The organism is Streptomyces sp. NPDC096136, from assembly GCF_044763325.1.
Lineage (GTDB): Bacteria > Actinomycetota > Actinomycetes > Streptomycetales > Streptomycetaceae > Streptomyces.
This window is the reverse complement of record NZ_JBIWFZ010000009.1, coordinates 229439-310305: the sequence shown is the minus strand read 5'-3', so window position 1 is coordinate 310305 and position 80867 is coordinate 229439. Positions and strand designations below refer to the sequence as shown.

The window sequence follows — 80867 nt, the reverse complement described above, 5'->3', positions numbered from 1 at the left end:
GGCGCCTACGGCCTGGTCCAGGCCCTGCCGGCGTCGAAGATGTCGACCGCGGGCTCGGACTGGAAGACCAACCCGGCCACCCAGATCAAGTGGGGGCTGGACTACATGAACGAGCGCTACGGCAGCCCGGTCGGCGCCTGGAACTTCTGGCAGGCCAACCACTGGTACTAAGCCACCAGGCGCAAACGAAGAGCCGCTCCCCCGGAGACCCCGGGCGAGCGGCTCTCCGCGTTGCGCTCGACCCCTCATGCCCGGCGGCCGTCCCAGCGCATCAGGTTCTGGAACAGCTCGCCCTGCTCGATCGCGTCGTCGAGGGCGTTGTGCGTGTGGGGGCGGTCCGACAGGAGGTGGCCCGGCATCGACCGCTTCGTGGACTCACCGATCCGCACGTCGGCCTTGGCGGCGTAGAGCGACTTCAGGTCCATGCAGCGCGAATGCCCGAAGGGCGAGCCGCCGTCGGCGAACCGCATGAAGTACCAGTAGATCCACATCCAGTCGTAACCCAGCGGGTACGCCACGAACACCGGTGTGGCCCCGAGCTCTTCGGCCACGGCCGCGATCCAGTCGGCCGCGGCGTTCATGGCCTCGGCGGGCTCCCGCCCCTCCCGCGCCAGCCGCTCCCGGTCCAACCCGCTGACGGCCAGGGCCTCTCGGTCGTAGCCGTCACTGATCGGCTTCAGCTCGGCGTAGAACGTCCGCTCGGCGGGATCGACGGCCCGGAACCCGTCCCCGTCCCGCACCCCGGCGACCGCCAGCCCGAAACTCGACATCGAAAACGGCCCGGGCACCGCCCCGTCGGCCTCGACGTCGGCGGACACGTAGAACTCTGCTCTTGCCACGCTTCTCGATTCCTCAGTCTTCCGGCAGGGCGGGCTGCTTCTCACTTCCTCCGAACAGGAAGTCGTAGAGATCCCGCAGGTATACGTGGAGAGCGTCATCGGTCTCGAACTCGATGGACGTGACCGATTCCCACTCATCGGCCGTGAGTGGCTTTTCATCCAGGACGGCAAGCAGCCCCAGTCGGACCCCTTCCGTCCACTCCGGCTTGAAGTGCTTCAACGCCTCACGGGTCGCCCGCATGTCGTCGTAGACCACCTCCCGGTCCAGATAGACACTGGCGAAACGGCGAAGCTCTTCATTCATTTCGGACTCCTAGGGATGTCTCATGGGTGCAGGGTTCGGATACATCGTATGCAGCCGCCATTCTCCGTCGTGGGGCTGGTAGACAGGCTTGATGAACCCACCTTCGAAGTCCACCTTGAGGGCGGTGTCCGGATCGGACGGATCGAGGTAGTAGCCATTGCAGCGCTCGTGGCCGTCCTTGCCCAGGACGTCCTCGATGGGTACGCGGTCGGGCGGCATTCCGTTGTCTGCGATGTATTGACGGCAGTACTCGTCCACGGTTACCAAGTCCTCCGGATTCTCGAACTTGGTGGCATAGGGTCCGCACCGGTGCACCCCACCGTGAACTCCGTCCACGGTGCTGTTCGTCAGCGGATCCTTCTGGTCCTCCAACTTCATGTGGCCTGCGTACTGCGAGGCAGGGCCATACAGTTTGGGCGACCCATCTTCCATGATCGGCTTCCCGAGACGGTCCTTCAGCTGATCCTCGCTCACCTCCAGATGTCGCCCCGGAGCGTGCCCTTCGCCGCCTTTTCGGTCGTCCAGCTCATCGATCCGCTGTTTGACGAATTCCGGATCGTAGCCCTCAGCGGATTCCACCTCTTCCGCGGTTTCATCCTCATTGCCGTCGGGCACTCCGTCATCATCCGACTCGTCCGGTTCCGACGGCTCCGCCGTTGAGTCGAGGCCCTCCGACCCCGCAGGCCGGACGTCCTCGCTGACGACAGCGTCAGCGGTGTCCTCGGTGACCTCCTGCTCGTCGAGCTCCCCCGGCTCGGTGCTGTCGTCGGCCGCCTCATCGGGAGACTCTGCGTCGCGCGCCTGCTTGTGGGCCGGCTCGGGCGCCTTCCGGGATGCCTCATCCGGCTCATCGGCACCGAGTGACGCGGTGTACTCGACCGAGTAGGGCACGGAGTCGCGGTAGGGCTTGAGTTCCAGCTCCAGCTCGGGGTGGTCGTCGTCCGGCTTCTCCGGGGCGCCGGGACCCTCATGCGCTTCCGGCTCCTCGGGCTCGGCCGGGTCGTCGCTCTCGTCATCGCCGTCGGCTGCTGATGCCTCGGGCTCCGCCGGCTCGTCGGACTCCTCGGGCGTCTCCGGCTCGGCCGGATCGGCATCGTCACCGTCAGCCGCCGACCCCTCAGGCTCCGCCGACTCGTCATCACCCTCCGGCATCTCCGGCTCGGCCGGATCGGCATCGTCACCGTCGGCCGCCGACGCCTCGGGCTCCGCCGGCTCGTCGGACTCCTCGGGGTCATCCGGCAGGGCTTCATCGGGGCGTTCCCGGTCGGCCTCGCCCTTCAGGTCGTCGGCCTCGTGCCCGTCGTCCGGCTCCTGCGGTTCGCCCGTGTCGTCCGGGGCCGAGCGGGTGGGGGATTCGGCCCGTGCCGTTTCGGGGGCCTCCCGCGGTTCGCCGACGGGTTCCCGGGCGTCCGGCACCGGGTCGGGTGTCGGGGCGTCCGGCTTGGAGGTGTCCGTCGTCGTCAGCTCACTCATTTCGCATCCCCGTTGACGGTGAAGGCGCCACCGGCTTGCGCACCCTGCGCGCGAAGACGGTGAGCGCCTTGGCGAAGCCCGCGGACCAGCCGTCCGAGGGGTCCGCGCAGCCGACGATCTTCTCCAGTACGGACGGCGCGTGGCGCCCGTGGTAGTACTGCCGCGTCTTCGTCCCCTTCCGGGCCCGCCACTGCGGTTCGGCGACCGGGCAGGGGTCGTCACCGTCGAGCTGCGCCCGCATCATCGCGGCGACGTGCCCGCCCAGCGCGGCCGGCGCGTGCGGGGCGCCCACGCGGCTGTGCACCGCCCGGTCGACGGCCTGGCCGATGGCGCATTCCACCAGCCGCCGGTCCGACTCCCAGTACGGGGCCAGTTCCCGGCGCATCGCCTTGCCCGGCAGCGGCGTCGTCCAGCCCAGCAGGTGGGCCGCCACCGCCATCTCGGCCCAGAGGGTGATCTGCAGCTCGTCCTGTTCCGTCAGGCGCTGCGCGGTGCGCAGTTCCCGGAGCGTGCAGGGAGCCGCCGAACAGTCCCCGCTGCAGGCCACGCTGCGCGGCGCGATCATCGGCGCCGGGGACGCCGGACGGATGGCCGACGCGTCCTCGCGCGCCGTGCCGTCCTCCATGCGCACGAGCAGGGGGTAGTCCATCCCGTCGGTGAAGACCGCGGCCTCGCCGGGCTTGAGGGTGACCAGGTACTCCGACTGCGCCTCGGTGATGTTCATCGTGGCGCCGACGGCCTCGCGGTCGTCCTGGGCCGGGAGGCGGTGGACGACCTTGGCCGCCGTGTTCTTGATGACGTCGGGGACCAGCTTGCTCGGAATCTGGTCGGCGATCACCAAGCCCTCGCCGTAGGCGCGGATCTCGGCCAGCAGTCCCGCGAACATCTCGACGGCGTGGGCGCTCGCCCCGCCCTCCTCGGAACGCCGCAGGAGGCGGTGGGCCTCCTCGAAGACCGTGATGTGGCGCAGGGGAAAGGCGATCCGGCGGGTCGTCCGCTGTTCCATCCGCAGGTATTCGATGAGCCGGATCAGGATGGTTCCCATGAGGAACGCCTTGTCCTTGTCGTCACCGACGTCCTCGATCTCGAAAACGACGTTCCGCTTGAGGAGTTCACCGAAGTCGATGGGGTGGCCGCCCTCCAGGAAACGGCCTGTGGTGCCGAGCCGGAGGCTGGCGAGTCTGATCTTGATGAAGCCCTGGACGTTGTCGGTGATCTCCTTGCCGTAGCCGATCTCCGCGACGATCCGCAGCGCGGTGTGTTCCAGGTCCTCCAGCGTGGGGTAGCGCGGCTCGGTCCCGGCGAACCGCGGCTCGCCGAGGGTGAGGTCCCAGCCCAGGTCCTCGTAGCAGCGGGTCAGGGCGGCGCTCAGCACCTGCGGGAACGGCTCCTGCGGGTCGAAGGAGGCGAGGAAGAGGCCGCGGACCATGTCCAGGTGGGTCTGCAGGGGGAAGCGTTCCCCGTCCGCGAAGACGGAGGGTTCCAGCGGGTTCAGCCCCGCGGGGAGGGCGTCGCGGTCACCGGGCTTGATCACGATGACCTCGTGCTCGTCGCCCAGGCGCGCGGACATGAACCGGTACTCCGCCTTGGCCGGTTCGACGACCAGCCACGGCAGCCGCTCCCGCGCGGCCGCTTCGAGCAGGCCGCGTACGGTCTGGGACTTGCCGCCGCCCGTGGCCCCGCACACGAAGGTGTGCCGGTTGAGCGTGGAGCGGGTGAGGTCCAGGGCGCCCACCGGGCCGCGGTTGCGGTCGAGGATCGTGCCGAGCCGGATCGGGGCGGGGTCGCCGGGCCGCGCGGCCCTGGCCCCGGTCTCCGGGGTCACGTCGAACTCGTGCCGGAGCGCGAACCGTACGCCGGGTATCTCCTGGGCCGGGGGCCGGGCCAGGGCCGCCAGCAGCTCGGAGCTGCCGAGGAAGGGCGAGTGGGCGGGCCCCGCCGGGGTGTCCGCGAGTCCGGCCGTGACCACCGTCGGGAAGTCGCCCGCCTGCCCGGTCGGCTTGAGCGCGTAGGGAAGCCCTTCGAGATCGGCCGAGGCGCAGACCAGGGCGGCCACCCGCTGGGCTTCTTCGGGGGTCCGGCCGCCGGTCAGGAGGCGTATGCGCCACAGGCCCGTGGCCGAGGCCTTCGCCAGCTCCTTGTGCCGGCGCTCCAGCCGGGAGACTTCGAGGGCGTACTCGGGCGAGCCCGCCGCCTTGGGCTGGGCCCTGCGCTGCCGGTCCGCCGCCTCGTCGACGAGCTCTTCGAGCTCCTCCGGCGGCACCGGGTCGGCCAGCAACAGCCAGGCGAAGGCCTCCTGCCAGACGCCGAGCAGGCACTCCTCCAGGCTGGGGCGCAGCCGGGACGCCGCCTGTTCCCGGGGCGCGTCGTCGACCAGCAGCCCGTCGGCCACTCCCGCGACGGAGGTCCAATGGGGGAACCGCGCCAGGGAGCCGATGACCGCGCCCGGCGCGTACCTGCGCGCCCGGGCCCCGGCCGGGAGGCGGAGCAGGGTCGCTCCCGGGTCGGCGGGGTCGTCACCGCCGACCAGCGCGGAGCCGCCCAGGAACACGTCGAGGGGATGGGACGCCGACGGGCGCGACCAGCCGAGGAGGATGCCGCCCCGGCCCGGGTCGGCGGGGTGGTGGGCGTGGAAGGCGGAGACGAGGGCGGCGAAGCGGTGCGCGCGCAGCTCGTCCTCGGGGACGGACGGCCGGGAGGCGTCGGGCCTCTGCCGCGGCACCTCCGCCAGCGCGTAGGTGGGCATGCCGTGGAGCCGGTGCCATGCCTCGCCGGCGGTTTCGCGCAACGTGGTGGGCACAACCTCGCCATTCTGTCGATCGAACTCGTCGTCAGCATCCTAGAGTCGGTCAATCCCCACCCCAACCCGATCAGGAACACGGCGTGTTGACCGAAAGCGAATTGGACGTCAGGACCCGCGTGATGCAGCATGACCCGACTACAGGTCGATGAATGACTCTCCGCTTCGAGGGTCCCGCAGCAGGTCGGTCCACCGGACCGTCCCGTGCACCGCCTGCCGGGAGCATTTGGCCAACTGTCTTGATTTCAGCGCCATGTGTAGCGCCAGGTATCCATAGGGCGGACTTCCGTGAACCAACCGATCGATCCCAGACAACCCCATTTCCCGCAGGGCGACGGTGAATTCACCGCGCCGAGCCCGCCTCAGGCCGGGCAGCAGCAGCCGGGCCAGGCGGCTGCGCAGGGCGATCCCCGCGTCCCCGGGCAGGGCCACCCCTACGCTCCGGCCCCGCCGGCAGCGGCACCGGGCCACCCGGCCCCGCCTCCCGCCCAGGCGCCGGACTTCCCCATCGCTCCCCCCGCCCAGGCACCGGGGTACCCCGCCGCACCCCCCGCCCAGCCCCCGGGCCACCCCGCGCCTCCTCCCGCCCAGCCCGCCGGCCCGCCCCCGCATCCGTACGCGGCAGCCGCGCCGACGCCGCCGGCCCACGCCACCGGCGCCTTCGGGACACCGCCGCACTCCGCGGGGTTCCAGGCCTCCGGCAACCCGTCGGCTCCGCCGCAGGGTCAGGTGCCCGGCTCCTCCACCGCCCCGGGCACGCCTCCCCCGCCGCCCGTGCCGCCGACCCTGGCGAAGCCGGAGCCCGTTGCGGCGCCCGCGTACCCGCCGGCCGCCTACGACCCGGCGCAGCCCGCCGCGTACGACCCGGGCGCGCCGCCGCCCATCCGTCGCGGGGCGGACGCCTCGTCCATCACCACGCTGCTGCTCAACCTCCCCCTGTTCGTGGGCAGCTTCGTGGTCATCTGGCTGCTCTCCCAGCTGCTCCCCGCCGGGCTGGACATCGTCTTCGTCATCGCCTGGCTCGGGTCGGGCGCGCTGATGTTCCACCGGCCGACCGAGCGGGCCCTGGCCCGCCTGATGTTCAAGGTCCGCGAACCCACGGCGGCCGAACTGGCCCGGCTCCGGCCGATCTGGGACGAGGTCACCGCCCGTGCCGGCATCGACGGCTCGCGCTACGACCTGTGGGTCGAGGACAGCGAGCACATCAACGCCTTCGCCGCCGCGGGCCACATCGTCAGCGTGACGCGCACGTCCCTGAACGGTCTTCCGGAGGAACGGCTCGCGGCCGTCCTCGCCCACGAGCTGGGGCACCACGTCGGCGGTCACGCCTGGTCGGGCCTGCTCGGCATCTGGTACGCCTTCCCGGCCCGGTTCGTCATGGGCATCGTGAAGTTCATCATGCGGGGAATCCTCTTCGTGGTGGCCGAGGGCTCGTCCTGCTTCGGGGGGATCCTCGCCCTGGTCGTCCTCGCCCTCGCCCTCGCCTTCGCCTTCACCTTCCCCCCGGCGCTGGCCCTGTTCGCCGTCCCGATCCTCCTCGCCTGGGCGGGGCGCCGCGGTGAGCTGCGCGCCGACCGGTTCGCCGCGGAGATCGGGTACGGGCCCCAGCTGCACGCCGCGTTCACCGGCATGCAGAACGACGACAGCCGTGTCCAGCAGGGCCTGCTGGTCCGGCTGATGGCCACGCACCCGCCGATGCACCAGCGCATCCGGGGGCTGGACCCGTTCGTCACCGCACCGGACGGACCCGCCGCGCCGACCGGGGGCCTGCCGTCATGACCGTGCAGAACACCGAGGCCTCGACGGCCGACCGATACCTGCGCCTGTTCGAGCCCGGGCAGCGGCTCGGCTGGACCTACCGCGATCCCGAGTCGCTGCGCAGCCCCTTTCTCGAACCCGAGCCCGAGCGCCCGCCCGGGCCCGTGGCGTTCCAGAACCGGGCGCAGGCCGCGCGGCTGAGGCACGAGGACCGCAAGGGGTCCACCGTCAAGATCGGTGGCGGGATATCACTGCTGCTCCTGCTCCTGACGGCGGTCGGCGGCGCCCTCATGGCGGTCCTGGCCGTGATCGCGGCGGGGGCGACCACGGCTCTGGTCCTCTCCGCCGGACGGTCGGCCGCGCAGGCCGACGCCCAGCTGGAGTCCAAGACCACGGAGCTGGAGAAGCACTTCCAGTACACCTGGCAGTCCTGGCACCAGCGCGGCCTCCAGCACACCGCGGCCCAGGACCAGTGGATCAACGGCCTCGACGCCTGGGGCGCGGTGCCCGCGGGGCCGGGGACGCGGCGGCTGGACGTCTTCGGCGGCAGCCAGCGCAGCCGGGAGGGGTTCCTCACCGTCTTCGGTACGTCGACCCTCCAGCAGCAGCCGCTGATCGTGGTCGACCTGACCCAGGCCCTCATCTGCGAGGAGCTGTGCGCGGTGGCCGGCCTCGCCGGTGTCCCGGTGGACGTGCAGCTGCTGCCGAGCCGCATCGCCGAGAGCGGCATCGCCAGCGGGCTCACCCCGCAGGAGCTGGTCGACAGCCTGGTGGAGGCGGTGTACGCCGAGGACTCCGAGTCCAACCGGGCCGCGCGGGCCCTCGACACCCGTATCCTCCAGCAGTTGTGCGCGGTCCTGGGGGCGGAGGTGACCCCGGCCCGGCTGGGCGCGGGCCTGCGGGCCCTGATGGGGGAGATCGACGACACCGAGGCCCTCACCCGGGCGGAGCGCAACCGCATCGCGGACGACCTGCTGGGCGACAAGAACAAGGACCAGATGCGGGACAGCCTGCTGCGTCTGGCGGCCTTCCTGGAACCGCTGGAGCGCCTGGGTGCGGGGCGCGGCGGGCGCGGCCCCGGCTATCTCACCTGCATCGCACTGGACTTCACCGTCGGATCGGCGAGCACCGAGCTGCTCGGCGACCTGGCGGTGCAGAGCGTGACCCGGCGCCTGGCCTCCTTCCCGGAGGCGGCCCCGTCGGTGGTCCTCGCGCTCGGCGAACGCGGTCTCCCGCGGCGTTACCTGGAGCAGCTGGCCGCCGTGTGCGAGCGCCGCGGTGCACAGCTCACCGTCCTGCACCCGCACCTGCGCGAGGGGGCGGAGGAGGTGATCGGGAGCGGCACGGTCGGCTTCATGAGGCTGGGCAACCACCAGGAGGCCGGGATCGCGGCGGACTTCCTGGGCCGCCACCACTCCTTCGTCCTGCACTCGCTGACCGACACCGAGGGGACGACCGTCAGCACTTCCGTGGCCACGACCGTCGGGTCCTCGGTGAGCAAGGGCACCACGTACAGCGAGTCGGTGACCCGGGGGTCGAACTGGGGCACCTCCGACACCTACCAGGGCGGCTTCAACCCGTTCCCCGCGAGCAGCTCCAGCAGCTCCGGCGGCAACTACAGCAAGACCACCGGCACGTCGACCAGTACGACGTACACGACGAACGAGTCCACCACGCACACGACCAGTGAAGGTACGAGCAGCAGCCTCGCCCGCGGTGAGCAGCGCGTCTACGAGTACGCGGTCGAGCCGACCCAGCTCCAGGCGCTGGCCGAGTTCAGCCTCCTGCTCGTGGAGCGGAGGCCGGACGGATCCGTGACGGTCCACCCGGCGGACTGCAACCCGAACGTGGTCCTGCTCGACCGGGTGAGCACCCGGCCGCTGCCGTACACGGTGTAGCGGCGCGGGGCATACGAGGGCCCCGGTGGCCGGCCTCCCCAGGTCCGGCCGCCGGGGCCCTCGCATCCCATCCCACGGGTTCGGTGGGCGCCCTCGGGGCGCGGTGCGCTCAGAGGCGCTGGATGATCGTGCCGGTCGCCAGCGCGCCTCCCGCGCACATGGTGATCAGGGCGAACTCCTTGTCGCGCCGCTCCAGCTCGTGCAGCGCGGTGGTGATCAGCCGGGCGCCGGTGGCGCCGACCGGGTGGCCGAGGGCGATGGCTCCGCCGTTGACGTTGACCTTCTCCAGGTCCTGGCCGAAGACCCGGGCCCAGCTGAGGACGACGGACGCGAAGGCCTCGTTGATCTCGACGAGGTCGATGTCCTTGAGGGACATCCCGGCCTTGCCCAGCACGGCCCGCGTCGCGTCGATGGGCCCGTCCAGGTGGTAGTGCGGGTCGGCGCCGACCAGGGCCTGGGCGACGATGCGGGCGCGCGGCCTGAGCTTGAGCGCGCGGGCCATCTTGCGGGAGGCCCACATGACGGCGGCGGCGCCGTCGGATATCTGGGAGGAGTTGCCGGCGGTGTGCACGGCCGTCGGCATGACCGGCTTGAGCCGGGCCAGGGCCTCCATGCTGGTGTCGCGCAGGCCCTCGTCCCGGTCGACCAGCCGCCACATGCCCTGGCCGGCGGCCTGTTCCTCCTCCGTCGTCGGGACCTGGACGGCGAAGGTCTCGCGCTTGAAGCGCTCCTCGGCCCAGGCGGCGGCGGCCCGCTCCTGCGAGAGCACGCCGAGCCGGTCGACGTCCTCGCGGGTCAGGCCGCGGTGGCGGGCGATCCGCTCGGCCGCCTCGAACTGGTTGGGAAGGTCGACGTTCCACTCGTCCGGGAAGGGCTTGCCCGGGCCGTGCTTGGAGCCGGATCCGAGCGGGACGCGGCTCATGGCCTCGACGCCGCAGGCGATGCCGATGTCGATGACCCCGCCGGAGACCATGTTGGCGACCATGTGGTTGGCCTGCTGGGAGCTGCCGCACTGGCAGTCGACGGTGGTGGCGGCCGTCTCGTACGGGAGTCCCATGGCGAGCCAGGCGTTGCGGGCGGGGTTCATGGACTGCTCGCCGGCGTGGGTGACGGTGCCGCCGACGATCTGTTCGACGCAGTCCGGCTGGATTCCGGTACGGGCCAGGAGTTCGCGGTAGGTCTCGCCGAGCAGATAGGCGGGATGGAGGTTGGCCAGGGAGCCCCCGCGCTTCCCGATGGGCGTGCGTACGGCTTCGACGATGACGGGTTCCGCGGCCATGAGCTCGTCCTCTCCTGCACACTCTGCACAGCGCCGGCACGGCAGGCCGTCCCGGCGGCCGCCACGCTCGAACTAGTACGCGTTCTAGTTCTCCACCGCAGTCTTATGACCAGGACCCCCGCCACGCAAGGGTCTTGCACGTGCCCTCCACGGATTCCACACGCAACCGCCGGTGCGGAAGCCCTTGTCACTTCTGGAACTCGTTACTACCTTCAAGCCAACACCTGATGGGCCGTCAGATCTTCGTCGGACTTTGGAGTCGCCCGATGTCCTGTCCCGCGCTGCCCGAGGGCTTCGACGCCACCGACCCCGACCTCCTCCTGGAACGGGTGCCGCTGCCGGAGTTCGCGCGGCTCCGGCAGACCGCACCCGTGTGGTGGTGCGCGCAGCCGCGCGGCGTCACCGGGTTCGACGACGAGGGCTACTGGGCCGTGACCCGGCACGCGGACGTCAAGTACGTCTCCACGCACCCGGAGCTGTTCTCCTCCACCACCAACACGGCGATCATCCGCTTCAACGCGCACGTCCAGCGCGAGCAGATCGAGGCACAGCGGCTCATCATGCTGAACATGGACCCGCCGGAGCACACCCGCGTCCGGCAGATCGTGCAGCGCGGGTTCACCCCGCGCGCCATCCGCGGCCTGGAGCAGGCCCTGCGCGACCGGGCGCGGAAGATCGTCGAGGAGGCGCGGGCGGCGGCCGGCGACGGCAGCTTCGACTTCGTGACCCGGGTCGCCTGCGAACTGCCCCTCCAGGCCATCGCCGAGCTGATCGGCGTACCCCAGCGGGACCGGGCCAGGATCTTCGACTGGTCGAACAAGATGGTCGCGTACGACGACCCGGAGTACGCCATCACCGAGGAGGTCGGCGCCAACGCGGCCGTGGAGCTCATCGGGTACGCGATGAACCTGGCCGCCGAGCGCAAGGAGTGCCCGGCCAGGGACATCGTCACGCAGCTGGTGGCGGCGGAGGGCGAGGGCAACCTGCGCTCCGACGAGTTCGGCTTCTTCGTCCTGCTGCTGGCGGTCGCGGGCAACGAGACCACCCGCAACGCCATCAGCCACGGCATGCACGCCTTCCTCACCCACCCCGACCAGTGGGAGCTGTACAAGGCGACCCGGCCGTCGACGGCGGCGGAGGAGATCGTGCGCTGGGCCACGCCGGTGGTCTCCTTCCAGCGCACCGCCACCCGGGACACCGAGCTGGGCGGGCAGAAGATCAAGGCCGGCGACCGGGTGGGGATGTTCTACTCCTCGGCCAACCACGACCCCGAGGTGTTCGAGGACCCGGAGGTCTTCGACATCACCCGCGACCCCAACCCGCACCTCGGCTTCGGCGGCGGCGGCCCGCACTTCTGCCTCGGCAAGTCGCTGGCCGTCATGGAGATCGACCTGATCTTCAACGCCCTGGCCGACACCCTGCCCGACCTGCGGCCCGCCCCCGGATCCGCCGGGCCGCGGCGGCTGCGGGCGGCCTGGCTCAACGGCATCAAGGAGCTACGGGTCAGCGCCGGTTGACCCGTGACCGGGACGGCAGGGGCCGTCATCACCCACGCCCCGGCCCCTGCCGTCCGTGCGGCGGCCCCGGCCGGCGGGCCGCCCGAGTGGCGGAACGCCGGGGGCTGACCGATCCTTGCAGGACGCGGCGATCCACCGGAGGGGCGCCGGGGACCGTGTGCCCCGGCGCCCCTCCGGCCTGCGGGCCCGTCAGGTGGGGCGCAGGACCGCGCAGGTCGTCGTCGCGTGGGCGTAGAGCTTGCCGTCGTGGGTGCCGGTGATGCGGGCCTCGGCGGTGGCGGTGGTGCGCCCGACGTGCAGGGCGGTGCCCTCGCAGCGCAGGGCGGGGGTGTCCGCGAGCACCGGGCGGATCATGTGGACGCCCAACTGGACGGTGGTGTACGTGGTGCCCGCCGGGAGCCGGGTCATCACGGCCGAGCCGAGCGCGGAGTCCAGCAGCGTGGCGAGGAAGCCTCCGTGGACCGTGCCCATGGGGTTGAGCAGGTGGTCGCCGGGATCGCCCTCGAAGACGGCGCGGCCCTCGCCGACCTCGGTGAGGCGGAAGCCCAGGGTGCTCGTCATCGAGGCGGCGGGCAGGGTCCCCTCCAGGGCCGCCCGGAGGATCTCCAGGCCGCTCATCTCCGCGAGCCCCGGGACGGACGCCGGCCGGGGCTCCCAGGTGTGGGTGCGGGTGCGGAGGGGGGCGGCCGGGGCGGACGCCGCCGTGCCGGGGCCGGCGGCCGGGGCGGTGGTCTCGTACGTGGTCATGCCATCGACCCTAGGCACGGTCCGGCGGGGGCGGGAGTGACGGATCCGGCACCTTCCGGCTCGATTCCGACACGACCCGCCGGGGCGGGGCCGCGCGTTAGGGTGGGCCGGTGAAAGTCGCCGTACTGGCCCTCGACGGGGTGTTCGACTCCGGGATTTCGGCCGTCCTGGACGTGCTCCACACCGCCAACGCCCTGCGCGGACGGCTCGCGGGCGCCGCGCCGCCGGCCTTCGCCGTCCACACGGTCGGCGTGCGCCGGCACGTGCGCACCGGGCTGGGCCACCGCGTCGACACCGAGCCGGCCGCCCGCGCCGAGGACGCGGAACTCCTCGTCCTGCCCGCCCTGATGGAACGCCGGCCCGACGCGCTGCTGGAGACCGTGGCCTCGCCCGCGCACCGCGCCGCCCGCCGGCTGCTGGCCGAGGCCCGCGAGCGCCGCACCCCGCTCGCCTCCTCCTGCACAGGGACGTTCCTGCTGGCCGAGTCGGGGGTGCTGGACGGACTGCGGGCGACGACCAGCTGGTGGCTGGCGCCCGTGTTCCGGGAGCGCTACCGGCGGGTGACGGTGGAGGAGACCCGGATGGTCACCACCTCGGACGGGGTCACCACCGCCGGCGCCGCCTTCGGCCACCTCGACCTGGCGCTGGCCGTCGTGGCCTCGCGCAGCCCGGCCCTGGCCGACCTGGTCCGGCGCTACCTCGTGGTGGACGACCGGGCCTCGCAGGCCGCGTACGTGATCCCCAGCGCCATGGCCCGCCACGAGCCGCTGGTCGCCGCCTTCGAGGAGTGGGTGCGGGCCCGCATCGCGGAACCCCTGTCCATCGCCGACGCCGCCCGCGACCTCGGCGTCAGCGAGCGCACCCTCCAGCGCACCATGGCCCGCTCCCTCGGCCGCTCCCCCATCCGCCTGGTCCAGGACCTGCGGGTGGAGCAGGCCGAACACCTGCTGCGCACCTCCGGCCTGCCGCTCGCGGCGGTCGCCCGCCGGGTGGGGTACGAGAGCCCCGGCCCGCTGCGCGCCCTGCTGCGGCGGCGGGCGGCGGGAGGGGCCTGAGCGGGCCGGGGGCGGGGGCGGGGGCGGGGAACCGCACGGGCCCGCGGGTCGTCGGGGCACGGCGGCGTACGGACGCGCGGGTGCCCGGGTGCGCGGGCGCGCGGGCGCCGCGTGCGGACGCCGCGCGGACACCGCGTGCACGTGTCGCCGACCGGTGCCAGACTGGGGCCATGGCCACGGTCACGGCTGTGCCCGGCCCCTCCTTCCGGGGGCGGCTGGTACGGCCCGGGGACCCCACGTACGACGAGGACCGGCGGGTCTGGAACGGCTCGGTCGACCGGCACCCCGCCCTCGTCGCCTGCTGCGCGGGCGTGGCGGACGTGAGGGACGCCGTGCGGTTCGCGGCCGGCGAGGGGCTGCCCCTGGCGGTCCGCTCCGGCGGCCACAGCTTCCCCGGGCACTCGGTGTGCGACGACGGGATCGTCGTCGACCTCTCCGCGATGCGCGGCATCCGGGTGGATCCCGAGGCCCGTACCGTCCGGGCCCAGGCGGGGGTGCTGCTCGGCGAGCTGGACCGGGAGACCCAGGCGTTCGGGCTGGCGGTGCCGGCCGGGATCGTCACCACCACCGGGCTGGCGGGGCTGACCCTCGGCGGCGGGATCGGCTGGCTGATGCGCAAGTACGGGCTGACGGTCGACCAGCTGCTGTCGGTGGACGTGGTCACGGCCGACGGATCGTTCCTGACCGCCGACGAGAACCGGAACGCCGAACTCTTCTGGGGGATCCGCGGCGGGGGTGGGAACTTCGGGATCGTGACGGAGTTCGAGTTCCGCCTCCACCCCGTGGGCCCGGTGGTCCTCGCGGGTCCGGTCCTGTGGCCGATGGAGGAGTCGGCGCGGCTGCTGCGCCTGTACCGGGACTGGATCACCGACGTCCCGGACGAGCTGACCACGGCGGTCGTGCACCGCCGGGTGCCGCCGGTGCCGTTCATGCCGAGGGAACTGCACGGCAGGCCGGTGGTGATGGTGGTGTGCTGCTACGCCGGGCCGGTCGAGGACGGGGAGAAGGTACTGCGGCCGCTGCGCGAGGAGGGGCCGCCGCCCCTGCTGGACCTGTGCGCGCCCAAGCCGTTCACCGCCCACCAGGCGATGTTCGACCCGTCCTTCCCGCGCGGGCGCTGGTACTACTTCAAGTCCTGCGACGTGGACCGGCTGGACGACGAGGTCATCGACCGCACCGCCGAGCACGCGGCCCGGATCGTCTCGCCGCTCACCGCCTTCCCGATCTTCCAGCTGGGCGGGGCGATCCGGCGGGTCGGGGACGACGAGACGGCCTTCGGCGGACGCTCCTCCGGGCACACCTTCAACATCAACGGGACGACCGAGGGCCCCGAGGGGTTCGAGGCGGAGCGGGCGTGGGCGCGCGGGCTGTGGTCGGCGCTCGCCCCCCACCAGACCGGGGTCTACTCGAACTTCCTGATGGAGGAGGGCGGGGAGCGGGTCGCGCAGGCGTACGGGGAGGCCAAGTACCGGCGCCTGCGGGAGCTGAAGCGGCACTACGACCCCGACAACCTCTTCCGCCTCAACCAGAACATCCCTCCGGCGGCCGCGTCCTGAGCCCCCCCCCCGGTCCCCGCACCTTCCGCGCCCCGCCTGCTACCGCCGCGCCGCGGCCATCCGGTCCGGCTCCCCGGCCGTGCTGCGCTGCACGGGCAGGGTGACCCTCAGCGCGCGCGGCCCCGACAGCACGTGGACCAGCCCGAAGCCCGCCGCGACGACGACGGCGCCGCCGACCGCGTCCAGGACCCAGTGGTTGGCGGTGGCCACGATCGCGCACACCGTGATCAGCGGGTGCAGCGCGCCCAGCAGCTTCAGCCGGCCCTTCGGCGCCAGCGCGACCACCACGATCCCGCACCACAGCGACCAGCCGAAGTGCAGCGAGGGCATCGCCGCGTACTGGTTGGAGATCGCGGTCATCGCCCCGTACGAGGGGTTCGCCAGGTCCTGCGCCCCGTGCACGGTGTCGACGAAGCCGAGGTCCGGCATGAGCCGCGGCGGCGCCAGCGGGAACAGCCAGAACCCGGCCAGCGCGAGGACGGTCGCCAGGCCCAGCGAGGCCCGCGCCCAGCGGTAGTCGCCGGGGCGCCGCCAGTAGAGGACCGCCAGGATCCCGAGCGGCACCACGAAGTGGAAGGAGGAGTAGTAGAAGTTGAAGAACGCCTCCAGCCAGGGCGCGTCGACCACCGCCCGGTTCACGGCCCGCTCGATGTCGATGCCCAGCACCTGCTCGGCGCCGTGGACCAGGCTGCCGTTGCGCTCGGCGAGGGAGCGGCTCGCGGGGGCCGCGGCCCGGATGTGGGAGTAGATCGAGTAGCCGACCCGTATCAGCAGGAGTTCCAGCAGCAGGTTGGGGCGCGACAGCGCGCGCCGCCAGAACGGCAGCAGCGGCACCCGGGCCCAGCGGGCCGCGGCGGGCCGCCCGTGGACGGTGGGGACGGGCGCGTGCCAGTACGGGGAGGAGCGCGGCAGGAACGGCACGGCGCAGGCCGCCGCCACGGCCGCGAGCAGCGGCACGTTGTCCCGTACGGGGGCCAGCGCGGCCATGTTGGGCAGCAGGACCGCGCTCGGCAGGGTGATGGCCAGCACCACGGCCACCGGCCACACGCGCCGGTCGGCGGCCCGCTCCCCCACCTTGCCGGCCACCGCGAGCAGCACCCACAGCAGCTGGTGGCGCCAGCCGGTCGGGGACACGGCTACGGCCGCGCAGCCGGTGACGGCGACGGCGAGGAGCAGCTGGCCGTCGCGGGCGTAGCGGGCGGCGCGGTGCAGGGCGGCCCAGGTGATCGCGGCGGCGAGGGCGGCGTAGAGGAGGATCTCGCCGGGGCCGCTGAGGCCGAAGCGCAGCAGGGCGCCGTGGACGGACTGGTTGGCGAGGCCGTCGGGTGAGCCGCCGAGGCCGGTGCCGGCGAGGTGGTGGACCCAGTACGTCCACGAGTCGCGCGGCAGGGAGGCCCCGGCCAGCAGGGTCGCCCCGGCGAAGGTGGCGGCGGCGGCCCGGGCGGCGGGGCGGCGCCCGGTCAGCCACAGCAGCGGGGCGAAGAGCAGCAGGGCGGGCTGGAGGGCGGCGGCGAGGCCGACGAGGAAGCCGGCGGGCTTCTCCCCGGGCACCCTGAAGAGGGCGAGCAGCACCAGCAGGACGGGCAGGACGGCGGTCTGGCCCGGGAAGGCGGCCGCGCGGACGGGCAGGGAGACCATCATCAGCGCGACGAGCACGGGCGCCGCGAGCAGTGCGGTGCGGCGCGGCACGGGGTCGGGCAGTCCGCGCGCGGCGACCACCCCGACGGCGCCGACGAGGAGCAGGGTCGCGCAGGTCCACGCCACCTCCAGGGAGGAGGGTGCGGCGAGTCCGGCCAGAAGCTTGAGGACGAGGCCGGCGAAGGGGGTGCCGGTGAACTGCCCGGCGTCGTACAGGGTGCCGGGGGCCGCGGTGCTCGCCGAGAAGTGGAGGTCGCTGAACCACTCGCCCGGGGGCACGCGCAGGACGGAGGCGGCCTGCCTGACGGTGAGGACCGCGGCGAGCGCCCACAGCAGGAGGCGCGCCGCCCCGAGCCTGCCGCTGCCGCCCATGACCCCGGCATGTCCGTTGACACCGCCGTGCTCCGCCGCGTCAGCCACGCCTCGCCGTCCTCCCGCCCCGTCGGCCGCAACCCCGACTCCGCCCGACTGCGCCCGGCTGCCGTACGCGGTTCGCGCCGCGCCTGTCACCTGGGTTCACCACCGGCACGACGATATCCCCCGCGCGATCCCTAGGATGGCGGCATGAGCATCGTGAAGATCAACGCCCTGACGGTTCCCGACGAGCAGCGGGAGGTGCTGGAGCAGCGGTTCGCCTCGCGGGCCGGCGCCGTGGAGAACTCGGACGGGTTCGAGTGGTTCGAGCTGCTGCGTCCGGTCGAGGGCACCGACCAGTACCTCGTGTACACGCGCTGGCGTTCGGAGGAGGACTTCCAGGCGTGGATGGAGGGCCCGATGAAGGCGGCGCACCAGGGTGGCGGCGACCGGCCGAAGCCGGCGGCGTCCGGGTCGCAGGTGTGGTCGTTCGAGGTCGTGCAGCAGGCGGCACCGAAGCAGGCGTGAGCGCGGCGGCGTGAGCGCGGCGGAAGGGCCCGGGGGCGCGTGTCCCCGGACCCTTCCGCCGGGCCCTCAGCTCCAGAAGGCGTCGCTCTCGTCGATGTCCTGGGTGCACTGGTCGATGTCGGTGATCTTGCCGCCGACGATGGTGAAGAAGAGCCCTTCGTGGATCTCGATGCCCCGGTCTCCGCGGTCCGCCATGGTGGTGTGGAAGGACATCGCGTGGCCCCTGCCGTCGACCAGGACGCGCTCCAGGGCGACCCGGAAGGTGCCGTTGGTCTCCTCTCCCAGGCGGCGGTAGAGGTCGAGGACCGCTTCCCGTCCCTTGTGGTGCCCGGACAGGGGGCTGGTGCCGGGCATGTGGTGGATGACGTCGGCCGTCATCAGGCTGCCCAGGGTCTCCATGTCGCCCTTGCCGAAGGCCTCGTAGCCGCGGCGGATCAGGGCACAGTCCGGATGCTCCGACATGACCGTCCACCCTTCGTTCGTGGGATTTACGCCTTTTCTCATCATCGGTCCGTGCCTGTGGATATTCCACGCGGGAGGGCGCGGCGGGTCTCCACAATGGCGGCATGGACAGGAACTCGATCACCATCGCAAGCACTGCGGACTCCGCCCCTGACGGCGGATCCGGCTGGGCCGTCACCACTGAGCCGTTCACGACCGCGGACGCCACCGCCCTGCGCCGCGCCTACTACGCGGAGGTCGCCGGGCGGTACTGGGAACGGCCCGCCACCGAGGCGGAGGTCGACCAGGGGATGCTGGACGACCCGGCCGACAGGCTCGCACCGCCCACGGGGCAGTTCGTGGTGGGCCGGCTCGGCGGGCGGCCCATGGCCTGCGGCGGCATACGGCTCCTCGACCCCGCCACCGCCGAGCTCACGAGGATCTACGTCGCCCCGGGCGCGCGGGGCACGGGCGGCGGGGCGGCCCTGCTGGCCGTACTGGAGGCGGAGGCCCGCGCGCTGGGCGCCGTACGGATGCGGCTGGACACCCGGACCGACCTGGTGGAGGCCCGCGCCCTGTACGCGCGGCAGGGATACCGGGAGATACCGGCGTACAACTCCGGCCCGTACGCCCAGCACTGGTTCGAGAAGCCGCTGGTCTGACCCGGCCGGTCTGACCCCGGCCGGCCTGATACGGCCGACCCGACACGGCCGACCTGATCCGCGGGTCCGGTCCGCGGGTCCGGTCCGCCGGTCCGGGCCGCCGGCCCGGCCGGGCCGCGGGGTCAGGGCGCCGCGTGGTCCCGGGGCACGAGCGTGCCGTAGGGCTCCTCGGCGTCGGATCCGCACAGCTCCCGGCTGAGTTCCTCGACGAGCTGGACCAGGTCGGTGGGCCGCTCGGGGCCCCACCAGTCGCCGAGCAGTTCGGCGAGTGACTCCTGCCGGGCCTCGGACAGCCGTTCCGCGGACTCGCGGCCCCGGTCGGTCAGGACGAGCGGGAGCCCCTGCCGGACGGCGAGTCCGCGCCCCTCGACCTGGCGGGCGGCTTCCGTGACGACCTTGATCGGGACCGGGGTGCGTTCGGCGAGCACCGCCGGGTCGACCGAGCCGTACTTGGCGATCCGCAGCAGCAGCCAGCTGGAGGCGGGCATCAGGTCGTAGCCCGCCCTCTCGGTGATCTTCTCGTAGATGTGGACGCGGCCCTCGCGGGTGCCGAGCAGGGACAGGGCGCGGGCGGCCTCCTCACGGGATGAGCGCTGGACGGGGTTGGAGGCGAGGGTCTCCGTCACGTCGGGTGCGGTGACGGAGGCGCGCAGCTTGTCCTCCTTCAGGAACCAGGAGATCAGGAACGCGAGCAGCACGACGGGCACCGCGTAGAGGAAGACGTCGGTGATGGCGGTGGAGTAGGCGTCCAGCACCCGGGGCCGCACCGTGGGCGGGAGGGCCGCGACGGCCCGGGGGTCGGCTTCCAGGCGGGCGGGGCTCGCGGCGGGCGGGACCCGGATGCCGGAGAGGGCGCTGGTGAGCTCCTCGCCGAGCCGGCTGGTGAAGATCGTGCCGAAGATGGCGACGCCGAAGGAGGCGCCGATGGAACGGAAGAAGGTGGCACCGGAGGTGGCGACGCCGAGGTCGGCGTAGCTGACGGCGTTCTGCACCACCAGGACGAGCACCTGCATGACCAGACCGAGGCCGAAGCCGAAGACGAAGAAGTAGACGCTCATCTCCAGGTCGGAGCTGGTGCGTTCGAGCTGGTGCAGGAGCAGCAGCCCGACGGCGGTGAGGGCGGTGCCGGTGATGGGGAAGACCTTCCAGCGGCCGGTGCGGCTGACGATCTGCCCGGACCCGGTGGAGGCGATCAGCAGGCCGAGCACCATCGGCAGCATGTGGACGCCGGACATGGTCGGCGAGACGCCCCGGACGACCTGGAGGAAGGTCGGCAGGTAGACCATCGCGCCGAACATGGCGAAGCCGACGATGAAGCTGATCACGGAGCAGAGGCTGAAGGTGCGGATCCGGAACAGCTTCAGCGGCAGGACGGGTTCGGCGGCCCGCCCCTCGACGAACAGGAAGGCGACGAGCAGGACGGCGCCGAGGACGGCAAGGCCCACGATCCGGGCCGAGCCCCAGCCCCAGCTGCCGCCGAGGGAGGCGACGAGGACGAGGCAGGTGGCGACGCCCGCGATCAGGGCGGTGCCGAGGTAGTCGATGGTGTGCCGGGAGGAGCGGGCCGGGATCCGCAGGACGGCGGCGATGACGACGAGGGCGACGAGACCGATGGGGAGGTTGATGTAGAAGACCCAGCGCCAGGAGAGGTGGTCCACGAACAGGCCGCCCAGCAGGGGCCCGAGGACGCTCGTCGCGCCGAAGACGGCGCCGAAGAGGCCCTGGTACTTGCCGCGTTCGCGCGGCGGGACGATGTCGCCGACGATCGCCATCGACAGCACCATCAGTCCCCCGCCGCCCAGGCCCTGGAGGGCGCGGAAGCCGATCAGCTGCGGCATGTCCTGGGCGAGGCCGCAGAGCGCGGAGCCGATCAGGAAGATGACGATGGCGTACTGGAAGAGCTTCTTGCGCCCGTACTGGTCGCCGAGCTTGCCCCACAGCGGGGTGGCGGCGGTGGAGGCCAGCATGTAGGCGGTGACCACCCAGGACAGGTGCTCCATGCCGCCCAGCTCGCTCACGATCGTGGGGAGGGCGGTGGAGACGATGGTCTGGTCGAGTGCGGCGATCAGCAGGCCCAGCAACAGGGCTCCGATCGAGACGAGCACCTCGCGCGTGGCGTGCTCGGCGCCCGGGGCGGGGCCCGTCGGCGACGCGGTCACATCCTGAGCCATCGGCTCCTCCTCACGCCGGATCAACATTTCCATCCTGAGCGGTCTGTCCCGTTATGGCCTCTCGGAAGGGTTGGGTGCGACGGGAGGGGTCTGCATAATCGCTGGCAGTGTCCAGGGAGGGGTTATCAGTGAGCGCTGAGCGCTGTCCGGAATGCGGCGCCGTGGGTGCCGACTGCGCGTGTGCGCGGGGAGTCGGGTTCAACCCGCTGCGCATCCGCCCGTACATGGCCGTGCCCGACGCGGGCGGGACGGTCCCGGGCCCGACGCCGCCCCAGCCGGTCCTGGGGGCCGTGGCCGGGCCGGGCCCCTCCGAGGGCTCGCCCTTCCCGACGCTCCCGCCCGAGGCGGCGGCCGCGGCACCCGGCGGCGCCGAGGCCCCCACGACCATGATCCCGCCGGTTCCCGCGGCTCCCGGCGCGCCCCCCGCCGGCCCCACCCCGACGCCGGGAACCTGGACCGGTGCCGGTACCGACGCCCCGACGGCCATGATCCCGCCCGTGTCGGCGGCTCCGCACGGACCGGGGCCCGGGCCGGGGACAACCGCGCCGGGAGCACCCGCGCCCGGGACACCCGCGGCGCCGGCGGCCGATCAGACCATGCGGCTCCGGGCCGTGACCGCGGCGGGGCCGGGTGCCGTGATACCGCCGGGACCCCGCGCCGGCGCCCGGCAGGGGGCGGGGGCCGGGCCGCGGGCCGGGTCCGGGCGTCCCGGGCGGCGTCGGGCGGTCCCGCTGCTGGCCGCGGCCGGTGCGGTGGCGGCCGCCGGACTGGTGGCGCTGGCGCTGGGGCTGTTCTCCGGCTCCGGGAAGGACGACACCGCACTCGGGGACCCCAAGCCGTCGGTCCCCGTGGCGGGCGAGGCCCCCGCCGGACCCTCGCCGTCGCCGACCGGCCCCGCGGAGAGCGCGTCCGCGTCCGCCTCGCCGTCCGCTTCGGCGAGCGCGTCCCGCTCGGCGACGGCGTCCGCGTCCCCCAGCCCCTCCCGCACGTCGGCGGCCCCCTCCCCGAGTCCGTCGGCGAGCGCGTCCCGCGCCACGAAGCCCGCCGCCCCGCCCCCGGCGCCGCCCGCCAAGCCCGCCACCCTGCGCTCCGGCGACTCGGGGCCCGAGGTGCTGAAGCTCCAGCGGCTGCTGGCGGAGCAGGGCATGTACGACGGGCGGTTCGACAGCCGGTACGGCCGGTCCGTCGAGCGGGCCGTCACGGACTTCCAGATCGAGTACGGAGTGCGCGAGGACCCTTGGGGCGTCTACGGTCCGGCGACCCGGCGCGCCCTGGAGGGATAGGTCACGCGACCGCCGGTGGCGCAGACCGCCCCTGGTTTTGTATCGTGTAGGAACAAAGTGGTTCCGTCCGCACTCCCTGACCGGTGGACGGAACCACTTGTTCTCTTCTCCCGCCCGTCTGGAGTCCCGCCGATGCCGGCCCACACCGCCTCCGCCCGCGTCGTCCTCACCGCCAGGGCCCTGCTCCTGGACATGGACGGCACCCTCGTCAACTCCGACGCGGTGGTGGAGCGCTGCTGGCGCGCGTGGGCGCTGTCCCACGGGCTGGACCCGCAGGAGGCCCTCAAGGTGGTCCACGGCCGCCAGGGCCACGCCACGATGGCCCTCCTGCTCCCCGAGCGCCCGACGGAGCTCAACCGCGCCGAGAACGCCGAGATGCTGGCCCGCGAGACCGCCGACACCGACGGCGTGGTGCCGGTGGCGGGCGCGCCGGAGTTCATGGCGACGATCTCCCGCCTGCCGCACGCCCTGGTCACCTCGGCCGACGCCGCCCTCGCCGGGGTCCGGATGGCGGCGGCGGCCCTGCCGATGCCGGAGGTGCGGATCACCGCGGAGTCCGTCGGGGCCAGCAAGCCCGACCCGGAGGGCTTCCTCAAGGGCGCCGCCGAACTGGGCGTGGACCCGGCCGACTGCGTGGTCTTCGAGGACTCGGGCGCCGGTATCGCGGCGGGCCTGGCGGCCGGCATGCGCGTGATCGGCATAGGCCCCCGCGCGGCCGCCCACGGCCCGACGGTCCACGTCGACGACCTCACCGCGGTCCGGGCCGAAGCCGTCGCGGACGGCTCCGTCCGGCTCACCCTCACCCCGGGGCGGTAGCCGCGCCGGGGTGGACGGGGCGCGTCGGCGTCAGCCGGCGATCGCCTCGTAGAGGGAGAACGCGGCCAGCGCCGCCATGACCCCCGCCGCGATCTTGGTGATGAGCCGCAGCGGGACGTACTTCATGAGGGTGCGGCCGCCCAGGATGCCGATGCCCGCCACCGCCCAGAGCGCCAGCACCGCACCGAGGCCGACGGAGAGCGGGTTCTCGTAGCGCGCCGCGAGGTTGGCGGTCATGATCTGGGTCAGGTCGCCGAACTCCGCCACCAGGATCAGCATGAAGCCGGCGCCGGAGACCTTCCAGAAGGACTGGTCGGCGGGCGGCTTGACCTCCTCGTCCTCGTCGCCCTTCTTGAAGAGCAGCATGGCCGCGCCCGCCAGGAAGAGCAGGCCGACGACGGCCTGGACGAGCCGGTGCGGCAGGAGCGTGAGCACGCTGCCGGCGGCGATGGCGAGCGCGACGTGCACGGCGAAGGCGGCGGCCACGCCCGCGAAGACGTAGGAGGCGCGGTAGCGGGTGCCGAGCATCAGACCGGCCAGGGCCGTCTTGTCGGGGAGTTCGGCGAGGAAGACGACGCCGAAGGCGATCGCCAGCACGGTGAAGCTGAACACGGGGGTGAAACCTCGATCGGTCGGGCAGGACGCCATCGGGACCGAGAGACCTGGGGTGTTTCAGGGTTCGCTTCGGCTCGGCGGCGCCCTGGGGACATCGACACTCCGCACGCCTCGCGCATGCGGAGTGCGCATGCTGCGTCGCGCGCGTCGCGTCACATGGACAGGACACTGCGGCCGAAGGTCTCGCTGGCGGTCCGCTGACGCGGCCCGCCTCCGGGCGCCGGCTGGGATGACCCAGCAGTATGTCGACGGTCCGGCGAAGAGCTACTCCCCTTCTGCTCCGTCCAGGGTACGCGACGGCCGCCCCGGCACCGCCCTGCCCGGAATGTGAGCTTGGCCCCACCCTGCCCCACCCCTCCGGGCGGAATCTCAACTTCCCCTTGAACAGGGGTCGTTGATCTTCTTGATGTGACGTGCCCATGTCGGCAATCTGTCACCTGGCGCCCATCCCCGCGACACCCGGCGCCGCCACCATGGCCGCGCCCCGCCGGGGCCGCACGGCCACCAACCCCCCGCCCCAGGGAGCCCCCTCATGGCCCTCACGTCCGTCCGCACGCCCTCCGTCTACGCGCGTCGCATCCGCCGCGCCGGACGCGCCGGCATCCTGGCGTCCGCCGTCGCACTCGCCGCCCTCACCTCCCTCGTGAACGCCCCTGCCGCCCTGGCCTCCCCGCCCACCCCGATCAGCGCCGCCGAGGCCCGCGCCTACCTGGCGACGGTCACGCCGGCCGCCGAGGGCTCCCTCACCGGCTACAGCCGCGCCCAGTTCCCGCACTGGAGCACGGTCTCCGGCACCTGCAACACCCGGGAGACCGTCCTCAAGCGCGACGGCGTGAACGTCGTCACCGACTCCTCCTGCGCCGCCGTGAGCGGCAGCTGGTACTCCGAGTACGACGGCGCCACCTGGACCGCCGCCTCGGACGTCGACATCGACCACATGGTCCCGCTCGCCGAGGCCTGGCGTTCGGGCGCCAACACCTGGACGACCGCCAAGCGCCAGCAGTTCGCCAACGACCTCACCCGCCCCCAGCTCATAGCCGTCACCGACAACGTCAACCAGGCCAAGGGCGACCTCGACCCCGGCAAGTGGCTTCCGCCGCGCACCGCCTACCGCTGCACGTACGCCCGGTCGTGGGTCCAGGTGAAGCAGTACTGGGGCCTGAGCATGGACGCCGGGGAGAAGACCGCCCTGGTGAACATCCTGAACGGCTGCTGACCCCACCGCCCTCCGGGATTTTCACCCCCGCGATCCCCCGCCAGGGGGAGGCCGGGCAGCCGCCCCTCCCCGTACCGTGATCGAAAGGGCTGTCGAGGAGGGGGAGTCGGATGGCCGGACTGCGGCTGGGACCACTGCTGCGCTACGTCGACTGGGACACGGGCGGCTCCGCCACGCTGTGGATCGAGGCGGACCGCCCCTGCACCGCCGAGGTGCGCTGCGCCGACGGGGCCGGCGGCAGCGCCCGCACCTTCCAGATCACCGGCCACCACTACGCGCTGGTCCCCGTCACCGGCCTGACGGCCGGCACGGCCACGGCGTACGAGGTGCTGCTCGACGGCGTCCCCGTCTGGCCCGAGCCCGACGGCCGCTTCCCGCCCAGCACGATCGCCGCCCCCGCGGTGGGCGGCGGCCCCGGCCCCCGCGCGCCGGGCCTGCGGGTCACCTTCGGCTCGTGCCGGCAGGCCGCCCCGCCCGCCGGCCGCCGCGGGCCGCACGGCGCCGACGCCCTGGACGCCCTCGCGGCGCGCCTGGCCGCCGATCCGGCGGAGGCCCGGCCGGACCTGCTGCTGCTCCTCGGCGACCAGGTCTACGCCGACCGGCTGTCGAAGGAGACCCGGCGCTGGCTCGCGGCCCGTCGCGACCTGCGCGAGGCCCCGGGCGCCCAGGTCGCGGACTACGAGGAGTACACCCGCGTCTACGACGAGTCCTGGGGCGACCCGGAGATCCGCTGGCTGCTGTCGACCGTCCCCAGCCTGCACATGTTCGACGACCACGACGTCATAGACGACTGGAACACCAGCGCCTCCTGGCAGGCGGAGATGCGCGCGACCCCGTGGTGGCCCGAGCGGGTCCTCAGCGGACTGATGTCGTACTGGGTGTACCAGCACCTGGGCAACCTCTCCCCGGCCGAGCTCGCGGCCGACCCCCTCTACGCGGCCGTACGGGCCACCCCCGACGGCACGGACGCGCTGCGCGCCTTCGCGGCCGCCGCGGACGCCGACCCGGCGTCGGTGCGCTGGAGCTACCGGCGCGACTTCGGCCGGACGCGGCTGCTGATGGTCGACACCCGCGCCGCGCGGGTGCTGGCCGAGGACGGGCGCGCCATGCTCGACCCGGCGGAGCAGCGCTGGCTCCGGGAGAACGCCCTGTCCGGGCACGGCGGTTACGACCACCTGCTGATCGGCTCCTCGCTGCCGTGGCTGATGCCCCCGCTGATCCACGACGCCGAGGTGTGGAACGCCGCGCTCTGCCGCGGGGAGCGCGGGCGGAGGTGGGCCCGGATCGGGGAGGACCTGCGGCGGCGCGGGGATCTGGAGCACTGGGCGGCGTTCCCGGCGTCGTTCGCCGCGCTGAGCGACCTGATAGAGGAGGTGGGGACGGGCCCGAAGGCGCCGGCGACGGTCGCCGTCCTCTCCGGGGACGTCCACCACGCGTACGTGGCCGAGCCGCTCATACCCAGTACGGCGCGGGTCTTCCAGCTGACCTGTTCGCCGGTGCACAACTCCATCCCCGCGGTGGTGAGGTGGGGCTTCCGGCTGGGCTGGTCGCGGCTGGGCCGCTGGCTGGGGCGCGGTCTCGCGCGCCACGGCCGGACGGGACGGCCGCCGCTGGGCTGGCGGCGTACGGGCGGCCCGTGGTTCGGCAACCAGCTGATGACGCTGACCCTGGCCGGACGCGGCGCCGGGCTCCGGCTGGACCAGGCCCGCTCCTCACGGCCGGGTGCCCGTCTGGTGACGGTGCTGGACCGCCGGCTCACCGGAGCGGAGTAGGCCGGGACTCCGGCGCGGGGGCGCCGGGCGTACGCTGTATGGCTGTCAAGCCGCCCCTGCCGCCTCCCCGCGACCACGCGGCGCTCCGGACTCGGGAGTCCCGCTGTGATCGAGACGATGGGGTCGCTGACCGCGAGCCCGTGGATCTACGCCCTGGTGGCGGTGTCGGTCCTGCTCGACGTGTTCCTGCCGGTGCTGCCGAGCGGAGTGCTGGTGATCACCGGTGCGGCGGCCGCGGCGGCGGGCGGACCGCCCGCGCGGGTGCCGGACGTCGCGGTGCTGCTGGCGGTCGCCGCCACGGCCTCCGTGCTGGGCGACATGGCCGCCTACCGGCTGGCCCGCCGCAGCGGACCGCGCCTGGACCGGGTCATCGCCCGCTCCCGCCGCCTGACCCGGGCCCACGAACGCCTGGGCACGGCCCTGGCCCGCGGCGGCGGCCCCCTGGTGGTCCTCGCCCGCTTCGCCCCGGCCGGCCGGTCGGTGGTCTCGCTGGGCGCGGGCAAGACGCGGCGCACCGTGGCGGAGTTCCTGCCCTGGTCGGTCCTGGCGGGCATCAGCTGGGCGGGCTACAGCGTGGCACTGGGCTACTTCGGCACCCAGTGGCTGGGCACGGCCTGGCTCGGCACGGCCGTCTCCCTGATCGCCCTCTTCACGGCGGGCTCCCTGGCCGCCTTCCTCCTCCGCCGCCCGCCCACCACCCCCACCGCGGCGGCCTGACCACCCCGGCCGCACAACAGCCCGCACCCGGGCACCACCCCACCCCGGCCCGCTCCTCACGGCGACCGCCGACCCGGGCACCCCTCCCCCTCCCCCTCCCCCTCCCCCTCCCCCTTCTCCCCCCGGAGGGATGGGCCGGGTGGGGCAGTGGGTCACCCGTTCACCCGGCAGCGATCGCAGCCTCCCCTCCGGGCTTCTAGCGTCCAGAACACGGCGCGCCATCGAACCGGCGTCACATCCACATCCCCGACGCGCCGTTCCGAGAAGCCCGAGGAGATCCCGCCATGCCCCCCACGCGCATCCGGCATCGCCTGACCGGAGTCGCCGCCGCGACACTGGTCGTCGCAGCCGCCGCACCCGCCACGCTCGCCTCCGCCGCACCCGCAGGCGGCGCGACCCCCTCCGCCACCGTCTCCCCCGGCACCGTCTCCCCCGGCGGCCGCGTCACCCTCAACGTCGACGGCTGCTCGACCCGCACCGGGCGGGCGTCCTCCCGCGTCTTCAACGCCGTCACGCTGGCCCCGGGCAGCGCGAACGCCTCGAACCTCTTCGGCTCGGCCACCGTCTTCAGCGACGCCACGCCCGGCTCGTACCCCGTCGCCTTCGAGTGCGGCGGCCGTCGGGTCACCGTCACCCTCCAGGTCTCCCCCGGCGCGGCCCGTGGCGGCCTCGGCGGCAGCATGGACTCCGTGGGCCGGGGCCAGATCGCCGTCGGCGGCGCCCTCGCCGCCGGTGCGCTCGGCGCCGGCATCTGGATGCTGCGCCGCCGCGCGGCGGAGGCCCGCTGAGCCGCCCTTCCCCGGCCTCAGACGGCGGCCGCGGCCTGCCCGCGCACCTTCACCCCGTCCAGGAGCAGCCGCGTCGCGTCGGCCACGGCGTCCACGGCGGCGTCGAACACCTCGCGGTTGTGCGCGGCGGGCACCCGGAACCCGGAGACCTTCCGTACGTACTGGAGCGCGGCCGCGCGGATCTCCTCCTCGGTGGCTTTCTCGGGGATGGCGGGCGGACGCAGGGTCTTGATGGAGCGGCACATACCTCCACTATGGCCGCACGGACGGGAGCTCCGCCCCGGAGAGCCTCATGATGAGCCCGGCCTGCAGCCGTCCCCGCAGGTCCGGGTCGGCGACCTCCTCCAGCAGGGCGATCGCCTGCCGGGTGCTCTCCGCGACCCGCCGGTCCTCCCTCAGGGAGGCGGTCTGGGCGGCCATGTAGCGCAGGGCGATGTCGGCCCGCCGGTGGAACAGCTGCCCGACCAGGGTGACGACCAGGCCCACGGAGCTGGTCACCACCCCGATGTAGGCGTCCCCGGCGGTCTCGGCCTTCCACACCCCGAGCCCGATCCCGAAGAGCAGCACGGCCGCACCGGCCCCGGCGAACCGCTGGCTGGTCGCGAAGCTGCTGCGCGCCTGCGCCAGCCCGTAGGCGTAGTACTCGACCAGCATCGGGGTGAAGTCGTCGTGCCGGTCCCCGGACCCGTCCCCGTGCCCCGTCGAGGCGTCCACCAGCCGGGGATCACCCGCCCCGGGCGGCTGCTCCCCCAGCTGGGCGAGCAGCCGCTCCCGCTCCGCGTCCCGCTCCCGCTCGAACCGCTCCCGCCCCGGCCACCACACGAGCCCCAGCCCGCCGACCGCCAGCCCGAAGGCGCCGACGGCCCAGACCCACTCCCCGACACCGGCCACACCCATCACCCCCGCGGGATGGTCCCCGTCCCACCGCGCGGGAAACCGGCCCGGATCCTAGACTGACGAACGCCCGGAATGTCCGCTAGCAGGAACCCGAGGGAGACGCCCGATGGCCAAGCGAGGGAACAAGAAGCGCGCCCGCAAGAAGAAGAAGGCCAACCACGGAAAGCGCCCCAACGCCTGACCGCAGCCGACACACCCCGAAGCCCCCTGGCCGCGACCGGCCGGGGGGCTCGCAGACGGGGATCACCTCCCAGGTACGCCGAGAAGACCCGGCCCGCTGTCGACGGGGAGCACACCGGTCCCGACGACCGTCCGGACCCGCGGCAGTCCCGCCGCCGACGCCGGCGGCGCCGGCACCCACAGGGACGCGATGCCGGCGGCGATGAAGGCGGCCGAGGTCAGGACCATCATGTAGCGGAACATCCGCCGCTTCACCGGCGCGGGCCCCGCGGTGTGGCCGTGATGGGACATGGCTGCTGCTCCTCTCCCGTTCCCGTCGCCCCGCCGTCCGGCGCGACCGGACCTCAAGTAAGCCCGCCGCTGGCACCCCCCGTCACGCCCCGCAAGAACGTGACTTGACGAACCCAACAAGAAAGGCCCAGGCTCCCCGAAACACCGGGTGACCTGGGCCTTCATCGCGTTCACGACTGGTGGGCGCGGACGGTTTCGAACCGCCGACATCTGCTTTGTAAGAGCAGCGCTCTACCCCTGAGCTACGCACCCGTGGACGAGTGGACAGCCTACATGGCGGGCGCACCCCCCACGCAAACCCGTTGCCTTGGGGGACAATGGACCGGAGCTTGGCGGACGGGGCACGGGAGAGGGATTGTGACGACGGCACCCCGGCGGTGGTTCGGCGGGCGGGACGAGAGTCGGCGGGCGGACGCCCAGGCGGCCAAGGACGCCGCCGCGGCCGCGTTCTACGAGTTGGACACCGCCCAGCGGGACCTGCGGATCTCGATGGAGACCATCGCCGCCGCCGACGGTTCTCCCGCCGCGCGGCAGGCAGCCGAGGGGTTCACCGCGCTCGGGCGGCGCATCGACGAGGTCAGCCACACCTACATCGAGGCCGTCGACGCGCACGACCTGGACCGGGTCGACCTGGAGGGGTCCGTCGCCGGGCAGGCCAGGCAGCAGCTGACGCGGGCCCGGGACGAGCTCGTCCGGGTCAAGGGGGAGCTGGAGCGGTTCGCGCAGGGGCTGCAGCCGCTGCTGGACAAGGCGGAGACGCAGCTGGCCCGGGTGGCGCCGGCGCGGGAGCGGGCGAAGGCGGCGCTGCTGGCCGCGAGCGACGCGCTGGACGCCGTACGGGCCACGGGGATGCGGGCCGACGACCTGGCGGCGCGCCTGGCCGCGCTGGGGCCCGAGCTGACGAAGCTGAACCAGGGCGCCGCGCAGCACGGGGTGCAGGAGACCGTGCAGCGGGCCGACCGGATCCTGCGGGACGCGGAGGCGATACGGGCCGAGGCGGAGCGCCTGCCGGAGCGCGCGGCGGAGATCGACCGGCGGCTGGTGAGCCTGCGGACCCGGGCGCAGGCGCTGCGCAACCGGGCGGACCGGGTGGATCCGGTGCTGAGCGAGCTGCGCCGCCGGTTCAGCGCGGCCTGCTGGCAGGACCTCCAGCACGTCCCCGACCAGGCCGTGCGGGACGTCGCGCAGGCCGAGGAGCGTCTGGCGGAGGCGGGCCGGGCGCGCGAGGAGCAGCGCTGGGCCGATGTGACGGCTCTGGTCGAGGCGGTGCGTACGGGACTGGACGCCACCGACGAGGCGGTGTCCGCCGCGCAGGACCGGCTGGCGCGGCTGGAGGCGGTGGCGCGGGACCCGCAGGCGGAGGTGCAGCGGACCCGGTTCGCGATCCGGGACGCGCAGCGCCTGGCGATGGAGGGCCGCAGCGTGCCCGATCCGCGGCACGCGCGGCCGCTGGACGAGTCGGTGGCCCGCATGGAGCGGGCGCTCGCCGGGCTGGAGGGTCGCCACCCCGACTACTGGCACTTCCTCCAGGAGCTGGAGGAGGTACGGGCGACGGTCGCCCGGGTGGTGGCCGACATGCGGGGACGCCGCGCCGGCGGGTAAGGGCCGCCCGGTGGGGACAACGGCGCGCCGGCCCGGGCGGGATGCTGAGGGCCGGCCGGTGACGGCGGGCCCTCGGGTGCGGACGGGCCGGCCGGTGACGTCGGGTCCTCGGGTGCGGACGGGCCCGCCGGTGTGACGGACGGGCCCGCCGGTGTGACGGCGGGCCCGCGGGTGCGGACAGGCCCGCCGGTGTGGCGGGTGGACTGCCCGAGGCGGGTGGACTGCCCGAGGCGGGTGGGCTGCCGGAGGCGAGGGGCTGCCGGAGGCGGGGGGTGGCCCGGGCGGGGAAGGGTTCGGAGTTGTCCGGGGGCGGGGTTCGGCGGATGCTGGAGGGTGCCGGGAACGGAACCGAGGAGGGCGCCATGGCTGCCCACACTTTCCACAGGCCCCGCGAGCGCCACGCACCCCCCGCGCCCCAGGAGTCGTACGCGCCGCACGCGGCGTACGGGTGCACCGAGCCGCACGAGCACTACGCGCCCTACGTCGCCCACGAGCCCTACGGGCCGCCCCCCGAACCGCACGGCCCCGGGCTGGTGCAGAAGATGCTGCACCCCGTCAACGCCAGCCTCGACGAACACCTGCCCATCGACCACAAGCTGAGCAAGGTCTACCGGGTCGGTGCCGGACTGACGGGCCTGCTGCTGATCGTCTTCGGGATCCTGGGACTGGTCCACCGGATCGGGTTCTTCGACACCGGCGGAGACACGGTCCTGGCCCTGAACACCAACGGTGCGCTGAGCGTGCTGTCGATCTGCATCGGGGCCCTGCTCGTCGCCGGGATGGTGATCGGCGGGACCTTCGCCTCCACCCTCAACATCACGCTGGGGCTGCTCTTCATCGCCAGCGGGTTCGTCAACCTGGCCCTGCTGGACACCGAGCTGAACGTCCTGGCCTTCAAGATCCAGAACGTGCTGTTCAGCTTCGTCGTCGGCGTGATGCTGATGTGGTTCGGGATGTACGGCCGGGTGGGCAGCGCCCTCCCGCACGACAACCCGTACTGGCGCGCCCGCCACCCCGAACAGGCCGCCCGGGAGGAACGCGCCCGTGGCGGGGCGGCGGCTCTGTAGCCTGTGCGCATGCCTCGTTACGAATACCGCTGCCGGACCTGCGACGACACCTTTGAGGTCAGCCGTCCGATGGCCGAGTCGTCCGCGCCCGCCGACTGCCCGGCCGGGCACGCCGACACCGTCAAGCTGCTCTCCGCCGTCGCCGTCGGCGGGACCGGCGCCGCCCCCGCGCCCTCCGGCGGGGGCTGCTGCGGCGGGGGCGGCTGCTGCTGATCGGGGCCCCGGGGCGCACAGCCCCCGGCGGCCGGTCCGGCCGCTAGCGCTTGCGCGACAGGGTGAGGCCGTCTGAGACGGCCAGCAGGACGGAGTCCATGCGGGTGTCCGCCATGACGTGCTCGTTGAACGCGCGGACGCTCGCACCCCTGCTGTCGGGCGACTCGTCGAGCACCGTCCCGTGGAAGAGGGTGTTGTCCGTGACGATCAGGCCGCCCGGCCGCAGCCTCGGTACGAGTTCCTCCCAGTAGAGGATCTGGTTCTGCTTGTCCGCGTCGACGTAGGCCAGGTCGATGTGCGGTTCGGCCGGCATGGCGCGCAGCGTGTCCAGGGCGGGGGCGATGCGCAGGTCGATGCGGTCCGCGACGCCGGCCGCCTCCCAGGCCTCGCGGCCGTACGCGGTCCACTCCTCCGACACGTCGCAGGCGATCAGGCGGCCGTCCGCCGGGAGGGCCTGGGCCATGGACAGCGCGGAGAAGCCGGTGAAGGTGCCGACCTCGACGACGTGCTTCGCGCCCGTCAGCCGGACCAGGAAGGCCAGCAGCGGCCCCTGCTCCTCCGCCGACTGCATGCCGGCGGACTCGGGGAACTTCTCCCAGGTGGTGGCGACCAGCCCCCGCTGGATCTCGTCCAGCGGGGGGTTGTGCGCGAGGACGTAGCGGTAGAGCTCGTCGGTGATCTTGGTGCTGTTGCCCTTGGTCATGCGGTCAGTGTCGCAACCGCCCGGCCGAAGGAGCGGACGATCTCCTCACCGGCGAGTACACCGGCCTCGTGCAGGGCCGTCACCGTCGGCGCCGTCCACCCCGCGTCGGCCAGTTCGCCGTGCCCCGGCCGCCAGGCCCGGTCGGCCGCCAGCAGCAGGTCGGCGTCGAGCAGCGAGTCGCCGGCGGCGAGGGTGGTGTGGGCGCCCGTGCGGCGGGCGACCTCGCGCATCGCGGCACTCTTGGTCAGCGGGCGCGGCACGGCGTAGATCTTGCGGCCCTGGAGGGAGACGGTCCAGCCCCGCTCCTCGGCCCAGCGGGTGAGGGCCTTGAGCCACTCGTCGGGGACCAGTGCCCGCTCGACGACCAGGTACGCGAAGAGGTCCTCCGCGACCCGGGCCTTGCGCAGCCACTGCGGGTCGGACACGTCCAGCAGGTGCTGCTGGACCTCCTCCAGCGGGGCGCACTCCTCGGCGAGCCGCCGGGCCACCGCGCGCCGCCAGTCCCGGTCGGGCACGCCGTCCACCAGCAGCTGCCCGCCGTTGGCGCAGATCGCGTACGGGGCCGGGGGCCCGGGGAAGCGGATCCGCTGGTACTGCTTGCGCGTGCGGGTGGTGGTCGGGACGAAGACCGCCGCCGGGTCGGCGGCCAGTTCGGCGAGCAGCGCGGCCGCCGTCTCCGTCATGAAGGACAGCGGCCTGCCCTCGTGCACCTCGACGCACAGCAGCCGGGGGGCCTGCGGGTCGGGCATGGTCAGGCCGAGGGCGGCCGCCGAGTAGATGAGCGTGCGGTCGAGGTCACTGGCTACGAGGACGGTCACTTGGCTGCCACTGCCTTTCCGTCGGCGCCCGTGGCGCCGCGCGTGAAGCGGGGGTGGATGAGTCCTACACAGGTGTACGGGAGGTCGTCGACCTCCTCGACCGGCACGCCGCGCTGCCCCGCGAGCAGGCGGACGTGGTCCAGGTCGGAGCCGGCGCCGCGCTGGGCCAGGATCTTCCACGGCACGCGGCGCAGCAGAACGCGGGTGGTCTCGCCGACGCCGGGCTTGACCAGGTTCACGTCGTGGATGCCGTACTCCTCGCTGATCCGCTCGACCGCCGCCCAGCCCACCCAGGTCGGGGTGCGGTCGGCGGCGAGGAGTTCCTTGACCTCGGCGTCGACGGCCTCGGCGACCTCGTCGAAGCGGGCGGCGACGGCGTCCACGAAGGCGCCCGAGACGTCGGCGCCGGCCAGCTCCCGGTAGAACTTCGCGCCGTGGAAGTCGTCGGGACCGACCAGGTCGGACCGGAGCACCGTGCGCGAGACCAGCCCGGAGACGGTGGAGTTCAGGCAGGCGGAGGGGATCAGGAAGTCCTCGCGGGTGCCGTACGTCTCCACGCAGGCGCCGGGGTCGGCGAGGACCACGATCTCCGGGTTGAAGCCCTCGAAGCCGGCCAGGGCCTCGCGCAGTTCGCGCGTGATGGCGCCCTTGCCGGTCCAGCCGTCCACGAACACCACGTCGGCCGGGTCGTGGTGGGCGGCGAGCCAGCGCAGGGCGTTGGCGTCGATGCCGCGGCCGCGCACGATGGAGACGGCGTAGTGCGGCAGGTCGAGGCCGTGCCGGGCGGCGGCCCAGCGGCGCATCAGCACCCCGACGGGGGTTCCGGCGCGGGCCAGGGACACCAGCACCGGGGAGGGGGAGCGCTCGGCGAGCACGGTCTCGGTGACGGTGCCGACGGCGCGGGCCACACGGGCGGCGGAGGCGGCCAGGGCGTCCTGGTAGAGCGTCTGGTAGCGCTCGGAGGGCTGGTACTCGACGGGCAGGGACTCGGCGTAGTGCGCGCCGCCCGCCTGGATGGCCTCCTCGCGCTCCTCGGTCGGTGCCTCCAGCTCGACGGCGGAGAGGTCCTGGAGCAGCCAGCCGACGTCCTCGGGGGCGTACGAGGAGAACGCCGGCCCCCGCAGGGGCTCCGGCAGGGTCGGCTCGGGCATGGTCGGCTCCTGCCGGTGGGGTGCGCCGGGTATGCCGGGCGCGTACGAGGGGACGACGGCCAGCACGACGCGGCCGGTGTGGGGGGCCAGGGCGGCGAGCAGCCCGGTGTGCAGCCCGGGGGTGTCGCCGGCGGAGTCCACGACGGCGACGACGGCGTCGAAGCCGGCGCCGGCGACGTTGTAGGCGTAGCGGTCGCCGGGGCCGTCGGCCGGGGCGTCGTGCGCGGGGAAGACGAGCCGGGTGCGGATGGCGTAGCCGGGGTCGTCGACGGCGAGGACGGGCGAGCGGGTGGTCGAGGAGAACCTCACCTCGTCCGCCGCCCCGGACTCCTCCAGGGCCGCCGCGAGGCGCAGCGGGGCGTACATCAGCTCCTCGTTGCCGAGGACGAGGACCCTGCCGGGCCGCTCGCCCAGCCGGGCGGCGACCTGCCGGGCGAGGGCGGGCAGGGCCGCCTCCAGCGCCTCGCGGTGGCCGGGGGTGAAACCGTGCCGTCCCCCGTCGGGGACCCCGTCGGGCCACTCCAGGACGACGCGGACACACGGGCCCCCTGCGGGGTCGCCCGCGGGGTCGCCCGCGGGGTCGCCCGCGGCGGGGGTGCTCGCGGCGCGGCCGTCCCCGGCGGAGCCGGCCCGGGCGGGGTCATCCCCGGCGGCCGCCCCGGCAGCGCCCCCCAGGGGGTCACCCGCGCGGTCGCCCCGGGCGCGGACGACCCCGGCGGAGGCGGCCCCGTCGGTCGGTTCGGCCGGGCCGTGGGCCTCGTGTTCCTCTACCAGGGCCTGGCCCCTGGCCAGGACGCCCTCCGGGAGGGAGACCGTGCCGGAGGCCAGGGCGACGAGGTCGACCCGAGCGTCCAGCTCGGCGGCGAAGGCGGTGAGGCGGTCCCGGTCGGCGGCGGAGCGCATGTCGACGAGGGCGACGACCACGTAGTGGCGGCGCGGGTGGCGGGCGTGCAGGTCGCGGATGGTGTTCAGGACGGTGTTGCCGGTGGAGAACTCGTCGTCGACGAGGACGAGCGGCCCGTCGCCCGCCAGCAGCTTCGGGTCCTCGGGCAGCAGCAGGTGCGAGGTGGCGTGCGAGTGCGCCTCCTCGAAGCCGCCGGCGGGCCGCATCCCGGGCACCGGGCGGCGCGTGGAGTGCAGGTACGGGGCCGCGCCCAGGCCGTCGGCGACGCAGTGGCCGAGCCCGGTGGCGGTCTCGGCGTAGCCGAGGACCAGGGCGCAGGCGGCGCGGTCGCCGAGGAGCTCCCGGACCCGCTCCCCGAGCCCGTACCCGGCGGCGTAGACGGTCGCGGGCGACTGCGGGACGTGCTTGCCCAGTACCTGGGAGACCAGCAGGTGGGCCCGCTTGGGGTTGCGTCGCAGCGCCAGCCCGAGCAGCTCGGCGAGCCGGGCCGCGCCCTGCGGGCCCTCGCCCTCCGGGCCCTCCAGGCGTACGCCCAGCCGCTGCGCCACCCAGGTCCCCGACCACTGCGCGTCGATCGTCTTGCCCTTCATCGCCATCCTCGTCGTCCGCTGCGGCCCGCTCACAGCTGGAGCCCGGCCGTCAGGAGGTCGACGAAGCCGACCTCCTCCTTCGCCACACCGAAGACCTCGGCGCGCAGCATGGTGCGCTCGGCCCAGGCCCGGTGGGGCTTCACCTCGTTCATCTTGTTCGTGTAGGCGGAACGCATCACTCCGCCGCCGTCGCGCTCGGGCCGCAGGATGTCCTGGGCGTCGCTGAACTCCTCGTGGGAGACCACCGACAGCGCGTGGACCGGCGTGACGTGGGCGGGGTGGATGCAGGTCTTGCCCAGCAGCCCGTTGGCGCGGTCCAGCTCGACCTCGCGCAGCAGCCCGTCCAGGTCGTGTTCGATCAGGGCGGTGCGCAGTTCCTCGACGCCTTCCTCCAGGAAGGGGCTGCGGCGCAGCTGCGGCTTGAAGAGGCGCTGCTGGCTGCGGAAGTACTCCCAGACGGGGCCGGTGACGGTGAAGCCGGTGCCGTCGGCGCGGCTGAGGACGTTGACCACGTCGGCGATGACGCCGGCCACGATCTGGACGTCGTACGCGGTCATGTCGGGGGTGCGGCGCAGTCCGTACACGGAGCAGAAGTCCGTGACGCCCAGGCGCAGGGCCAGGACCCGCTCGCGGTGGCGGTCGACCGTGCGCGCGATGCCGGCGAGGGCCCCGGCCCGGGTTTCGAGGTGGAGGAGGTCGGGGGTCTCCAGGACGGGCATGGCGTACAGCCGGGGCAGGCCGCTCACGGCCTCGGCGTGGGCCACGGCGTCGAGGAAGCCCGTTCCCCGGTCCTCCGTGAACTTCGGAAGTACGAATCCGGCCAGGTTCCGTGCGGATCCGCCGAGGCGGCGGACGAGGTCGGGTATCTGCTCGGGCGTGCGGACGCGGATGAAGAGGAGCGGGAGCTCCCCGGCGGCGGCGTCCGCGCCGAGTCCGGCGTCGAGCTCCGCGAACTGGCGGACGAGGTTCTCCTCGCCGTCGACCACGTCGGCGTCGCTGATGGAATCCTCCAGGCAGAGGACCATCGAGACCACGCCGCGCCCGGCCTGCTTGCGGATGTCGGCGGCCAGGCGCGGCCGGGTGGCCGGGCTGTAGAGGGTGGCCCCGAGCGCGGCGGCGAGGGTGCGGGCGGGAGAGGCCAGCGTGAACTCGGCGGGCTCCTGGTGGAAGAGGCCCTCACGGACCGTGGGCGATATGTGCCCGAAGTGACGCATGTGCTTCCCCCGTACTGCCTCAGAGGCCCGACTGGCGTGGCCGGTAATAGTACGTACGAACGTGAGTCAAGAGTTCCTCAAGCACATGAAGTTCCGGTAACCCTCTCGCACAATGCCCAGCTCCACCCTTCCGGACAAGGCCCTACGGGGGGCCGCATTGTTCCTCCCCCGCCCGGGAGGGCAGGATGACGGGCATGACGCACGCGATGCAGAAGGGCTCGAACATCCCGGTGGCCGCCACGGCGGTCCGGGCGGTGCTGCGCTGGACCACCGGGCCCGAGGTGCCGGACGTGGACGCCTCCGCGCTGCTCGTGGGGGCGGACGGGCGCGTGCGCTCGGACGAGGACTTCGTGTTCTACAACCAGCCCCGCCACCCCTCGGGGTCCGTCTGGCGCCTGGGCAAGAAGCAGGTGGGCGACGGGGTGACCGACGCGGTCCAGGCGGATCTGCGGGCCGTCCCCCCGGTCGTGGACCGGATCCTGGTGGTGGCCTCCGCCGAGGACGTGCCCTTCCAGCGGGTCCACGACCTGCGGATCCAGCTCTACGACGCCTCCCCCGGCGCCGGCGCGGAGCCGCTGGCCCACTTCGACGTGCGGCCGGAGACGGGCGCCGAGACGGCGCTGATGTGCGGCGAGCTCTACCGCCGGGGCGAGGGGTGGAAGTTCCGCGCGCTGGGCGAGGGCTACTCCAACGGCCTGGTGGGGCTGGCGACGGACCACGGGATCTCCGTCGACGAGAACGCCGCCGAGGGCGCCCCCGCGGCTCCCCCGGCCGCCGCGGGGGCCCAGGACGACCGGACCGCCGCCATGCGCCCGCCGGCGCCCGCCCCGGTCACCCAGGCCCCGCCGCCCGTCCAGCCCGCGTACGGCTACCCGCAGCAGGTCTCCCCGGTTCCCGTGCCGGCACCGGGCGGGGACCCGTCGTTCCGGCTGCCGGTGCAGGGCCCGCAGTTCATCCGCCGCTGACGGCCGGGGCGGCGCCGCCTCGGCCGGGGCGGCGCCGCCGGGGCTCAGGCCTTCGTCTTGTAGCCCCGGCCCCACTGGAGCCCCCAGCCGTACAGCCGGTCGAGCTCGGCCTGGAACCCGTACACGAACTTCACCTCGCGGCGGACGACCAGCTCGCCCTTGACGTTCTGGAGGGAGACCACCGCGCAGGAGCGCGCCTGCGGGTGGCGCTCCTCCAGGGGGATCTCGATCCTCGGGCCCGCGGTCGGGTAGAGGGTGACCAGGGCGTGCGTGCGGTCGAAGGCCGGGGTCTGGTCGTAGATGTAGACGAAGACCAGCAGCCGCTTGATCTGGTCGGCGTGGTCGAGGTTGACGTAGAGGGTCTCCCCGGAGGGGGAGCCGAACCGGTCGTCCCCGCTGAGCTTCACGTACGGCGGGTCGTTGAGGTCGCCGAGCAGGTTGCCCAGCGGCTGTACGGCGCCGCGGGTGCCGTCCGCCAGCTCGTACAGGCACCCCATGTCGAGGTCGACGTTGACCATGCCCTGGGTGTGGGCCTGCACCATGTCGGGCTTGAACAGCTTGAACGGGTGGCGGAACAGCTGCCCGCTCTGGCCGGAGCGGCCGCCGATGTCCGAGGTGCGCATCCGCCAGGAGAGGTTCACCCGGAGGTTGCCGTGGACGGCCTGCTGTTTGGTGAGCGAGACCGTCGGCTGCCGTTTGGTCAGCTCGATGGCGTTCGACGAGGCGTTGCCCGAGTCGAACCGCATGGCTCGGGCGCCCCTGACCCCGTCGAAGAACCCGTCGAAGAACCCCATGTACCCCAACCCCCCTGGTCGGTCCGTGCGCGGATATGCCGCGGGGCGGCCGCGCGGTCCCGTGGGATCCGCGCGGCCGCCCCGCCGAAGAAGAGACGGCTCCTGTAGGAGCGTTCCGCAATCGGGGCCGGGTCACACCCCGGCGCCGACCTCCGCGGGCTCTCCGTCGCCGCCCTCGGCCTCCAGCCGCTTGTTGCGGCGGACGGAGGACCAGAAGGACCAGGCGATCAGCACGACGCCGACGAGGCCCGTGATGACCTCGTTGATCTCGTACTGGATGGTGACGAGCAGGATCACGGCGAGGGCGCCGATGGCGTAGTGCGCGCCGTGCTCCAGGTAGACGTAGTCGTCGAGGGTGCCCTGGCGGACCAGGTAGACCGTGAGCGACCGGACGTACATGGCACCGATGCCGAGGCCGAGGGCCATGAGCACGATGTCGTTGGTGATGGCGAAGGCGCCGATGACCCCGTCGAAGGAGAACGAGGCGTCGAGGACCTCGAGGTAGAGGAACATGAAGAACGCGGCCTTGCCGGCCATGGCGACGGCCGAGACGGGCTTGCCGCTCTTCTTGGCCGCTTCCTCCGCCTCGTGCTCGGCCTCCTCCTCTTCCTCCAGCCTGTTCTCGAAGTAGCCGGAGAGGCCGCCGACGATCATGTAGGTGATCAGGCCGAGGACGCCGGAGACCAGGACGGTCTGCGCCTTGTCCACATGGACCCCGCCGTGCTGGTGGGCCTGGGTGGCGAAGGTCATCGAGGTGATGACGAGGATGATCAGCGCGATGCACGCGGACAGCATGTCGATCTTGCCGAGCTTGGCGAGCGGGCGCTCCAGCCAGGCGAGCCACTTGATGTCGCGGTCCTCGAAGATGAAGTCGAGGAAGATCATCAGAAGGAACATGCCGCCGAAGGCGGCGATGGACGGGTGGGCGTCCGTGACGAGCTGCTGGTACCTGTCCTTGTCGGTCATCGCGAGATCGACGGCCTCCAGGGGCCCGATCTTGGCGCTGATCGCGACGATCACGACGGGGAAGACCAGGCGCATGCCGAACACGGCGATGAGAACGCCGACCGTGAGGAAGATCTTCTGCCAGAAGGCATTCATCTTCTTCAGGATTCCGGCGTTGACCACCGCATTGTCGAAGGACAGCGAGATCTCGAGGATCGTCAGGATCGCCACGATCCCAAAAGCGGTCCACCCCCCGTAGAACACCGCTGCGACCAGACCGAGCGCAGTGACTGCGAACGACCAGCCGAAGGTTTTGAGAACCACTGGCACCCCATCGTCTTGTACGGCTTTACGAAACGTTGACCCCGAAGTCTAGAGCGATGCCCCGCAGGCCCGACGCGTACCCCTGTCCCACCGCACGGAACTTCCATTCGCCCCCGTAGCGGTAGACCTCGCCGAAGATCATCGCCGTTTCGCTGGAGGCGTCCTCGGTCAGGTCGTAGCGGGCGAGTTCCTGGTCGTCCGCCATGTTCACCACACGGATGAAGGCATTGCTGACCTGGCCGAAGCTCTGCCGGCGGCTGTCCGCCTCGTGGATGGAGACGGGGAAGACGATCTTGTCGACCTGGGCCGGGACCTTCGTGAGGTCGATGATGATCGACTCGTCGTCGCCCTCGCCCTCACCGGTGAGGTTGTCGCCGGTGTGCTCGACGGAGCCCTCGGGGCTCTTCAGGTTGTTGTAGAAGACGAAGTACTGGTCGCCGAGCACCCGGCCGTCGCGGCAGAGCAGCGCGCTGGCGTCGAGGTCGAAGTCGGCCCCCGTGGTCGAGCGCGCGTCCCATCCGAGGCCGATCAGAACCCGGGTGAGGTTCGGTGCCTGCTTGGACAGGGAGACGTTGCCCCCCTTGGCGAGTGTGACGCCCATGATGTGGTCCTCCCCGAACGACGTGGTGATGGTGGCCGCGCCACCCGGCTCCATGGTGGCAAAGCCGGTCCGGCGCCGTACACAGAGGTGCACGGCGCCGGACGGACGAACTTCTGTCGGCTCAGACGTTGACGCCGAAGTCCTGCGCGATACCGCGCAGACCCGAGGCGTAACCCTGGCCGATGGCGCGGAACTTCCACTCCGCGCCGTTGCGGTACAGCTCGCCGAAGACCATGGCGGTCTCGGTGGAGGCGTCCTCGGAGAGGTCGTAGCGGGCGAGCTCGCTGTTGTCGGCCTGGTTCACGACGCGGATGTAGGCGTTGCGGACCTGGCCGAAGCTCTGCTGGCGGCTCTCGGCCTCGTAGATGGAGACCGGGAAGACGATCTTGGCGACGTCGGCGGGGACGCCGGCCAGGTTGACCTTGATCGCCTCGTCGTCGCCCTCGCCCTCGCCGGTCAGGTTGTCACCGGTGTGCTCGACCGAGCCGTCCGGGCTCTTCAGGTTGTTGAAGAACACGAAGTTCGAGTCGGTGGCGACCTTGCCCTGGTCGTTGGTCAGGATCGCGCTGGCGTCGAGGTCGAAGTCGACACCGGTGGTGGTGCGGGCGTCCCAGCCCAGACCGACGATGACCGCCGTCAGGTTGGGCGCGGCCTTGGTCAGCGAGACGTTGCCGCCCTTGCTGAGGCTGACTCCCACGAGTCCTCCATTGGTGTGTGTGGGGCGGTGCCCCGCGTGCGTTGCTAACGGATCAACGTTTCGATCCTAGTGACGGGTTCCCGCCCGCAGGCGGTTTTCACGGCGAACCCGTCGGCAAGTCCTCAGAGGCTGTCGAGGGCCTTGATGTACTCGTTCAGGTCACGCGCGTCGGGCAGCCCGTTGACGACGCTCCAGCGCACGACGCCGTCCTTGTCGATGACGAAGGTGCCGCGGACCGCGCAGCCCTTCTCCTCGTCGAAGACGCCGTACGCGCGGGAGGTCTCCCCGTGCGGCCAGAAGTCGGAGAGCAGCGGGTACTCCAGGCCCTCCTGGTCGGCGAAGACGCGCAGGGTCGGCACCGAGTCGTTGGAGACGGCCAGCAGCTGGACGTCGTCGTTCTGGAAGCGGGGCAGCTGGTCGCGCAGCTCGCAGAGCTCGCCGGTGCACACGCCGGTGAAGGCGAACGGGTAGAAGAGCAGCACGACGGCCTTCTCCCCCCGGAAGTCGGAGAGCCGCACGGTGGCGCCGTGGTTGTCCTTGAGCTCGAAGTCCGGGGCCTTGTGTCCGACCTCGATCGCCATCTCTCGCATCCCTTCGTTCCTGCGGTCCCGCACGGGGCCGTTCGGGTGAGACCCACCCTAAGGCCGGTCCCGGCCGATCGGGCCGCCGACGGGCCGTGGCACGCCGCGGCGGGTGCGGCCGGCGCCGGCGCGGCAGAACCGCGGGGCCCGGAAACGCGCACACCCCGCCGGGCCCGGTGCGATCCGGGTCGGCGGGGTGTGCGTCCGCTCGGCTGCGGGGCGGCTACTTCTTGGACTTGGCCGCCTTCGGCGTCACCAGCTTGGTGGAGGTCCACTCCTTGCCGACGGGCAGGCCCTTGGCCAGCGAGAGACCGGCGGTCTCGGCGGCCTCGCTGATGTCGCTGGCCTCGACGTAGCCGTCACGGCCCGTCTTGGGGGTCAGCAGCAGGATCAGTGCGCCGTCCTCGACCAGCTCGGTCGCATCGACCAGGGCGTCCGTCAGATCGCCGTCCTCGTCGCGGAACCACAGCAGCACCGCGTCGGCGACGTCGTCGTAGTCCTCGTCGGCGAGCTCACTGACGAGGTCCTCGACGGTTTCACGGAATTCCTGATCGACGTCCTCGTCGTAGCCGATCTCCTGGACCACCTGTTCGGACTGGAAACCCAGCCGGGCGGCCAGGCTCTCCGCGTGGTCCGCGGTCGCGCTCACGGGGTGCCTCCTGCTCATGTTCGGTGAATGTCTTTCGGCGGCGCGCGTACGCGCAGCATTGGGCGTAGTCCACACGGGCGCGGCGGATCGCGCAAGTACCCGGCCGCCGAGACCGTCGAAACGGTGACGATTGCGGCCGTCTCGCCGCAACTTTCGGGGTTCCCGAGGGGACCACCGGTGATTCATCCCACACCATTCCAGCCCATTCGGCATCGCAGAGGACTTTCCTACCTGTTTGAGGGACGAACGTCCTTACGAACCCGGTGATCGTCCTGGGCGTAAGGTTGCGATTTGGCCCCGCCGCGTCCAGGACCGGTACGGCCCGCCCGGCGCTCCTTCCCCGCTCCAGGTGTTACCCAGTGGTAGAGGTGAAGATTTCGCCCGGGCGTAAGACCATGGGAGGCGGCGACCCAAGGCACGACTCCCCTGACAGCGAAGGAACAGCGTGGCTTCCGCATCCGATCGCAATCCGATCATCATTGGCGGCCTGCCGAGCCAGGTCCCGGACTTCGACCCGGAGGAGACCAAGGAGTGGCTCGACTCCCTGGACGCCGCCGTCGACGAGCGGGGCCGTGAGCGCGCCCGCTACCTGATGCTGCGACTGATCGAGCGGGCCCGCGAGAGGCGCGTGGCCGTCCCCGAGATGCGCTCCACGGACTACGTCAACACCATCGCGACCAAGGACGAGCCCTTCTTCCCCGGCAACGAGGAGATCGAGCGCAAGGTCCTCAACGCCACCCGCTGGAACGCCGCCGTCATGGTGTCGCGCGCCCAGCGCCCGGGGATCGGGGTCGGCGGGCACATCGCCACCTTCGCCTCCTCCGCCTCCCTCTACGACGTGGGCTTCAACCACTTCTTCCGGGGCAAGGACGAGGGCGACGGCGGCGACCAGATCTTCTTCCAGGGCCACGCCTCCCCCGGTATCTACGCCCGCGCCTACCTCCTCGACCGGCTCACCGAGCAGCAGCTCGACGCGTTCCGCCAGGAGAAGTCGAAGGCGCCGTACGGCCTGTCGAGCTACCCGCACCCGCGGCTGATGCCGGACTTCTGGGAGTTCCCGACCGTCTCGATGGGCCTCGGCCCGCTCGGCGCGATCTACCAGGCCCGGATGAACCGGTACATGGAGGCGCGCGGCATCGCCGACACCTCCAGGTCCCACGTCTGGGCGTACCTCGGCGACGGCGAGATGGACGAGCCGGAGTCGCTGGGCCAGCTCTCCCTGGCCGCCCGCGAGGGCCTGGACAACCTGACCTTCGTCGTCAACTGCAACCTCCAGCGCCTCGACGGCCCGGTGCGCGGCAACGGCAAGATCATCCAGGAGCTGGAGTCGATCTTCCGCGGCGCCGGCTGGAACGTCATCAAGCTGATCTGGGACCGCTCCTGGGACCCGCTGCTGGCCCAGGACCGCGACGGCATCTTGGTCAACAAGATGAACTCCACCCCCGACGGGCAGTTCCAGACGTACGCCACCGAGTCGGGCGCGTACATCCGCGAGCACTTCTTCGGCGGCGACCAGCGGCTGCGCGCGATGGTCGAGAACATGACCGACCGGCAGATCCAGCACCTGGGCCGCGGCGGCCACGACCACAAGAAGGTCTACGCGGCCTACGCGGCGGCCAAGGCCCACAAGGGCCAGCCGACGGTGATCCTGGCGCAGACGGTCAAGGGCTGGACGCTCGGCCCGAACTTCGAGGGCCGCAACGCCACGCACCAGATGAAGAAGCTGACGGTCGACGACCTCAAGCGCTTCCGCGACCGGCTGCACATCCCGATCACCGACGCGCAGCTGGAGAGCGGCGCCCCGCCGTACTACCACCCGGGCCGCAACTCGCCCGAGATCCAGTACATGCACGACCAGCGCAGCGCCCACGGCGGGTACGTGCCCACCCGCGTGGTGCGCGCCAAGCCGCTGGTCCTGCCGGACGACAAGGCCTACGCGGCCGCCAGGAAGGGCTCGGGCCAGCAGTCGATCGCCACCACGATGGCCTTCGTCCGCATCCTGAAGGACCTGATGCGGGACAAGGAGATCGGCAAGCGCTTCGTGCTGATCGCGCCCGACGAGTACCGCACCTTCGGCATGGACGCCTTCTTCCCGAGCGCCAAGATCTACAACCCGCTGGGCCAGCAGTACGAGGCGGTCGACCGCGACCTGCTCCTCGCGTACAAGGAGTCCCCGACCGGCCAGATGCTGCACGACGGCATCTCGGAGGCCGGCTGCACGGCCTCGCTGATCGCCGCGGGTTCGGCGTACGCGACGCACGGCGAGCCGCTGATCCCGGTCTACGTCTTCTACTCGATGTTCGGCTTCCAGCGGACGGGTGACCAGTTCTGGCAGATGGCCGACCAGTTGGCGCGTGGTTTCGTCCTGGGTGCGACCGCCGGCCGGACCACCCTGACGGGTGAGGGCCTCCAGCACGCCGACGGTCACTCCCAGCTGCTGGCGTCGACCAACCCGGGCTGCGTGGCGTACGACCCGGCCTACGGCTACGAGATCGCGCACATCGTCAAGGACGGCCTGCGGCGCATGTACGGCCCGACGGAGACGAACGAGCCGGGCGAGGACGTCTTCTACTACCTGACGGTCTACAACGAGCCGATCCGGCACCCGGCCGAGCCGGCGGACGTCGACGTGGACGGCATCCTCAAGGGCATCCACCGCGTCTCGCAGGGCACCTCGGGCGCCATCGGGGCGCAGATCATGGCCTCGGGCGTGGCGGTGCCGTGGGCGCTGGAGGCGCAGCGGATCCTGGCCGAGGAGTGGAACGTCCGGGCGGACGTCTGGTCGGCGACCTCCTGGAACGAGCTGCGCCGCGAGGCCGTCGCGGTGGAGGAGCACAACCTGCTCCACCCGGAGGAGGAGCAGCGCGTCCCGTACGTGACGCGGAAGCTGTCGGGCGCCGAGGGGCCGTTCGTGGCGGTCTCGGACTGGATGCGCGCGGTGCCGGACCAGATCGCGCGCTGGGTGCCGGGGACGTACACCTCGCTGGGCGCGGACGGTTTCGGCTTCGCCGACACGCGGGGCGCGGCGCGGCGCTTCTTCCACATCGACGCCCAGTCGGTGGTCCTGGCCACGCTCACCGAGCTCGCCCGTGAGGGGAAGATCGACCGCTCGGCGCTGAAGCAGGCCGTCGACCGGTACCAGCTGCTGGACGTCGCGGCCGCCGACCCCGGCGCGGCGGGCGGGGACGCGTAGCCGCGGCGGGACGGACGCGGGAGGAGTCACTCTTCCGTGGGGGCGCTGGGACACCTGTCCCAGCGCCCCCTTCCGCTGTACCTACGATGATCCGCATGAAGGAAACCTCCCGCCAGGCGCGGTGGGAGCGCCGTACTCAGGTCCCCCTGCTGGTGCTCGCCGTGGCATTCGCCGTCGCCTACGCCGTGCCCATCGTCGCGCCGGACGCGGGAGAGGGGGTGCACCGGGCCTGCACCCACGCGGAGTGGGCCGTGTGGGCGGCCTTCGCGGTGGACTACGTGGTGCGGCTGGGGCTGTCGGCCAACCGCCGGGTCTTCGTCCGGACGCACTGGCTGGACCTGGCCGCGGTGGTGCTGCCGCTGGTGCAGCCGCTGCGGCTGCTGCGGCTGGTGGCGACCCTGATGCTGGTGGGGCGGCGGGCCCGGATGGCCCCGCAGATCCGGCTGACCACGTACGTGGCGGGTGCCGTGGTCGGGCTGCTGATGTTCGGCTCGCTCGCGGTGCTGAGCGTGGAGCGGGACGCGCCGAACGGGAACATCAAGAACCTGGGCGACGCGGTGTGGTGGTCCTTCACCACCATGACCACGGTCGGGTACGGGGACCACTCCCCCACCACCGGGCTGGGCCGGGTCCTGGCGGTGGGGCTGATGCTGTCGGGGATCGCCCTGCTCGGTGTGGTGACCGCCAACATCGCCGCCTGGTTCATCGCCCGTTTCGAGCGCGACGACCAGGTGGAGCGGCTCCAGCTGGCGGCCGTCCGGGAACTCCAGGAGGAGGTGCGGGCGCTGCGGGCCGAGGTCGCGCGGCTGGGCCACGGCTCCCGGTGCGCGATGCCCGCCCAGGCCGCCCCGGGGCCCGAGCCGGCCGCCGGCCAGGCGGGGCCTACCGCTCCCACACCTTGAACGCCCTGACCTGGTAGGGGGACTGGGGCAGCCAGACCCCGTCACCGGGGTAGGTCTGGAACTCGCCGGTCTCCGCGCACTCGGCCGACTGGTACGTGGTCACCGGGCGCCCGGTGCGGTTGGCGAGGGACTGGAAGCCCGCCTTCGGCGGCAGGGTGGTGCAGCTGTTGATGTCGAGGGTGCTGAGGTCGTAGGTCTGCTTGGTGCCCTTGAAGTCGGGTTTCGCCCACAGGCACAGCTCTCCCGTGGCGCAGGGCGGGGCCCCGGCGGCGTGCGCGCCGCCGGCGGTGGACGGGATGAGGGCGCAGGCGGCCAGGAGGGCGGCGGCGAGGGTGGTGACGCGTGCGGTGCTCCACGTACGCATGACGGGGTCAACTCCTTGTGGACGTACGGGCCCCGGACCGTTTCCGAGGACTCCGTGGCACCACGCTGACCTGCGAGGACGTACGAGCGGAAGAGGCCGCGGGCGGGTCCACCCTGATAGGCGACAGCCCCGCCGCGGGGCTGCGGCGGGGCTGTGGCGGGCGCGGGGTTGACGCGGCCGTGACGGCGGGCGGTCCGGCTCAGATGTGGGCCGCGCCCGCCCCGGCCGCGGCGTTCTCACCGCGCTTGGTGAAGCAGGCGACGACCGCGGCGAGGGCCGCGACCACCGCGGCGCAGGTGAAGGCCGTGCTCATGCCGGAGACGAAGGTCTCGTGCGCGACGGTGGAGATGCTCTGCGCGACCGGTTCGGGCACCCCCGGCGGGACGGGGGCGATGCCGACCTGGACGCCCCGCTCCGCGAGTCCCAGCTGCTCGGGGGTGAGCGGGGGCAGGCCCGCGCCCTTCCAGTTGTCCCCGAACGTGTCACTGACCTCGGCGGCCATGACCGCTCCGAGGACGGCGGTGCCGAGGCTTCCGCCGACCTGCATGGCGGCCTGCTGGAGCCCGCCGGCCACGCCGGAGAGCTCCAGCGGGGCGTTGCCGACGATGACCTCGGTGGCACCGACCATGACGGGCGCGAGGCCCAGGCCCAGGAGGGCGAACCAGAGGGACATGGTGAGGGTGCCGGTGTCCGGGGTGAGGCGGGACATCCCGACGCAGGCGACGGCCGTGGCCACCATGCCGGCGACGAGCGGGACGCGCGGGCCGACCCTGGTGATGGCGGCGCCGGCCAGCGGCGAACCGATGATCATCATGCCGGTGAGCGGCAGCAGGCGCAGTCCGCTGTCGACCGGGCTCATCCCGTGGACGTTCTGCAGGTAGAAGGTGACGAAGAACAGGCCGCCCATGAAGGCGAAGGCCATCAGCACCATCAGCACGGTGCCCGCGGACAGCGCCGCCGAGCGGAACATGCCGAGCGGGATCAGCGGCTCGGAGACCCGGGTCTCCCAGAAGGCGAAGAGGCCGAAGCACACCAGGGACCCGAGCAGGAAGAGCAGGGTCTTGGCATCGCCCCAGCCCCACTCGGCGGCCTTGATCAGCGCCCAGATCAGGGAGAACATCGCCGCCGACAGCAGCACGATGCCGGGCAGGTCGAAAGAGCGCGGGGCGTTCTCCGCGCGGTGGTCGAGCAGGATGAACAGTCCGAAGAGCAGCGCGACGACGCCGACGGGCACGTTGATGAAGAAGACGGACTGCCAGCTGACGTGCTCCACGAGCAGGCCGCCGACGATGGGCCCGGCCGCGGTCGAGGCGCCGATGACCATGCCCCAGATGCCGATGGCCATGTTGAGCTTCTCGGCGGGGAAGGTGGCGCGCAGCAGGCCGAGGGCCGCGGGCATCAGCAGGGCGCCGAAGAGGCCCTGGGCGACGCGGAAGCCGATCACGAGCCCGACCCCGTCGGACAGCCCGATCACCGCCGAGGAGAGACCGAAGCCGGCGATGCCTATGAGGAAGGTCTGGCGGTGGCCGAAGCGGTCGCCGAGCTTGCCGGCGGTGATCAGGGAGACCGCCAGGGCCAGCAGGTAGCCGTTGGTGATCCACTGCACCTGGGCCAGGCTGGCGCCGAGGTCCTTCTGGATCGCGGGGTTGGCGACGGCGACGATCGTGCCGTCGAGGGTGACCATCATGACGCCGATCGCCACGGCGAACAGCGTGAGCCACGGGTGGCCGCGCAGACCGGAGCGGACCGGTGACGGACTCGATTCCTTGGCAAGGGTGATCTGACCAGTCATGCCCAGCAGATTAGTGACAGCGACTGACAGTTCACAAACGGCTTAACGCGGCAGTGGCTGTCAGCTCCGTCACAGGTACCCTGACCGCTCACTCAGCGTCAGATTCAGCATCAGAGAGGACCCCGCGGTGATGACCGACGAGCGGCCCGCCCCGGCGGCCGGACTGCGCGAGCGCAAGAAGCGGCGCACCCGGGACGCGCTGCTGCGCGCGGCGCTGCTCCTGTTCATCTCGCAGGGGTACGAGCGGACGACCGTCGACGAGATCACCGAGACGGTCGAGGTCTCCCAGCGCACCTTCTTCCGCTACTTCGCGAACAAGGAGGAGGTCGCCTTCGCCGTCCAGGACCTGGTCGAGTCCCACTTCGTCGACGCGCTGGGCGCCCGCCCGGCCGGGGAGCCGCCGCTGGAGGCCATGCGGGGCGCCGTGCTCGCCGCCTGGGACACCCTGGACGAGGCCCTCTCCGAGGTGGTCCCCGTCGACCTGTACATGCAGGCCTACCGGCTGATCGAGTCCACGCCGGCCCTGCTCGCCGTCCACCTGCGGCGCTCCACCGAGCTGGAGGAGAGGATCGCGCGGCTGATCGCCGACCGCGAGGGGCTCGACCTGGACGCCGATCCGCGGCCCCGGGTCGCCGTCGCCGCGTTCTCCGGGGTGATGCGGGTCACCGGGAGGCTCTGGGGGCAGGGCGAGGACGTCAGCGTGAGCGCGATCCGCCGGATGACCGAGGCCTACCTCGACCAGATCGGCCCCGCCCTGGCGGCGGACTGGCGCCGGCCGGCGCCCGCCGACGGGGCCTGAGGCCCGGCCGCCCGCGGAGTCCGACGGGGCTGCCGGGCGCCTTCGGCCGACGGTCCGGAGCATCCGACGGCGAGTTCCGGCCACCCCGCGAAGATCTCCAACGGCCCCCGCCGCAACGGAGCGTGACCGCGCGGGGCGATGCGTACCACGGTCGGCCGTGAGTCCTGTCACCCCTGGCACCACTGGCTCCAGGGGTCTCTTAGTCTGGCTCCAGTGAACCTGCCCGGCCGCCCCGCCCACCCCACCGCCGACGCCCCCGTCGACGCCCCCGTGCGTCCGGCCGTCCTGCGCATGCTGCTCGCGCTCGGCGTCGTCTTCCTCATGCTGGCGACCACCGGCTGGACCGCCGTGCACCGCCCGGAGACCGCGGTTCCGGCGCGGGCCGCCGCGCTCGCCGCGTGGGCCACGGCGCGGGTCGACGGCCGGCCGGTGCCCGCGGCCGACGCTCCCGTACGGACGGTCGCGCGCTTCTTCGCCGACCTCGACACGACCCGGCGCAACCACCTCGCCGACGGCTACCCGCTCGTGGTCGGCACCCTCGACGGGGTGCCCGCCGCGACCCGCTACCGGGCCAACCACAACGCGCTCACCCAGACCGCGCGGCTGGAGGAGGCCCGCGGCAAGGACGTGGCCCTCACCCCGGCCGACCGCGCCAACGCCATACGCCGGGCCCACCGCTTCGAGTCCCTCGCGGCGGGCGACCGGCAGATCCTGCTCTTCGACCCCACCGGCGACGGCCTGGTCGCCGAGGTCTTCGGCGACCTCGACGGCGCCCGCCGGGTCTCGGTGATCGTCCCGGGCGTGGACACCGACGCCCTCACCTTCGAGCGCAGCCAGCGCCGGCTCACGGCCCCCGCCGGCATGGCGCAGTCCCTGTACGAGGCCCAGCGCGCGGCCGCGCCCGACGCCCGTACGGCCGTCATCGCCTGGGCCGGCTACGTGGCCCCCACCGGCGTGGGGGTGGACGCCGCCACCGGCCGGCTCGCCGGCCTCGGGTCCGTGCGGCTGGCGTCGCTGGCCGCCGCCCTGCCGGGGGACGCGAGCGTGGCCCTGTTCTGCCACAGCTACGGGTCCGTGGTGTGCGGGGTGGCCGCGCACGCGCTGCCGGAGCGGGTGACCGACGTGGTGGTGGCGGGCAGCCCCGGCATGCGCGTGGGGAACGCCGCGGAGCTGCACACCTCGGCGCGGGTGTGGGCCACCCGGGCCGAGGGCGACTGGATCGCCGACGTCCCGCACCTGGAGGTCGGCGGGGTCGGCCACGGGGCGGACCCGGTGTCGCCCGCGTTCGGCGCACGGCTGCTCTCGTCCGCCGGGGCGCACAGCCACACCGGCTATTTCGAGCCAGGCACGGCCTCGCTGGAGAACTTCGCCAAGATCGGAACCGGCGGTTTCGGTTCCGTCGCGTGCGCGAACGGCGGCGACGACTGCCGGAGCGGGATCTCCGGCACGGACGGTGACTGACCGCTCCCTGACGGGTGCCTGAGGGACGCCTGACGGGTGTCCGATGCACCACAGACCCGTAGCAAGTCGAAAAATCGGGCCGGATGACGAGGGGGACGCGCGGGGGCGCGTCCCTTTACCATGTGCCGCATGGGTGACGTACTGGCCGGAAATCATGCCGTCTGGGAGTTCGACGCCGACTCGGACTCGGTGCTCATCCGCTTCGCACGGGGGATGCGCACGCCGCGGCTCTGGAGCGCGCTGGGCGAGCGCCGGATCCCCCTCGAAGCGCTGTCCGGGGTGTCGGTGGGTGCTGCCGCGGCCGGTGTCGGGCGGCGGGAGGCCGTGGTGCTGCGCGCCACGCCGCGACCCGGGGCCGATCCGCTGATGGAGGCTGCCGCCGGGCAGCTGAAGGATGCCTGCGATCCGTACCGGCTGGTGGTGCCCGCCGACCGGGCGGAGCAGGCCGCGGCCTTCGCCGGGGCGCTGCGCGACCGGCTGGGGCCGGACGGCGCCGACGCTCCGGCGGAACGGTTCCTCGTCGCGGTCCCGCAGCCTCCGCTCCAGCTCAAGGCGTACGACGCGCGGGTCGGGTTCGACGGCACGGCCGTCACGTTCCACTGGTCGCGCACGGGCGCGAGCAGTGCGAAGTGGCGCGCCGGGGACCAAAGGTTCGCGCTGGCGGCGCTGTCCGGGGTGGAGTGGGCGTCCCCCGACCGCCCCGGGGGCGGGCACCTGCGGCTGCTGCCGCGGGACGGCGCCGCGACCCCCGAGGCCCCCGACCACGACCTCGCGGCGGCGGTGTTCGGCGTGGGCTACGGGGCGGTTCACGAGTCGCTGCCCTTCGCGGCCGCCGTGCTCGCCGCGCTGCGGGAGCGGGCGCCGGTGGGAGCCGTCCCCCGGGCCCGGATATCGGGGGAACGGCTCCGGCACCTCAGCGAGCTGCACAGCACGGGACTGCTGACCGACGCGGAGTACGAGACCCTCCGCGCCCGCTTCACGGCCGGCGCCTGACCGGGCCGGGGGCGCGGGTCCGCGCGCCGGCGGCCCGCGCCCCCGGCCGCGCCCCGGCCCCCGCCCCCGTTCCCGGGCGGATCAGCCCTCGCGGGAGTCCGACGTGAAGGCCATGTCCGGGTAGCGGGCGCCCGCCACCCGGGACGCGAGGGGCTCCAGCAGGTCCAGCTCCGCGGCCGTCAGGGTGATCCGGGTCGCGGCCGTGTTCTCCGCGAGGCGCCCCGGCTTGCGGGTGCCCGGGATCGGCACGACCGTCAGCCCGTGCACCGACGCCCGCTGCTGCACCCACGCCAGCGCGACCTGCGCCGCCGTCGCCCCGTGCGCGGCGGCGATCTCCCGGATCGGAGCCAGCAGGGCCGCGTTGGCCTTGGCGTTCTCCCCCGTGAAGCGGGGCTGGCCGCGCCGGAAGTCACCGGCGGACAGCTCGGCGGCCGCGTCCGCGAAGGCCCCCGTCAGGAACCCGCGCCCGAGGGGCGAGTACGGCACGAAGGCCACGCCCAGCTCCGCCGCCGCGCCCACCGCGCTGCGCTCCACGTCCCGGCTGAACAGCGACCACTCCGACTGCAGGGCCGCGATCGGGTGCACCGCGTGCGCCTCGCGCAGCTCGGCCCCGGTCACCTCACTGAGCCCCAGGTGGCGCACCTTCCCCTCCTGCACCAGCTCGGCCATCGCGCCCACCGACTCGGCGAAGGGCACGGCCGGGTCGCGCCGGTGCATGTAGTAGAGGTCGATGACGTCCACGCCGAGCCGCCGCAGGCTGCCCTCGACGGCCTGCCGGACGTACGCGCGGTCGTTGCGGACCCCCCGGTACGCCGGGTCGTCGCTGCGCTCGATGGCGAACTTCGTCGCCAGGGTGATCTCGTCCCGGTGGGCGGCCACGAAGGGCGCCAGGAACTCCTCGTTCGCGCCGCGTCCGTAGATGTCCGCCGTGTCGAAGAGGGTGACGCCGGCGGCCAGCGCCGCGTCCAGGGTCGCGCGGGCCGCCGCCTCGTCGGTGTCCCCGTAGAACTCGCTCATGCCCATGCAGCCGAGGCCCTGGATCCCGACGACCGGGCCGCCCTTGCCCAGCTCGGCGCGTGCGAGGGTGATCTGCTCCGTCATGACTGTGCCTTCCCCGTTCCCGCGCCCACCGCTCCCACGGTGTTCCGCGCGTACATAGCGATCTTGCAGTCCAGTACGTCGAGGGCGTCCGTCAGCTCCGCGACCCGCGCCAGCACCTCGTGGCGCGTCCGCTCCAGGAGCGCGCGGCGCTCGTCGACCGTGTGGTCCCCTTCGCGGACGAGTTCGGCGTACCGGACCATGTCCGCCACCGACATGCCGGTGGCGCGCAGCTTGCCCACGAAGGCGAGCCAGCCGAGGTCCTTGTCGCTGAACCGCCGCTGTCCCGAATGGGAGCGGTCCACGTGCGGCATCAGGCCGATCCGCTCGTACCAGCGCAGCGTGTGCTGGGTCAGACCGGTCCGCGCCTCGACCTCGCTGATCGTGTACCGCGTCTCCGTCAGGTTCATGACCTCTACGCTAAAACCCTGGAGTGCGCTCCAGGCAAGTGCGCGAAGTAGGCTCGGGCCCATGGAGAGCATGGAAGGCCCCAGCGGCCTGGAAAGCCTGCGGACGATCGAGGACTGGCCGGTGCCCGCCGCCGCGGCGGCGGTCGTGCGCGCCGACGGGACCCTGGCCGGCTCGCACGGCCCGGTGGACCGCCGCTTCCCGCTGGCCTCGGTCACCAAGCCGCTCGCCGCGTACGCGGTCCTCGTCGCGTACGAGGAAGGTGCGGTCGAGCTCGACGAGCCGGCCGGGCCCGAGGGCTCGACGGTCCGTCACCTCCTCGCGCACACCAGCGGCCTGGCCTTCGACGAGCACCGGGCGACGGCCCCGCCCGGACAGCGCCGGCTGTACTCCAACGCCGGCTTCGAGGTGCTCGGCGACCACCTCGCGAAGGCCACCGGGATCCCCTTCGCCGACTACCTGCGCGAGGCCGTCTTCGAGCCGCTGGGCATGAACTCCTCCAGCCTGGAGGGGTCTGCGGCCAAGGACGGCGTCTCCACCGTCTGCGACCTGGTGCGCTTCGCCGCCGAACTCCAGGCCCCCCGGCTGCTGGACGTCCGCACGGTCGCCGAGGCCACCTCGGTGGTCCACCCCGGCCTCAAGGGCGTCCTGCCCGGCTACGGGCACCAGTCCCCCAACGACTGGGGGCTCGGCCTGGAGATCCGCGACGGCAAGTCCCCGCACTGGACGGGCCTGACCTCCTCCCCGCGCACCTTCGGGCACTTCGGCCAGTCCGGCACCTTCCTGTGGGTGGACCCCGACGTCCGCGCCGCCTGCGTGGCGCTGACGGACCGCGCCTTCGGCCCCTGGGCCGTGGAGGCCTGGACCCCCTTCACCGACGCGGTCCTCGCGGAGCTGCGCTCCCGCTAGGCGGGCAGCTCCCAGATCAGCAGTTCGCCCGGGGAACCGGCCGTGATCTCCAGGTTCTTCTCGCCGGTGATCCGCGCCGAGTCCCCGGGTCCCAGCTCGGCCCCGTCGAGCCGCAGGTCCCCGTGCACCACGTGCAGGTAGACCCGCTCCGCGTCCGGCACGGGGACCCGCTCGCCCGCGCCGGGCCGCCGGACGTGCAGGACGGCCCCGGCCGCCGGGACCTCGTACGGGGTCCCGTCCGCGAGGCCCCGCACGACCTCGTACGAGGGCTCCCCGCCCGCGGCCAGCGGCGCGAGCCAGGTCTGCACGAACCGCAGCGGGCGGGCCGCGTCGTTGCGCTCCACGTGCCGCGCCCCGGAGCCCGAGCCCAGCCGCTGGACGTCCCCGGGACGGACGGCGGCGGTGTGCCCGGTGGTGCTGTCGCGGTGGGTGAGCTCGCCCTCCACCACCCAGGTCACGATCTCGGTGTGGCTGTGCGGGTGCTCGTCGAAGCCGGAGCCGGGGGCGAGCAGCTCCTCGTTGCAGGCGAGCACCGGGCCGAAGCGGATGTTGTCCGGGTCGTAGGAGGAGCCGAAGGAGAAGGCGTGCCGGGTGGTGATCCCGGTACCCGGATCCCCTCCCTCGTACCGGTCGGCGGCGCGGCGTACATCGATCATGGGTGCCACGGTAGCCCTCCGCGGGGGACCCCGGCCCGGGACCCGGGTCCGCGCCGGGCCGTCGATAAGGCAGTCTTGTCCCGTGCCCCAACCCGAACGTGAGCATTCCCCCGAGACCCGCCCCGCGCATCCGGCCCATCCGCACGCGGCGACGCTGCGCCGGCTGGAGAAGTCCTCCGGCCGGCTCGCCGCCAACGCGATCGCGCGCATGGACGAGGCCCTGCCGTGGTACCGGGCGATGCCTCCGGAGAACCGGTCGTGGATCGGCCTGGTCGCCCAGGCGGGCATCGCCGCGTTCACGGAGTGGTTCCGGCACCCGGAGACCCCGCAGGCCATCTCGACCGACGTGTTCGGCACGGCGCCGCGGGAGCTGACCCGGGCCATCACCCTGCGCCAGACCGTGGAGATGGTCCGTACGACGATCGAGGTCATGGAGGCCGCGATCGACGAGGTGGCGGCCCCCGGGGACGAGTCGATCCTGCGCGAGGCGCTGCTGGTCTACGCCCGGGAGATCGCCTTCGCGACGGCCCAGGTGTACGCGCAGGCCGCCGAGGCGCGCGGGGCGTGGGACGCCCGGCTGGAGTCGCTCGTCGTCAACGCCGTGCTGTCGGGCGAGGCGGACGAGGGCGCCCTGTCACGGGCCGCGGCGCTCGGCTGGAACTCCCCGGAGCACGTGTGCGTGGTGCTGGGCACCGCCCCCGAGGGGGACAGCGAGCTGACGGTCGAGGCGATCCGGCGCGCGGCCCGCCACCACAAGCTCCAGGTGCTCACGGGCGTGCTGGGCGACCGGCTGGTGGTCATCGCGGGCGGCAGCGACAACCCGATCCAGGTGGCGAAGTCGCTGATCGGCCCCTTCGCGGCCGGTCCGGTGGTGGCGGGGCCGGTGGTCCCGGACCTGCTGAACGCGACGAAGTCCGCGCAGGCGGCGGCCGCCGGGCTGAAGGCGTGCACGGCCTGGCAGGACGCTCCGCGGCCGGTCCTGGCGGACGATCTCCTGCCCGAGCGGGCGATCGCCTCGGATCCCTCGGCCAGGGAGCAGCTGGTGGAGGAGATCTACAGACCCCTGGAGGAGGCGGGCTCGGCACTGCTGGAGACGCTGAGCGTCTACCTGGAGCAGGCGAGCAGCCTGGAGGGGGCGGCGCGGATGCTCTTCGTGCACCCCAACACGGTGCGCTACCGGCTCCGACGTGTGACCGACGTCACCGGTTGGTCACCCTCCGATGTCCGTTCGGCCTTCACGCTGCGGATCGCCCTGATCCTCGGGCGTCTGGCCGACGGAGATCAGCAGCTCTAGACTTTTGTCGGACATCAACAATTACCCCGACGGTTCTTCGTCCCTGTCCCCACGGGCGGCGGAGACCACCCACAAGAGAGAGTGTGAGGGTGCTCGTACTCGTCGCTCCCGGCCAAGGCGCTCAGACGCCCGGCTTCCTGACTCCCTGGCTCGAACTTCCCGGCGCCGCCGAGCGCGTCGCGGGGTGGTCCGACGCCATCGGGCTGGACCTCGTCCACTACGGCACCAAGGCCGACGAGGACGAGATCCGCGACACGGCGGTGGCGCAGCCCCTGCTGGTCGCGGCAGGCCTGCTGTCCGCCTCCGCGCTGGGCGCCCCGACGGCCTTCGGCGCCGTCGCCGGCCACAGCGTCGGTGAGATCACCGCGGCCGCCTACGCCGGCGTGCTGGGCGAGGGCGACGCGCTGTCGTTCGTCCGCACCCGCGGGCTGGCCATGGCCGAGGCCGCCGCCGTCACCGAGACGGGCATGGCCGCGGTCCTGGGCGGTGACCAGGAGGTGGTCCTCGCCCACCTGGACAAGCTGGGGCTGACCCCGGCCAACATCAACGGCGCCGGCCAGATCGTGGCCGCGGGCACCGCGGAGCAGGTCGCGGCCCTGGTCGCGGACAAGCCCGAGGGCTCGATGAAGGTCGTCCCCCTCAAGGTCGCGGGCGCCTTCCACACGCACCACATGGCACCCGCGGTCGCCACGCTGGCGGAGGCCGCGAAGGCCCTCGCCCCGGCCGACCCGGCGCTGAAGTACGTGTCCAACCGGGACGGACTCGTGGTCGAGTCGGGCGCCGACGTCGTCGCCCGCCTGGTGGGCCAGGTCGCGAACCCGGTGCGCTGGGACCTGTGCATGGAGACCTTCTCCGAGCTGGGCGTCACCGGGATCGTCGAGCTGAGCCCCGGCGGCACCCTGACGGGTCTGGCCAAGCGCGCGCTCAAGGGCGTGCCGAACGTGGCGCTGAAGACGCCGGACGACCTCGACAAGGCCGCGAAGCTCATCGCCGAGCTGACGGCCTGAGAGTAGGAGCCCACACAGCATGTCCAAGATCAAGCCGGCCAAGGGCTCCCCGTACGCCCGCATCCTCGGCGTCGGCGGCTACCGCCCGACCCGTGTGGTGCCCAACGAGGTCATCCTCGAGACGATCGACTCCTCGGACGAGTGGATCCGCTCCCGCTCCGGCATCGCGTCCCGGCACTGGGCCTCGCCCCAGGAGACCGTCGCCGCGATGTCGGTGGAGGCCTCCGGCAAGGCGCTCGCCGACGCCGGGATCTCCCCCGAGCAGATCGGCGCGGTGATCGTCTCGACGGTCTCGCACTTCAAGCAGACCCCGGCCGTCGCGACCGAGATCGCGCACCGGATCGGCGCGGGCAAGCCCGCCGCCTTCGACATCTCCGCGGGCTGTGCCGGTTTCGGCTACGGCCTGACCCTCGCCAAGGGCATGGTGGTGGAGGGGTCCGCCGAGTACGTCCTCGTCATCGGTGTCGAGCGGCTGTCGGACCTGACGGACCTGGAGGACCGGGCGACGGCCTTCCTGTTCGGCGACGGCGCGGGCGCCGTGGTCGTCGGCCCGTCGGACGAGCCGGCCATCGGCCCCACGGTGTGGGGTTCGGAGGGCGACAAGTCCGAGACCATCAAGCAGACCGTGCCGTGGGACGAGTTCCGCAGCACGGACGCCGCCCAGAAGTTCCCGGCCATCACCCAGGAGGGCCAGGCGGTCTTCCGCTGGGCCGTCTTCGAGATGGCCAAGGTGGCCCAGCAGGCGCTCGACGCCGCCGGGATCACCCCGGATGACCTGGACGTCTTCATTCCGCACCAGGCCAACATGCGGATCATCGACTCGATGGTGAAGACTCTCAAGCTGCCGGAGCACGTCACGGTCGCCCGTGACGTGGAAACCACCGGCAACACGTCGGCCGCCTCGATCCCGCTCGCCATGGAGCGGCTCCTGGCGACCGGAGCGGCGAAGAGCGGCGACACCGCGCTCGTCATCGGCTTCGGGGCGGGGCTCGTCTACGCCGCGACGGTCGTTACCCTCCCCTAGGGCCCGGATCACTTCCCGGCCCTGTTCCACCAGCTAGCTAGCCACAGAAGGAGCGCCACATGGCCGCCACGCAGGAAGAAATCGTCGAGGGTCTCGCGGAGATCGTCAACGAGATCGCGGGCATCCCGGTCGAGGACGTCGAGATCGACAAGTCCTTCACCGACGACCTGGACGTCGACTCGCTGTCCATGGTCGAGGTCGTCGTCGCCGCCGAAGAGCGCTTCGACGTCAAGATCCCCGACGAGGACGTCAAGAACCTCAAGACGGTCGGCGACGCCGCCGCCTACATCCTGAAGCACCAGGCCTGAGCCTGACGAGCGTTTGTCGCCACCCCGCGGTGGCGCCGTGACAATTCAGCACCCCCTGAGACGTGGAGAAAGAATTCCTGTGAGCCCGACCAATCGCACCGTGGTCGTCACCGGTATCGGCGCAACCACTCCGCTGGGTGGCGACAGCGCTTCGACCTGGGAAGGTCTGCTCGCCGGCCGGTCCGGCGTCTCGCCCCTGGAGGGCGAGCGCTTCGCCGAACTGCCGGTCCGCATCGCCGCCCAGGCCGCCGTGGACCCGAGCGAGGTTCTGCCCCGCCCGCTGGCCCGCAAGCTCGACCGCTCGGCGCAGTTCGCCCTCATCGCGGCCCGTGAGGCCTGGGCCGACGCGGGGTACACCGCTCCGGCCGGCGAGGACGAAACGGTCGTCCCCGAGCGTCTGGGCACCGTGATCGCCTCCGGCATCGGCGGCGTCACCACCCTGCTCGACCAGTACGACGTACTGAAGGAAAAGGGTGTGCGCCGGGTCTCCCCGCACACCGTCCCCATGCTCATGCCGAACGGCCCCTCCGCCAACGTCGGCCTGGAGGTCAACGCCCGCGCCGGTGTCCACACCCCGGTCAGCGCGTGCGCGTCGGGCGCCGAGGCCATCGGCTACGCCGTCGAGATGATCCGCACCGGCCGTGCCGACGTGGTCGTCGCCGGCGGCACCGAGGCGGCCATCCACCCGCTGCCGATCGCGGCGTTCGCCAACATGATGGCGATGTCCAAGAACAACGAGAGCCCGACCACGGCCTCCCGCCCGTACGACAAGGCCCGCGACGGCTTCGTCCTCGGCGAGGGCGCCGGCGTCGTGGTCCTGGAATCCGCCGAGCACGCCGCCAAGCGCGGCGCCCGGGTCTACTGCGAGGTGCTGGGCCAGGGCCTGTCCGCGGACAGCCACCACATCGCGCAGCCGGAGCCGACGGGCCGCGGTGTCGCGGCCGCCGTGCGCAACCTGCTCGACAACACGGAGCTCGACCCGTCCGAGCTCGTCCACGTCAACGCGCACGCCACGTCCACCCCGCAGGGTGACACGGCCGAGCTGAAGGCCCTGCGCAAGGTCCTGGGCGACGACCTCGACCACGTCGCGATCTCCGCGACCAAGTCGATGACCGGTCACCTGCTGGGCGGCGCCGGCGGCATCGAGACGGTGGCGACCGTGCTGGCGCTGTACCACCGGATCGCCCCGCCGACGATCAACATCGACGACCTGGACGACGAGATCGACGCCGACATCGTGCGCGGCGAGCCCCGCAAGCTGCCGGTGGAGGGTCCGATCGCCGCGATCAACAACTCCTTCGGCTTCGGCGGCCACAACGTCTCCCTCGCGTTCCGCACCGTCTGAGCGCAGGCACCCGCACCAAGGGGAAGGCCCCCTCCCGGCACTGCCGGGAGGGGGCCTTCCCCTTGCGCGCCCACGGACCACCCGGCTTCAGACCACCTGGTGGAGCCAGCGGACCGGGGCGCCCTCGCCGGCGTAGCGGAAGGGCTCCAGTTCGTCGTCCCAGGGCTTGCCGAGCAGCTTGGAGATCTCCGCCTCCAGGTCGGTCTCGCCGCGCGCGGAGCGGGCCAGGGCGGCGCGCAGCCGGTCCTCGGGGATCAGGATGTCGCCGTGCATGCCGGTGACGGCGTGGAAGATGCCGAGCTCCGGGGTGGAGCTGTAGCGCTCGCCCTCGGCGGTCGGACAGGGTTCGGCGGTCACCTCGAAGCGGAGCAGGTGCCAGCCGCGCAGCGCGGAGGCGAGTTTCGAGGCGGTGCCCGCCTCGGCCTGCCAGGAGAACTCGGCTCTCCAGGTGCCGGGGGAGGCGGGCTGCCTGATCCAGTCGAGGTTCACCCGCACCCCGAGCACGCCCGCAACGGCCCATTCCACGTGCGGGCAGAGCGCACGCGGTGCGGAATGCACGTACAGAACTCCACGTGTCGTCACCGGGACCTCCAGTGTGGGACGAGGTCGGGAATAAACTCCAGAAAACGGACAGTATGTGACGTGATGTAATGTAACGGAAAATATTGGATATTGCGCAGCGGCACCTGCGGCCGAAACGCCACGGGAAAAAGCTACCGTGCGCCAGGGGTCATGATGTGACGTACGGTCGCTCCGCAGCCCGTAAACACAGAGCATTCACTCAGCAGGACGCCCCGGGAAGGACGCGGGGCGACGAGGGAGGGACCACCCGATGCGCACCACCGCTGCGCGCCGCCGCGTACGCCGGACCGTCACCGGCGCGGGCGTGGCCGTGGCCGTGCTGGCCGCGACGGTGACGGGGTGTGAGGACGGCGGTGCGCCCGCGGAGGGGAGCGGGCGGGGGGCGCAGCCGAAGCCCCGCTGGAACCCGGCGCCGACCTCCGTCGCCGCCGTCGGGGACTCCATCACCCGCGGATTCGACGCCTGTTCGGTGCTGGCCGACTGCCCCGAGGTCTCCTGGGCCACCGGCAGCGACCCCGCCGTCAACTCGCTGGCGGCGCGCCTGCTGGGCGGGGCGCAGGTGCCCGAGCGCAGCTGGAACTACGCGGTGACCGGGTCGCGCATGGCCGACCTGCCCGGCCAGCTGACCGAGGCGGCGGAGCACAAGCCGGGCCTGGTCACGGTGATGGTGGGTTCGAACGACGCCTGCCGGCCCACGGCTTCGTCCATGACCCCGGTGGCGGACTTCCGGGCCGAGTTCGAACAGGCCCTGAAGGGACTGCGGGCGGCCTCGCCCGCCTCGCAGGTGTACGTGTCCTCCGTCCCGGACCTCCAGCGGCTGTGGGAGCAGGGCAAGGACAGCCCGATGGTGCGTCAGATCTGGAAGCTGGGGATCTGTCAGTCCATGCTGGCCGAGCCCCTGTCCGCCGACGCGGGGGCGACGGCGCGCCGCGAGAAGGTGCGGGCGCGCGTGGTCGAGTACAACGAGGCGCTGCGCCAGGTCTGCGCGCAGGACGAGCTGTGCCGCTACGACGGCGGGGCCGTCTTCCAGTACCCCTTCGCGGCGGACCAGCTGAGCCACTGGGACTGGTTCCACCCCGGCAGGGACGGGCAGGCGCGGCTCGCGGAACTGGCCCACCGGCAGGTGACGGCGGCCCAGCCGCCGCGTTGACGCCCCCCGCCGGTACGGGAGGGGCCCGGACCCGCGCGGAAGGGCCGGGGGCGGCTGTCAGGGGCCGCCCCCCGGCCCGGTTCTCAGGCCGCGGCAAGGGTGAATTCCGGCCAATCCCCCGCCTCGGCGTGTCGCGGCCCTTCCCCGGCTACAGGTCGAGGATGGCCGTCAGCCGGGTGTCGGCGTGCGAGTGGCTCGCGCGGACCTCGTAGGTGCCGCCGATCCGGCGCCAGCCGCGGGCCTCCTCGTCCCAGACCTCGAAGGCCCGGGCGGGCAGGGCGATCTCCAGCTCGACGCTCTCCCCGGGCCCGGCGGCGACGGACGCGAAGCCGGCCAGCCAGCTCGCGGGGCGCTCGACGGCCGTGCTCCGCGCGCCGTCGGAGGCGGTGGCGACGGGTGCCAGGTAGACCTGGACGACCTCGCGGCCCGGACGGGTCCCGGTGTTGGTGAGGCGGACCCGGACGGATTCGGCGGTGGCCTCCAGGGACTCGTAGGCCCAGTCGGTGTAGCCGAGGCCGTGCCCGAAGGGGTAGGCGGGCCGCACGCCCCGCGCCTCGTAGGCCCGGTAGCCGATGAACAGCCCCTCGCGGTACTCCAGCCGCCCCCCGGCGGGGACGACCTCGGTGACGGGCGCGTCGGCGAGGGTGACGGGCCAGGTGGTGGGCAGGCGCCCGCCGGGCTCGGCGTCCCCGAGGAGCACGTCGGCCAGCGCGGCCCCGCCCTCCTGCCCGGGGAACCAGGTCAGCAGCACGGCGGCGACGTCCTCGCGCCAGGGCAGTTCGACCGGGGAGCCCGCGTTGACGACGACCACGGTGTTCGGGTTGGCGGCGGCGACGGCCCGGACCAGGTCGTCCTGGCGGCCCGGCAGCCCGAGGTCGGCGCGGTCGAAGCCCTCCGACTCCACCCGCTCGGTGGTGGCGACGACCACGACGGCGGTGTCGGCGGCGCGGGCGGCCCGTACGGCCTCGGCGATCAGCTCGTCGGGGTCGCGGCGGGGGCCGAGGTGCAGCAGGGAGAACATGACCGCCTTGAGCGGCATCGCGCCCATGTCGGGCACCTGGTGGGTCAGGGAGACCTCGACGGGCTCCCCGGCGGCCAGGACGGCCCGCGCGCGCTCGCTGGGGGCGCCGAAGAAGGCCTCGAAGGGGTCGGCCTCGTCGCCCATCTCCTGGACGCCCTCCCACAGGGTCCGGCCGCCGACGGCGAGGCGGAAGGCGCCGAGCCCGCGGGTGCCGAAGACGTGCTCGCCGCTCTCGCGCGGGACGAACGTCCCGGTGACCTCGATGGAGGCCATCGTCTCGTACGAGACCCCCTCGGGCAGGTCCTCGCCGATCCACTGGACCTGCCCGGTCGGCAGGCCGCCCTCGCCGAGGACCGCCCCGGAGGCGTCGCGGCAGACGGCGCGCAGCTCGAAGCCCTGCCCGGCGGGGGCGGGCTCCTCACTGGGGTCGGCACCGACGGCGTAGGCCAGGGCGCCCTCGGGCAGTGCGGCGGTGAGCCCGTCGAGCGGGGAGACCACCCGCTCGGGGAAGACCGTGGCACTGCCGCCGCCCAGGACGCGGGCGTCGCGGGCGGCGGCGCCGATCAGGGCGACGGTCCGGCCGGCGGACCGCTCCAGCGGCAGGGCGCCGCCCTCGTTGCGGACGAGGACGGCCCCGCGGACGGCCAGCTCGCGGGCCAGGGCCTGCCCGTCGAGCGGCGCGGGCGGCTCGGCGACGGCGGCGGGGGCGCCCTCCAGGAGTCCGGCGCGGGCGGCGAGGCGCAGGACGTTGCGCACGGCCCCGTCGACGGCGGCCTCGTCCGCCGCGCCGGCGCGCACGGCCTCGGCGAGGGCCGGCCCGTAGACGGTCGTGGGGCCGGGCATGGCCACGTCGAGGCCGCCGTCGAGGCAGCCGGCGGTGGAGCGGGCGGCCATCCAGTCGGAGACGTTGTACCCGTCGAATCCCCACTCGCCCCGCAGGACCCCGTTCACCAAGTGCCCGTGCTCGGTCATGGTGGTGCCGTTGACGCGGTTGTAGGCGGTCATGACGCCCCAGGGGCGGGCGCCGCGGACGATGGCCTCGAAGGGGGCCAGGTAGACCTCGCGCAGCGGGCGGGGGGCGATGACGCTGTCGACGGTGAAGCGCTCGGTCTCGGCGTCGTTGCCGACGAAGTGCTTGACGGTGGTGCCGACGCCGCCGTCCTGGACGCCCTGGACGTAGCCGGTGCCGATGGCTCCGGTGAGGTGCGGGTCCTCGGAGTAGCACTCGAAGTGGCGGCCGCCGAGCGGGGAGCGGTGCAGGTTGACGGTGGGCGCGAGGAGGACGTGGACGCCCTTGCGGCGGGCCTCCTGGGCCAGCAGCCGGCCGGCCCGGCGGGCCAGGGCGGGGTCCCAGGAGGCGGCGAGGGCGGTCGGGGAGGGCAGGGCGATGGAGGGGTCGTCGGCGGTCCAGCGCACGCCCCGGACACCGATGGGGCCGTCGGACATGACCAGCGGGCCCAGCCCGATCTCCGGGAGGGCGGGCAGGGACCACATGTCCTGGCCGGCCAGGAGGCGGGTCTTGGCGTCGAGGTCCAGCTTGTCCAGGGCCGCCTCGACGGCGTCTTCGCGGAGCTGCTCGCTCGCGCGCTCGTCGGGAACCTGATCGGCAGCGGTCACGGCCGTGCCTCCTCGCTCTGTGGGTGCGGTGCGGTGCGGTGCGGTGCGGTGCGGTGCGCCCATGGTGGACCCTTCCCCTGTAGGGCGGTAGGTCTTGTAATCTTTTCGTGATGAAAGGATGGCGTACGGTCGTACGACTGCGGGCCGGGTCCGGACGGAAGGGGTGTGGCGGGGCGATGGTCAGGGCCAAGAGCGAGGAGCGGCGCGGCGAGATCGTCCGCGCGGCGGTCGAGGTGATCGCCGAACGCGGCTACCGGGGCGCCTCCCTGGCCTCCGTCGCCGAGCGCGTGGGCCTCACCCAGCAGGGCCTGCTGCACTACTTCCCGACCAAGGAGGCCCTACTGGTCGCGGTCCTGGAGGAGCGCGACCGCTGGGACACCGGCGGCGGCTCCCGCGCCTCCGCCGACACCTGGCGGCTGGACCTGCTGGCCTCCCTGGTGGAGTACAACGCCATGCGTCCCGGCATCGTCCAGACCTTCTCCGCCCTGCTCGGCGAGAGCGTCACCGACGGCCACCCGGCCCGCGCCTTCTTCACCGAGCGCTACGCGCAGGTGCGCGGCGAGATGGCCGCCCTGCTGCGCGCCGAGTTCGGCGAGCTCCTCCCCTCGGGCCTCACCCCGGAACAGGCCGCTCCGCTGCTGACGGCGGTCATGGACGGCCTCCAGTACCAGTGGCTGCTCGCCCCGGAATCGGTCGACATGCCCGGCGCGTTCCGCTCCTTCCTGACCCTGCTGCGGGGCCCCGGCGCGTAGCCGCCCGCCCCCACCGGGCATCCTTTCCCCCGGACTTCGAGCGGGGGGACACCACATGGAGCCGGAAGAGCACGAGAAGAAGGTCGCGTGGTCGGAGCTGTTCTTCGACCTCGTGCTGGTCTTCGCCGTGACCCAGGTCTCGGCACTGCTGCACCACGACCACGGATGGGCCGGCACCGGCCGCGCCCTGATCGTGTTCGTCCCCGTCTACTGGGTGTGGGTCGGCAACACGATCCACGCCAACACCCATGACGCCGACCGGCCGGCGGAGCGGATCGGCCTCTTCGCCGCCGGACTGTGCGGCCTGCTCATGGCCCTGGCCCTGCCCGACGCCTTCGGGGACCGCGGACCGCTGCTGGCCGGCGCCTACTTCGGCGCCCGCCTCGTCCTCGCCGTGCTCGCACACGGCCGCAACCGCCGTCTGAGGCCCACCCCGGTGACCCTGTCGGTGCTGGTCAGCGGCCCCCTGCTGCTGGCCGGCTCCTTCCTCGACGGGACCGCCCGGGTCGGACTGTGGGCCCTGGCCGCCGCCGTCGACCTGGCCGCGCCTCGGCTGACCCGCCGCACCATGGTCCGGATCAGCTTCGACTCGGGCCACCTCGCCGAGCGGTTCGGGCTGTTCGTGATGATCGCCCTGGGCGAGTCGATCGTGGCCGTCGGCGCCCCGGTGGCCTCCTCCCCCGAGCTGGACACCGGCTCGCTGGCCGCCGTCGCCGTGGCCTTCGCCCTGGTCTGCGGCCTGTGGTGGGTGTACTTCCACCTCGCGGCCGACGCCGTCCGGCACGGGCTGGAGACCGCCGCCGTACGGGCCGACGTGGCCCGGCAGGTCCTCTCGTACGGGCACCTCTCCCTGATCGCCTCCGTCATCGCGGTGGCCGTCGGCATGGCCGAGGCCGTCGCCCACCCCGGGACCCGGCTCCCGCTCGGCGTCGCCGCGCTCCTCTACGGGGGATGCGCCCTCTTCCTCGCCACCTTCGGCTACACCCGCTGGCACCTGTTCCGCTCCTGGTCGGTGACGCGGCTGACGGCCGCCGCGCTCGTCCTGCTCCTGCTGCCGGGGGCCGTGCTGCTGCCCTCGCTGGCGGCCCTCGCGCTGCTGACCGCCGTCGTGACCGGGCTCAACCTGGTGGAGCTGGCCTTCGTACGCCGCCGCGGACAGCTCCCCGGCGCGGTCCTGGCATCCTGAGCGCCATGAAGATCGCCGCCGCACAGCTCACCTGCATACCCGCCGACGTCACCGCCAACGCCGCGTACGCCGCCGCCCTCGCCGCGCAGGCCCGCGACCAGGGCGCGGAGCTCGTGGTCTTCCCGGAGTTCACCCTCACCGGCTACGAACTGGAAGCCCTCGCCGAGGACCCCTCCCTCTGGATGGCCGACGCCGACGACCCCCGCCTGGACGGGCTGCGCTCGGCGGGCACCGCCGTGGCCGTCAACGTCGCGCTACGCACCCCGGACCCGCTGCCCGCCATCGCCACCCTGGTCTACGACGCGGCCGGCACGCACCTCACCACCTACGCCAAGCAGCACCTCTACCAGCACGAACAGGGCGCCTTCACCCCGGGCGCCGCGGACGGCCGCTTCGAACTCGGCGGCATCCGCTTCTCCCTGGGCGTCTGCTTCGACAACCACTTCCCCGACCTGCCCGCCCGGGGCGCGGCCGACGGCTGCCGGGTCCACCTGGCGAGCTCCCTGTACGGCACGGGCGGCGGCATCGCCGAACGCGCCACCATCTACCCGGGCATGGCGAAGGACCACGGCCTCCACGTCGTCCTCGCCAACCACGTCGGCCCGGCCGGCCCCTGGACGGGCTGCGGCGGCGCGGCGATCTGGTCCCCCGACGGCACCCTCCTCGCCGAGGCGGACGCCCACACCCCGACGGTGGCCGCGGCGGACGTCCTCCCCGCCTAGGCCGTGCCGGGCAGCAGGTGCTTGGCGCCCCACTCCCCCAGGGACTCCAGGGCCCCGTTCAGCTCCCGGCCGAGCGGGGTCAGGGAGTACTCCACCCGGGGCGGGACCTCGTCGTAGACCTCGCGGTGGACTATGCTGTCCGTCTCCAGCTCCCGCAGCTGCGCCGCGAGGACCTTCTCCGAGACCCCGGGCACCAGCCGCCGCATCTCACCGAACCTCAGGCCCGGGCGCTGGTCCAGCTCCCACAGGATCGAGACCTTCCACTTGCCGTCGATCACCGACATCGCCGCGGCGATCCCGCAGTGGTCCGCGCCCGGCCTGCGCGTCAGCGCCATCCCGCCCACCCCTCCCACCTGCTCGCTCACCTCGGGGTAACCACCCACTCCGAAGTGCGTACTTGAGCACCCGTCAGCCTGTCACCAGGCTAAACGGCATGACCGACAACGACACCGCGCACCGCCCGCTCACCCTGCTCGGCCTCGGCGACATGGGCACCGCCCTCGCCCGCACCTGGCTCGCCGCCGGGCACCCCCTGACCGTCTGGAACCGCACCCCCGCCAAGGCCCGGCCCCTGGCCGCCGAGGGCGCGGCCGTCGCCGCGAGACCCGCCGGGGCCGTCGCCGCGAACACCCTGATCGTGCTCTGCCTGCTGGACGACGCGAGCATCGGCTCCGTCCTGGACGGCATCGACCTCACCGGCAAGGACCTGGTCAGCCTCACCACCGGCACACCCGCCGAGGGCCGGGCCCGGGCCGCCTGGGCCGCGGAGCGCGGCGCCCGCTTCCTGGACGCCGGGGTCATGGCCACCCCGTCGATGATCGGCGTCCCCGAGGCCGGCGGATACGTGTTCTACAGCGGCTCCGGCGCCCTCTTCGACACCCACCGGGCGACCCTGGAGGTCCCGGCCGGCGCCCGCTTCGTCGGCTCGGACCCGGGCCACGCGGCCCTGCACGACGTGGCGCTGCTGAGCGCGATGAACGGACTGTTCGCCGGGATCTCGCACGCCTACGCGCTGATCGAGGGCGAGGACATCGCCCCGAAGGACCTGGCACCGCTGCTGTCGCAGTGGCTGGGCGCGATGGGGTTCTTCGTCGGGAACGCCGCCGAGCGGCTGACCTCCCGGGACTTCAGCACCGGGGTGGTGTCCAACCTGGCCATGCAGGTCGCGGCGAGCGGCACGCTGCTGCGCACCGCCGCCGACCAGGGGGTCAGCGCGGAGCTCATCGAGCCGTACCTGAAGCTGATGAAGGAGCGGCTGGACGCCGACCCGGCCGCCCACGCGGGCGAGGACACGGTGGGGGCGATCACCCTGCTGCGGCGCGGGGCCGGGCGCTGAGGCGCCCGGCCCCCGGCGTCAGGAGGAGGAACGCGGGTCCGGCCGGTACCCGCCGGGCTGCCCCTGGACCGGCGGCCGGCCGTAGCCGGAGCCCTGGACCGGGGGCTGCCCGTACGCGGGCTGCGCCGGTGCCTGACCGTACGCCGGCGCCTGCTGCCCGTAGCCCCGGCCCGGAGCGGGGGCGTAGCCCTGGGCGCCGTAGCCCTGGGGGCCGTACCCCTGACCGCCGTAACCCTGACCGCCGTAACCTTGACCGGGAGCCTGCGGGTAGGCCTGGCCCGGGGCCTGGGCGTAGCCCTGGCCGTGGGGCTGCCCGGCGCCGTGGGGCTGCCCGGCGCCGGGCAGCCCCACGGTCCCGTACGGGCCCGCCTGGGCCTGGGCGGCGGCGCCGTCCTGCCCGTCCTCCTCGCGCGCGTCGTCCTCGGAGCCGTCGGCCCCCACCAGGTCCCGCGCCAGCAGGGTCGCCCCCGCCACCGCGCCCGGCATCAGGAACACCGCGACGAACGGGATCAGGAACAGCAGCACCAGCGGCACCCCGAAGCCGAGCGCCGTCGCGCGCCGCCCGCGCAGCAGGACGAGCTGCTCGTCGAGGTCCACCCGGCGCCGCTGGAGCGCGACGGAGGTGAGCTCCTGGGCGAGGAAGAAGCCGGAGACGCCGAAGCCGATCGCCGGGACCACCGTCTGCCCGACCACCGGGATGAACCCGAGGGCGAACAGCAGGATCCCGTAGAGCATCACCCGCACCAGCAGCCGCAGGCTGTCCCGGGCGGAGATCCAGAGGTCCTCCCAGAACGAGCGCCCCGACTCCGGGACCTCACCGCCCTCGGTGCGGTCGACCTGCTCGGAGAGGGACTCGTAGAAGGGCTGGCCGACCAGCAGGGTCACCGCGGTGAAGGTGATCACCGAAAGGAAGAGCCCGAGGGAGACGACCACGGCCGTCAGGAACCCGCGGAAGAGCCCGAGCCACGGCGAGGACCAGTCCGAGGCGAACGGAGTCGCCCAGGCGGTGAAGTCGTCGGCCCCGTAGAAGAGGCCGGTCAGCGCGGCGCCGTAGAGCACCAGCGAGACCAGGCCCGGCAGCAGGCCGAAGCCCAGCCAGCGGCCGTTGGCGAACACCCATCTCTGTCCGGCCCACAGGTACCGGAAACCCCCCGCAAGATCACGCATGCGGCCAGTTTACGGCGAAGGCCGCACCCCCCGACGGGGGTGCGGCCTTCGTGGAGCTGCGGCGCTGAACGTCAGGCGACGTTCAGCTCGACCGTGATGTTGCCGCGGGTCGCCTTGGAGTACGGGCAGATCTGGTCGGCCTTCTCGACCAGGTCCTTCGCGACGGCGGCGTCCACGTTCGGGATCGAGGCGGTGAGCTTGACGATGATGCCGAAGCCCTCGTCGTTCTTGCCGATGCCGACCTCGGCGGTCACGGTGGAACCGGTGACGTCGACGTTCTCGTTGCGGGCCGCGACGCTGAGGGCGCCCTGGAAGCAGGCGCTGTAGCCGGCGGCGAACAGCTGCTCCGGGTTGGTCCCGGCGCCGCTGCCGCCGAGCTCCTTCGGCGGGTTCACGACGACGTCGAGCCGGCCGTCGTCGGTGGCGACGCGGCCGTCGCGGCCGTTCTCGGCGGTGGCGACGGCCGTGTACGCGACGTCGGACTGGGTGATGGACATGAAAGTGGATCCTCCAGATAGTCGCCGCGACTCGCGCCCACGATCGCGACGGTATGGAGGGAGCCTAACGGGTGAACGTGACGATCATCTTTCCGGTGTTCTCGCCGCGCAGCATTCCGAGGAAGGCCCCGGTCGCGTTCTCGACGCCCTCGACGACCGTCTCGTCGTAGCGGAGCTCGCCGGAGGCCAGCCAGCCGGCCACGTCCTCGACGAACCGGGGCTGGAGGGCGGCGTGGTCCCCGACCAGGATGCCCTGGAGGCGCAGGCGCTTGCCGATGACCATCATCAGGTTGCGCGGGCCCGGGGCGGGCTCGGTGTCGTTGTAGCCGGCGATCGCACCGCACAGGGTGGCGCGGCCGTGCACGTTCATCTCGGAGATGGCCGCTTCGAGGTGGTCGCCGCCGACGTTGTCGAAGTAGACGTCGATGCCCTCGGGCGCGGCCTCCTTCAGCTGCTTGGCGACGGGGCCGTTCTTGTAGTTGAAGGCGGCGTCGAAGCCGTACTTCTCCGTGAGGAGGGTCACCTTCTCGTCCGAGCCGGCGGAGCCGATCACCCGGGAGGCGCCCTTGATCTTCGCGAACTGGCCGACGAGGCCGCCGACCGCGCCCGCCGCGCCGGAGACGAAGACGGAGTCGCCCTCCTTGAAGGAGGCGACCTCGAAGAGGCCCGCGTAGGCGGTCAGGCCCGGCATGCCGAGGACGCCGAGGTAGGCGGAGAGGGGGGCGAGGGAGGCGTCGACCTTGGTGGCGTGCTTCGCGTCGAGCTCGGCGTACTCGCGCCAGCCCAGCATGTGCAGGACGTGGTCGCCGACCGCGAAGCCCTCGGCGTTGGAGGCGACGACCTCGCCGACCGCGCCGCCCTGCATCGGCTCGTCGAGCTGGAAGGGCGGGATGTAGGACTTGGTCTCGTTCATCCGGCCGCGCATGTACGGGTCCACGGACATGTGGAGGTTGCGGACCAGGATCCGGCCGGCGGCGGGCTCGGCGGACACGGGCACCTCACGGAGGGCGAAGTCCTCGGCCACCGGCCAGCCCTGCGGACGGCGGACGAGGTGCCACTCGCGGCTGACGGCGGGGATCTGCGACATGAGGAGCTCCAGGAAGAAGAGGGGGAACGCGGTGGGGACGGGGAGCGGGAACCCCGGGGACCACGGACCATGGAGGTCCGCGGCCGCCGGCGAATTGCTTCACGACCTGAAACAACCATGCTCCTGGATATTTCATGTTGTCAAGCAAATGGGTACGCTGGTCCCATGCCCAGTCGTCGCGCAGACCCAGTGACCGTCGAGGTCGTCGAGCTCATCGGCGACGTCGTGGCCCGCTACCACATGGAGTACGAGGAGGCGGCCGCCCGCCACCAGCTCACCGGCGCCCAGGCGAAGGTCCTGACGCTGCTGTCGCTGGAGCCGCTGCCCATGCGCCGCATCGCGCAGAAGCTGCGCTGCGAGCCGTCCAACGTCACCGGCATCATCGACCGGCTGGAGACCCGGGGCCTGGTCGAACGCCGTCCGGACCCGGCCGACCGCCGGGTGAAGCTCGCCGCGCCCACCGCGGAGGGGGCCGAGACGGCGGAGCGGCTGCGCGAGTCGCTGGACTTCGCGCGCGAACCGCTGGCCGGGCTCTCCGCCGAGGAGCGCACGACCCTGCGGGACCTGCTCAAGCGGATGCTGGGCTGAGCCCCGGGGCCCGTCGGCCCGGCCCGCTCAGCAGAAGATCCAGAACACGCAGGTGTCGGTCGGCTGCGGCTTCGGCTTGCCCGGCTTGGTCTTCGTCGGGGTCGGCTGCGCCGTGCCGGAGGTGCCGGCCGACGGCTTCCCCGATCCCGTCGGCCGTACGGTCGCCCCGCCGCCGGAACCTTTCTGCGAAGGGGTCCCCGTCGGAGCGGAGGCGCTCCCGCTCGGCCCCGGCTGCGCCGACCCGCTCGGGCTCGCGCTGGGCCGGGCCGTCTTCGCCGTCCCGCCCGGGGCCTTCGGCAGGGCCGAGGGCGCGGCGGGGGCCTCGCTCGGCAGGGCGTCGGGCTGCTTGGGCCCGTCGTCGGTGAGCACCACCTCGTCGGCCCGGTTGACCCCCTCGTCGTCGCCCACGATCCGGGCCACGGCGATCGAGCCCCCGGTCGCGAGCACCAGCCCCAGGCCGACGGCCAGGGCGGTCCGCCCGCGCCTGCGGCGGGTGGCCGCGCGCTTGCGCGTGCCGGCGCGGCCTCCGTGGGGGGCGGTCAGTACGACGAGCGAGTCCGCGAACACCTCGGCCAGCGCGGGCTGCGGCTCGGGGGCCGGGGCCGGCGCGCCGGGCGTGGCGGGCGCCAGGTACTCGGCCGGGGTCCCGCACCCCGCGCACGCGAGTGCGCCGTTGAGGTGTCTCTGGCAGGCGGGGCAGAAGTAGTTCATGGGGCCCGCAGGCTATGCGGTCCCCGGCAACATAAGCATTCCGGGAGCGTGAGGATCCTGTGTGGAATCGTGGCCTCCATGACCGCGACCCCCCATCGGAGCCGCCCGGGAGCCTTCGGGCCGGGCTCCTTCCAGCTGGTGCTGCTGCGCAGGATGGCGGACTTCCAGCCCGATCTCGCGGAGGCGGCCCGACTGCGGCTGGGCGCCACTCTCGCCGAGCAGCGGGAGGCCAACCGGCGGTGGCAGGCGATGGTCCGCTCCCCCGGGTCGCGCGGGGCGCTGGCCCGCTACCGGTCGGTGCTGGGCCCGCCGGAGTCGGCGGAGCCGCGCCGGATCGGGGACCTGGAGTGCGAGGCGCTGCTGTGGCCGGTGCCGCTCTGGCCGGAGCTGCGGTTCGAGGTGCTGGCGGCGCCGGACGGGGCGGTGTGGAACGAGTGGCTGGTGCGGGCCCCGGGCGCGCGCGGGCCCGTACTGCAGACGGACGCGGACCTGCTGCCCTGGTCGGCGACGGTGGACGAGGTGGCCCGGGCCTTCGCCCCGGCCCGGCCGATGGAGGGCACCGCGCCGACGCGCTGGCGCCTGGCGTTCACCGCGTCGGGGCGGGCCCTGGTGGCGGAGTTCACGTACGGGCTGCTCCAGCGGGTGCGGCCGGCGGGGGAAGCGGGGCCCTAGTGCGTAGGGGCTGTCGTCAGGAGCGGAGGAAGGCGCGGACGCCGGCCGAGGTGGCGTCGTCGCCGAGCAGGTCGTTGTGCTTCAGGCAGCCGACCGGGGTGTTCAGGGCCCCGGAGAGCGGGACGCTGCTGTCGGGGTTGACCACCTCGTCGCAGTCCGACCAGAAGGTCGCGTACTTCACCGCGCCGGGGGTCTCGTCGCCGGAGGCGAGGTTCTTCACCACGTAGGAGCCCGGGGTCATGTCCCGGCAGGCCTGGTCCCACAGGGCGCAGGCCCAGGCGGTGGAGGTGCCGTGGTTGGGGCCGGCCAGCGAGACCCAGTGGTCCACGGCCGCCGTCCCGCCGCCGTACTTGACGTACCAGCGGCTGACGAGGGAGCCGAAGGAGTGCCCCACGAGGTCCACGCGGGCGGCGCCCGTCCGGCGGCGGACCTCGTCGACGTAGGCGGCGAGGCGGCCCGAGAGCACCTCGTTGACGGACTGGTGGGTGTCGTAGCCGAAGGAGAAGAGCTCGGAGTCGGCGTACCCGTCGGCCCGCAGGTCCGCGCGGAGGGAACCCCAGACGCCCGGGTCGGCGTTGTAGCCGTGGACGAACACCACCGGATTGCGGGCCGCGGCGGCCGGGCGGGCGGGCGCGGCCTGGGCCGGGACGGCCGCGAGGAGGGTGAGGCAGAGGGTCAGGAGCGCCAGGAGTCTCTGGCGGGGCGTCAGCATCGGGTCCCCTTTACCTTGTTACGCACGGGTAGCGCGGATGGTGCGCGCATGCTGCTGCCTGTCGGTACAGAAATCCACCCCCGTGCAGCACGTCCGCCCCGTACGACACGCCCCGGCCGGAGCATTCCAGCAGGCGGTATGTCCCCTTAACCCGAGAAGATATGAATTGCGACCGGCGTTCGCCGGTCCCCTTCTGTACCAGCGCTCTCGGGAGGACCTGCCGTGACCGTCAGTCTTGAGCAGTTGCGCCGCTGCCACGTCGCCGTCGACCTGGGGGCCGCGAGGACCCGCGTCTACGTGAAGGGAGCCGGACTGGTCGTCGACGAACCCAGCGTCGCCGCCGTCAACACCCGCACCGGCGCCCTCATCGCCGTCGGCACCTTCGCCGAGCGGATGACGGGCCGCACGCCCGACTACATCCGCGTCGTGCGCCCCGTCTCCGGCGGCACCGTCGTCGACATCGAGATGGCCCAGCGGATGCTGCGTCACCTCCTCGGCGAGAAGCTGCGCCGGGCCCTGCGCCGCAAGCCACGGCTCCGCGCCGCCTGCTGCACCCCGCACGACGCCGATCCGCTGGCCCAGCGCGCGGCCGTGGAGACGATGGTCGGGCTGGGCGCACGGCGCGTCGAACTGGTCGACACCCTGATCGCGGCGGCCGTCGGCTGCGGCCTGCCCGTGGAGCAGCCGACCGCGACGATGATCATGGTGTGCGGGGCGGCGGCCACCCAGATCGCGGTCCTCTCCCTGGGCTCGATCGTCACCGCCGAGCGGATCCCCGTCGGCGGCGAGGCCATCGACCACGCGGTGGTCCAGCACCTGCGCCACGCCCACGCGCTGATGCTGCCGAGCCAGGCCGTCCGGCCCCTCCAGCTCGCCCTGCACGGCAACGGCATCACCCCCGACGGGCCCGCCTCCACCCTGATCCACGGCCGCGACGTGGCCACCGGGCTCGCCCGCTCCGTCCACGTGGACACCGCCGCCGTCCGCGACGCCATCCACACCCCGCTGACGGCCGTCCTCGACGGCATCGGCAAGGTGCTGCGCGACTGCCCGCCGGACCTGGTCGCGGACCTGACGGACCGGGGGATCATGATGGTGGGCGGCAGCGCCCTGCTGCCGGGGCTGGACCAGATGCTGAGGGATTCGACCGGAATGCCCGTGGCCATCGCGGAACGGCCCGACGTGTGCGCCGTCATGGGTCTCGGCGCGATGCTCGAAGGGAAGATCGCCCCGATGGTCCTCAACCCGCTGGCCGAATGAGGCAGGAGCCTGCCGCCGAAGGGACGGGTCCGGGCCCGGTTTCCGAACCGGGGTCCCGCTCCGAACCGGGGTCCCGCTCCGGGTCCGGTACGGGGTCCCGTTCCAGGCCGGGAACGGGGTCCGGTACGGGGTCCGGTACGGGTACGGGTACGGGGTCCGGTGCGGGAACGGGGTCCGGTGCGGGAACGGGGTCCGGTGCGGGAACGGGGTCCGGTGCGGGAACGGGGTCCGGTGCGGGAACGGGGTCCGGTGCGGGCGGGCTGGTGGCCGGTGCGACGCCGTCCGGCCTCCCGGTGCTGCTGGACGCCGTGCTCAGCGTGGGCTCGGAGCCGGAGCTCCAGGCCACCCTCCAGCACGTCGTGGACTCCGCCACCGACCTGTGCGGGGCCCGCTACGGAGCGCTCGGGGTCGTCGACCCCGAGCGCGGCCGGCTCACCCGGCTGTTCACCTCCGGGATGACCGAGGCCGAACGGGCGGCGATCCCCCGGCTGCCCGACGGCCGCAGCGGCGTGCTCGGCGCGCTGATCACCGACCCCCGACCGCTGCGCCTGGACGACCTCGCGCAGGACCCCCGCTCGGTCGGCCTGCCGCCCGGGCACCCGCCCATGCACAGCTTCCTCGGCGTGCCGATCAGGGTGCACACCGAGGTCTTCGGGAACCTCTACCTCACGGAGAAGGCCGGCGGCGGCCCCTTCACCGACGAGGACCTCACCCTGATGCGGGTCCTGGCATCGCAGGCCGGGATAGCGATCGGCAACGCCCGGCTGTTCGAGACCGCCCGCCGCCGGGAGCGCTGGATCGAGGGCGCGGCCGCCGTGACCACCACCCTGCTGGCGGGGCGGCCGGCGGCCGACGCCCTGATGTGCGTCGCCGAACGGGCCCGGCTGCTGGCGGACGCGGCGGCCGGCGTGGTGCTCCAGCCGACGCCGGAGGGCGGCATGGAGATCGTGGCCGCCTCCACGCACGGGAACCCCGGCGACCTGATCGGCACCACCATCGCGCCGGGTTCGCCGGTGCTCGTGCAGCTGCTGGGCGGGGAACCCGTCTTCATAGAGGACTCGGCGACCGACCCCCGGATGACCACGCACGTCCGCGAGCGGTTCGGGCCGAGCATGATGCTCCCCCTCCAGAGCGGCGGCCAGCTGATCGGCACCCTCGCCCTGCCCAGGGCCCGGGGCGGGCGCCCGTACGACGCCGTCGACCGGCTGCTGGCCTCGCAGTTCGCCTCGCAGGCGGCGCTGGCGCTCGTCCTGGCGGACGCGCAGCACGACCGCGAGCAGCTCGCCGTCTACGAGGACCGCGACCGCATCGCGCGCGACCTGCACGACCTGGTGGTCCAGCGGCTGTTCGCGACGGAGATGATGCTGGAGAGCACCCGGCGCCGGTCCTCGAACGCGCCGGCGGGGGACGTGGCGGACGTGGGCGACGAGCTGAGCCGGGCCGTGGACGAGCTCGACTCCACCATCCAGGAGGTCCGCACGGCCATCTTCGCCCTCCAGCAGCCCCCGACCGACGCCCCGACGACCTTCCGGGGACGGGTGCTGCGGGAAACCGGCGGAGCCGCCGTCCTGCTGGGCTTCCAGCCGTCGGTCCACTTCGCGGGCGCGGTCGACGCGCTGCTCCCGGACCGGGTGACGGACGCCCTCCTGGCCACCCTCCGCAGCGCCCTGGCGGCGGCCCACCGCCGCAGCGGGGTCACGGCGATCGCGGTCGAGGTGGACGCCACCCCGTCCCGCGTCCGCCTCACGGTCTCGGACGACGGCCACACGGACGCGGGCTCCCGGGGAACGACGGTGACGTGGGAGTCGGGGCTGTAGCCGGGGGCGCGGTCCCGCCGGGTCGGCGCGCGACGGCGGACCGCCCCGCGCCGGAACCCGGCCGCCCCTGCCCCGCGCGCGGGCGATGGCGGGCCTCCGCCACGGCCCCCCGTACGCCGCCCCCACCGCCTACCCTGGCCGCGTGACGACCCGTCTCTCGGCCCGTGCCGCCATCGCCGCCCTGACCGACCCCGGGAGCTTCGCCGAGCTTCCCGTGCCCGCCGCGGAGTACTCCGACGACGACGGGCCGCTCGGCTGGGCCGGGTACGACGCCTCGCGGGCCCGGGCCGGGGCGCGGACCGGGGAGCGGGAGTCCGTCGTCACCGGGACCGCCCGCGTCGGCGGGCACGAAGCCGCCCTCGTCTCCTTCGAGTTCGGGTTCCTCGGGGGCAGCCTCGGCCGGCGTACGGGCGACCGGCTGGAGGCGGCGTACGCGCACGCCCGCGAGCGCCGTCTGCCGCTGGTTTCCCTGATCGCCACGGGCGGTTCCCGCATGCAGGAGGGGATGCTCGCGCTGGCGCAGCTCCAGCGCGTGGCCCGCCAGTGCGTGCTGACCCGGGCCGCCGGGCTGCCGCAGATCGCGGTGCTGCGCGACCCCACCACCGGCGGCGGGTGGGCCACCCTCGGGGCGGGGGCCGACGTGGTGCTGGCGCTGCCCGGGGCGCAGGTCGGCTTCGCCGGGTCCCGGGTGCGGCCGGCCGACGCCGATCCGGCGGCTTACACCGCCGAGGGGCAGTACGGCGCCGGGCACGTCGACGCCGTGGTCCCCGCGGCGGAGCTGCCCTCCGCGGTCGGGGACTGGCTGCGGGTGCTGGGTGCGCCCCGGGCCGGCGCCCCCGTCGAGCCCCCGGCCGCGCTGGGCGCCGTCACGCCCCCGCTGACCGGCTGGGACGCCGTCCGGCAGGCCCGGCGCCCCGAGCGCCCCCGGGCGCAGGCGTACCTGGACGCGTACTTCGGGCTGCGGCTGCCGCTGCGCGGGGACCGGGCCGGGGCCTTCGACGCCGGGATGCTGTGCGGGTTCGGACTGCGGGAGGGGCGGGCGGTGGCGTACGCGGCCCAGTGCGGCACCGCGACCCGCCCGGCGGGCTACCGTACGGCGGCCCGTGTGATCCGCCTGGCGGACCGGCTCGGCGTCCCGGTCCTCACCCTGGTCGACACCCCGGGCGCGGCCAACGACGCCGCCGCCGAACACGCGGGCGCCGGCCCGGCCATCGCGGACTGCTTCGCGGCGGTCGCGGCGGCGACCGTCCCGGTGACGACCCTGCTGATCGGCGAGGGCGGCTCGGGCGGGGCGCTCGCCCTGGCCGCGCCGGGCAACACCTGGGTGACCCCGGACAGCTACTTCTCGGTGATCGCCCCCGAGCTGGCGGCGGCCATCCTCAAGCGCCCCGCCGAGGAGGCCCCAGCCACGGCGGACCAGCTCCGCATCCGCCCCCAGGACCTGGTCGACCTCGGCGTGGCCCGGGGCGTCGTCGGTCCGGAGGGCCGCGCGTAGGACGGACCGCGGGGCCCTGGGAGACTGACGCCATGGCACATGACCGAGGCGCCGCCGCGAAGATGTCCGACCTCTTCGACCCCGGCCCCGGCCGGTGGGGCCTGCGCGGCGATCCCCACGTCTGGCAGGCGCTCCGCGAGGCCCTGTCCGGTACGGAGGTCCCGCCGTCGGCCGAGGCGGTCGCGGGCCTCCTGCGGGCGACGTTCGAAGAGCTGGTGGAGGTCGACCTCCACGGCGAGCCGGCGCCCCACGTCTACCGGGAGCGGTACGCCCACGGCGGGATGTCCGGCGGCATGGTCCATCTCGACACGTGGCGGCAGCGGTTGCTGCCGCTGCTCGTGGAGCGTGCCGGCAGGCCCCGGGACCCGCGGATGCTCCTGGCCCGCTGACGGCCCGGCGCACCCGCCGCCGGGCCGCGCCGGGCCGCCGCGCCCCCGCTACCCCCGACGCCCCGGAAGCCGTACGTCCAGCCGGTACAGCCGGGTGATCTGCTGCGGCAGCTCGTTGTCGTCGCTGGCCAGCGGCAGCCGCACGCGGCCCGCGCCGTCGTGGCCGAACCCGCCGACTCCCGTTCACACGGGGCGCCCCGGCCCCCCTACGCCTGCGGCGACCGCGAGTCGTACCGGGCGAAGGACCGCCACCGCGCGGCCAGCAGCCCCAGGACGGCCACGCACGCGAGGCCGCCGCCGGTGACGGCGACGGTCGGGGAGGCGAGGTCGCCCACCGTTCCGGCCAGGAAGTCGCCGAGGCGGGGTCCGCCCGCGACGACCACGATGAACACGCCCTGGAGCCGGCCCCGCATCCCGTCCGGGGTCGCGGTCTGCATCATCGTGGAGCGGAACACCATCGAGATGGTGTCGGCGCACCCGGCCAGCGCGAGGAAGAGCAGCCCGAGCCAGAGGTTGCGGGTCAGCCCGAACACGGCGATGGCCAGCCCCCACGCGGCGACGGACAGCAGGATCGCCAGCCCGTGCCGCCGGATCCGCCCCTGCCAGCCGGAGAACAGCCCGCCGAGCAGGGCGCCCACGGCGGGGGCGGCGACCAGCAGGCCGACGGTCTTGGCGTCGCCGCCGTACCAGAGGACGGCGATGGCCGGGAACAGCGCCTTCGGCTGCGCGAAGATCATCGCGGCCATGTCGGAGAAGAAGGTCATCCGGATGTTGGGGGTGGTCCCGAGGAAGCGCAGCCCGTCCATCACCGACGCCCGCCCCTTGCGCCCCTCGGGCAGCATCGCGGGCAGCCGCCACATCGCGTAGAGGGCGGCCACGAAGGTCACGACGTCGATCAGGTACGCCGCCTGGTAGCCCCACCAGCCGACGATCAGGCCGCCCAGCACCGGGCCGAGCATGGTGCCGGAGGTCATGGTGACGGAGCCCAGCGCGTTCGCGGCGGGGAGCTGCTCGGGCGGCAGCAGCTTCGGGATCATGGCCGAGCGGGCCGGCCCGTTCAGCGCCCCGCAGACGGCCTGGAGGGCGACGACGGTGTAGAGCAGCCAGACGCGGTGGTAGTCGAGCAGGGCCGCGGCCGCC

At 73.3% G+C, this 80867-nt stretch carries 76 protein-coding genes, 1 tRNA gene and 2 pseudogenes (1 of these 79 cut by a window edge); 41 read left to right on the top strand and 38 right to left on the bottom strand.

All coding sequences use genetic code 11. From position 1 onward, the window contains the following. A pseudogene (locus ACIRBY_RS21225) lies at nucleotides 1–171 on the top strand (lytic transglycosylase domain-containing protein); the annotation flags it as partial. 74 nt (nucleotides 172–245) lie between these two features. Here the strand turns inward: ACIRBY_RS21225 and ACIRBY_RS21220 are convergent. From ACIRBY_RS21220 to ACIRBY_RS21205, 4 genes are read right to left on the bottom strand one after another with little or no spacing between them, the layout of a single operon-like run. Then, nucleotides 246–839 (bottom strand): exonuclease, encoded by a 594-nt coding sequence (locus ACIRBY_RS21220; RefSeq protein WP_403902359.1) that lies wholly within the window; start codon nucleotides 837–839, stop codon nucleotides 246–248. 13 nt (nucleotides 840–852) lie between these two features. After that, nucleotides 853–1143, bottom strand: coding sequence for a hypothetical protein (locus ACIRBY_RS21215; protein WP_403902357.1), 291 nt, complete (start codon nucleotides 1141–1143; stop codon nucleotides 853–855). A 9-nt stretch (nucleotides 1144–1152) separates the two neighbouring features. Next, nucleotides 1153–2616: a hypothetical protein gene (locus tag ACIRBY_RS21210; protein ID WP_403902356.1), complete on the bottom strand. Its 1464-nt coding sequence runs from the start codon at nucleotides 2614–2616 to the stop codon at nucleotides 1153–1155. After that, complete coding sequence (locus tag ACIRBY_RS21205) at nucleotides 2609–5416, bottom strand: ATP-binding protein (protein WP_403902355.1); 2808 nt, start codon at nucleotides 5414–5416, stop codon at nucleotides 2609–2611. The genes ACIRBY_RS21210 and ACIRBY_RS21205 overlap by 8 nt, the downstream gene beginning before the upstream one ends. Before the next feature lie 774 nt (nucleotides 5417–6190). Between ACIRBY_RS21205 and ACIRBY_RS21200 the strand changes: the two genes are divergently transcribed. Continuing rightward, a complete protein-coding gene (locus ACIRBY_RS21200; protein ID WP_403902353.1) occupies nucleotides 6191–7195 on the top strand; it encodes a M48 family metalloprotease in 1005 nt (334 codons plus the stop codon). Continuing rightward, entirely contained in the window at nucleotides 7192–9072 is a 1881-nt protein-coding gene (locus tag ACIRBY_RS21195; RefSeq protein ID WP_403902352.1) for a hypothetical protein, read from the top strand. The genes ACIRBY_RS21200 and ACIRBY_RS21195 overlap by 4 nt, the downstream gene beginning before the upstream one ends. Before the next feature lie 109 nt (nucleotides 9073–9181). Here the strand turns inward: ACIRBY_RS21195 and ACIRBY_RS21190 are convergent, their stop codons facing one another. After that, nucleotides 9182–10351: a steroid 3-ketoacyl-CoA thiolase gene (locus ACIRBY_RS21190; protein WP_403902350.1), complete on the bottom strand. Its 1170-nt coding sequence runs from the start codon at nucleotides 10349–10351 to the stop codon at nucleotides 9182–9184. A gap of 266 nt (nucleotides 10352–10617) precedes the next feature. On the opposite strand from ACIRBY_RS21190, the gene ACIRBY_RS21185 reads away from it, so the two are divergent. After that, nucleotides 10618–11868: a cytochrome P450 gene (locus ACIRBY_RS21185; RefSeq protein ID WP_403902348.1), complete on the top strand. Its 1251-nt coding sequence runs from the start codon at nucleotides 10618–10620 to the stop codon at nucleotides 11866–11868. Nucleotides 11869–12057: 189 nt separating this feature from the next. Here ACIRBY_RS21185 and ACIRBY_RS21180 read toward each other — a convergent pair whose 3' ends face one another. After that, nucleotides 12058–12615 (bottom strand): PaaI family thioesterase, encoded by a 558-nt coding sequence (locus ACIRBY_RS21180; RefSeq protein WP_403902346.1) that lies wholly within the window; start codon nucleotides 12613–12615, stop codon nucleotides 12058–12060. Nucleotides 12616–12725: 110 nt separating this feature from the next. Here ACIRBY_RS21180 and ACIRBY_RS21175 point away from each other — a divergent pair, with 110 nt between their 5' ends. Then, on the top strand, nucleotides 12726–13670 hold the full coding sequence (locus tag ACIRBY_RS21175; protein WP_403902344.1) for a GlxA family transcriptional regulator: 945 nt from the start codon (nucleotides 12726–12728) through the stop codon (nucleotides 13668–13670). A gap of 170 nt (nucleotides 13671–13840) precedes the next feature. Then, on the top strand, nucleotides 13841–15226 hold the full coding sequence (locus ACIRBY_RS21170; RefSeq protein WP_403902342.1) for an FAD-binding oxidoreductase: 1386 nt from the start codon (nucleotides 13841–13843) through the stop codon (nucleotides 15224–15226). Between the two features lie 39 nt (nucleotides 15227–15265). On the opposite strand, the gene ACIRBY_RS21165 is transcribed toward ACIRBY_RS21170, so the two are convergent. Then, on the bottom strand, nucleotides 15266–17236 hold the full coding sequence (locus ACIRBY_RS21165) for a phosphatase PAP2 family protein (RefSeq protein WP_403902371.1): 1971 nt from the start codon (nucleotides 17234–17236) through the stop codon (nucleotides 15266–15268). Between the two features lie 192 nt (nucleotides 17237–17428). On the opposite strand from ACIRBY_RS21165, the gene ACIRBY_RS21160 reads away from it, so the two are divergent. Further along, nucleotides 17429–17746, top strand: coding sequence for an antibiotic biosynthesis monooxygenase family protein (locus tag ACIRBY_RS21160; protein ID WP_403902340.1), 318 nt, complete (start codon nucleotides 17429–17431; stop codon nucleotides 17744–17746). Nucleotides 17747–17812: 66 nt separating this feature from the next. On the opposite strand, the gene ACIRBY_RS21155 is transcribed toward ACIRBY_RS21160, so the two are convergent. Further along, a complete protein-coding gene (locus ACIRBY_RS21155; RefSeq protein ID WP_403902338.1) occupies nucleotides 17813–18208 on the bottom strand; it encodes a nuclear transport factor 2 family protein in 396 nt (131 codons plus the stop codon). A 104-nt stretch (nucleotides 18209–18312) separates the two neighbouring features. Between ACIRBY_RS21155 and ACIRBY_RS21150 the strand changes: the two genes are divergently transcribed. After that, nucleotides 18313–18849 carry a GNAT family N-acetyltransferase gene (locus ACIRBY_RS21150; RefSeq protein ID WP_403902337.1) on the top strand — a complete coding sequence of 179 codons (537 nt, stop codon included), beginning with the start codon at nucleotides 18313–18315 and terminating at the stop codon, nucleotides 18847–18849. Between the two features lie 122 nt (nucleotides 18850–18971). Here ACIRBY_RS21150 and ACIRBY_RS21145 read toward each other — a convergent pair whose 3' ends face one another. Continuing rightward, nucleotides 18972–21020, bottom strand: coding sequence for a DHA2 family efflux MFS transporter permease subunit (locus ACIRBY_RS21145; protein WP_403902336.1), 2049 nt, complete (start codon nucleotides 21018–21020; stop codon nucleotides 18972–18974). A gap of 752 nt (nucleotides 21021–21772) precedes the next feature. Here ACIRBY_RS21145 and ACIRBY_RS21140 point away from each other — a divergent pair. Together ACIRBY_RS21140 and ACIRBY_RS21135 are read left to right on the top strand one after the other, a co-directional pair. Continuing rightward, on the top strand, nucleotides 21773–22303 hold the full coding sequence (locus tag ACIRBY_RS21140; RefSeq protein WP_403902334.1) for a peptidoglycan-binding protein: 531 nt from the start codon (nucleotides 21773–21775) through the stop codon (nucleotides 22301–22303). A gap of 132 nt (nucleotides 22304–22435) precedes the next feature. Continuing rightward, on the top strand, nucleotides 22436–23119 hold the full coding sequence (locus ACIRBY_RS21135) for an HAD-IA family hydrolase (protein WP_403902332.1): 684 nt from the start codon (nucleotides 22436–22438) through the stop codon (nucleotides 23117–23119). 30 nt (nucleotides 23120–23149) lie between these two features. On the opposite strand, the gene ACIRBY_RS21130 is transcribed toward ACIRBY_RS21135, so the two are convergent. Further along, nucleotides 23150–23731: a TMEM165/GDT1 family protein gene (locus tag ACIRBY_RS21130; protein ID WP_366456596.1), complete on the bottom strand. Its 582-nt coding sequence runs from the start codon at nucleotides 23729–23731 to the stop codon at nucleotides 23150–23152. 535 nt (nucleotides 23732–24266) lie between these two features. Between ACIRBY_RS21130 and ACIRBY_RS21125 the strand changes: the two genes are divergently transcribed. From ACIRBY_RS21125 to ACIRBY_RS21110, 4 genes are all read left to right on the top strand, one after another. After that, nucleotides 24267–24950: a DUF1524 domain-containing protein gene (locus ACIRBY_RS21125; RefSeq protein ID WP_403902329.1), complete on the top strand. Its 684-nt coding sequence runs from the start codon at nucleotides 24267–24269 to the stop codon at nucleotides 24948–24950. A gap of 110 nt (nucleotides 24951–25060) precedes the next feature. After that, on the top strand, nucleotides 25061–26722 hold the full coding sequence (locus ACIRBY_RS21120) for an alkaline phosphatase D family protein (RefSeq protein ID WP_403902328.1): 1662 nt from the start codon (nucleotides 25061–25063) through the stop codon (nucleotides 26720–26722). A 105-nt stretch (nucleotides 26723–26827) separates the two neighbouring features. Beyond that, a complete protein-coding gene (locus ACIRBY_RS21115) occupies nucleotides 26828–27439 on the top strand; it encodes a DedA family protein (protein ID WP_403902327.1) in 612 nt (203 codons plus the stop codon). A gap of 284 nt (nucleotides 27440–27723) precedes the next feature. Continuing rightward, nucleotides 27724–28227, top strand: coding sequence for a hypothetical protein (locus tag ACIRBY_RS21110; protein ID WP_403902325.1), 504 nt, complete (start codon nucleotides 27724–27726; stop codon nucleotides 28225–28227). Between the two features lie 17 nt (nucleotides 28228–28244). Here the strand turns inward: ACIRBY_RS21110 and ACIRBY_RS21105 are convergent, their stop codons facing one another. Next, the gene (locus ACIRBY_RS21105) at nucleotides 28245–28472 is read right to left on the bottom strand and encodes a DUF2277 family protein (protein ID WP_403902323.1); all 228 of its coding nucleotides are present in this window, start codon (nucleotides 28470–28472) and stop codon (nucleotides 28245–28247) included. A gap of 7 nt (nucleotides 28473–28479) precedes the next feature. Beyond that, nucleotides 28480–29118: a hypothetical protein gene (locus ACIRBY_RS21100; protein ID WP_403902322.1), complete on the bottom strand. Its 639-nt coding sequence runs from the start codon at nucleotides 29116–29118 to the stop codon at nucleotides 28480–28482. A gap of 112 nt (nucleotides 29119–29230) precedes the next feature. Between ACIRBY_RS21100 and ACIRBY_RS21095 the strand changes: the two genes are divergently transcribed. Beyond that, nucleotides 29231–29305, top strand: coding sequence for a 50S ribosomal protein bL37 (locus tag ACIRBY_RS21095; protein ID WP_099895366.1), 75 nt, complete (start codon nucleotides 29231–29233; stop codon nucleotides 29303–29305). A 62-nt stretch (nucleotides 29306–29367) separates the two neighbouring features. Here ACIRBY_RS21095 and ACIRBY_RS21090 read toward each other — a convergent pair whose 3' ends face one another. Both ACIRBY_RS21090 and ACIRBY_RS21085 read right to left on the bottom strand, forming a co-directional pair. Beyond that, the gene (locus tag ACIRBY_RS21090) at nucleotides 29368–29595 is read right to left on the bottom strand and encodes a hypothetical protein (RefSeq protein ID WP_403902320.1); all 228 of its coding nucleotides are present in this window, start codon (nucleotides 29593–29595) and stop codon (nucleotides 29368–29370) included. A 177-nt stretch (nucleotides 29596–29772) separates the two neighbouring features. Further along, nucleotides 29773–29847: transfer RNA gene (locus ACIRBY_RS21085), tRNA-Val, on the bottom strand. A 21-nt stretch (nucleotides 29848–29868) separates the two neighbouring features. Here ACIRBY_RS21085 and ACIRBY_RS21080 point away from each other — a divergent pair. The 3 genes from ACIRBY_RS21080 to ACIRBY_RS21070 all read left to right on the top strand — a co-directional run bounded on the left by ACIRBY_RS21080 (nucleotide 29869) and on the right by ACIRBY_RS21070 (nucleotide 32477). Next, entirely contained in the window at nucleotides 29869–31197 is a 1329-nt protein-coding gene (locus ACIRBY_RS21080; RefSeq protein WP_403902369.1) for a hypothetical protein, read from the top strand. A gap of 362 nt (nucleotides 31198–31559) precedes the next feature. Next, nucleotides 31560–32264 carry a DUF4383 domain-containing protein gene (locus ACIRBY_RS21075; RefSeq protein WP_403902319.1) on the top strand — a complete coding sequence of 235 codons (705 nt, stop codon included), beginning with the start codon at nucleotides 31560–31562 and terminating at the stop codon, nucleotides 32262–32264. A 9-nt stretch (nucleotides 32265–32273) separates the two neighbouring features. Beyond that, nucleotides 32274–32477, top strand: a complete 204-nt coding sequence (locus tag ACIRBY_RS21070) for a zinc ribbon domain-containing protein (protein WP_390689145.1) — start codon at nucleotides 32274–32276, stop codon at nucleotides 32475–32477. A gap of 43 nt (nucleotides 32478–32520) precedes the next feature. Here ACIRBY_RS21070 and ACIRBY_RS21065 read toward each other — a convergent pair whose 3' ends face one another. The 4 genes from ACIRBY_RS21065 to ACIRBY_RS21050 are packed head-to-tail and all read right to left on the bottom strand — an operon-like array spanning nucleotide 32521 to nucleotide 37857. Then, entirely contained in the window at nucleotides 32521–33180 is a 660-nt protein-coding gene (locus ACIRBY_RS21065) for an O-methyltransferase (protein WP_403902318.1), read from the bottom strand. Beyond that, nucleotides 33177–33998, bottom strand: coding sequence for an HAD family hydrolase (locus tag ACIRBY_RS21060; protein WP_403902317.1), 822 nt, complete (start codon nucleotides 33996–33998; stop codon nucleotides 33177–33179). Before ACIRBY_RS21060 ends, ACIRBY_RS21065 begins: the two co-directional genes overlap by 4 nt. Further along, nucleotides 33995–36649 (bottom strand): phosphoribosyltransferase, encoded by a 2655-nt coding sequence (locus ACIRBY_RS21055; protein ID WP_403902316.1) that lies wholly within the window; start codon nucleotides 36647–36649, stop codon nucleotides 33995–33997. The genes ACIRBY_RS21060 and ACIRBY_RS21055 overlap by 4 nt, the downstream gene beginning before the upstream one ends. A 23-nt stretch (nucleotides 36650–36672) precedes the next feature. Beyond that, on the bottom strand, nucleotides 36673–37857 hold the full coding sequence (locus ACIRBY_RS21050) for an HpcH/HpaI aldolase/citrate lyase family protein (RefSeq protein WP_403902315.1): 1185 nt from the start codon (nucleotides 37855–37857) through the stop codon (nucleotides 36673–36675). Between the two features lie 194 nt (nucleotides 37858–38051). On the opposite strand from ACIRBY_RS21050, the gene ACIRBY_RS21045 reads away from it, so the two are divergent. After that, on the top strand, nucleotides 38052–38822 hold the full coding sequence (locus ACIRBY_RS21045; protein WP_403902314.1) for a TerD family protein: 771 nt from the start codon (nucleotides 38052–38054) through the stop codon (nucleotides 38820–38822). 44 nt (nucleotides 38823–38866) lie between these two features. Here ACIRBY_RS21045 and ACIRBY_RS21040 read toward each other — a convergent pair whose 3' ends face one another. The 6 genes from ACIRBY_RS21040 to ACIRBY_RS21015 form a co-directional block, all read right to left on the bottom strand. Next, nucleotides 38867–39616, bottom strand: a complete 750-nt coding sequence (locus ACIRBY_RS21040) for a Tellurium resistance (RefSeq protein ID WP_366453147.1) — start codon at nucleotides 39614–39616, stop codon at nucleotides 38867–38869. A 132-nt stretch (nucleotides 39617–39748) separates the two neighbouring features. After that, complete coding sequence (locus ACIRBY_RS21035; protein WP_403902313.1) at nucleotides 39749–40885, bottom strand: DUF475 domain-containing protein; 1137 nt, start codon at nucleotides 40883–40885, stop codon at nucleotides 39749–39751. A 25-nt stretch (nucleotides 40886–40910) separates the two neighbouring features. Further along, on the bottom strand, nucleotides 40911–41486 hold the full coding sequence (locus ACIRBY_RS21030) for a TerD family protein (RefSeq protein ID WP_344155774.1): 576 nt from the start codon (nucleotides 41484–41486) through the stop codon (nucleotides 40911–40913). Nucleotides 41487–41607: 121 nt separating this feature from the next. Then, the gene (locus ACIRBY_RS21025) at nucleotides 41608–42183 is read right to left on the bottom strand and encodes a TerD family protein (protein ID WP_042816748.1); all 576 of its coding nucleotides are present in this window, start codon (nucleotides 42181–42183) and stop codon (nucleotides 41608–41610) included. A 122-nt stretch (nucleotides 42184–42305) separates the two neighbouring features. Then, nucleotides 42306–42764: a peroxiredoxin gene (locus ACIRBY_RS21020; RefSeq protein WP_366453158.1), complete on the bottom strand. Its 459-nt coding sequence runs from the start codon at nucleotides 42762–42764 to the stop codon at nucleotides 42306–42308. A gap of 223 nt (nucleotides 42765–42987) precedes the next feature. Continuing rightward, nucleotides 42988–43413 carry a DUF3052 domain-containing protein gene (locus ACIRBY_RS21015; RefSeq protein WP_395509257.1) on the bottom strand — a complete coding sequence of 142 codons (426 nt, stop codon included), beginning with the start codon at nucleotides 43411–43413 and terminating at the stop codon, nucleotides 42988–42990. 445 nt (nucleotides 43414–43858) lie between these two features. On the opposite strand from ACIRBY_RS21015, the gene aceE reads away from it, so the two are divergent. Together aceE and ACIRBY_RS21005 are read left to right on the top strand one after the other, a co-directional pair. Then, complete coding sequence (aceE, locus tag ACIRBY_RS21010) at nucleotides 43859–46606, top strand: pyruvate dehydrogenase (acetyl-transferring), homodimeric type (RefSeq protein WP_403902310.1); 2748 nt, start codon at nucleotides 43859–43861, stop codon at nucleotides 46604–46606. Between the two features lie 95 nt (nucleotides 46607–46701). Further along, nucleotides 46702–47508 (top strand): ion channel, encoded by an 807-nt coding sequence (locus ACIRBY_RS21005; RefSeq protein WP_403902309.1) that lies wholly within the window; start codon nucleotides 46702–46704, stop codon nucleotides 47506–47508. On the opposite strand, the gene ACIRBY_RS21000 is transcribed toward ACIRBY_RS21005, so the two are convergent. Further along, nucleotides 47489–47872, bottom strand: coding sequence for a peptidase inhibitor family I36 protein (locus ACIRBY_RS21000; protein ID WP_403902308.1), 384 nt, complete (start codon nucleotides 47870–47872; stop codon nucleotides 47489–47491). The two genes, ACIRBY_RS21005 and ACIRBY_RS21000, sit on opposite strands and share 20 nt — an antisense overlap. A 199-nt stretch (nucleotides 47873–48071) precedes the next feature. Further along, on the bottom strand, nucleotides 48072–49652 hold the full coding sequence (locus tag ACIRBY_RS20995; protein ID WP_403902368.1) for an MFS transporter: 1581 nt from the start codon (nucleotides 49650–49652) through the stop codon (nucleotides 48072–48074). 142 nt (nucleotides 49653–49794) lie between these two features. Between ACIRBY_RS20995 and ACIRBY_RS20990 the strand changes: the two genes are divergently transcribed. The 3 genes from ACIRBY_RS20990 (at nucleotide 49795) to ACIRBY_RS20980 (ending at nucleotide 52917) form a co-directional block, all read left to right on the top strand. Continuing rightward, nucleotides 49795–50463, top strand: coding sequence for a TetR/AcrR family transcriptional regulator (locus ACIRBY_RS20990; RefSeq protein ID WP_403902307.1), 669 nt, complete (start codon nucleotides 49795–49797; stop codon nucleotides 50461–50463). Between the two features lie 291 nt (nucleotides 50464–50754). Continuing rightward, on the top strand, nucleotides 50755–51924 hold the full coding sequence (locus ACIRBY_RS20985) for an alpha/beta hydrolase (RefSeq protein ID WP_403902367.1): 1170 nt from the start codon (nucleotides 50755–50757) through the stop codon (nucleotides 51922–51924). 120 nt (nucleotides 51925–52044) lie between these two features. Next, on the top strand, nucleotides 52045–52917 hold the full coding sequence (locus tag ACIRBY_RS20980; RefSeq protein ID WP_403902306.1) for a DUF4429 domain-containing protein: 873 nt from the start codon (nucleotides 52045–52047) through the stop codon (nucleotides 52915–52917). 81 nt (nucleotides 52918–52998) lie between these two features. Here ACIRBY_RS20980 and ACIRBY_RS20975 read toward each other — a convergent pair whose 3' ends face one another. Both ACIRBY_RS20975 and ACIRBY_RS20970 read right to left on the bottom strand, forming a co-directional pair. After that, entirely contained in the window at nucleotides 52999–54018 is a 1020-nt protein-coding gene (locus ACIRBY_RS20975; RefSeq protein ID WP_403902305.1) for an aldo/keto reductase, read from the bottom strand. Continuing rightward, nucleotides 54015–54425, bottom strand: a complete 411-nt coding sequence (locus tag ACIRBY_RS20970; protein WP_403902304.1) for a MerR family transcriptional regulator — start codon at nucleotides 54423–54425, stop codon at nucleotides 54015–54017. The genes ACIRBY_RS20975 and ACIRBY_RS20970 overlap by 4 nt, the downstream gene beginning before the upstream one ends. An 88-nt stretch (nucleotides 54426–54513) precedes the next feature. On the opposite strand from ACIRBY_RS20970, the gene ACIRBY_RS20965 reads away from it, so the two are divergent. Then, nucleotides 54514–55332, top strand: a complete 819-nt coding sequence (locus tag ACIRBY_RS20965) for a serine hydrolase domain-containing protein (protein WP_403902366.1) — start codon at nucleotides 54514–54516, stop codon at nucleotides 55330–55332. On the opposite strand, the gene ACIRBY_RS20960 is transcribed toward ACIRBY_RS20965, so the two are convergent. Further along, entirely contained in the window at nucleotides 55329–55988 is a 660-nt protein-coding gene (locus ACIRBY_RS20960; RefSeq protein WP_403902303.1) for a pirin family protein, read from the bottom strand. The two genes, ACIRBY_RS20965 and ACIRBY_RS20960, sit on opposite strands and share 4 nt — an antisense overlap. A gap of 82 nt (nucleotides 55989–56070) precedes the next feature. On the opposite strand from ACIRBY_RS20960, the gene ACIRBY_RS20955 reads away from it, so the two are divergent. The 5 genes from ACIRBY_RS20955 to fabF all read left to right on the top strand — a co-directional run bounded on the left by ACIRBY_RS20955 (nucleotide 56071) and on the right by fabF (nucleotide 60966). Then, nucleotides 56071–57282 carry a PucR family transcriptional regulator gene (locus tag ACIRBY_RS20955; RefSeq protein WP_403902301.1) on the top strand — a complete coding sequence of 404 codons (1212 nt, stop codon included), beginning with the start codon at nucleotides 56071–56073 and terminating at the stop codon, nucleotides 57280–57282. An 89-nt stretch (nucleotides 57283–57371) separates the two neighbouring features. Then, the gene (locus ACIRBY_RS20950) at nucleotides 57372–58289 is read left to right on the top strand and encodes an ACP S-malonyltransferase (RefSeq protein ID WP_403902299.1); all 918 of its coding nucleotides are present in this window, start codon (nucleotides 57372–57374) and stop codon (nucleotides 58287–58289) included. 19 nt (nucleotides 58290–58308) lie between these two features. Next, nucleotides 58309–59313 (top strand): ketoacyl-ACP synthase III, encoded by a 1005-nt coding sequence (locus ACIRBY_RS20945; RefSeq protein WP_403902297.1) that lies wholly within the window; start codon nucleotides 58309–58311, stop codon nucleotides 59311–59313. 59 nt (nucleotides 59314–59372) lie between these two features. Next, the gene (locus ACIRBY_RS20940; protein WP_045945759.1) at nucleotides 59373–59621 is read left to right on the top strand and encodes an acyl carrier protein; all 249 of its coding nucleotides are present in this window, start codon (nucleotides 59373–59375) and stop codon (nucleotides 59619–59621) included. 79 nt (nucleotides 59622–59700) lie between these two features. Beyond that, nucleotides 59701–60966: a beta-ketoacyl-ACP synthase II gene (gene fabF / locus ACIRBY_RS20935; RefSeq protein ID WP_403902294.1), complete on the top strand. Its 1266-nt coding sequence runs from the start codon at nucleotides 59701–59703 to the stop codon at nucleotides 60964–60966. A gap of 87 nt (nucleotides 60967–61053) precedes the next feature. On the opposite strand, the gene ACIRBY_RS20930 is transcribed toward fabF, so the two are convergent. After that, the gene (locus tag ACIRBY_RS20930; RefSeq protein ID WP_285536194.1) at nucleotides 61054–61548 is read right to left on the bottom strand and encodes a DUF3145 domain-containing protein; all 495 of its coding nucleotides are present in this window, start codon (nucleotides 61546–61548) and stop codon (nucleotides 61054–61056) included. Between the two features lie 250 nt (nucleotides 61549–61798). Here ACIRBY_RS20930 and ACIRBY_RS20925 point away from each other — a divergent pair, with 250 nt between their 5' ends. Further along, nucleotides 61799–62698 (top strand): SGNH/GDSL hydrolase family protein, encoded by a 900-nt coding sequence (locus ACIRBY_RS20925; protein ID WP_403902293.1) that lies wholly within the window; start codon nucleotides 61799–61801, stop codon nucleotides 62696–62698. Between the two features lie 148 nt (nucleotides 62699–62846). Here the strand turns inward: ACIRBY_RS20925 and ACIRBY_RS20920 are convergent, their stop codons facing one another. Continuing rightward, nucleotides 62847–65399, bottom strand: a complete 2553-nt coding sequence (locus ACIRBY_RS20920) for a beta-glucosidase (protein ID WP_403902291.1) — start codon at nucleotides 65397–65399, stop codon at nucleotides 62847–62849. A gap of 113 nt (nucleotides 65400–65512) precedes the next feature. Between ACIRBY_RS20920 and ACIRBY_RS20915 the strand changes: the two genes are divergently transcribed. Genes ACIRBY_RS20915 through ACIRBY_RS20905 form a run of 3 tightly spaced genes read left to right on the top strand, consistent with a single transcriptional unit; the run spans nucleotide 65513 to nucleotide 67996 of the window. Then, nucleotides 65513–66088: a TetR/AcrR family transcriptional regulator gene (locus tag ACIRBY_RS20915; RefSeq protein ID WP_390689123.1), complete on the top strand. Its 576-nt coding sequence runs from the start codon at nucleotides 65513–65515 to the stop codon at nucleotides 66086–66088. Nucleotides 66089–66143: 55 nt separating this feature from the next. Beyond that, the gene (locus ACIRBY_RS20910) at nucleotides 66144–67274 is read left to right on the top strand and encodes a low temperature requirement protein A (RefSeq protein ID WP_403902290.1); all 1131 of its coding nucleotides are present in this window, start codon (nucleotides 66144–66146) and stop codon (nucleotides 67272–67274) included. A 5-nt stretch (nucleotides 67275–67279) separates the two neighbouring features. Beyond that, on the top strand, nucleotides 67280–67996 hold the full coding sequence (locus ACIRBY_RS20905) for a carbon-nitrogen hydrolase family protein (protein WP_403902289.1): 717 nt from the start codon (nucleotides 67280–67282) through the stop codon (nucleotides 67994–67996). Here the strand turns inward: ACIRBY_RS20905 and ACIRBY_RS20900 are convergent. Then, nucleotides 67993–68331: a winged helix-turn-helix transcriptional regulator gene (locus ACIRBY_RS20900; protein WP_403902365.1), complete on the bottom strand. Its 339-nt coding sequence runs from the start codon at nucleotides 68329–68331 to the stop codon at nucleotides 67993–67995. The two genes, ACIRBY_RS20905 and ACIRBY_RS20900, sit on opposite strands and share 4 nt — an antisense overlap. A gap of 98 nt (nucleotides 68332–68429) precedes the next feature. Between ACIRBY_RS20900 and ACIRBY_RS20895 the strand changes: the two genes are divergently transcribed. Continuing rightward, nucleotides 68430–69332: an NAD(P)-dependent oxidoreductase gene (locus tag ACIRBY_RS20895; RefSeq protein WP_403902288.1), complete on the top strand. Its 903-nt coding sequence runs from the start codon at nucleotides 68430–68432 to the stop codon at nucleotides 69330–69332. Between the two features lie 441 nt (nucleotides 69333–69773). On the opposite strand, the pseudogene ACIRBY_RS20890 reads toward ACIRBY_RS20895, so the two are convergent. From ACIRBY_RS20890 to ACIRBY_RS20880, 3 genes and pseudogenes are all read right to left on the bottom strand, one after another. Further along, nucleotides 69774–70499 (bottom strand): annotated as a pseudogene (locus ACIRBY_RS20890) (EI24 domain-containing protein); the annotation flags it as partial. A gap of 71 nt (nucleotides 70500–70570) precedes the next feature. Next, entirely contained in the window at nucleotides 70571–70996 is a 426-nt protein-coding gene (locus ACIRBY_RS20885) for an organic hydroperoxide resistance protein (protein ID WP_403902287.1), read from the bottom strand. Nucleotides 70997–71060: 64 nt separating this feature from the next. Beyond that, complete coding sequence (locus tag ACIRBY_RS20880; protein ID WP_403902285.1) at nucleotides 71061–72083, bottom strand: NADP-dependent oxidoreductase; 1023 nt, start codon at nucleotides 72081–72083, stop codon at nucleotides 71061–71063. 165 nt (nucleotides 72084–72248) lie between these two features. On the opposite strand from ACIRBY_RS20880, the gene ACIRBY_RS20875 reads away from it, so the two are divergent. Next, nucleotides 72249–72671, top strand: coding sequence for a MarR family winged helix-turn-helix transcriptional regulator (locus ACIRBY_RS20875; protein ID WP_403902283.1), 423 nt, complete (start codon nucleotides 72249–72251; stop codon nucleotides 72669–72671). 27 nt (nucleotides 72672–72698) lie between these two features. Here the strand turns inward: ACIRBY_RS20875 and ACIRBY_RS20870 are convergent, their stop codons facing one another. Then, entirely contained in the window at nucleotides 72699–73382 is a 684-nt protein-coding gene (locus tag ACIRBY_RS20870; RefSeq protein WP_403902282.1) for a hypothetical protein, read from the bottom strand. 78 nt (nucleotides 73383–73460) lie between these two features. Here ACIRBY_RS20870 and ACIRBY_RS20865 point away from each other — a divergent pair, with 78 nt between their 5' ends. Further along, complete coding sequence (locus tag ACIRBY_RS20865; protein WP_403902280.1) at nucleotides 73461–74054, top strand: hypothetical protein; 594 nt, start codon at nucleotides 73461–73463, stop codon at nucleotides 74052–74054. A 16-nt stretch (nucleotides 74055–74070) separates the two neighbouring features. Here the strand turns inward: ACIRBY_RS20865 and ACIRBY_RS20860 are convergent, their stop codons facing one another. Then, nucleotides 74071–74766, bottom strand: coding sequence for an esterase/lipase family protein (locus ACIRBY_RS20860; RefSeq protein WP_403902279.1), 696 nt, complete (start codon nucleotides 74764–74766; stop codon nucleotides 74071–74073). 222 nt (nucleotides 74767–74988) lie between these two features. Here ACIRBY_RS20860 and ACIRBY_RS20855 point away from each other — a divergent pair, with 222 nt between their 5' ends. From ACIRBY_RS20855 to ACIRBY_RS20840, 4 genes are all read left to right on the top strand, one after another. After that, complete coding sequence (locus ACIRBY_RS20855; RefSeq protein WP_403902277.1) at nucleotides 74989–76026, top strand: rod shape-determining protein; 1038 nt, start codon at nucleotides 74989–74991, stop codon at nucleotides 76024–76026. Between the two features lie 263 nt (nucleotides 76027–76289). After that, nucleotides 76290–77843, top strand: coding sequence for a GAF domain-containing protein (locus ACIRBY_RS20850; RefSeq protein ID WP_403902275.1), 1554 nt, complete (start codon nucleotides 76290–76292; stop codon nucleotides 77841–77843). 142 nt (nucleotides 77844–77985) lie between these two features. After that, nucleotides 77986–79338, top strand: a complete 1353-nt coding sequence (locus ACIRBY_RS20845; RefSeq protein WP_403902274.1) for a carboxyl transferase domain-containing protein — start codon at nucleotides 77986–77988, stop codon at nucleotides 79336–79338. Between the two features lie 32 nt (nucleotides 79339–79370). Beyond that, nucleotides 79371–79727 (top strand): hypothetical protein, encoded by a 357-nt coding sequence (locus ACIRBY_RS20840; RefSeq protein WP_403902273.1) that lies wholly within the window; start codon nucleotides 79371–79373, stop codon nucleotides 79725–79727. Nucleotides 79728–79933: 206 nt separating this feature from the next. Here ACIRBY_RS20840 and ACIRBY_RS20835 read toward each other — a convergent pair whose 3' ends face one another. Next, nucleotides 79934–80867 carry the 3' portion of an MFS transporter gene (locus ACIRBY_RS20835; RefSeq protein WP_403902271.1) on the bottom strand. The gene runs 320 nt beyond the window's last position, so 934 of the gene's 1254 nt are visible here — the last part of the coding sequence; its start codon lies beyond the right edge, outside the window; the stop codon is at nucleotides 79934–79936.

Bases quoted from the DNA above. Each gene is read 5' to 3' on its own strand.
- ACIRBY_RS20990 (WP_403902307.1), top strand. From the start codon at position 49,795: ATGACCGACGAGCGGCCCGCCCCGGCGGCCGGACTGCGCGAGCGCAAG.
- ACIRBY_RS20970 (WP_403902304.1), bottom strand. From the start codon at position 54,425: ATGAACCTGACGGAGACGCGGTACACGATCAGCGAGGTCGAGGCGCGG.
- ACIRBY_RS21185 (WP_403902348.1), top strand. From the start codon at position 10,618: ATGTCCTGTCCCGCGCTGCCCGAGGGCTTCGACGCCACCGACCCCGAC.
- ACIRBY_RS20985 (WP_403902367.1), top strand. From the start codon at position 50,755: ATGCTGCTCGCGCTCGGCGTCGTCTTCCTCATGCTGGCGACCACCGGC.
- ACIRBY_RS20975 (WP_403902305.1), bottom strand. From the start codon at position 54,018: ATGACGGAGCAGATCACCCTCGCACGCGCCGAGCTGGGCAAGGGCGGC.
- ACIRBY_RS21075 (WP_403902319.1), top strand. From the start codon at position 31,560: ATGGCTGCCCACACTTTCCACAGGCCCCGCGAGCGCCACGCACCCCCC.
- ACIRBY_RS21150 (WP_403902337.1), top strand. From the start codon at position 18,313: ATGGACAGGAACTCGATCACCATCGCAAGCACTGCGGACTCCGCCCCT.
- ACIRBY_RS21000 (WP_403902308.1), bottom strand. From the start codon at position 47,872: ATGCGTACGTGGAGCACCGCACGCGTCACCACCCTCGCCGCCGCCCTC.
- ACIRBY_RS21190 (WP_403902350.1), bottom strand. From the start codon at position 10,351: ATGGCCGCGGAACCCGTCATCGTCGAAGCCGTACGCACGCCCATCGGG.
- ACIRBY_RS21160 (WP_403902340.1), top strand. From the start codon at position 17,429: ATGAGCATCGTGAAGATCAACGCCCTGACGGTTCCCGACGAGCAGCGG.
- ACIRBY_RS21030 (WP_344155774.1), bottom strand. From the start codon at position 41,486: ATGGGCGTCACACTCGCCAAGGGGGGCAACGTCTCCCTGTCCAAGCAG.
- ACIRBY_RS20910 (WP_403902290.1), top strand. From the start codon at position 66,144: ATGGAGCCGGAAGAGCACGAGAAGAAGGTCGCGTGGTCGGAGCTGTTC.
- ACIRBY_RS21110 (WP_403902325.1), top strand. From the start codon at position 27,724: ATGCCCCCCACGCGCATCCGGCATCGCCTGACCGGAGTCGCCGCCGCG.
- ACIRBY_RS21065 (WP_403902318.1), bottom strand. From the start codon at position 33,180: ATGACCAAGGGCAACAGCACCAAGATCACCGACGAGCTCTACCGCTAC.
- ACIRBY_RS20980 (WP_403902306.1), top strand. From the start codon at position 52,045: ATGTGCCGCATGGGTGACGTACTGGCCGGAAATCATGCCGTCTGGGAG.
- ACIRBY_RS21005 (WP_403902309.1), top strand. From the start codon at position 46,702: ATGAAGGAAACCTCCCGCCAGGCGCGGTGGGAGCGCCGTACTCAGGTC.
- ACIRBY_RS21105 (WP_403902323.1), bottom strand. From the start codon at position 28,472: ATGTGCCGCTCCATCAAGACCCTGCGTCCGCCCGCCATCCCCGAGAAA.
- ACIRBY_RS21120 (WP_403902328.1), top strand. From the start codon at position 25,061: ATGGCCGGACTGCGGCTGGGACCACTGCTGCGCTACGTCGACTGGGAC.
- ACIRBY_RS21165 (WP_403902371.1), bottom strand. From the start codon at position 17,236: ATGGGCGGCAGCGGCAGGCTCGGGGCGGCGCGCCTCCTGCTGTGGGCG.
- ACIRBY_RS20840 (WP_403902273.1), top strand. From the start codon at position 79,371: ATGGCACATGACCGAGGCGCCGCCGCGAAGATGTCCGACCTCTTCGAC.
- ACIRBY_RS21215 (WP_403902357.1), bottom strand. From the start codon at position 1,143: ATGAATGAAGAGCTTCGCCGTTTCGCCAGTGTCTATCTGGACCGGGAG.
- ACIRBY_RS21145 (WP_403902336.1), bottom strand. From the start codon at position 21,020: ATGGCTCAGGATGTGACCGCGTCGCCGACGGGCCCCGCCCCGGGCGCC.
- ACIRBY_RS21155 (WP_403902338.1), bottom strand. From the start codon at position 18,208: ATGTCGGAGCATCCGGACTGTGCCCTGATCCGCCGCGGCTACGAGGCC.
- ACIRBY_RS20860 (WP_403902279.1), bottom strand. From the start codon at position 74,766: ATGCTGACGCCCCGCCAGAGACTCCTGGCGCTCCTGACCCTCTGCCTC.
- ACIRBY_RS21210 (WP_403902356.1), bottom strand. From the start codon at position 2,616: ATGAGTGAGCTGACGACGACGGACACCTCCAAGCCGGACGCCCCGACA.
- ACIRBY_RS20960 (WP_403902303.1), bottom strand. From the start codon at position 55,988: ATGATCGATGTACGCCGCGCCGCCGACCGGTACGAGGGAGGGGATCCG.
- ACIRBY_RS20940 (WP_045945759.1), top strand. From the start codon at position 59,373: ATGGCCGCCACGCAGGAAGAAATCGTCGAGGGTCTCGCGGAGATCGTC.
- ACIRBY_RS21080 (WP_403902369.1), top strand. From the start codon at position 29,869: ATGGCGGGCGCACCCCCCACGCAAACCCGTTGCCTTGGGGGACAATGG.
- ACIRBY_RS20875 (WP_403902283.1), top strand. From the start codon at position 72,249: ATGCCCAGTCGTCGCGCAGACCCAGTGACCGTCGAGGTCGTCGAGCTC.
- ACIRBY_RS21180 (WP_403902346.1), bottom strand. From the start codon at position 12,615: ATGACCACGTACGAGACCACCGCCCCGGCCGCCGGCCCCGGCACGGCG.
- ACIRBY_RS21045 (WP_403902314.1), top strand. From the start codon at position 38,052: ATGACGCACGCGATGCAGAAGGGCTCGAACATCCCGGTGGCCGCCACG.
- ACIRBY_RS20925 (WP_403902293.1), top strand. From the start codon at position 61,799: ATGCGCACCACCGCTGCGCGCCGCCGCGTACGCCGGACCGTCACCGGC.
- ACIRBY_RS20915 (WP_390689123.1), top strand. From the start codon at position 65,513: ATGGTCAGGGCCAAGAGCGAGGAGCGGCGCGGCGAGATCGTCCGCGCG.
- ACIRBY_RS21040 (WP_366453147.1), bottom strand. From the start codon at position 39,616: ATGGGGTTCTTCGACGGGTTCTTCGACGGGGTCAGGGGCGCCCGAGCC.
- ACIRBY_RS21125 (WP_403902329.1), top strand. From the start codon at position 24,267: ATGGCCCTCACGTCCGTCCGCACGCCCTCCGTCTACGCGCGTCGCATC.
- ACIRBY_RS20945 (WP_403902297.1), top strand. From the start codon at position 58,309: ATGTCCAAGATCAAGCCGGCCAAGGGCTCCCCGTACGCCCGCATCCTC.
- ACIRBY_RS20895 (WP_403902288.1), top strand. From the start codon at position 68,430: ATGACCGACAACGACACCGCGCACCGCCCGCTCACCCTGCTCGGCCTC.
- ACIRBY_RS21195 (WP_403902352.1), top strand. From the start codon at position 7,192: ATGACCGTGCAGAACACCGAGGCCTCGACGGCCGACCGATACCTGCGC.
- ACIRBY_RS21135 (WP_403902332.1), top strand. From the start codon at position 22,436: ATGCCGGCCCACACCGCCTCCGCCCGCGTCGTCCTCACCGCCAGGGCC.
- ACIRBY_RS20865 (WP_403902280.1), top strand. From the start codon at position 73,461: ATGACCGCGACCCCCCATCGGAGCCGCCCGGGAGCCTTCGGGCCGGGC.
- ACIRBY_RS21050 (WP_403902315.1), bottom strand. From the start codon at position 37,857: ATGCGTCACTTCGGGCACATATCGCCCACGGTCCGTGAGGGCCTCTTC.
- ACIRBY_RS21090 (WP_403902320.1), bottom strand. From the start codon at position 29,595: ATGTCCCATCACGGCCACACCGCGGGGCCCGCGCCGGTGAAGCGGCGG.
- ACIRBY_RS20905 (WP_403902289.1), top strand. From the start codon at position 67,280: ATGAAGATCGCCGCCGCACAGCTCACCTGCATACCCGCCGACGTCACC.
- ACIRBY_RS21070 (WP_390689145.1), top strand. From the start codon at position 32,274: ATGCCTCGTTACGAATACCGCTGCCGGACCTGCGACGACACCTTTGAG.
- ACIRBY_RS20880 (WP_403902285.1), bottom strand. From the start codon at position 72,083: ATGTCGCAGATCCCCGCCGTCAGCCGCGAGTGGCACCTCGTCCGCCGT.
- ACIRBY_RS20885 (WP_403902287.1), bottom strand. From the start codon at position 70,996: ATGTCCATCACCCAGTCCGACGTCGCGTACACGGCCGTCGCCACCGCC.
- ACIRBY_RS21055 (WP_403902316.1), bottom strand. From the start codon at position 36,649: ATGGCGATGAAGGGCAAGACGATCGACGCGCAGTGGTCGGGGACCTGG.
- ACIRBY_RS20900 (WP_403902365.1), bottom strand. From the start codon at position 68,331: ATGGCGCTGACGCGCAGGCCGGGCGCGGACCACTGCGGGATCGCCGCG.
- ACIRBY_RS21170 (WP_403902342.1), top strand. From the start codon at position 13,841: ATGGCCACGGTCACGGCTGTGCCCGGCCCCTCCTTCCGGGGGCGGCTG.
- ACIRBY_RS20920 (WP_403902291.1), bottom strand. From the start codon at position 65,399: ATGGGCGCACCGCACCGCACCGCACCGCACCGCACCGCACCCACAGAG.
- ACIRBY_RS20870 (WP_403902282.1), bottom strand. From the start codon at position 73,382: ATGAACTACTTCTGCCCCGCCTGCCAGAGACACCTCAACGGCGCACTC.
- ACIRBY_RS21020 (WP_366453158.1), bottom strand. From the start codon at position 42,764: ATGGCGATCGAGGTCGGACACAAGGCCCCGGACTTCGAGCTCAAGGAC.